Origin of the sequence: Bacillus sp. NMTD17 (genome assembly GCF_002998735.1) — a bacterium.
Taxonomy (GTDB): domain Bacteria; phylum Bacillota; class Bacilli; order Bacillales; family Bacillaceae; genus Bacillus.
The window spans coordinates 173,015-288,357 of sequence record NZ_PVRH01000005.1 but is presented as its reverse complement, the minus strand read 5'-3'; the positions used below and the strand labels follow the sequence as shown (position 1 = coordinate 288,357).

Annotated in this window: 118 protein-coding genes, 1 other RNA gene, 1 pseudogene, 1 riboswitch and 3 other annotated features (2 of these 124 running past the window's edge); of the genes and pseudogenes, 20 read left to right on the top strand and 100 right to left on the bottom strand. The window is 42.0% G+C overall.

Translation table 11 applies throughout. The annotated features are described in order from the left end of the window. From C6347_RS15655 to C6347_RS15640, 4 genes are all read right to left on the bottom strand, one after another. Positions 1-785: the 5' portion of a sugar porter family MFS transporter gene (locus C6347_RS15655; RefSeq protein ID WP_066030630.1), read on the bottom strand. Its footprint begins 556 nt before the window's first position; 785 of the gene's 1,341 nt are visible here — the first part of the coding sequence; it begins with the start codon at positions 783-785; its stop codon lies beyond the left edge, outside the window. A gap of 81 nt (positions 786-866) precedes the next feature. After that, a complete protein-coding gene (gene araA, locus C6347_RS15650; RefSeq protein WP_034661420.1) occupies positions 867-2,288 on the bottom strand; it encodes an L-arabinose isomerase in 1,422 nt (473 codons plus the stop codon). Positions 2,289-2,305: 17 nt separating this feature from the next. Next, entirely contained in the window at positions 2,306-3,010 is a 705-nt protein-coding gene (locus C6347_RS15645) for an L-ribulose-5-phosphate 4-epimerase (RefSeq protein ID WP_034661424.1), read from the bottom strand. Continuing rightward, positions 3,004-4,629: a xylulokinase gene (locus tag C6347_RS15640; protein ID WP_106071796.1), complete on the bottom strand. Its 1,626-nt coding sequence runs from the start codon at positions 4,627-4,629 to the stop codon at positions 3,004-3,006. The genes C6347_RS15645 and C6347_RS15640 overlap by 7 nt, the downstream gene beginning before the upstream one ends. Before the next feature lie 273 nt (positions 4,630-4,902). Between C6347_RS15640 and C6347_RS15635 the strand changes: the two genes are divergently transcribed. Beyond that, entirely contained in the window at positions 4,903-6,003 is a 1,101-nt protein-coding gene (locus C6347_RS15635) for a GntR family transcriptional regulator (RefSeq protein WP_060596625.1), read from the top strand. Between the two features lie 33 nt (positions 6,004-6,036). On the opposite strand, the gene C6347_RS15630 is transcribed toward C6347_RS15635, so the two are convergent. The 12 genes from C6347_RS15630 to C6347_RS15580 all read right to left on the bottom strand — a co-directional run bounded on the left by C6347_RS15630 (position 6,037) and on the right by C6347_RS15580 (position 20,482). Continuing rightward, positions 6,037-6,762 carry a DsbA family oxidoreductase gene (locus C6347_RS15630; protein WP_106071795.1) on the bottom strand — a complete coding sequence of 242 codons (726 nt, stop codon included), beginning with the start codon at positions 6,760-6,762 and terminating at the stop codon, positions 6,037-6,039. Positions 6,763-6,903: 141 nt separating this feature from the next. Next, a complete protein-coding gene (gene hxlB, locus C6347_RS15625; protein WP_066030626.1) occupies positions 6,904-7,461 on the bottom strand; it encodes a 6-phospho-3-hexuloisomerase in 558 nt (185 codons plus the stop codon). Beyond that, a complete protein-coding gene (gene hxlA / locus C6347_RS15620; protein ID WP_003216301.1) occupies positions 7,458-8,090 on the bottom strand; it encodes a 3-hexulose-6-phosphate synthase in 633 nt (210 codons plus the stop codon). The genes hxlB and hxlA overlap by 4 nt, the downstream gene beginning before the upstream one ends. Positions 8,091-8,278: 188 nt before the next feature. Next, positions 8,279-8,635 carry a transcriptional activator HxlR gene (gene hxlR / locus C6347_RS15615; protein WP_029708013.1) on the bottom strand — a complete coding sequence of 119 codons (357 nt, stop codon included), beginning with the start codon at positions 8,633-8,635 and terminating at the stop codon, positions 8,279-8,281. A gap of 76 nt (positions 8,636-8,711) precedes the next feature. Continuing rightward, complete coding sequence (locus tag C6347_RS15610) at positions 8,712-9,581, bottom strand: alpha/beta hydrolase (RefSeq protein WP_106071794.1); 870 nt, start codon at positions 9,579-9,581, stop codon at positions 8,712-8,714. A gap of 131 nt (positions 9,582-9,712) precedes the next feature. Next, a complete protein-coding gene (locus C6347_RS15605; protein ID WP_258182075.1) occupies positions 9,713-10,012 on the bottom strand; it encodes a hypothetical protein in 300 nt (99 codons plus the stop codon). Between the two features lie 18 nt (positions 10,013-10,030). Then, entirely contained in the window at positions 10,031-10,378 is a 348-nt protein-coding gene (locus tag C6347_RS15600; protein ID WP_106071793.1) for a YxiJ family protein, read from the bottom strand. A gap of 59 nt (positions 10,379-10,437) precedes the next feature. Next, positions 10,438-10,566, bottom strand: coding sequence for a YxiG family protein (locus C6347_RS19710; protein ID WP_483861155.1), 129 nt, complete (start codon positions 10,564-10,566; stop codon positions 10,438-10,440). 391 nt (positions 10,567-10,957) lie between these two features. Further along, positions 10,958-11,200: a DNA-binding protein gene (locus C6347_RS15595; RefSeq protein ID WP_050943707.1), complete on the bottom strand. Its 243-nt coding sequence runs from the start codon at positions 11,198-11,200 to the stop codon at positions 10,958-10,960. 3 nt (positions 11,201-11,203) lie between these two features. Continuing rightward, on the bottom strand, positions 11,204-18,238 hold the full coding sequence (locus C6347_RS15590) for a DNRLRE domain-containing protein (RefSeq protein WP_106071792.1): 7,035 nt from the start codon (positions 18,236-18,238) through the stop codon (positions 11,204-11,206). Between the two features lie 168 nt (positions 18,239-18,406). After that, positions 18,407-19,195: a BPU family class D beta-lactamase gene (gene blaBPU, locus C6347_RS15585; RefSeq protein ID WP_106071851.1), complete on the bottom strand. Its 789-nt coding sequence runs from the start codon at positions 19,193-19,195 to the stop codon at positions 18,407-18,409. 123 nt (positions 19,196-19,318) lie between these two features. After that, positions 19,319-20,482, bottom strand: a complete 1,164-nt coding sequence (locus C6347_RS15580) for an acyl-CoA dehydrogenase family protein (RefSeq protein ID WP_106071791.1) — start codon at positions 20,480-20,482, stop codon at positions 19,319-19,321. 144 nt (positions 20,483-20,626) lie between these two features. Between C6347_RS15580 and C6347_RS15575 the strand changes: the two genes are divergently transcribed. The 4 genes from C6347_RS15575 to C6347_RS15560 are packed head-to-tail and all read left to right on the top strand — an operon-like array spanning position 20,627 to position 23,669. Then, positions 20,627-21,391, top strand: a complete 765-nt coding sequence (locus tag C6347_RS15575) for an amino acid ABC transporter ATP-binding protein (RefSeq protein ID WP_066030622.1) — start codon at positions 20,627-20,629, stop codon at positions 21,389-21,391. After that, on the top strand, positions 21,388-22,248 hold the full coding sequence (locus C6347_RS15570) for an amino acid ABC transporter substrate-binding protein (protein ID WP_106036901.1): 861 nt from the start codon (positions 21,388-21,390) through the stop codon (positions 22,246-22,248). Before C6347_RS15575 ends, C6347_RS15570 begins: the two co-directional genes overlap by 4 nt. Continuing rightward, positions 22,245-22,943: an amino acid ABC transporter permease gene (locus tag C6347_RS15565; protein ID WP_095285488.1), complete on the top strand. Its 699-nt coding sequence runs from the start codon at positions 22,245-22,247 to the stop codon at positions 22,941-22,943. The genes C6347_RS15570 and C6347_RS15565 overlap by 4 nt, the downstream gene beginning before the upstream one ends. 12 nt (positions 22,944-22,955) lie before the next feature. Next, a complete protein-coding gene (locus C6347_RS15560; protein ID WP_106036902.1) occupies positions 22,956-23,669 on the top strand; it encodes an amino acid ABC transporter permease in 714 nt (237 codons plus the stop codon). A gap of 37 nt (positions 23,670-23,706) precedes the next feature. On the opposite strand, the gene C6347_RS15555 is transcribed toward C6347_RS15560, so the two are convergent. The 9 genes from C6347_RS15555 to C6347_RS15515 form a co-directional block, all read right to left on the bottom strand. Then, complete coding sequence (locus C6347_RS15555) at positions 23,707-24,537, bottom strand: manganese catalase (RefSeq protein WP_066030618.1); 831 nt, start codon at positions 24,535-24,537, stop codon at positions 23,707-23,709. A 124-nt stretch (positions 24,538-24,661) separates the two neighbouring features. Beyond that, a complete protein-coding gene (locus tag C6347_RS15550; protein WP_034661461.1) occupies positions 24,662-25,702 on the bottom strand; it encodes a 2,3-butanediol dehydrogenase in 1,041 nt (346 codons plus the stop codon). Between the two features lie 70 nt (positions 25,703-25,772). Next, positions 25,773-26,993: an MFS transporter gene (locus tag C6347_RS15545; protein ID WP_106036903.1), complete on the bottom strand. Its 1,221-nt coding sequence runs from the start codon at positions 26,991-26,993 to the stop codon at positions 25,773-25,775. A gap of 371 nt (positions 26,994-27,364) precedes the next feature. Next, positions 27,365-28,114 carry an SDR family oxidoreductase gene (locus C6347_RS15540; protein ID WP_106039726.1) on the bottom strand — a complete coding sequence of 250 codons (750 nt, stop codon included), beginning with the start codon at positions 28,112-28,114 and terminating at the stop codon, positions 27,365-27,367. A gap of 142 nt (positions 28,115-28,256) precedes the next feature. Then, positions 28,257-29,378, bottom strand: a complete 1,122-nt coding sequence (locus tag C6347_RS15535; RefSeq protein ID WP_106036905.1) for an ABC transporter permease — start codon at positions 29,376-29,378, stop codon at positions 28,257-28,259. Continuing rightward, a complete protein-coding gene (locus C6347_RS15530) occupies positions 29,371-30,537 on the bottom strand; it encodes an ABC transporter permease (protein WP_106036906.1) in 1,167 nt (388 codons plus the stop codon). Before C6347_RS15530 ends, C6347_RS15535 begins: the two co-directional genes overlap by 8 nt. A 19-nt stretch (positions 30,538-30,556) precedes the next feature. Then, entirely contained in the window at positions 30,557-31,501 is a 945-nt protein-coding gene (locus tag C6347_RS15525; protein WP_106036907.1) for an ABC transporter ATP-binding protein, read from the bottom strand. 234 nt (positions 31,502-31,735) lie between these two features. Further along, positions 31,736-32,950 carry a formaldehyde dehydrogenase, glutathione-independent gene (gene fdhA, locus C6347_RS15520; protein WP_106036908.1) on the bottom strand — a complete coding sequence of 405 codons (1,215 nt, stop codon included), beginning with the start codon at positions 32,948-32,950 and terminating at the stop codon, positions 31,736-31,738. A gap of 429 nt (positions 32,951-33,379) precedes the next feature. After that, positions 33,380-33,982 carry a class I SAM-dependent methyltransferase gene (locus C6347_RS15515; protein ID WP_065098495.1) on the bottom strand — a complete coding sequence of 201 codons (603 nt, stop codon included), beginning with the start codon at positions 33,980-33,982 and terminating at the stop codon, positions 33,380-33,382. Between the two features lie 267 nt (positions 33,983-34,249). On the opposite strand from C6347_RS15515, the gene C6347_RS19665 reads away from it, so the two are divergent. Next, positions 34,250-34,375 (top strand): YjcZ family sporulation protein, encoded by a 126-nt coding sequence (locus C6347_RS19665; RefSeq protein WP_080869492.1) that lies wholly within the window; start codon positions 34,250-34,252, stop codon positions 34,373-34,375. Between the two features lie 42 nt (positions 34,376-34,417). On the opposite strand, the gene C6347_RS19285 is transcribed toward C6347_RS19665, so the two are convergent. From C6347_RS19285 to C6347_RS15480, 7 genes are all read right to left on the bottom strand, one after another. Next, positions 34,418-34,579 carry a hypothetical protein gene (locus tag C6347_RS19285; protein WP_212040727.1) on the bottom strand — a complete coding sequence of 54 codons (162 nt, stop codon included), beginning with the start codon at positions 34,577-34,579 and terminating at the stop codon, positions 34,418-34,420. A gap of 166 nt (positions 34,580-34,745) precedes the next feature. Next, positions 34,746-34,880, bottom strand: a complete 135-nt coding sequence (locus C6347_RS15505; RefSeq protein WP_008342648.1) for a YrzI family small protein — start codon at positions 34,878-34,880, stop codon at positions 34,746-34,748. A gap of 445 nt (positions 34,881-35,325) precedes the next feature. Beyond that, positions 35,326-35,556 (bottom strand): YrhC family protein, encoded by a 231-nt coding sequence (locus C6347_RS15500; RefSeq protein ID WP_041815772.1) that lies wholly within the window; start codon positions 35,554-35,556, stop codon positions 35,326-35,328. A gap of 72 nt (positions 35,557-35,628) precedes the next feature. Next, positions 35,629-36,777, bottom strand: a complete 1,149-nt coding sequence (locus C6347_RS15495) for a bifunctional cystathionine gamma-lyase/homocysteine desulfhydrase (protein WP_106036910.1) — start codon at positions 36,775-36,777, stop codon at positions 35,629-35,631. Then, the gene (locus C6347_RS15490; protein ID WP_106071790.1) at positions 36,774-37,703 is read right to left on the bottom strand and encodes a PLP-dependent cysteine synthase family protein; all 930 of its coding nucleotides are present in this window, start codon (positions 37,701-37,703) and stop codon (positions 36,774-36,776) included. Before C6347_RS15490 ends, C6347_RS15495 begins: the two co-directional genes overlap by 4 nt. 46 nt (positions 37,704-37,749) lie before the next feature. Next, positions 37,750-38,445, bottom strand: coding sequence for a 5'-methylthioadenosine/S-adenosylhomocysteine nucleosidase (gene mtnN / locus C6347_RS15485; RefSeq protein WP_034661478.1), 696 nt, complete (start codon positions 38,443-38,445; stop codon positions 37,750-37,752). Positions 38,446-38,460: 15 nt separating this feature from the next. After that, positions 38,461-39,102 (bottom strand): class I SAM-dependent DNA methyltransferase, encoded by a 642-nt coding sequence (locus C6347_RS15480; protein ID WP_106036912.1) that lies wholly within the window; start codon positions 39,100-39,102, stop codon positions 38,461-38,463. A 186-nt stretch (positions 39,103-39,288) separates the two neighbouring features. On the opposite strand from C6347_RS15480, the gene C6347_RS15475 reads away from it, so the two are divergent. Beyond that, the gene (locus C6347_RS15475; protein ID WP_034620637.1) at positions 39,289-39,492 is read left to right on the top strand and encodes a YrzA family protein; all 204 of its coding nucleotides are present in this window, start codon (positions 39,289-39,291) and stop codon (positions 39,490-39,492) included. Between the two features lie 38 nt (positions 39,493-39,530). Here the strand turns inward: C6347_RS15475 and C6347_RS15470 are convergent, their stop codons facing one another. The 16 genes from C6347_RS15470 to C6347_RS15395 all read right to left on the bottom strand — a co-directional run bounded on the left by C6347_RS15470 (position 39,531) and on the right by C6347_RS15395 (position 56,430). Beyond that, positions 39,531-40,196: a YrrS family protein gene (locus C6347_RS15470; RefSeq protein ID WP_106036914.1), complete on the bottom strand. Its 666-nt coding sequence runs from the start codon at positions 40,194-40,196 to the stop codon at positions 39,531-39,533. Between the two features lie 66 nt (positions 40,197-40,262). Continuing rightward, complete coding sequence (locus tag C6347_RS15465) at positions 40,263-42,005, bottom strand: peptidoglycan D,D-transpeptidase FtsI family protein (RefSeq protein ID WP_106036915.1); 1,743 nt, start codon at positions 42,003-42,005, stop codon at positions 40,263-40,265. Between the two features lie 50 nt (positions 42,006-42,055). Further along, positions 42,056-42,529, bottom strand: a complete 474-nt coding sequence (gene greA, locus C6347_RS15460; RefSeq protein WP_007501433.1) for a transcription elongation factor GreA — start codon at positions 42,527-42,529, stop codon at positions 42,056-42,058. Between the two features lie 652 nt (positions 42,530-43,181). Beyond that, positions 43,182-43,814: a uridine kinase gene (gene udk, locus C6347_RS15455; RefSeq protein WP_024423106.1), complete on the bottom strand. Its 633-nt coding sequence runs from the start codon at positions 43,812-43,814 to the stop codon at positions 43,182-43,184. A gap of 7 nt (positions 43,815-43,821) precedes the next feature. After that, complete coding sequence (locus C6347_RS15450) at positions 43,822-45,090, bottom strand: peptidase U32 family protein (protein WP_034661487.1); 1,269 nt, start codon at positions 45,088-45,090, stop codon at positions 43,822-43,824. Between the two features lie 20 nt (positions 45,091-45,110). Then, positions 45,111-46,040 (bottom strand): peptidase U32 family protein, encoded by a 930-nt coding sequence (locus tag C6347_RS15445; protein WP_060596850.1) that lies wholly within the window; start codon positions 46,038-46,040, stop codon positions 45,111-45,113. Further along, positions 46,037-46,702: an O-methyltransferase gene (locus C6347_RS15440; protein ID WP_106048531.1), complete on the bottom strand. Its 666-nt coding sequence runs from the start codon at positions 46,700-46,702 to the stop codon at positions 46,037-46,039. Before C6347_RS15440 ends, C6347_RS15445 begins: the two co-directional genes overlap by 4 nt. A gap of 211 nt (positions 46,703-46,913) precedes the next feature. Then, complete coding sequence (mltG, locus tag C6347_RS15435; protein ID WP_106036918.1) at positions 46,914-47,996, bottom strand: endolytic transglycosylase MltG; 1,083 nt, start codon at positions 47,994-47,996, stop codon at positions 46,914-46,916. A 73-nt stretch (positions 47,997-48,069) separates the two neighbouring features. Beyond that, on the bottom strand, positions 48,070-49,158 hold the full coding sequence (locus C6347_RS15430; RefSeq protein WP_106031253.1) for an acetyl-CoA C-acyltransferase: 1,089 nt from the start codon (positions 49,156-49,158) through the stop codon (positions 48,070-48,072). Next, positions 49,146-50,603 carry an acyl-CoA synthetase gene (locus C6347_RS15425; RefSeq protein WP_106036919.1) on the bottom strand — a complete coding sequence of 486 codons (1,458 nt, stop codon included), beginning with the start codon at positions 50,601-50,603 and terminating at the stop codon, positions 49,146-49,148. The genes C6347_RS15430 and C6347_RS15425 overlap by 13 nt, the downstream gene beginning before the upstream one ends. Further along, the gene (locus tag C6347_RS15420) at positions 50,600-51,166 is read right to left on the bottom strand and encodes a biotin transporter BioY (RefSeq protein ID WP_106071850.1); all 567 of its coding nucleotides are present in this window, start codon (positions 51,164-51,166) and stop codon (positions 50,600-50,602) included. Before C6347_RS15420 ends, C6347_RS15425 begins: the two co-directional genes overlap by 4 nt. A 154-nt stretch (positions 51,167-51,320) precedes the next feature. Next, positions 51,321-51,605: a DUF1292 domain-containing protein gene (locus C6347_RS15415; RefSeq protein ID WP_034321391.1), complete on the bottom strand. Its 285-nt coding sequence runs from the start codon at positions 51,603-51,605 to the stop codon at positions 51,321-51,323. A gap of 15 nt (positions 51,606-51,620) precedes the next feature. Further along, a complete protein-coding gene (ruvX, locus tag C6347_RS15410) occupies positions 51,621-52,037 on the bottom strand; it encodes a Holliday junction resolvase RuvX (protein WP_034661502.1) in 417 nt (138 codons plus the stop codon). A 3-nt stretch (positions 52,038-52,040) separates the two neighbouring features. Next, positions 52,041-52,307 (bottom strand): IreB family regulatory phosphoprotein, encoded by a 267-nt coding sequence (locus tag C6347_RS15405; RefSeq protein WP_024718370.1) that lies wholly within the window; start codon positions 52,305-52,307, stop codon positions 52,041-52,043. Between the two features lie 89 nt (positions 52,308-52,396). Next, complete coding sequence (gene alaS / locus C6347_RS15400; RefSeq protein ID WP_106036920.1) at positions 52,397-55,033, bottom strand: alanine--tRNA ligase; 2,637 nt, start codon at positions 55,031-55,033, stop codon at positions 52,397-52,399. 80 nt (positions 55,034-55,113) lie between these two features. Then, positions 55,114-55,322, bottom strand: a binding site (T-box leader). A gap of 43 nt (positions 55,323-55,365) precedes the next feature. Then, the gene (locus C6347_RS15395; protein WP_060596856.1) at positions 55,366-56,430 is read right to left on the bottom strand and encodes an AI-2E family transporter; all 1,065 of its coding nucleotides are present in this window, start codon (positions 56,428-56,430) and stop codon (positions 55,366-55,368) included. Between the two features lie 166 nt (positions 56,431-56,596). Between C6347_RS15395 and C6347_RS15390 the strand changes: the two genes are divergently transcribed. From C6347_RS15390 to C6347_RS15375, 4 genes are all read left to right on the top strand, one after another. Beyond that, a complete protein-coding gene (locus C6347_RS15390; RefSeq protein ID WP_034661507.1) occupies positions 56,597-57,325 on the top strand; it encodes an amino acid ABC transporter ATP-binding protein in 729 nt (242 codons plus the stop codon). Positions 57,326-57,338: 13 nt separating this feature from the next. After that, positions 57,339-58,148 (top strand): transporter substrate-binding domain-containing protein, encoded by an 810-nt coding sequence (locus tag C6347_RS15385; protein WP_066030605.1) that lies wholly within the window; start codon positions 57,339-57,341, stop codon positions 58,146-58,148. 80 nt (positions 58,149-58,228) lie between these two features. Next, positions 58,229-58,882, top strand: coding sequence for an amino acid ABC transporter permease (locus C6347_RS15380; protein WP_060596859.1), 654 nt, complete (start codon positions 58,229-58,231; stop codon positions 58,880-58,882). Between the two features lie 15 nt (positions 58,883-58,897). Further along, entirely contained in the window at positions 58,898-59,548 is a 651-nt protein-coding gene (locus tag C6347_RS15375; protein WP_003216394.1) for an amino acid ABC transporter permease, read from the top strand. Between the two features lie 35 nt (positions 59,549-59,583). On the opposite strand, the gene C6347_RS15370 is transcribed toward C6347_RS15375, so the two are convergent. The 8 genes from C6347_RS15370 to cymR all read right to left on the bottom strand — a co-directional run bounded on the left by C6347_RS15370 (position 59,584) and on the right by cymR (position 66,446). Further along, the gene (locus tag C6347_RS15370) at positions 59,584-59,715 is read right to left on the bottom strand and encodes a YrzQ family protein (RefSeq protein WP_003216198.1); all 132 of its coding nucleotides are present in this window, start codon (positions 59,713-59,715) and stop codon (positions 59,584-59,586) included. Between the two features lie 20 nt (positions 59,716-59,735). Next, a complete protein-coding gene (locus C6347_RS15365; RefSeq protein WP_003216308.1) occupies positions 59,736-59,927 on the bottom strand; it encodes a hypothetical protein in 192 nt (63 codons plus the stop codon). Positions 59,928-59,940: 13 nt separating this feature from the next. Beyond that, positions 59,941-60,459 (bottom strand): PRC-barrel domain-containing protein, encoded by a 519-nt coding sequence (locus tag C6347_RS15360; protein WP_045209900.1) that lies wholly within the window; start codon positions 60,457-60,459, stop codon positions 59,941-59,943. A 74-nt stretch (positions 60,460-60,533) separates the two neighbouring features. Continuing rightward, complete coding sequence (gene recD2 / locus C6347_RS15355; protein ID WP_060596861.1) at positions 60,534-62,918, bottom strand: SF1B family DNA helicase RecD2; 2,385 nt, start codon at positions 62,916-62,918, stop codon at positions 60,534-60,536. Between the two features lie 19 nt (positions 62,919-62,937). Further along, entirely contained in the window at positions 62,938-63,591 is a 654-nt protein-coding gene (locus C6347_RS15350; RefSeq protein ID WP_106036922.1) for a tetratricopeptide repeat protein, read from the bottom strand. Positions 63,592-63,651: 60 nt separating this feature from the next. Continuing rightward, positions 63,652-64,770 carry a tRNA 2-thiouridine(34) synthase MnmA gene (gene mnmA / locus C6347_RS15345; RefSeq protein WP_060596862.1) on the bottom strand — a complete coding sequence of 373 codons (1,119 nt, stop codon included), beginning with the start codon at positions 64,768-64,770 and terminating at the stop codon, positions 63,652-63,654. A gap of 95 nt (positions 64,771-64,865) precedes the next feature. After that, positions 64,866-66,008: a cysteine desulfurase family protein gene (locus C6347_RS15340; protein ID WP_060596863.1), complete on the bottom strand. Its 1,143-nt coding sequence runs from the start codon at positions 66,006-66,008 to the stop codon at positions 64,866-64,868. A gap of 18 nt (positions 66,009-66,026) precedes the next feature. Beyond that, positions 66,027-66,446: a cysteine metabolism transcriptional regulator CymR gene (gene cymR / locus C6347_RS15335; RefSeq protein WP_012010726.1), complete on the bottom strand. Its 420-nt coding sequence runs from the start codon at positions 66,444-66,446 to the stop codon at positions 66,027-66,029. A gap of 206 nt (positions 66,447-66,652) precedes the next feature. On the opposite strand from cymR, the gene C6347_RS15330 reads away from it, so the two are divergent. Beyond that, a complete protein-coding gene (locus tag C6347_RS15330) occupies positions 66,653-67,918 on the top strand; it encodes a replication-associated recombination protein A (protein ID WP_106071789.1) in 1,266 nt (421 codons plus the stop codon). A 33-nt stretch (positions 67,919-67,951) separates the two neighbouring features. On the opposite strand, the gene C6347_RS15325 is transcribed toward C6347_RS15330, so the two are convergent. The 5 genes from C6347_RS15325 to C6347_RS19280 all read right to left on the bottom strand — a co-directional run bounded on the left by C6347_RS15325 (position 67,952) and on the right by C6347_RS19280 (position 72,680). Next, positions 67,952-68,716 (bottom strand): tRNA threonylcarbamoyladenosine dehydratase, encoded by a 765-nt coding sequence (locus tag C6347_RS15325; RefSeq protein ID WP_044140034.1) that lies wholly within the window; start codon positions 68,714-68,716, stop codon positions 67,952-67,954. Between the two features lie 92 nt (positions 68,717-68,808). After that, a non-coding RNA gene (gene ssrS / locus C6347_RS15320) (6S RNA) lies at positions 68,809-68,989 on the bottom strand. 77 nt (positions 68,990-69,066) lie between these two features. Next, positions 69,067-70,845, bottom strand: a complete 1,779-nt coding sequence (gene aspS, locus C6347_RS15315) for an aspartate--tRNA ligase (RefSeq protein ID WP_106039645.1) — start codon at positions 70,843-70,845, stop codon at positions 69,067-69,069. Positions 70,846-70,863: 18 nt separating this feature from the next. Beyond that, a complete protein-coding gene (gene hisS / locus C6347_RS15310) occupies positions 70,864-72,138 on the bottom strand; it encodes a histidine--tRNA ligase (RefSeq protein WP_060596864.1) in 1,275 nt (424 codons plus the stop codon). A gap of 73 nt (positions 72,139-72,211) precedes the next feature. Further along, positions 72,212-72,451, bottom strand: a binding site (T-box leader). Between the two features lie 58 nt (positions 72,452-72,509). After that, the gene (locus tag C6347_RS19280) at positions 72,510-72,680 is read right to left on the bottom strand and encodes a YrzK family protein (protein ID WP_003216250.1); all 171 of its coding nucleotides are present in this window, start codon (positions 72,678-72,680) and stop codon (positions 72,510-72,512) included. Between the two features lie 161 nt (positions 72,681-72,841). Here C6347_RS19280 and C6347_RS15305 point away from each other — a divergent pair, with 161 nt between their 5' ends. Further along, positions 72,842-74,398, top strand: a complete 1,557-nt coding sequence (locus C6347_RS15305) for an N-acetylmuramoyl-L-alanine amidase family protein (protein ID WP_374955743.1) — start codon at positions 72,842-72,844, stop codon at positions 74,396-74,398. A gap of 97 nt (positions 74,399-74,495) precedes the next feature. Here the strand turns inward: C6347_RS15305 and dtd are convergent, their stop codons facing one another. The 8 genes from dtd to C6347_RS15265 form a co-directional block, all read right to left on the bottom strand. After that, positions 74,496-74,939: a D-aminoacyl-tRNA deacylase gene (gene dtd / locus C6347_RS15300; protein ID WP_060596866.1), complete on the bottom strand. Its 444-nt coding sequence runs from the start codon at positions 74,937-74,939 to the stop codon at positions 74,496-74,498. Between the two features lie 18 nt (positions 74,940-74,957). After that, positions 74,958-77,168, bottom strand: a complete 2,211-nt coding sequence (locus tag C6347_RS15295) for a RelA/SpoT family protein (RefSeq protein ID WP_060596867.1) — start codon at positions 77,166-77,168, stop codon at positions 74,958-74,960. A 142-nt stretch (positions 77,169-77,310) separates the two neighbouring features. Next, positions 77,311-77,823: an adenine phosphoribosyltransferase gene (locus tag C6347_RS15290; RefSeq protein ID WP_034661543.1), complete on the bottom strand. Its 513-nt coding sequence runs from the start codon at positions 77,821-77,823 to the stop codon at positions 77,311-77,313. Positions 77,824-77,846: 23 nt separating this feature from the next. After that, positions 77,847-80,171 carry a single-stranded-DNA-specific exonuclease RecJ gene (gene recJ, locus C6347_RS15285; RefSeq protein WP_106071787.1) on the bottom strand — a complete coding sequence of 775 codons (2,325 nt, stop codon included), beginning with the start codon at positions 80,169-80,171 and terminating at the stop codon, positions 77,847-77,849. 81 nt (positions 80,172-80,252) lie between these two features. Continuing rightward, positions 80,253-80,606 (bottom strand): LapA family protein, encoded by a 354-nt coding sequence (locus C6347_RS15280; RefSeq protein ID WP_060596869.1) that lies wholly within the window; start codon positions 80,604-80,606, stop codon positions 80,253-80,255. A 101-nt stretch (positions 80,607-80,707) separates the two neighbouring features. Next, positions 80,708-81,196 (bottom strand): cation:proton antiporter regulatory subunit, encoded by a 489-nt coding sequence (locus tag C6347_RS15275; RefSeq protein ID WP_106071786.1) that lies wholly within the window; start codon positions 81,194-81,196, stop codon positions 80,708-80,710. 187 nt (positions 81,197-81,383) lie between these two features. Further along, positions 81,384-83,612: a protein translocase subunit SecDF gene (gene secDF / locus C6347_RS15270; RefSeq protein WP_060596871.1), complete on the bottom strand. Its 2,229-nt coding sequence runs from the start codon at positions 83,610-83,612 to the stop codon at positions 81,384-81,386. Between the two features lie 41 nt (positions 83,613-83,653). Continuing rightward, positions 83,654-83,950: a post-transcriptional regulator gene (locus C6347_RS15265; protein ID WP_003216788.1), complete on the bottom strand. Its 297-nt coding sequence runs from the start codon at positions 83,948-83,950 to the stop codon at positions 83,654-83,656. Positions 83,951-84,065: 115 nt separating this feature from the next. Between C6347_RS15265 and spoVB the strand changes: the two genes are divergently transcribed. Further along, on the top strand, positions 84,066-85,616 hold the full coding sequence (gene spoVB / locus C6347_RS15260; RefSeq protein WP_095285508.1) for a stage V sporulation protein B: 1,551 nt from the start codon (positions 84,066-84,068) through the stop codon (positions 85,614-85,616). Between the two features lies 1 nt (position 85,617). On the opposite strand, the gene C6347_RS15255 is transcribed toward spoVB, so the two are convergent. Next, entirely contained in the window at positions 85,618-86,280 is a 663-nt protein-coding gene (locus tag C6347_RS15255; protein WP_060596873.1) for a DUF421 domain-containing protein, read from the bottom strand. 164 nt (positions 86,281-86,444) lie between these two features. On the opposite strand from C6347_RS15255, the gene C6347_RS15250 reads away from it, so the two are divergent. Then, positions 86,445-86,822 (top strand): TIGR04086 family membrane protein, encoded by a 378-nt coding sequence (locus C6347_RS15250; RefSeq protein ID WP_034661565.1) that lies wholly within the window; start codon positions 86,445-86,447, stop codon positions 86,820-86,822. 49 nt (positions 86,823-86,871) lie between these two features. On the opposite strand, the gene yajC is transcribed toward C6347_RS15250, so the two are convergent. The 7 genes from yajC to C6347_RS15215 all read right to left on the bottom strand — a co-directional run bounded on the left by yajC (position 86,872) and on the right by C6347_RS15215 (position 91,889). Next, positions 86,872-87,138 (bottom strand): preprotein translocase subunit YajC, encoded by a 267-nt coding sequence (yajC, locus tag C6347_RS15245; protein WP_003216659.1) that lies wholly within the window; start codon positions 87,136-87,138, stop codon positions 86,872-86,874. 47 nt (positions 87,139-87,185) lie between these two features. Beyond that, on the bottom strand, positions 87,186-88,331 hold the full coding sequence (tgt, locus tag C6347_RS15240) for a tRNA guanosine(34) transglycosylase Tgt (RefSeq protein ID WP_060596874.1): 1,146 nt from the start codon (positions 88,329-88,331) through the stop codon (positions 87,186-87,188). Between the two features lie 31 nt (positions 88,332-88,362). Then, positions 88,363-89,391 (bottom strand): tRNA preQ1(34) S-adenosylmethionine ribosyltransferase-isomerase QueA, encoded by a 1,029-nt coding sequence (gene queA / locus C6347_RS15235; protein ID WP_106071785.1) that lies wholly within the window; start codon positions 89,389-89,391, stop codon positions 88,363-88,365. A gap of 34 nt (positions 89,392-89,425) precedes the next feature. Then, complete coding sequence (locus tag C6347_RS15230) at positions 89,426-89,626, bottom strand: DUF2905 domain-containing protein (protein ID WP_034661574.1); 201 nt, start codon at positions 89,624-89,626, stop codon at positions 89,426-89,428. Beyond that, positions 89,619-90,623, bottom strand: a complete 1,005-nt coding sequence (gene ruvB / locus C6347_RS15225) for a Holliday junction branch migration DNA helicase RuvB (protein WP_060596875.1) — start codon at positions 90,621-90,623, stop codon at positions 89,619-89,621. Before ruvB ends, C6347_RS15230 begins: the two co-directional genes overlap by 8 nt. Positions 90,624-90,634: 11 nt before the next feature. Continuing rightward, positions 90,635-91,240, bottom strand: a complete 606-nt coding sequence (gene ruvA / locus C6347_RS15220; RefSeq protein WP_034321303.1) for a Holliday junction branch migration protein RuvA — start codon at positions 91,238-91,240, stop codon at positions 90,635-90,637. A 148-nt stretch (positions 91,241-91,388) separates the two neighbouring features. Further along, positions 91,389-91,889 carry an intercompartmental signaling factor BofC gene (locus C6347_RS15215; protein ID WP_181185478.1) on the bottom strand — a complete coding sequence of 167 codons (501 nt, stop codon included), beginning with the start codon at positions 91,887-91,889 and terminating at the stop codon, positions 91,389-91,391. Between the two features lie 238 nt (positions 91,890-92,127). On the opposite strand from C6347_RS15215, the gene C6347_RS15210 reads away from it, so the two are divergent. Next, the gene (locus tag C6347_RS15210; RefSeq protein ID WP_060596876.1) at positions 92,128-92,772 is read left to right on the top strand and encodes a serine/threonine protein kinase; all 645 of its coding nucleotides are present in this window, start codon (positions 92,128-92,130) and stop codon (positions 92,770-92,772) included. 32 nt (positions 92,773-92,804) lie between these two features. Here C6347_RS15210 and C6347_RS15205 read toward each other — a convergent pair whose 3' ends face one another. Beyond that, positions 92,805-92,987: a hypothetical protein gene (locus tag C6347_RS15205; RefSeq protein ID WP_003216799.1), complete on the bottom strand. Its 183-nt coding sequence runs from the start codon at positions 92,985-92,987 to the stop codon at positions 92,805-92,807. 191 nt (positions 92,988-93,178) lie between these two features. Between C6347_RS15205 and C6347_RS19275 the strand changes: the two genes are divergently transcribed. Beyond that, positions 93,179-93,325 (top strand): hypothetical protein, encoded by a 147-nt coding sequence (locus tag C6347_RS19275; RefSeq protein ID WP_164847176.1) that lies wholly within the window; start codon positions 93,179-93,181, stop codon positions 93,323-93,325. 35 nt (positions 93,326-93,360) lie between these two features. Here C6347_RS19275 and thiC read toward each other — a convergent pair whose 3' ends face one another. Continuing rightward, on the bottom strand, positions 93,361-95,121 hold the full coding sequence (gene thiC, locus C6347_RS15200; RefSeq protein ID WP_034661590.1) for a phosphomethylpyrimidine synthase ThiC: 1,761 nt from the start codon (positions 95,119-95,121) through the stop codon (positions 93,361-93,363). Positions 95,122-95,248: 127 nt separating this feature from the next. Then, positions 95,249-95,357, bottom strand: a riboswitch (TPP riboswitch). Between the two features lie 236 nt (positions 95,358-95,593). On the opposite strand from thiC, the pseudogene C6347_RS15195 reads away from it, so the two are divergent. Continuing rightward, a pseudogene (locus C6347_RS15195) lies at positions 95,594-96,098 on the top strand (lysine transporter LysE). A gap of 48 nt (positions 96,099-96,146) precedes the next feature. Here the strand turns inward: C6347_RS15195 and C6347_RS15190 are convergent. The 5 genes from C6347_RS15190 to nadB all read right to left on the bottom strand — a co-directional run bounded on the left by C6347_RS15190 (position 96,147) and on the right by nadB (position 102,081). After that, positions 96,147-96,764, bottom strand: a complete 618-nt coding sequence (locus C6347_RS15190) for a YhcN/YlaJ family sporulation lipoprotein (protein WP_060596878.1) — start codon at positions 96,762-96,764, stop codon at positions 96,147-96,149. A 323-nt stretch (positions 96,765-97,087) separates the two neighbouring features. Next, on the bottom strand, positions 97,088-98,437 hold the full coding sequence (gene safA, locus C6347_RS15185) for a SafA/ExsA family spore coat assembly protein (protein ID WP_106071784.1): 1,350 nt from the start codon (positions 98,435-98,437) through the stop codon (positions 97,088-97,090). Between the two features lie 131 nt (positions 98,438-98,568). After that, positions 98,569-99,678 carry a quinolinate synthase NadA gene (gene nadA / locus C6347_RS15180; RefSeq protein ID WP_106048525.1) on the bottom strand — a complete coding sequence of 370 codons (1,110 nt, stop codon included), beginning with the start codon at positions 99,676-99,678 and terminating at the stop codon, positions 98,569-98,571. Then, complete coding sequence (gene nadC, locus C6347_RS15175) at positions 99,665-100,528, bottom strand: carboxylating nicotinate-nucleotide diphosphorylase (RefSeq protein WP_106071783.1); 864 nt, start codon at positions 100,526-100,528, stop codon at positions 99,665-99,667. The genes nadA and nadC overlap by 14 nt, the downstream gene beginning before the upstream one ends. After that, entirely contained in the window at positions 100,510-102,081 is a 1,572-nt protein-coding gene (gene nadB, locus C6347_RS15170) for an L-aspartate oxidase (protein ID WP_106071782.1), read from the bottom strand. The genes nadC and nadB overlap by 19 nt, the downstream gene beginning before the upstream one ends. Positions 102,082-102,178: 97 nt before the next feature. On the opposite strand from nadB, the gene C6347_RS15165 reads away from it, so the two are divergent. Further along, on the top strand, positions 102,179-103,321 hold the full coding sequence (locus C6347_RS15165; RefSeq protein ID WP_066030595.1) for an IscS subfamily cysteine desulfurase: 1,143 nt from the start codon (positions 102,179-102,181) through the stop codon (positions 103,319-103,321). Positions 103,322-103,324: 3 nt separating this feature from the next. Then, a complete protein-coding gene (locus tag C6347_RS19270) occupies positions 103,325-103,867 on the top strand; it encodes a transcription repressor NadR (RefSeq protein WP_060596884.1) in 543 nt (180 codons plus the stop codon). A gap of 24 nt (positions 103,868-103,891) precedes the next feature. On the opposite strand, the gene pheA is transcribed toward C6347_RS19270, so the two are convergent. The 16 genes from pheA to C6347_RS15085 all read right to left on the bottom strand — a co-directional run. Beyond that, on the bottom strand, positions 103,892-104,770 hold the full coding sequence (gene pheA, locus C6347_RS15160; protein WP_106071781.1) for a prephenate dehydratase: 879 nt from the start codon (positions 104,768-104,770) through the stop codon (positions 103,892-103,894). 18 nt (positions 104,771-104,788) lie between these two features. Continuing rightward, positions 104,789-105,232 (bottom strand): ACT domain-containing protein, encoded by a 444-nt coding sequence (locus C6347_RS15155; RefSeq protein ID WP_003216269.1) that lies wholly within the window; start codon positions 105,230-105,232, stop codon positions 104,789-104,791. 55 nt (positions 105,233-105,287) lie between these two features. Further along, positions 105,288-106,574: a GTPase ObgE gene (gene obgE / locus C6347_RS15150; RefSeq protein ID WP_034661626.1), complete on the bottom strand. Its 1,287-nt coding sequence runs from the start codon at positions 106,572-106,574 to the stop codon at positions 105,288-105,290. A gap of 21 nt (positions 106,575-106,595) precedes the next feature. Continuing rightward, positions 106,596-107,189, bottom strand: coding sequence for a sporulation initiation phosphotransferase B (locus tag C6347_RS15145; RefSeq protein ID WP_034661629.1), 594 nt, complete (start codon positions 107,187-107,189; stop codon positions 106,596-106,598). 256 nt (positions 107,190-107,445) lie between these two features. Continuing rightward, entirely contained in the window at positions 107,446-107,730 is a 285-nt protein-coding gene (gene rpmA / locus C6347_RS15140; RefSeq protein ID WP_003216586.1) for a 50S ribosomal protein L27, read from the bottom strand. 12 nt (positions 107,731-107,742) lie between these two features. Continuing rightward, positions 107,743-108,081 carry a ribosomal-processing cysteine protease Prp gene (locus C6347_RS15135; protein WP_034661634.1) on the bottom strand — a complete coding sequence of 113 codons (339 nt, stop codon included), beginning with the start codon at positions 108,079-108,081 and terminating at the stop codon, positions 107,743-107,745. 14 nt (positions 108,082-108,095) lie between these two features. Next, positions 108,096-108,404 (bottom strand): 50S ribosomal protein L21, encoded by a 309-nt coding sequence (gene rplU, locus C6347_RS15130; protein ID WP_003216781.1) that lies wholly within the window; start codon positions 108,402-108,404, stop codon positions 108,096-108,098. Positions 108,405-108,416: 12 nt separating this feature from the next. Further along, positions 108,417-108,489: a sequence feature (ribosomal protein L21 leader region), on the bottom strand. A 66-nt stretch (positions 108,490-108,555) separates the two neighbouring features. Further along, on the bottom strand, positions 108,556-109,425 hold the full coding sequence (locus C6347_RS15125) for a M50 family metallopeptidase (RefSeq protein ID WP_060596886.1): 870 nt from the start codon (positions 109,423-109,425) through the stop codon (positions 108,556-108,558). Next, entirely contained in the window at positions 109,418-110,209 is a 792-nt protein-coding gene (locus C6347_RS15120; protein WP_034661641.1) for a M23 family metallopeptidase, read from the bottom strand. The genes C6347_RS15125 and C6347_RS15120 overlap by 8 nt, the downstream gene beginning before the upstream one ends. 109 nt (positions 110,210-110,318) lie before the next feature. Continuing rightward, positions 110,319-111,122, bottom strand: coding sequence for a septum site-determining protein MinD (minD, locus tag C6347_RS15115; RefSeq protein ID WP_003216504.1), 804 nt, complete (start codon positions 111,120-111,122; stop codon positions 110,319-110,321). A gap of 2 nt (positions 111,123-111,124) precedes the next feature. Then, on the bottom strand, positions 111,125-111,808 hold the full coding sequence (gene minC, locus C6347_RS15110; protein ID WP_034661644.1) for a septum site-determining protein MinC: 684 nt from the start codon (positions 111,806-111,808) through the stop codon (positions 111,125-111,127). Between the two features lie 54 nt (positions 111,809-111,862). Next, entirely contained in the window at positions 111,863-112,381 is a 519-nt protein-coding gene (gene mreD, locus C6347_RS15105) for a rod shape-determining protein MreD (RefSeq protein ID WP_034661648.1), read from the bottom strand. Further along, positions 112,378-113,277: a rod shape-determining protein MreC gene (gene mreC, locus C6347_RS15100; protein WP_003216396.1), complete on the bottom strand. Its 900-nt coding sequence runs from the start codon at positions 113,275-113,277 to the stop codon at positions 112,378-112,380. Before mreC ends, mreD begins: the two co-directional genes overlap by 4 nt. A 27-nt stretch (positions 113,278-113,304) precedes the next feature. Next, positions 113,305-114,324: a rod shape-determining protein gene (locus C6347_RS15095; RefSeq protein WP_012010766.1), complete on the bottom strand. Its 1,020-nt coding sequence runs from the start codon at positions 114,322-114,324 to the stop codon at positions 113,305-113,307. Positions 114,325-114,414: 90 nt separating this feature from the next. Further along, positions 114,415-115,089 carry a RadC family protein gene (gene radC / locus C6347_RS15090; RefSeq protein WP_034662037.1) on the bottom strand — a complete coding sequence of 225 codons (675 nt, stop codon included), beginning with the start codon at positions 115,087-115,089 and terminating at the stop codon, positions 114,415-114,417. Positions 115,090-115,137: 48 nt separating this feature from the next. Continuing rightward, on the bottom strand, positions 115,138-115,343 hold the end of the coding sequence (locus tag C6347_RS15085; RefSeq protein ID WP_034661651.1) for a Maf family protein. It continues 364 nt past the right edge of the window; the window shows 206 of its 570 coding nt (coding positions 365-570); the start codon falls outside the window, past its right edge — the gene reads right to left on this strand; its stop codon occupies positions 115,138-115,140.

Below are 115,343 nucleotides of genomic sequence, written 5' to 3'. Positions count from 1 at the left end.
ATGGAGTTCGCCCCTTGAATTTGCTGAAGGGTCGCCATCCCAACCCCTATGAAAAGAGCCATTCTGAATTTCTTTTGGAACAATTCGCGAATACCAGAGCGTTCTTCTTTCGCGACTTCTAAAATTTCCTGCATCTCTGCTTCAATTTCTTCACGAGAAGAGCGTAGTGATCCTAATACTTCCCGTGCTTTATGCGCCATTCCGTGTTTAATTAAATATCTCGGAGATTCAGGGAGCCTCAGCATACCAATATAAAGCACGATAGCAAATAAAGCGGCACTACCGAGCATCCAGCGCCAGCTGTCTGGAATAGGTTCAAACACAAATGCAACAATATAGCTCAGCAATAGTCCGCTCACGATCATGAGCTGATTGAGCCCAGACAATTTCCCGCGAATTTTAGCAGGAGCAATTTCAGACATGTATGCCGGCACCAAAGATGAGGCTGTACCAACGGCTGTTCCTAAAAAGATACGTGCAATGGTTAATGAAATCTCTTCTGGTGCAATAGCTGATCCGATCGCTCCGACAAAAAAGATAACGGATGAGACCAAAATAAGCTTTCTGCGGCCAAATTTATCCCCTAAGAGACCGCTTAAAATGGAGCCAATGATGGCCCCGCCCATTAATGAAGAGACAACGATTCCAAGCCATAATGGGCTGAGCTGAAATTCTTGCTGAATATGTCCCTCTGCCCCTGCAATAATCCCAATATCATATCCGAATAAGATGCCTGCAAAGGACCCGAAAAAGAAGATAAATTTGCTTGACACTTTTTTCTCCAAGTGGATGACCCCCTCACTTAATTAACCGCTTTCATTTCTCCCGGTGCTTCTACTGTAAACAGTAGAAGACGTTTCACCCTTCTATAAAACCACATATTCTGCATGAACAAGCTTTGTAAAATGAACAATTTGATCAACCGTTAAATTGAGGGATACGACTGTATGATGACCCCCGCCTTGCTTAATCCATGCTTTGACTCCGTCCTGAAAATTCGGCTTGATTTTCCAGAGCACACGTGCAACCGGTAAATGAGGTGCTGCTTCCTCCGGCTCAAAGGCTTCGACTTCTTGTATGAGCCATTTGAAATGGGTTCCAAAGTCAGCAATGGAAACAACAACACCTTCGCCTGCTTTTCCATCAAACACAAGACGCGCTGGATCTTCCCTGTTTCCGATACCAAGTGGAGATACGACAATCACTGGTTTCGTATGGGCGAGCGCTGGATCTACTTCTAACATATGAGATTGCAGCACCGCTTCCTGTCCAGAGGTCATTTCATACGTGTAGTCCTCCATAAAACCAGTGGATTGATGATGACTCATCACCTTTAATAATCGGTCCAGTGCAGCAGTTTTCCAATCGCCTTCCCCAGCAAAGCCATATCCCTTTGCCATTAGCCGCTGTACCGCAAGTCCTGGCAGCTGTTTCATTCCATGTAAATCTTCAAAGTTTGTCGTAAAGGCATTGTAGCCGCCTTCATCTAAGAAGCGTTTGATGGCAATTTCATAACGCGCTTGCACCTTGACACTTTTTTCCCATTCTTCAACTGAATACGTTCCATAATCCACATCATATTGCGTTAAATACTCCGCAAATAATGCATCTACCTCTGCTTCTTCTACTGCATTTACATATTCGACGAGATCGCCTATTCCAAAGTAATCAACAGTCCACCCTAATTGAATCTGGGCTTCAATTTTATCGCCTTCTGTTACAGCCACGTGGCGCATGTTGTCACCAAACCTAGCTACTTTAATCTGAAAGCTCTCATGATAAGCAGCCGCCACGTCCATCCAATCAGCGATTTGCTGCTGCACATCCGGCTTAGACCAATGACCGGCGACAATTTGATTTTGTTTATTTAAGCGCGCATTGATATAGCCATATTCTCTATCTCCATGGGCAGATTGATGAAGATTCATATAGTCCATGTCGATCGTGTCCCACGGAATCTTCTCATAATACTGTGTGACAAGATGCAAAAGAGGCTTCTGCAAGAGATCGGTTCCGCGTATCCACATTTTTGCCGGTGAAAATGTATGCATCCATGTCATCACGCCGACAACCTCATCGCGATAATTGACTTCTTTCATGAGCTTTGTGATTTGATCCGCGCTGACAGCCAGCTCCTGCAAGATCACTGGGTAAGGAAGTAAACCGCTCTCATTTAAGGCATCCGTCATCTTTTGAGCATCTGCTTTTACTTTCTGCAGTGCTTCATCTCCATATAAATGCTGCGATCCAACAATAAACCAGCATTCTTTATGTTGACTTGTTAACATAGAAATCCCTCTTTTCTTTATCTTGAAGGTTTTTGTCCGTAATACGCATGTTCTCCGTGTTTTCTTAAGTAATGTTTATCTAAAATTCGTTGCGGGAGAGGCTCCGCGTATTCGTTTAATTGCTTTGCGAACAGATTCATTTTGGCGACTTCATCTAAAATCACACTGTTTGTGACCGCACTTTTTGCATCTTTTCCCCACGTGAATGGGCCGTGACCTTGAAGCAATACACCCGGCACCGCCATCACATCTAGGTTTCTTTCCTCAAACGTTTCGATGATCAGCCGGCCCGTTTCTACCTCATAACCGCGGTTGACTTCTTCTTCTGTCAGAAATCGAGCACACGGAACAGCGCCGTAAAATGTATCGGCATGTGTTGTGCCCATTGCCTGTAAATCAAGACCTGCCTGCGCCCAAACGGTTGCCCACATGGAATGGCTATGTGATATACCGCCAATTTCCTCAAAGTGTTTGTAAAGAACAGCATGTGTTGCTGTATCTGATGAAGGACTGAATTCCCCTTCCACTACTTCACCGTCAAAGTCGACCACAACCATGTCTTTTGCTGATAATTGGTCATACGCTATACCGCTCGGCTTAATAACAAATAGACCGCTGTCACGATCACACGCACTGACATTGCCCCATGTAAATTTCACAAGTCCGTATTTCGGCAAATCTAAATTTGCTTCAAATACTTCTTCTTTTAAGCGCTCTAGCATACGGTTGTCACTCCTTTCTTTGGCATCAGATGTGCTACTGCCGCTTCTTCAATCGCAAGGCCCTCTTGATAGCGCTTTAAAAATTCGTCAAAGCCTTTGACATCAAGCGGGTCGGGTTCCATGAGCTCTTCTGATGTATGGGCAAACACTTGATGCGTGAGAAATTCAGCCAATGTTTGCTTTTGATGATGGACCATATAGGAAGCAAGGACAGCCATCCCAAACGCACCGCCTTCTCCCGCAGTGGAAACGACTGATACAGGTGTATCAAGCGCTGCGGCCACCATTTTTTGACCAACGAGCGGGGTTTTAAATAACCCCCCATGCCCTAGTAAACGATCAATCACAACCTGTTCATGTTCTTTTAAACGATCCATCCCTATTTTCATTGCACCAAAAGCAGAAAAAAGATGGGTACGCATGAAATTAGCCAGATTAAAGCGGCTTTCAGCTGATCTGACAAAAAGAGGCCTTCCTTCTGGCAGTCTCGTAATATTTTCACCAGAATAATAGCCATAGCTTAAGAGTCCGCCGCCATCTCGATCTGCTTCTAACGCCTGCTGCAATAAGGCTTCGTATACCTTTTCTGACGCCACTTGCATACCCAATGCTTCAAATGCCTCTCTGAATATATTCATCCAAGCATTTAAGTCACTTGTACAGTTGTTCGCATGAACCATTGCGACTGGCAGTCCGTCTGGTGTTGTGACCATATCCACTTCTGGATACACACCCTTTAGCTCCTGCTCTAGCACAATCATGGCAAAAACAGATGTCCCAACTGAAATGTTCCCTGTCCGTTTTTCTACACTGTTTGTTGCCACCATTCCCGTTCCAGCGTCACCTTCCGGCGGGCAAAATGGAATGCCTGGCTTCAAGTGTTTGCCTTGATCTAAAATGGCTGCTCCTGCTGCCGTTAACACGCCAGCCTCCTCGCCTGCTAAATAAACACGCGGCAGAAGGTGACGCAGCTTCCACGGGTAGCCTTTTTCTACGATCAAGTCTTCAAATTGATGGAGCATTACTTCATTGTAATCCTTCGTTTGTTCATCAATTGGAAACATGCCTGACGCATCACCAATGCCAATGGCCTGCTTTCCGGTTAACAGCCAGTGAATGTACCCTGATAGGGTGGTCATATATTCTAAACGGGAAAGATGTTTTTCCTCCTCTAATATCGCTTGATACAGATGGGCAATGCTCCATCTTTCTGGAATATGAAATTGGAAGACATCCGTCAGTTTTTGACTTGCCTCAATGGTTGTTGCATTCCGCCATGTTCGGAATGGAACGAGGACCTCTCCTGTATGATCACATGCCACATAGCCATGCATCATAGCTGATACTCCAATTGAGCCAATGGTTTGAATGGTCACGCCATACCTTTGCTCGACTTGCTCTTTCATCTCCCGGTACGCCACTTGAAGACCTGTAATGATATCAATTAAGTTGTACGTCCAAATTCCTTCCTGGAGAGAACTTTCCCATTCAAATGTACCTTGAGCAATTGGCTGAAACGCTTCATCTATTAAAATGGCTTTAATTCGTGTTGAACCAAATTCAATCCCTAAAGATGTCCGTCCTTCTTTTAAGGCTTTGGTCGTCTCTTCATGATCCATTCTGCGTTCACCTCCATAGTTGATAGCGGTTTCAATTTTAATTTTCTAGATTCATTGATTCTCTGTGCACATTCACAATATAATATTTGTACGTACATATGTCAATATTAAATATAGTTGTACATACACAATATGACAAAAACCTTCACTTTTCTAAAGCTAACACGACAGAACGGGAAAGCGCCTGTTTTTGATTCGACAACCATGTTAAAATATGTCCATACAATTTCTTCTCAATCCGAGTAGATGATCAACTGAGAAAGAAGTGAAACGATGAAAAAGAAGTACCAGATCATTATCGATGATATAAAAAGCAAAATACTCACAGGGGATTACCGGATCGGGGAACGTATTCCAACCGAATCAAGCCTGCAGGAGATGTATCAAGTGAGCAGGCATACGGTTCGAAAGGCCATCTTAGAATTGTCGAGCGAAGGGTTTTTGCGAAGTGAAAAGGGCTCAGGTACATTTGTGACCAATCAATATCAAACAAAGCCTGCTGGACATGCACATATGAAAACGATTGGGGTTATCACGACATACATATCCGATTACATTTTCCCTTCTATTATTCGAGGCATTGAAAGCCGATTAAACGAAGAGAACTATTCTTTGTTACTGGCAAGTACGAATAATGATGTGGAACAGGAGAAGAAAGCGCTAGAAATGATGCTGTCCTTTGGTGTGGACGGACTCATTGTCGAGCCGACGAAAAGCAATTTATATAATCCGAACATCTCGTACTACCTATCTTTTAAAGAACAGGATGTACCGCTCATTATGATTAATGCCTATTATGAGCAGTTAGAGGTTCCTTTTCTCTGTTTAGATGATGTGAAATCCAGTTATTTAGCCACAAAAGAGCTGATCACCTCTGGACATCAGCAAATCGGCCTGATCTCAAAAACAGATGACTTACAGGGAAAGTACCGAATGAAGGGATATATTCAAGCGCTCGGTGAAGCCAAGCTTAACTTCCTGCCTGAGCACGTCCTCTTTTTCGATACAGAATCGAAGCAGCATTTGGGAGATGATATCAAAACTTTCTTATTAGAGCATCAGCATGAGCTGACTGCCCTTGTTTGCTATAACGACGAGGTTGGATTAGAAGTTGCCAATGTATGCAGTGACATCGGGCTGTCCATTCCAGAGGATCTCTCCATTATTGGACAGGATAATTCGTATATTGCCCAGAAAAATGCCCATGTGAAGCTGACAACATTGACCCACCCTCAGGAGCAAATGGGCCGGGATGCGGCAGACTGGATGATTAAAAAAGTTCAAGGAAAAAAGAATCTCCCTCATCAAACCTTTTACGAACCTGAATTGGTTCCAGGTGAAACGATCAAACAAATGAATGCAAGAAAAAAATGAGCCCTTGCCGCAGGAGGCTCATTTTTTATATGATTAGATCTCTTCTTTAGGGGCAGGCACTGCGCATACGCCGTCTGCACATGCTGCTTCAAATGCATTGGCAGCCGCTTTCTCAGCTTGAGCTGCTTCTTCTGTCCATGCCGCTTCAAGTGCACGAAGGAAGGTATCGGCTGGCTGTGCACCTGCCACTGAATATTTGCCATTCAATAAGAAAAAAGGAACAGCAGAAATGCCAAGCTGTCTCGCCTCTTTTTCGTCTTTTCGTACATGATCTGCAAAATCTTCGCCGCTTAAAACTTGCTGTACTTCCTTCAGATCAAGACCTGCTTTTTCTGCAATTTCTAAAAGGGTTTGACGATCACCAACATGCTTTCCATCTGTGAAATACGCTTGAAACAACTCTCCCATGACGAAATCGCCTTTCCCCATTTGACCAGCATATTGCGCCAATCGATGGGCATCAAAGGTGTTTGTCAACACGAGTGGATCAAATTGAAAATCGATTCCTTTCTCTTTGCCGGCCTGCTTCACCTGCTCATTCATTGCCATGGCCTGGCTGCGGCTCATCCCATATTTTTTGACGAGCATATCATGGACATCATAATCGACCTGAGCAGGTGCATGCGGATCAAGCTCAAAGCTTTTAAACTCTATTTCTACCTGCTCCTTCTGAGGGAATTGTTCAAGCGCTGTTTCTAGCTGTTTTTTTCCTATATAACAAAAAGGACAGGCGATATCTGACCAGATTTGTACTTTCATCTTTATCTTCCTTCCATGCTTACGCTTTTTCTTTAACGATGTAACTATTATAGTTACATCCAATCGATGATGTCAAGATTCTGCTCTTGATTTAGATAAAAAAAGCCTCTCCTTCTAAGAAAGGAAAGGCTTTGAAAATGACTATTCTAAATTTGCATGGTGACCATACATTTTATGTGTGTCGAGCTCTTTTATTTCCATTAAACGTAAAATGACCGCATCGTATGTCAGAAGAAGCAATTGCTCAAATAGTGAGCCCATTGGCTGCATGGTATGATGGCTTCCTTCCTTTTGATCCTTTGGCGCACCTGACAGTAAAATGACTTCATCCGATAGATCAGCTAGAGGTGACTCAGCTGAAAGCGTGAAAGCTGCCACTTTTCCGCCAATTGCTTTTGCCTTTTTTGCAAGGACAAGCAAGGTCTCTGTTCGACCAGAGCCGCTCCCCACAATCAAGAGATCTTCTTCTGTAAAGGAAGGAGTATTGGTCTCACCGATCACATAAGCCTTGACGCCAATATGTGTGAGTCTCATGGCAAATGATTTTCCCATCAAACCAGACCTGCCAGCCCCTGCCACAAAGACCTTTCTTGCAGCTAAAATGCTTGAGACAAGCCGCTCCGTTTGTTCGTCTTGAATAGCGGGCGAGTGCTCAGAAAGCTCATTCAAAATGGCTTTCACATAGTCACTGGTCTTCATGATTGTGCGATCAGCTGCTTCATTTGTGCGGCCACTTCTGCTTTATTGTCCTGGCTTGCGATACCGCCGCCGACAATGATCAAATCAGGATTTAATTTCACGACTTCAGGTAACGTATCAAGCTTAATTCCGCCTGCAATGGCTGTTTTCGCTTGTTTGACGACTTGTTTAATGGTCATAAGGTCAGCAAATGAGTTTTGACCAACCGCTTGCAGATCATAGCCTGTGTGTACACAAATATAATCGACTCCAAGCTCATCCAGCTCTTTTGCCCGGCCAGCGATATCTTTGATACCAATCATATCAACTAAAATCTGTTTCCCTCTTGCTTTCGCTTCTTTCACCGCTCCTTGAATGGACATATCTTCTGCCGCTGCAAGAATGGTGACGATATCCGCTCCAGCTTCAGATGCCTGCTGCACTTCATAACCGGCCGCATCCATAATTTTCAGATCAGCGAGTACACGTAAATTCGGAAAAGCCTGTTTGACTTCTTTTACAGCACGAAGCCCTTCGTTGATCACAACAGGTGTCCCAATTTCGACCACATCAATAGATCCTTCTACTTCTTTGATCAGCTCAATCGCTTCTGGTATATTCACTAAATCTAATGCTAATTGTAATTTCATCAATGTTCACTCCCGTTTTTTCATCTCATCTTCAAGAGCTCTGCGAATGATGCTTCTTGAACGATGAAATGAGTATAACAACAGGATGGAAGCAATCCAAGTACGCACTTTTTTTTTACATACTATACTTTTTCGCATATGGTCACAAAAAAGATACTGTCTTTCGACCAGTATCTTTTGCAGTATTACTATTTATCATCCTTTAAAAAATTGCTGTCGAGATATTGTTTTCCCCAATCATACATCGCCTCTAAAATCGGCATTAAGCTTTCTCCTAGTTCTGTGAGGGAATATTCAACTTTTGGCGGAACGACAGGATAAACCTCCCGATGCACAATGTGGTCTTCCTCTAATTCTCTTAGCTGATTGACAAGCATTCTTTGCGTAATTCCAGGCATTAACGACTTTAACTCACCAAACCGTTTTGTCCCTTCTCTGCCAAGGTGCCATAAAATCAGCATTTTCCACTTACCGCCGATAATATTCAGCGTCAGCTCTTTTTCGCAGTTGAACACTTTATTTTCCATACGTGATGACAACAACATACACTCCTTTTATTACAAACCATTTACCCTATATCATATGCTGCGGCAAAATGGATTGCCTAGCATATGGTCTTCGTTATTGATTTTGTTTTTTGACAAAAGCCATAACAGCCTCTGTCATGTCTTGCGCTTCTTTTGGCGCTCTGTCTGATCCAAACCATTTGTTCAGATCACTATGGCTCAGCGTATGCACCCGAAAAACAAACCGAGAGCCTTTATCATGATTTAGTTTTTCTGCAAATCGGTACACCTCAGGATTTTCCCAGCCTGTAACCAAATAGACAGGAGGTACATTCTTTTGATTCATATAAGTGACAGGTGATGCCCTTGTCCAATCCTCCTCTTGTTTGCCAAAGACTTTTTTGTACGATGGAATGGCTTGTATAAATTGATTGAGGTTTAACGGCCCGTCTAGAACAACAATGGAATTGATCGTGTTTGGCGACAGCCCCACACGTTTTAAGTAGGTCGAATCTGTGGCAACGAGCGCCGTCAAATGACCGCCCGCTGAGTGACCCATGACATTGATTTTTGATGAATCGATTTGATATTCACCTGCATGATCCTTGACCCATTTAATGGCGTTTGCCGTATCATCTGCCATCTGCTCATAGTTGGCATCAGGGTGAAGCCTGTAATTCATCGAAACAAACACATACCCTTGACCCGTAAAATAATCAGCCTTTGAAGCGACTCTATTCTTATCGCCGCCTGTCCAGCCGCCGCCATGGAGATAGATCATGACTGGATGCTTCTTCTTATTGTCTTCATCTTTTCCCTTTGGCATATACATATCGAGTGTTTGCTGTTTGTTTTGTGTGTCTGCATAATGGATGTTCGTCGTCGGCTTAGGCTGGTTTAAACGGAACACAAAGAATGCGCATACCAATAAGCCCGCGATGACAGCCGCAAATAAGAGCCATTTCGTGATTCGTTTCAATGTCATTGCACCTTTCTATGTTGGGATGAAGAAGCATGATTAGCACATATGTAGATAGACTAGCACGATTCATTTGATACGACTTGTATGACTTGAACTGTTTGACAATAAAAAGAAAAATACTGTTCTTCATAATCTTAGACAAAGTAATTCAAACATTCCCAGCCTCTATCCAAAAGTTGAATGTTCAAAAAAAGAGAGGAATCGTTTGTTAACTCCAAATCTTTGATTTGAACAGAAGAGACGTTGGTAAATTTCAGATGAATGTCTGCTTTATGGGTTGCAGATTCGTATGGGATGTGTAGATGAATACAGTTGATCAAGTCGTAATGTTCATTATACTCTTTAAAGTAGTGAAATTCATTGATTTGCTTTAGATGGTTGATATTGAAATCAGGGATTTGTTTCTGGACTTTTTCATTTAAAAACCATGTCATCGTTTGTCCTCCAAGAGGTTATTGTATAAGTGCAATGATTCGTTTTCTTGTTTCTTCATGGTATTGAACATAGGAATGCAATAAAGGATACGATTCAAGGATCTGTTGATACGTTTTGATTTGGGGATATTGCTCTTCAAATGACTGACGCAGCACGTTTAACTGTTTTTTCGGTATTCGTTTATGATCGACCACATAACTTAAGCTGCCTGCAACAAGTGAAAAAAACATATAAAAATCATCTGAGTACATACCAGTTTCTTCTTCAAAAGAGATGATATCATCTGGATAAGATGAATCTAATAAGTATTGATAACGTTGTTTTACATCATCGAATAAACATTGTTTATCACGGCTGATTTTCATGGATTTCTTCCCAACCTCTCATTGTTTTTAATTCTTATTTAGACGCTAATAAGATCTTCCTATACACTGCAAACAAATTCTTGTGAATCGAAACTTACGTTTTTCGATTCTATTGCGAGTAACATCCCATTGATGTTAAATAGAAAATTTGCATTTGAATCAAATTCTTCAAGTAGTTCATTGTTCAAGTTCCCTGTATCATAAAGATGAAAGACAGATTTAAAATTTTCTATTTTACCCCTTCTGTTATTAATTCTTCAAATCTAGAATTACCTTACCACATTTATAAATCGTATTTCATGATGAGTGACATTTTGTAATTTTGATTATTTTATTTTCAATTATTCTCTTGAATTACTTTTTACTTATATTTGTAGAATAATTTTTAATTCTTGGACTTCTTTTGTATTACCTCTATAACAATACACTTACTTTAACTTTCGTAAAAGTTTATAAGGTTCCATAAAACTATATACCCTTTTGGCATATCTTCTCATGTTTAAAATTTGGGCAACAAATAAATAACAAAAAATGCGCCTTTTAGTGAATAAAATACTAAAAGGCACATTTCTACTAAAGCTATTTATATTTTCTTATCCATTCTTCCAAATCCTCTTCTGTGTGGAAATAGGAATTGGGAGCATCTTTCAAATCAATTCCACTTAGAAGAATCAGCATATCCCAAACTTTTTCATCATCGACTTCAGGATCATCTGCACTAACATAAATCTCAGCCCAATCAGAAACTTCTTCTCTAGTCATAGTCCCATTTAAGACTTTTTGTATTTTATTTATACAGTCTATCATTTCTGGTTCGACCATAAATTACCACTTCCCTATATACTGACCTTTACTGTTAAAGCGGTAATGCACTTTAACTTTACCATTTTGTGGTCTTACTTGTCTTACTTTACCACGATGATCAATAGTTTCATGCCATGTTCTCTTTTTTCCTGTTTTATAATTCCATTCTCTTACTACTCTTCTGCCCGCCATTTCCCCTTTTTTCTTAGCCGGTGTTACGTGGCCATAGTAACGGTAACGTCCCCCAGATAAATGCCTAACTTTTGCCTTGCCATATTTTTGTGATTGCTTATAATGTTCTTTTAATTTGCTATGCCTAGCAGCATTGTGGGCAATATTTGAAGATCGTTTAGCACGCTTTACTACTTTTAACACCTTAAATACCTTCCCAGGTCCAAAATTCGAAGCTGCTGCTAAAGCTGCGCCTTTCCAGCCCTTGCCTGATTTATAAGCTTTGTATCCATCATATACCGCAAATCCAGCATTGACAACAAACCATACCCAATGTCCGTCTGGGTCCACATTCATGACTGGGTTGTTGTTTCCATAGGTATATCCGTTTTGATCTAGTGAATCTCCATCGCTTCCTGGGTCTGGGTCAAGTGATAGGAATACGCCGTTTCTTGGTTCATAGTAGCGGGCGATTAAATAGTAAAGTCCTGTTTCTTCGTCGAAGCGGTAACCTGCATAGCGATATGGGTTTCCTTTTACTTCTTCATCTTCTTTTACCTTTGTTGGGACGCCCCATGTATCGTATTCGTACTCAGCAACGATTTTCCCTGCACTATTGGTCATGGCAATGACATCACCGTGTGCATTGTAGTGATAGAAATATTTGTTTCCATTTTGCGTGAATGATAGGAGTTGTCCACTCTCACCGTATGTGTATGCTTTTGTGACTTCGTTGTCTCCATCTGTTTCGTATAAAACATTCAAGCTGTCGCCGTCATAAAAGTAATTGGTGACTTTTCCATTCACTGTTTTTTGAATTCTATATCCACGCTCATCATATTTGTAAGTGACAAATGGCTTGTCTTCGCCTTTTTTCTTGATGGCCGTTATGTTATCTTCTGCATCCCATTCATAAAGGAATTGTCCGTCAGACGTTCGGTTGCCATTTTTGTCATAAGTTAAAGTCTCATCATTTACCTTTGTCAGTTGGTTCATGATGTTGAATGATGCGCTCATTGTTTTCTTGGCGCCATTTTTTTCAATCGTTACAGTTTTTCTGTTCCCAAATCCATCATACGTGTACTCAATGACCGTTCCATCTGGATGAGTTTCTTTGATCAATTGATCTAATTTTCCATACTCATAACGAATCTTCCCGTTAGTGCCTTGATCAACCGTTATTCTGTTTCCATTTTGATCATATTCGTAGGCTTCGTTTAAGATCGTTGCCCCTTGGCTTGTTCCAATATGCAAATTGTTGATTAAATTGCGCTCATCATAAGCAAAACTAGCACCACTGCCGTTACCTGTAATAAAGGACTGGACATTTCCATTTTCATCATAATCAAACGAATACGTAGAACTCGAATCCTTCATCTGCGTCATTTGATCAAGCTTATTGTAACTGAATTGGTTCGTCCCTTTTTGATTTCCGTGTGTCCACTCAAAAGATTTTAGTTTATCTGAATCGGCTGGATACGTCCAAGTTTGACTGCTGCCACGCTCTGTTAACTTTGTGATGCGGTTTTGTTGGTCGAACGTTCTGTTTTTGGTTGTGTTTTGTTCTTTGTTAACAACCGTTGTTTCGTTTCCGTTTTTATCATAGCTAAAGTTATATTTTTCTGTCCCATTGTATGACTTGGATTTCACTCGGTCTGTTCCATCATACGTGAGAGACACTTCATGTCCATTTGCAGAAATGGTTTTGATTAAGTTGCTATTCGCATCATATTCACTTTTCAACACATTCCCTAATGGATCAATGGTTTTTGTCAATTTGCCCATTAGGTCGTATTCGAATTGATACGTCTGATCTGACTCTGCACGAATGGTTTTCGACTGTTCATTGCCCTCTTTATCATACGTTCTCACAATGGATGTCCCGTTAGATAAAGTGATTTTCTTCAGCTGATCAGCCTGGTCATATTCGAATGTTGTTTTTTCGCCTTTCGCATCTGTTTCAGAGAGTTTTTTGCCTGTTTCATCGTAGGCAGATTGAGATGAGTAACCAAGCTCATCCTCTTCTTTAACTGCATAGTTCCCTTTATCGTCGTAAGTGGTTTTCGTTAACAGACTACCTTCTACTAGACGGATATCATCAAACCAAACCGTTCCAGTCGCGCTTTTTTGGAAAACAATCTGCACGTCGACTTTTTTCAATGGTTTTGTTTTTGGTATAACAACCGCCGCTCGGTTCCACTCCTGTGTACCGGTTGGGAATTTGGCATTAAACGTTCCTGTTGTGCCATCTGTATACGTAACGGACGCTTGAAGTGAGTAATCATTTTCATTTGAGGCTTTGACATTTTCAGCCTTAGACATCCCAGTCAGGGTGACATACATAGATTGATCATTCGCACTTTGTTCAATCGGTACAGATTGTTTATAGATGGCATTTGCTTGAGATGAAGATGTTCTGGTCATTTTTAACGAAACGTCATCATTAAAGCCTTCTTCATTATCTAATGAACCACCTGTTCCGCTCCAGCTTGTTGTTTTATCCGTAAAGGAATTATTTTTGACTGGATTATAACTTGATGAAACTTCGCCTTTTTCCAGCTGAATCTCATCGAACCAGGCTTTTCCTTTTCCAGCCTTATCTCGATGATCTACTTCCATATAGATCACAGCTTTACCTGCATGAGACGGCGTCGTAAACGTGACTTGGCGTTTTGTCCAATCGTTTTTGCCTGATAATGTGCTGTAACCGTTGCTGATCCATTGAATTCGTTTGTTATTTGTATCTCTTAAATCAATGTTAAAAAATGCTCTTGCTTTCGTTAGCTCTGTCTTTATTTTTCCATTAAGTGTATACGTCGTATTTGGCTCTAGTGTCACTTCTTGAGTAGCAGAAGAATAGCCAAGTTCTGTTCCTTCAGTTGTCGATTGTGAACTGATTTCTAATACCCGGCCGCCAGATAACACACCACTTTTCCCAGCTGTTTGCGCTAATTTCCCGTCATCCTTAGATGCTGTAAGCTTCCAGCCAGTTAGCGTATCTTCAAAACTGCCATTTTTTAATATACTCGCACCTGCAGCAAGTTCTTTACTCGTTTGTACCAAATTCCCGTACGAGTCATAAATACTTGCTGAAGACATATTTCCACTTTGATCCGTTTCAGATACAGCATCTAATCCATCATAGGCGATATCTGTAATATCTCCTTCTGTATCTTTCACTTTAGTGACATCATTATTTTTGTTATACTCGTAGGTTTCTGTCCCATAAGGATCTTTCGCCTGAATGACGTTGCCATTTTTGTCATACGAATAGCTTTCTGTAGCTTTTCCTTTCTCTACATCATTTGGGTCAGTTTCTTCTACGATTTGATTGCCTTCATATTTCGTTTTAGTGGTGATTTTAAGCCCTTCCGCATCATCTACAACTTGAATTGGATTGGCTGCTTCGTTATACGTATACTGTATTTTTCGCCCGTTTGGCTGCGTTAGCATGAGTGTCTTTTTAGATAAATCATATGCATACTCAAAGGTTTCTTTTTTTGCATTAATTGCCTTGACTAAACGATGATTTTCATATTGATATTCTGTAAAAACAGGCTGATCTTTTGTACTGTTTTGAGAGAATTGTTTAATCAATCTGCCTTCTTTATCGTATTCATATGAGATACTTGTTCCATCTGAATCAATGACTTTCGTTAGTAAACCTGCATCATACTCATATGAAAGCTTTTTCCCTTTTGGTCCTTGAACCGAAATGATATGACCATCTTCATCATAATCCATTGTTATTTTTCGGCCAGATGCATCTTCCATTGAAGTGAGCTGATTGTTTTCGTTATATTTGTATGTCGTTGTATTTTTATGTCCATCTACAACCTTGGTGATCTTCCCACCGTTTTTACTAAAGTGCGCAAAGGTTTGATCCTTCGTTTTTAACATGTATTCATCTTTTGATTCCGTTAATTCAAGGAAAATACCTGTTGGTGGTTGATACGTACCATCTGCTTTTTTTGTAAAAACATGAGTTGTGGCATCTTCATCAAGATAGATGACACCTTCTTTTGTTGGCGTGATACTCGTTTCTACATCTGCGTACCACCCTTGACCAAACAGGTGGTCAGCTGCATCTAAACTATTGTAGGTTCGACCCATTCCAAGTCCTGGTCCTCTTCCATCAATCGACATTTCTTCTTCACTGACAATCACATTCCCAGTTGCACCATTAAGCTGACCGTCTGGTATATCAATAATCGACCAGTAATCCTCTGTTCCAAGGAATTCGGCCCCTTCATGGAATGTCGGGTTAAAGGCTGGTGTCGGAATCGTTTCTCCATTTGCATCGTAGGCGGAAAGGGTAAAGGAGTAGTTCTTGCGTCCTTTATAATTTCCATTTGCATTTTCATATACTGGTGATGGGTCTAGCGCTAATTCTCCACCCTTTCCATCTGTATGAAGCACATATTTCCCACTTTTAACTTCAGTAGGAGTCGGCCAAATATTCTTGTTTTGTGTTGTCCAATGATCGACATCACCCACATCAAATGATTGATATGCCTTACCATTATAGATGTTAATTTTATATCCTTTTGCATTTTTCACTTTGTCCCAATGTAAATTGATATAACCTGTTTGGCTCTCTTTTGTATTGGTATAAGCATAACCAGATAAAGCTTTCGGTCTAGATAAATCAGGTAAAGTTGGTCCAGCTGGCGGTGAAGCAATAGCTTCTCCATCTTTATTATAGGCAATCACTCTGAAGGAATAATGTTTTTGAGCCGCATCTCCTCCAGCATTTTTGTAAGTCGCACCAGGATGAATTGGAAGCTCTGCCCCTTTTTCATCTTGGAGATGCAATGCATATTTACCTGCTTTGATCTCAGCAGCTGTCGGCCATACTTTTTTCCCTTTTGTTGACCATGAAGTTTGATTCCCAAGATCCAACGTCTCATAGCTTTTCCCATTAAACATTTGTATTTTATAACCGGTCGCACCGGAAACTGAATTCCAAGAAAGATCAAAGTAACCTGTTGCATTATTATTATTGAATCCTTTTGTACTAGGTGCTTTCGCTCTAGCCACATTCGGCATGACAGGTTTTACTTTTGCTGACATTGCGCCTTCACCTTGGTCAAAAATCGCACTTACAGCTACCCAATAATTTTTACTTGTTGCATAATTGCCACCTGAGTTTTTGTAAACTGGGGAAGGATCAACTGCTAATTCAGTTCCACCTTTTCCGTCTAAATGAAGTTTATATTTTTTAGCTGCAATCTCGCTTGCTGTTGGCCATATATTCTTTCCTTTTGTACTCCATGATGCCACATTTCCAACTGAAATGGCTTCATACTCTTTTCCGTTGTATAACCACACTTTGTAGCCTTTTGCACCAGCTACCTTTTTCCAACTTAAATTGAAGTAGCCTGTACCATTTCCATTACTAAAACCTTTTACAGTTGGTGCATTTGCCTGTGGAATGGTATACGTTACTTCAATGACTGGTTTATTGGTAGAGTTTGTTGATGAGATTATTTTTTTCCAATGGTCTTGCCCATTTCCATTTGCATGTAATTTAAAGCCATAGTTAGCTGTTCCGCTATTCCAAGCTTTGATGGTTGAAGTCACATCATAGCTCGCCCATTGTCCTTTATATACATTGGCTTTGCCGATGTTTTTGGAGCTTGGTTTATTGTTCCACGTTAGTTTTGTATGATCATAGTTGGCATTCACTGTATCCAGCCAAAGACCAGTAGCCTTCGTCCCGTAATATGAATGAGCAACATATGTTTTGAGCGTCGCTTTCGTTACATTCATATTTTGAATCGGTTTGAATGAGTTAAACTTCATGAACGCATAGTTTGTACCAGTTGTTTTATCGTAATAACCTGTTTTGAGTACATAACTTTTAAGTTTAGCGTCCCATTTTTGCGTAGAGGATGAATAATTTGTTGTTGGGTACTTACTCATGATAAATGTGTCTGCTGATACAGATAAAGAAGTCGAAGGATCGATAGACACAGGATAAACTCGTTCAGGATCTTTGAGCCATTTTTCATCTGCTGTCACATGAAGTAAATAGCCATCGTCTTCTTTTTCTAATTTAAAGCTCACATCTTCTGAGCGAGCCACTTCACCTGACTTTTCATCTAAATTAGAATCAGTCATAAACGGTTTCGGGACTTGAAAAATGGTCCGTTTTTTCTGATCGTAAAATGTAATAGAACCGTCTTCCTCAATTTCCCCAGTTAGATCTGTCTTTATTTTAAATGTAAATGAATTGTAGCCATCATATTGATTGAGTACAATATCTTCCTTGATGTTTTCATTAAAGGTGAATGATTGTAAATCTATATTTGGAAATACCTCTTCATATGTAAGCTCGTTGGTGTTCTCTTTAAATTGTGCAGAGGTATCTTTGGAATTGATTTCTGATTTGTTTTTCCCTGAAGCTTTTAAAATTGAAAATTCAATTTGATGCTTCTTGTGTTCAAATGTCGCATATAGTCCTTGTTTCATTTGCTTTTGAAAAGTAGTTTCTAATTTCGCATTTTCTGTTTCTATTTCTTTTTTCGAGATCGTCTTTAATTCTGGAGAGATGTCCTCCCATTCTGCATCTGGAGCCTCTTTAATATGAATAGGATCAGGATACACCTCTTGTGTAAATACACCCTCTCCTTCATAAAAAAGTTTGCTGTTTTCTGTTCTTTCTGAAAGAACTTCTCCGTCTTTTCCAATTTCATCTTCGTCAATTCCTGCCATTTCCAGGGCTTTTGAATCATCAAACTCTTCTAAGCTGTTATGACTTGATTTTGTATTTTTGTCATGTTCTTCTGCAAAAATATCAGAAGGTAACATTGATAAAAGCATCACAAAGGCTAGTAGTGCCGCGATATTCCTTTTCCATTTTACTTTTCTTTTTAGGTTCATATTAATCTCCTTATCATATATTTGTAACATTTGTAACATTGCGCCATATATAATAATACATTTGAAATGATACTTCAATATATTTCTATAAATATATCATTCTTTCAAACTAATCCATATATCATCAACTTATCTATATATCCCCTTTTTCACACATAAAAAAGCACCCTAAACGGATGCTTCTATCAAATGATATTTTTTCAAAATGCGATAGGTAATGTCTTTTGCTTCTATGCCTGTGCCTTTGATATTTGTGGCGAAGATGTAGGTTTTGTGTTCATGTTTGATAAAACCTACGTACCAGCCGATGTCTGATCCGGAGCCTGTTTTGCCGTATAGGGTGGCATGTTTCTCTTCTTCTTGTACCATCATTCGTTTGACTGTTCTCATGTTCTTTAGGTCAAATGGAAGAGTCTCTTCATATAGCTGTTTGAGGAAACGAACTTGTTCGATGGGAGAAATTCGCAGGGTACTGCTTAACCAAAATTGATCGATTCCGCCAGATATGTCTTTGTTCCCATAATGAATGGCTTTCACCCAATGATTCATGCGTTCTTCTCCAATGTCACGCGCCATGGCTTGATAGTACCAGACGACTGAATCTCTCATGCCGGAACCAAGTGTATGATCCCTATTCCAGTTATCAATCTCTCTTTTCACTCCGTCCCAATATTTGATGTCGTATTCATCTCTCACTGCGCCTGTTTGGAGTCCGATTAAGGCATTTGCTACCTTAAATGTCGATTGAGGCGCAAAGCGCTCTTTCGCTCTTTTTTTGTTATACACCCAAGGGGACTTTTCTTTTACTTCTTGAATCACAAACGTGCCTTCCCGATCTTTCATGAATTCATCTACTGACCATGCTGGTGATGCTCCTTCAGTTGATGAAGGCTGGCTTATACAAAGTGCCATCAGCATCATGCCAGTAATGAGCCATTTTATATACTTTTTCTTCAAAACAATCGCTCCTTTTCCCATGATTCCATTGATTGTAGCATGTTGAGCGATGAGATATAAGGTACGCTTGTCCTCTTTTCTTTCAAACAAAAAAAGCCGGTTCATCCGGCTTTTTGCTGTATATTAGCTTTCTTTTTTCTCTTCAATGGCCTGCTTCGCGATTTTTGAAATCGTCATATCGTCCATTGGCGGGTTATGGAGCCCGGCCCGAATATCTCGATAGTAACGCTGCAGTGGACAGTCAAGGCTTAAGCTTTTTGCACCGACTAAACGCATGGCTTTATCGACAACTTGCAGACTGTGATTGACGACTGCATGTTTCACAGCGCCGAATTCATTGATTAACAGCTCTCTTTTCTCCGGCTTTTCATACAATGTCGTCGTTGAATAGATGACGTGACGTGCTTGCTTTAATAGTAAGTCGATTTCACCAATAAGTGTTTGGACATTTGGCAGATCACTAATCGTTCCGCTGATGCTGTTCGGTGAATGGGTGATGGCATACTGAACAGCATAGTCTCTTGCCGCTTGCGCAATCCCTAAATAGCAGGACGGAATATGTGCAATCCAAGGATTTAGCGTACCACCGCGTGGCCCTTTTTGCACCTCAACAAGCATGTCATCTGAAACCTTCACCTGATCTAAGATTAAATCATGACTTTCAGTTCCTCTCATGCCCACAACATTCCACGTTTCTTCTATTGAAACACCTTCTGTCTCACGATGAATTAAGAAGAAGCCCATGGCCTCTTTTTCTTCAATCCATACGCCGACTAAAAAGTATGTAAGTGCTGGTGACATCGTTGTGAAAATTTTACGTCCATTGATGATCCACTCATTACCTGATCTAGTGGCTGTTGTCCCAGGCTTCCCGCCTCTTGTTGGACTGCCTGTCTGCGCCTCGCTCACAGCACGGTTGACAAGGGCGCCCTTCTTCACTTCTTCCGCAAAGAATTGCAGCTGCTGCTCATTCCATTGTTTCTTTTCGTAGATTTCGCCTACAACCCCTTGGTGCCAGCCGATGGATAAGGCAGTCGCTCCGTCCATACTGCCGAGCGTCTCTTGAAACAGAACCATATCCTTCACAGATTGACCTCCGCCTCCGTATTCAGCAGGAAGAGACAACGTCGTATAGCCCATCTCTATTAATGATTCAATGTTTTTTTCAGGAAAATAAGCGCCTTCATCGTGTTCTTTTGCCGTTTGTTCGATCGTTTCACGAAGAGATTCTAGTTGATGAAGCCATGTTTTTTGAAAATCGGTATCAACAAATAATGCTTTAGACAAAACGTATCCAACTCCTCTGTATCTCACAATCTATCATATCTGATTTTTCCAATCGGAATAAATAAAACATACTTTACTTATAAGATTTAATGTGTTAAATTTTATCAATATTAAGTACATATGTCAAAGGAACGTGATGCTTTTATGATTTCAGCTACTAATCTACATAAATCTTATGGGCAGACCCATGTGTTAAAAGGCATTGATTTCACCGTACAAGAAGGTGAAGTGGTCGCCATTATTGGACCGAGCGGATCAGGAAAAACCACCCTTCTCCGCAGCTTAAACAGCCTTGATATTCCAGACAAAGGAGAGCTGACAGTTGGTGAAGCCACGATTCAATTTGAACGATATCATAAAAAAGATCTGCTAAAACTCAGGCAGCAATCTTCCATGGTGTTTCAACATTATCACTTGTTTCAGAATAAACGAGCACTTGAAAATATTACAGAAGGATTGATCGTGTCTCAAAACATGTCTAAAAAAGAAGCAGAAAAGGTCGGAGAGCAATTTTTAACGCGGATTGGACTGCTTCATAAAAAGGATGCATTTCCGAGTGAATTATCCGGCGGTCAGCAGCAGCGAATTGGCATAGCCCGCGCTCTTGCGATGAACCCTTCAGTGCTTTTGTTTGATGAACCTACGTCGGCACTGGACCCAGAGATGGTAGGAGAAATTCTTGAAATGATCAAAGATATTGCGAGCCAAGGAATGACAATGGTCATTGTGACACATGAAATTTCTTTTGCAAAGGACGTGGCGGATACGGTGATCTTTATGGCAGATGGCGAAATCGTTGAAAAAGGCTCACCAGAAGACGTCCTGTTGAAACCACAGCATGAACGAACGAAACAATTTTTATCAAGGATTCATCGCGGAATGTGGCAAGGATCGGAGAAAGACAAATGAAGCAAAAGACAGCATTCATGATGTCCGGTGTCCTTCTGTTTCTCCTTTCTCTGATTGGCTGCAGCAGTGTGAAAACCACGACAGATGACGGCAGACAAATTGTGAAAGTCGCACTGAGTGCAGAGGTCAATCCACCCTTTTTAGCAACAAATGACCGAAACGAACCGATTGGCTATAACATTGATTATTTAAATGAAGTGGAAAAGAGGCTTCCCCACGTACATTTTGATTACATTTTTGGCGAGGAAGAATCCAATTTAATCGGTGTAGGCGCAGGGAAGTTTGAAATGGCGGCTAATTGGTTTTTTAGTAACCCTGAACGTGAAAAGCGGTTCCTTTACCCTAAGGTCCCGTATGGCTATTCGATGACAGGTTTAATTGTGAATGAATCAGACAAGAAGATTCGATCGCTTGATGATATGACATCTAAAAAACTGGCTCCTGTCAGTCCTAGCGGAGGCTTGCGTTCGATATTAAATCAATATAATAAAGAGCATGATCCGGATATTCCACTGACGACCATTGAAAGTCCTTCAAATGAACTCAACTTAAAACGTGTTGAAAGCGGACGGTCCGATGCAGCATTTATGAACATTTCAACCTTTGATACCATTCAAAAGCATTTGAACCTAAAGGTCAAAGTTGGCGGCATTGTGTCAAAGGAGCCTATCTATCTTGTCTTACAGCCAAGCGAGAAGCAGCTTGCAGCAGATTTGGACCGGATCACACAAGAAATGATTGATGATGGAACACTGCCTAAGCTTGCGAAAAAGTGGTTTGGTGTTGATTTCTTTCAAAATATTGATGACATCTCAGAGCAAGGGGATCAAAATGAAGAAAGGAAGGAAGCGTCATGACGTTTACAGCTGGAGATTGGCTGCGCATCTTTTTACAGGTGCTTGAACGCCTGCCACTCACTTTTCTCATTATTACGGTGTCATTGTTTTTTGCTATCATCATCGGGTTGCTATTTGCTTTCATTCGTATCAAGCAAATCCCAGTGCTGAAGCAATTGGCTGTTATCTATTTATCTTTTACACGAAGTACGCCTTTAATTGTTCAGTTGTTTTTGATTTATTTTGGACTGCCTCAGCTTTTACTTGTCGCAGGGATTCAAATCAATCATTGGGATCGTGTGTTATTTGTGATGATGACGTTTTCTTTACATACTGGCGCTTATTTATCTGAAGTCTTTCGCAGTGCGTATTCATCTGTTGGGAAGGACCAGCTGGAGGCCGCCTACATTGTTGGGATGACAGATACACAGGCCTTGATCAGGATTATTATCCCGCAGGCCTTTCTCATTGCACTGCCAAACCTCGGAAATTACACCATTGATCTCGTGAAAGACACAGCGATTGCCTTTACAATCGGACTTATTGATATCATGGGACAGGTGAAGATCATTTTAGGAAATAACTACGGGATCGGCATGTTTGAAGTGTACGCGATCATTGCGATTGTGTATTGGCTCATTTGCATGAGCATTGAACTGATCACCATGCTGCTTGAAAGGAAATTTGTAAAAGGCCGCACCAGCCTGTCACGTTAAGGAGGCGCTTTGATGCAAACCATTGATATTCAATTTGCGATTGACCAAGTACCTCATATTCTAAAAGGCGTTCCTTTTACTTTATTGATTGCACTCGTTTCCATGGCTGTGAGCCTTTTGATCGGATCTGTTTTTGCTTTCATTCGTCTCTTTCGCATTCCTGTACTCAGGCAGCTTGTGACACTCTATGTCTCCTTTTTTAGAGGAACGCCTCTTATTGTTCAGCTGTTCGCTTTCTTTTATGGACTCCCTTTTGTTCTAATCAAAGTGAGCGGTACATTCGGGCTGACCTTTCATCCAGATCTGGTCTCCCCATTAGCTGTTGCCCTCATTACCTTCAGCCTCCATTCAGCCGCCCATTTAACAGAGGTGGTTCGGAGTGCACTCCTTGCGGTAGACAAAGGGCAGCTTGAAGCGGCAAAAATTGTGGGTATGACGACGCGCCAGGCGATGATGCGCATTATTTTGCCGCAGGCCTTTGTGGTCGCCTTACCGAATCTAGGCAATCAGCTCATTCAGCTATTAAAAGCCACCTCTCTTTCGTTTACGATTGGAGTACTTGAAATCATGGGGATTTCCCGAATCATTGCGAATGACGGCTATCAGTTTTTAGAAACGTACCTCGTCTCTGCTTTGATCTATTGGCTGCTGAGCATTTTCTTTGAACTCGTTTTTGCCTTGTTAGAGAAACGTGTCAGCGTGTACGGAAGATCTCTCGGACGTTAAAAAAGCCGATCAGGCTCAAATACCTGACCGGCTTTTTTTATTCGCCTTTTTTCGGTGTGTTAAACAGTTCCTTTGGTGCGGGTTTTAGTTTTGGTGCGGAACCGAACACGACTGGTGCAGAAATATATCTGAATTCCCCTTTTCCATCCATGCTTCGGCCATATGCCCATCTGCCTTCCTTGCTTGCTTCTCCTCTTGAGAAGTTAAACAAATCGTAGGATACTTGCTGTTTTTCTAGTGAGCGCGGGAAGGTGGTTGGTACGACGACGTCCCCTTCTCGTTCTTCTAATTCTTTAATGGCCGCAAGCCACATATTTTGATGATATGTATCACGAGCAATAAGAAAAGAAAGCATATCCTTCACGCCGGGATCATCGGTCATTTCGTAGAGCCTTGTAACCTGAAGCCTCCCTTGTGATTCTGCATTTAAGTTGGCCCTAAAATCAGCCATTAAATTTCCACTTGCAATGATATACTTGGCATTCCACGGATACCCTTGACTATCTGCTGCCATAGCTCCTAAACCGGCAACAATTGCATGCTGAGGATTCATTCCACCCATGACAGCTGCAAGCGCTGGATCACTTTGATACGCCTGTTCTTGTTCTTTAACCGGTGCTTTATCTAGTAAACGCGCGATCATCGTCGCCAGCATTTCGACATGACCAATTTCCTCTGTCCCTATGTCAAACAATAAATCTCTGTATTTTTGATCTGCCCGGCAATTAAAGCCTTGAAATAAATATTGCATCATGACACTAATTTCTCCATATTGTCCGCCTAATACTTCTTGTAGCTTTTTCGCGTAAAGCGGATCAGGCTTGGAGGGCTTTGCTTCATATTGCAGTTCTTTGATGTGATAAAACATGATGTCATCTCCCTTATCAAAACATCTTTTCACTTATCACTATTCAACCACATGCCTCTTTATGAAAATGAGTAGAATATGTGCACAAAAAAAGAGAATGGCCTCTGCCATTCCCTTTGTCATCCTACTCAGCACTAACTAAAATTTTCACTTGATCTTTTTCATTGATTAATGCATGGAAACCATCCTCGATCACATCGTCCAGCTTGATTTTTTTCGTGACGAGCGTATCTGCAGAGAAATAGCCTTTTCTCATTAAGTTTAATACAGATGGGAATACGTCTCTGTAGCCGATAATTCCTTTGACTGTACGTTCTTTAATGACAATGTCATTTGGCAGAATTTCTGCGCCTTTTTCCCAAATGCTCACAATGACTGTTTCACCTGAAATTCTTGTTGATTGGATTGCTTGCTTCAATACTACAGGTACACCTGTCACTTCAAAAGAAACATCGACGCCACCGTTTGTACGGCTTGCGATTTCTTGAACAACATCTTCATATTGAGAAGGATCAACAATGATCGCTCCAAGCTCTTTAGCTTTTTCTTGGCGTTCTTTAGATAATTCTACTGCGTAAATATCAGTAGCACCAGCTGCTTTTAATGCTTCAATGACAAGTAAGCCAATTGGTCCGCAGCCAAACACAGCCGCTGTATCCCCAGCTTGTACTTTACTAGAACGAACAGCATATAAAGCAACTGCAGAAGGCTCTACAAGCGCACCTTGCTCATATGAGATTTCGTCTGGTAATAAATGAAGTAATTCTTCATCGACAGATACATATTCAGAGAATCCACCGCCGCCTCCGGCAAGTCCTAAAAAGCCCATGTTTTCATCTAAGTTGTAAGCACCTTGGTGTCCGTGAGTCGCAAAAATAGGCTCAACAACCACTCGGTCGCCTACTTTGTAATTGCTCACGCCTTCTCCTACTTCAACAACCTCACCAGAGAACTCGTGTCCCAGCGTAACGGGTGCTTTTTCTTTTGTAAGTGGATGAGGTTCATTCACTGGAATGAAAATCGGTCCTCCTAAATATTCATGTAAATCACTACCACAAATGCCGCACCATTTTACTTTTAGTTTCACTTTTCCTGGAGCAACTGTTGGTTCGTCAATTTCCTCTAGTCGAATGTCCTTTTGATCGTGCCAGCGTAGTGCTTTCATGTGTAAGACTCCTTTTCTCATCAATTTGATTAACTTACTTAAATAATCATAACATAATTTTTTTAATTTTCTAAGTAGGATGCACTATTTTTTTGACATTCAATGGACGAAAGATGACAAAACATAGTAATAAACAGACAAAAAGCATACATACACACCCGATGACAACGGAGGTTCGGATTGATAAAACATGTGCAAGTCCACCAGAGACCCCTGTCATCATCATCGTCAGAATGGCTTCAACCAAAGCATAAAAACTGGCTACCCTCCCCATGACCTCTACCGGGATATTCGTTTGATAGAAAGTCATAAAACCTGTGTTCGCAAATGCTAAGAAGAATGCTAGTATAAAAAAACCAACAGCGGCTACAAACAATGTGCTGGAAAAAGCATAAATGAGATAGCCACATGCAACAAACAAACTGCCAATCCCAAGCATGATCGAAACAGGCAGCCTCTCCACAATCACCGAATTGAGACCTGCGCCTGTGATGATGCCTGCCCCAGCTATACTGACAAGAAGACCATATTCTGTATCAGTCAGCAGCAGCACTTCTTTTGCAAAGGCTGTTTCAAGAGAGTCAATGGCAGTAGGAAGTACCGTGATGGCGGCACTAAACAACAAATACACCGCCATAATCTGGCGTGATGTCAAACTAAACCGAAGAACAAGCTTCGCATCCTCTTTTAACATTGAAAGGGAAAAGCCGTTTTGGCCAGCATCTTGTTTTAGCAAATTCGGTAAACACATCGTTAACAGAGCAGATATCAACAAGCAGATCGCATTTATATAAATTGAAAAAACAGGTGTACCGATTAAAAAAAGCAGACCTGCTGCTGCGGGTCCAAGTAAAAATCCACCCGATTGTAATAATGAGCGAATGGCATTAAACCGTTTTCGATTATCCGCCGGGATCAATCCTGTCATATATACCATCGAAGCTGGATGAAACATCGCTTGTGCCATTTGAATAAGAAACACCATCACATACAGGATCAGCAGATGTCCTGAAAATAACGCAAAGGGTACACATGCGATCAGGATAGCCCGGGTGATATCTAAGCTGATCATCACATTCCGCTGATTCAGCCTGTCAACCAAACTGCCAGACCAGCTGTTTGTCAAAAGAGCTGCAGCCGGTCTCAGCATATAGACGGCTGTTACAGCCAGCACAGAGCCCGTTTCTTGAAAAATGAGCAGATGGAGAGCAATCATATAAATCCATTCTCCTATGTTCGCAATTCCGATGGCTCCAAGCAGCAAACTCATATCCCGCCAATGTTTTTTCATAGCTGTTCCCCCTATTTGTCATAAAAAAATCCCGCCCCCAAGACATTTCTGTCTTGAGGACGGGATTTACTCCGCGTTGCCACCTCAGTTTATTCATCTGTTGCCAGATGAACCTTAGCAGGTCATCATGAACCCATCTCTGTAACGGGAGAATGTCGCTGCACCACCATCCGAAGGAATCCGGTGCAGAGCTAAGAGGCTTGGTTCCATCATGCTTCCCAGCTCCTTCTCAGCTTAACGGAGTTCTCTGTGCGGGACAGCTATGATGTACTCTTCTCTATTTGCGCTGTGTCTTTATTTCATCACGATCTTCAGCTGAATTGTTACATATTGTACTGCGCCTCGATCAAAGCGTCAATGTTTTTTTCAAGTTAATCAGCATAGATCATCTTTCTGGTCATGCCACCATCAACGACTAAATCTGTACCCGTCACAAATTGATTGTCTTCATCTGTTAAATAAAAGCAAGCCTTCACAATATCCTTTGGCGCCCCGACTCGATTGGAAAGATGCTGCTTGTGGTCGACCTCTCGAAGATTCTCCTCATCCTTCGTTTCAATCCATCCAGGGGAAATGCTATTCACCGTGATGTGATCCGGGCTAAAAGAAGCAGCCAAGGCATGAGTCAGTGCTGATATTCCGCCTTTTGATGCAGCATATGCTTCCGTATGAGGCTCTGACATGGTCGCGCGGGTGGATGAAATGTTCACAATAGAACCGCCTTTTGGATTCTCTTTTATATAACGTGCTGCTTCTCTTGCACATAGAAAAGTCCCTCTTAGGTTCGTATGTAACACACGATCCCACTCATCGACCGTTAATTCATAAGGCGATACTGTGCACATGACACCAGCATTATTGATGAGGATATCAATCGTTTTGCAGCGCTCCGCTGCAAACGACATTAAGTGTTGAATATCCTTCTCTTGTGTCACGTCCGTTTTTTTAAAATAAGCTTCTAACGATTCTTTTTTCAGCTCTTCCTCCAAACGCTTGCCCTTCTCTTCATCTATATCTGCAAGCACCACACGCGCTCCTCCTTTTGCATAGCCCCAGGCGATCGATTCACCAATTCCATTGGCTGCGCCTGTGATGACGACGGTTTTATTGTGAAAGTTCATCGTTTATTCAACCCTTTCTACATCAGATGTTGTCGTCTATCATACCATTTTGAGAAGTACGCATGAATAAAAAACCCCTCTATCGCAATTGAGAGCAATAGAGGGGTTTTTTAAACTAATAGAATGAAATGAAGAAAAGTAATTAATAGGATCGGATATTTTTCAAACCAATCACCATAAAAACAATCGTAAAAGCAGCTAAAACTGTTATGTCTAATAATAAGATTGAGTGATTGACAGTACCGCTCATGATCTCGCCAAAACCAGACATCATCCATGTTTGCGGTATAGCCAAAGAGATCTTCTTCATAATGTCTGGAACGATATCTAATGGCCAATAAATACCACCCAGCATGCATGATCCTACAATGATAATTGCACTAAATACTTCAGCTTGCTTTTTTGTATGAGATAAGATTGCAATCATAAAACCTAAACTCACAACAAGCCCTATAACAAATGATCCAAACACTAGAATAAGAATCAGGTTGCCTAAGTACACATGAAAGAACACAGATAAGACGGTCAAAAGAACACCCAGTTGTATCCATCCAAGGAGGAAATAAGCCATTAAATAGCCAAGCAGCACATATATTTTATGGATAGGACTCGAAAGCAATCTTTGCCATGTATAATCTTTATATTCCAAATGAATAGACGACACCGAGCTTGAGATCGCAAACATCATAAACATGATCGTAAAACCAAGTGGTATTAAATTTGGTTGCTGACTTGCTTGACTATCTAGATTGTCTTCATCCAATGAAATGGTGCCAGATTCGTTTAATTCTTTCAGTGCATTGATAAGAGAAACGCTATTCTGCTCTTTCACACCTTGATTGATCTGATAAATGATGGCCGCCGTCTCTTTTAAATAGGGAGCTAAGACCGCATATTCCTCTGTTTTCTTATAAACCGTCACATCAAAAATTTCTTTATTTTCTTTTAAATGGGATTTTAATTGATTCGTGACTGTAATAGACGCAACTGCCTTTTCATCGGATAATAATTCTTTTGCTTCACTTTTAGTCGCCTTTACCCAAAGAAATTTGGTGTTCTTTTCGAGAATCCGAAAAATTTCTTGATTCAGATTATCTTGACTAGGCTCTTGAATAAAAGCAACTGTAGGTTTCTTTTTATCAGATGCCGTACTTCCAAAAATAAAACTAAATACGATTGGCATAACAAATAAAAAAATAAGGGTCAAAGGGGACTTTAATGTTTCTTTTAGCTTTAAAGTAATAATGGCTGATATTTTATGCATAACGATGCTTCCTTTCAAAAGACATTCTGATTAAAGCAATGATGAAGAAAGCTAGTCCCATCCCGCAGCTAAGCAATAAACTGCTTTGAATTTCACTAAAATCAGCACCTGACATACTTTTCAAAAACATTTGGAGCGCAAGGGAATTAGGTAAGAAATAACTGATGTTGATCAACCATTGTGGAAATAAGTATAAGGGAATCATACTTCCACCTAAAGCAGCTAACACTTGAGTTCCTAAAATCCCAACACTGTTAAACGTTTTTTCTCTTTTGATAAAAGAACCAATCAGCACCCCGAAGCCCGCAGCATTAACTATAAAACTGCATCCTATCATGAAAACAGTAAAAGGCTCTCCCCAGTTCACCTTAAAGACAAAACTAGTAAATAAAATAATGATCGCAAGTTGAATCATACTCATCAAAAGAATACCCAATAACTTCCCAACGATGTAACTAGTATTGCTTAATTTTGATACAAGTAACCTTTTATAAACATCTTCCTCTTTTTCCTCTATCATACTGCCAACTAAGAAAACAACAGTCATTAATAAAAAAAGTACACCCATCCCGCCTGCGTAGTATTGGAAGGATGTAATCGGCTGGCTGTTGATATGAATATTCCTCTCGTTCACCAGTTCTTTTTTCAGTTGATCAGACACGATCTCCACTTCTTTACCTTGATTCAACGGTACCAGAATACGATTCATATGATAATTTTGAAAGAATTGCAAAACCACATTTTCTAGAACCATTTCTTGTAAGTTTGAATTAGGTCCTTTCAAGATATTCAATTGCACATGGTCATGATTCAATAAGCTTTTTTCAAAATCCGGCATGATGATTATACCCATTGTAATGTCTCTACTATTTAAATCTCTCTCTAGCTGATTTTTCGAGGTGACCTTCACATCAAATATGTCACTGAGTTCACTCTTAGACAATGTTGAAAGAAACATTTTACTTGTAGCGGACTTATCTTGATCTGTTATTCCTACTCGAAATGAATTGATCCTGATTTCACTATCTTTCTTCATGTTATCTCCAAATGCTGCACCTAATATAGCAATTAATATGATAGGCATAAAAAAAAGTGTAAAAAAGCTTTTTTTATCCCTAAAAAACAATAATAGATCTTTCAGTACAACCCAAATGCTCATATGCTCACCTCTAAACAGTCTAATCTCTCAAATTTTTACTAGTTAAATACAAAAAGACATTTTCTAAATTTGGTTCTACAATTTCTGCTGAGATAATTTGAATATTTAATGCGGTCACACCTTGAATGAGATGACTTAATAACTGCTGAGGGTGTTGATCAAATATTTTCATTTGATTTCCTTGAACCACGATTTCCTTTAAAGGGTCGACTTCATGTATGAATTGACGCACCCGGTCTATATCATTTTGTCCATGTTCACATTTTATGGTCAAAACAATTTCTCTTTGATTTCCGACAAGCTCACTTAATTCATGCTGATCCCCTAAAGCGATGATAGACCCATGATCCATAATGGCCATTCTTTCACATAAAAATTCGACTTCTTCCATGTAATGACTAGTATATATAATGGTCATTCCTTCTCCATTTAATGTCTTAACTGTTTCTAATATATGATTTCTAGATTGGGGATCTATGCCTACAGTAGGCTCATCCATGATTAATAGTTTCGGTTGATGCAATATCGCGCAACCGATATTCACTCTTCTTTTCATTCCTCCAGAGAATACTTTCACTTGATCATTCGCTCTATCTTCAAGACCAATTAGCTCAAGTGTTTCTTGTACTCTGCTTTTTAACTCTTTTCCTTTGAGTCCGTACATTCTCCCCCAAAATATTAAATTTTCTTTTGCTGTCAAATGTAAATATAAAGCGATCTCTTGCGGAACAATTCCTATCATTTCCTGCGCTTTTTTTGTTTCTTTTTTTAAATCTATACCTTCAATCATTATGGTGCCGCTTGTGGCATGGATCAGCCCTGACAAGATGCCAATCAATGTTGATTTCCCTGCACCATTCGGACCTAATAATCCAAATGATTCTCCTTTTTTTAAGTGAAAGTTTATCCCTTTTAATACCTGTTTATCTTCATAATTTTTCTTGATGTCGTGTACGTTTAGCAATCAATACCTCTCCCCTATTTTCTTCTTATTGAAGCCTGTATTTTACCTCTTCCTAGTCATTTAATATCAAATAAATTATCTGGTATGGTCTTCAACTATAGAATAATTTTTCCAATTTATATATTTTAACATGAGATGCATTACAGGAGAATAGTACAGGTCATTTTAAAATAGAACATAAAAAAACTTACAGGAATCCTCCTGTAAGTTTTTTCGATTAATTTCATTGAATCATTATTTAGAAATCATCCCATGCGGGTCAATCACAAATTTCTTCGCCACACCCGAATCAAAGTCGCTGTATCCTTGAGGAGCTTGATCAAGGTTAATGACGGTCGCATTTACCGCTTTGGCGATTTGTGCTCTTCCGCTTAAAATGGATTTCATTAGACTGCGGTGATATTGCATGACAGGGGTTTGACCTGTCACAAAGGTATGGGCTTTTGCCCAGCCAAGTCCAATTCGCACTTTCAGAGAACCAACTTTTGCATCAGCATCCACGGCACCTGGGTCTTCTGTGACGTAAAGCCCTGGGATTCCGAGCTTACCGCCAACTTTGGTAATATCCATAATTGTATTTAGAACGGTTGCAGGTGCTTCTCCTTGATCTCCATGACCTGAAGCTTCAAAGCCGACACAATCGACGGCACAGTCAACTTCTGGCTCTCCTAAGATATTCGTGATTTGTTCGCCGATTCGATCATGTTTTCGTAAATTGATCGTCTCACAGCCAAAGCTTCTGGCCTGCTCCAGCCTTTGTTCATTCAAATCACCGACAATTACCGCAGAGGCGCCAAGGAGCTGAGCGGAATGTGCTGCGGCAAGACCTACTGGCCCGGCACCAGCAATATATACAGTCGAACCAGGCTTTACTCCAGCCGTATAAACACCGTGAAAACCTGTCGGGAAAATATCGGAAAGCATCGTCAGATCAAGTATTTTCTCCATCGCTTGATCTTTGTCTGGAAATTTGAGCAGCTGAAAATCTGCATATGGGACCATGACGTACTCGGATTGGCCGCCAACCCATCCGCCCATATCGACGTATCCATAGGCAGAGCCTGGACGGTCCGGGTTTACATTTAAGCACACATGAGTTTTTTGTTCCTTGCACATGACGCAGCGTCCACAAGCAATATTAAATGGAACGGACACAAGGTCTCCTTTTTGAATAAACTCCACATCTCGTCCAACCTCAACGACTTCACCTGTAATTTCATGACCAAGGACTAGTCCTGCAGGCGCAGTGGTACGCCCTCTCACCATGTGCTGGTCACTTCCGCAAATATTCGTCGTCACTACTTTTAAAATGACGCCATGCTCACATTTGCGCCCCACATTGGCTTTCGGTACACCCGGGCCATCTCTTAAAATCAAATCAGGGTATCCAATATCCTCAACTGCTACATTTCCTGCTCCTTTATAAACGACACCTTTGTTTCCCGACATGTTTTCATTCCTCCCTTTTTGTTTAAAAATGAAGTCTCTACAATTTTCTCTATTTATGAAGCAATTCCCTGCTTCAAATGGCACAATGGATGAAAAAAAAAGCGAAGAATGTCTATCACGGAGAGAAAAATGTATCTTCCAGTCAAATAAAAAAGAAAATATTGAAAAAAAAGCTAAACTTTTGAAGAACGGTGTCGATATAAGAAATAAGCCAGACAGGTATCCTTAATCGACAAACAAATTCCTTATATATACTATCATTCCTTACACACCTGGCTGGCGCCTACATAACATTGAAAAGACTCTTCTGATGAAGAGTCTTTTTTAACTTTGCGTCCCATCAATCACGGATACAATTGTAAGCAAAGAGGCTCCTCTGACGAAGAGCCTCTTTTTAAACGCTTGTTCATTACCTGGGAAATATTTTCATCATTTTAAAGCTTTGATACAGATGTATGTATCATAGTGATAAACCGAAACTTCTCTAAAGTGATACGCTGAAAATAGGCGGCTGATCTCTTGTTCACTATACGATGAAAAAGATTGTGACCGTTTTTGTTCCTTCATCAGTTCCTGCTGTTGGAAAGATAAGAATACTTCTCCATCCACTTGAAGGACGCGGTACACTTCCTTCATGACCTGTTCAATATCCTTCAAGTAATAGATGGTCTGTACCGTAAATAATTTATTGAAGGATCTGTCTTCAAAAGGTAAATGCTCAGCTTTACCAAGAGTCACGACGGCTTTATCCTGTTCTACAAGCTTCTTATGTTTTCTTTTTGCATATTTGATCATATGACGAGAGGCATCCACTCCATATACTTTACCGCGATCAAGTTTTTCTGCTACCTTCGATAATGTCATGCCTCTTCCAGTTCCGATTTCTAAAATCCGGTCGTTTTCTTGTATATTTAAGAGTTGAATCGTCCATTCATTGATATTATGATGATTTTTTTCCATATAGCGGGCAACCCATTTTGAGAACAAGCCTTTTGGTTCCCTCATTTGTTTTCCAATCCAGCTTTGAATCAATGTTAACACCTGCTTTGCACCAGTAAATAAAACTATTTACGAATTTTCTTACTTTTCATATCGGCTCTCGCCTAACAAAGTTTAAGACCTAGTCCTAATTAGTTGTCATTGATTAGACGGCACCTTTTCAGAAAATGTTTCGCAGAACTTTAAAAAATTTTGATCTGAATAGGCGTTTTCATTAATTGTGCTCAGATTGATTTCGTTTTCTGCATGAGCTGCATATTTTATGAATGTATCTTGATTAGATAAAGGTGGTGCTAGATTATGGGCTTTGGTGGCGGTTATTCTGGAGACTGCGGTGGTTACGGTGGCGGTTTTGCAGGCGGATTCGCATTGCTTGTTGTACTGTTCATTTTGTTGATCATCATCGGTGCAAGCTGGATTTACTAATGTAAAAGGAGCAGGAAACGTATTGTTTCCTGCTCCTTTTCTTTAATACCAATAAGTTGGATAATTGTAATTGTACATATAGCGTCTAAGCATTTCTTGTTGCTCTCTTTGCATTCGGTATGGATTGCCGTACCCGTGCTTTAAGGAATGCGGAATGGACGTATACCCGTGCCCCACTGACGGAAACCTCATATATGGTGACATCGACATTCATTGATCACCTCACAATCTCCTTTTACGGATATCATATGTGCAGGTGATCAATGTGGAGCGTGTCTAAACCTGGTCCTTCTCCCTAGTATAACAATCAAGCATTGCAAGCATCATAAACATGTCAATCTCCTCCTTTTCCAATTTTTCTTTTCCTGTTTTAGTTCATATACTTTAGTTGTTTCTGCTTCATTTCTTCATAAAATGTTTCGACTTGTTGTTCATAAAGAACGGTCTCAATGTCTTTGTATTTACGCTGAATCGTCAATGTAATAAAGAATAAATGGATTGTCATATACGCTCACCTCCCTTCAGTTCGCAGCATGCGAAATAGCCCGCAGATCTTCTTTATCAGTTGACCTGCGGGCACACAAAAATGCAGATCAAAAGACAATGTCTTCCAACCTGCAATGGATGATGCGTGAAATCCTCGTTTACTTAAACAGTTTTGAAGCGTGCACCGTATAAGGTAAAGGAAGGACACGAGCTCTTCCACAGGCTGATGACATGATGAAATTGTTGGTTGAATTGATCACAAGTAGATACGAATAACATATTCTTCAGCCTCCTTTACGTTTTTAATTACTTTGTAAGTATATCCAGCAAGCACCATTTTGTAAACCTGTTTTTAGTAATATAGATGATTTTTGTGTTTTTGACTAAATTTCTACAGTTATTCTTGTCCGTTTGTCCAATACAATCAAAAAAGCCCCCTCACGTATATGAGGAGACTTTTCGAATTAATCTTCATCTAGTTCTTGCAGTTTCTTTTGAAAAAAGATCGCGCGTCTGACACAAAGAAAAGCTGCTAATAAGAAAACACAATCAATTCCCATCATCAGCATTTTTGGAGATGCTTCGATGTGCTGGTTCGGTATGATCGTACCAATATATAAAAAGGTGCTGACAGCAAGCAAAATAAAAGCGTACTGCTTGTAATCTGTCACTAAACCACTCCACTTTTTCTTCACTTGAATCACCTTCCTGTTTAACATGTCTATTGATAGCTTAACATAGTAAAAGAAAGGTAGTGGCATGTAAATCTATCCATTCACTAGTGCGTTTAGTCCTTGCTTCATATCATTCAGTAAATCATCCACATCTTCAATCCCAACGGATATACGAATTAAACCATCAGTGATGCCAAGCTCCTCCCGGCGGTCTTTCGGAATGGACGCATGAGTCATTCGAGCAGGAACAGAGATTAAGCTTTCAACCGCTCCAAGGCTTTCTGCGATTGTAAACAGCTTAAGCTGGCTTAAAAACACATCGACATGTTCTTCTTTTCCAATATCAAAAGAGATCATTCCGCCGAAGCCTGATGCTTGCGTTTTCGCAAGTTCATGTCCAGGGTGAGCACCAAGACCTGGGTAATAAACACGTGTGACCGCTGGATGTTGTTCTAGAAACTCAGCGATTTTCTGCGCATTTTGTTGATGTGCTTCCATTCTTAGTCCAAGCGTTTTGATCCCTCTCATGAGAAGCCATGAATCCTGCGGTCCAAGAATTCCACCTGTAGAATTTTGAACAAAATGAAGTTCTTCTCCAAGCTCTTTCGTCGCTGTTACAACAAGCCCGCCTACGACATCACTGTGGCCGCCTAAATATTTAGTGGCACTATGGAGGACAATGTCCGCCCCATATTCAATCGGTTTTTGGAAATAAGGTGTAAAAAATGTATTATCAACAATCATTAAGATGTTGGCTTCTTTTGTCAATTGGCCGATCGCTTTGAGATCAGTCATTTTCAGTAAAGGATTGGTTGGTGATTCAATGTAAACCGCTTTTGTTTCGGGTAAAATTGCTTTTTTCACCGCTTCAGGATCACTTGTGTCCACGAAGGTCGCATGAATGCCAATACGGTTTAGTACCTTTGTAATGACGCGGTAGGTTCCGCCGTACACGTCATCTGTCAGGACAATATGATCTCCGCTGTTAAACAGCATCATGACTGCCGTAATGGCAGCCATCCCTGAACCGAATGCGTAGCCGTTTGCTCCCCCTTCAAGATCACGTATGATGGTTTCAAGTGCCGTTCTTGTTGGATTCGCTGTTCTAGAATATTCATACCCTGTATGTTCGCCTGCTTTCGGCTGCTTATAAGTGCTCACTTGGTATATCGGAACAGACACAGCGCCCGTTTTTTCATCACCAGTTGTTCCGCTGTGTATCATCATTGTTTTTGGTTTCATTCTATTTTTCCTCCCTCATAAATTCCTTTGCTTAAATAGCGTTCACTGCTGTCAGGAAAAATGGTGACAATGACTGTCCCAGGTGCTGCCTTCTTTGCTTCCTCTAAAGCGGCATATAATGCGGCACCTGAAGAGCTTCCAATGAGAACGCCTTCTTTTTCAGCAGCTTCTTTCACCATTTGGAAAGCATCATCATCACTGACCGTGTAAATCTCATCGAATAAAGCAGATTCCATATAATCTGGGATAAATTCAAGGCCGATTCCTTCCGTTCTATGCGGGCCCGGATCTCCTCCATTTAAAATCGATCCTTCAGGTTCGACAACAATTGTTTTTAACGCCGGGTGCTGCTCTTTTAAATAGGCAGCACACCCTTGAAAAGTTCCTCCAGATCCCGCTCCTGCCACAAACACATCGATGTTTCCTTGTAGGTCGGACCATAACTCTGGGCCAAGCGTTTTATAGTAAGTCAATGGATTTACTTGGTTTTTAAATTGTAAAACGCAATAGGCATTGTCAATGCTTGCCTCTAGTTCAAGGGCTCGATCAATCGCACCTTTCATGCCCTCTTTTCTTGGTGTATGATTAATCTCTGCACCGAGCGCCTTCATTAGCTGTTGTTTTTCTTGACTAAAATGTTCTGGTACGCAAAAAATGGTCCGCAATTGATGCTTTCTCGCACTGAGGGCAAGCCCAATTCCTGTGTTTCCAGCAGTTGCTTCAATGATGGTTCCGCCTGGACGCAATTTGCCAGATGCCAATGCTTCTCTTATGAGCATATCACCTAAACGATCTTTAATACTTCCACCCGGATTCATCATTTCAAGTTTTGCATACACCTCTACACCATCTGGGATGCCAATCCCTGACAGCTTTAAAAGCGGTGTGCGGCCAATTAATTCTGTAATATCCTTTATGACAGCCATATGATTCCCTTCCTTTGTATGGAAAAGAAGGGGGAACCCCCTTCTTTTATTGAGTTTGCTTTATCATACGCAAGACAAGGTCGGTTGAGTGAATCGCTGCTTGCTCAAGAAATTGATCAAAGGAGACATTGGATTCTTTCCCTGCAATATCAGATAGCGCTCGAACGACAACAAATGGCGTTCCAAAGAGCTGGCAAACTTGTGCAACAGCTGCGGCTTCCATTTCCACCGCATATAGTTCTGGAAACTTCTCTCTCACAAACGCTACACGATCCGGATCATTCATAAACGAATCTCCTGTTGCAATTGTTCCTTTTGCCACTTGAATATGATCGATCTCTAAAGCCGATTCCTCTGCCAGCTTCACAAGCTTTTCGTCTGCAGCGAAAGCAGCTGGCAACCCTGGTACTTGTCCGTATTCGTAATCAAAGATTGTCACATCCACATCATGATGTCGAACATCAGTAGAAATGACAATATCCCCTACATTTAATGTGTGATGGAAACCGCCAGCAGATCCTGTATTGATCACATAATCCGGCTGAAAGCGGTCAAGCAGAAGTGTTGTGCTGACCGCTGCATTTACTTTTCCAATCCCTGATTTTAATAAAATCACTTCTTTATCTTCATAAACACCTGTTGTGAATTCACACCCAGCGATGTTTTCTTGTGTAGCATTCTTTAGTTGATCTCTTAATATTGTCACTTCTTCTTCCATTGCACCTATGACTGCGATTTTCAAATCAAAAACATCCTTTCATTCCCTTTTCTTCGCTTCTACGATCCAAACAAAATCATTCATTTGATGAAAGGACGTGCTAAAACCTTCTTCTTCAAAGATTTGCTTTAGCACATCAATGGATGGATAATATTCCGTTTCTAAATCCTCAGCAAGCTGATCGAATCCTGCGGCTTTCGCTTTGTCGATTTCCGCTTGATGTGCTGCTTGATTTTGAAACATTGTATCAGCAAAGACTATTTTACCATCTGAGTGAAGGATGTTGCTATAGGTGTGAATGGCTTGTTTTTTTTCTTCGTCCGTTAAATGGTGGAAAGCATATGAACTGACAATCGTATCCGGCTCAAATGGCGGCGCTGGAAATGATAAAAAATCCCCATCATGAAACACATCGGGTACTCCCTTTTGAAGAGCCGCTTTCTTCATGGCGTCTGATGGTTCAACGCCAAACACGTTCTTATCAGCTGCGAGCAGTGCCACTGTTAGATTCCCCGTGCCGCTTCCAAACTCAAGAACATATTGACCTGCACGGCGAGTAATTTCTTTTAAAATGGCCGGATACCGGCGAAACACTTCTTCATACTGCTCATCATGACCACTTACCGTGTCGTCATAAGAGTCAGCCCAATGATCAAATAAAGAAAGAAACTCACGTCCCATTTTCTTTCCCTCCACTTTATCTATTTATTCCTATGCGTATAGTATGTTTTAATGCGTCGAACAGTTCCTATCCTACCACATCTTCTGTTTCTTTCCTACTAAAAAATACTGGGAGGGGTAGAAAAATATTTGCCCTTTTAGAGGAGAGAGATTAAGATGAATGAAGAGCATGGAGGGGTGAATCAAATGGATTTTCAGTTGGATTTTCTAAAGGATAAAATTGAATTCTTTGAAGCATCGTCTTTAAAAGAACTTGAACAAAAGATCCAAAAACAAATTGAACATAATCAGGCAATCTTGCTGACTGTTCATTCTGTCAGTCATCAAACGACTGTGATTGATGACCGGATTTTGTATACAGCGGTTGTTCATTTTAAGGCGAATATCTAAATAAAAAAGATAGCATATCTGCTATCTTTTTTTCATGTTTATTTTAATTTTTCAACCTTTACAGGTTTCCAGCCTTTTTCATCTACCCATGTGATTTCCACGCGGTAGCGTTCACCTGATGATTTTTCACGGATGGTTCCCTTTGCATCTTGAGGACCTCCGTTATTTCCTAACCAAAGAACTGTCATTTGATCTTCTGAAATCCCCGTCGCATAGGACATGGCTTTGATCATTTCTTTCCAGTCTTTTGAGTTAGAATCATAGGTTGCTGTATGTGAACCGGATTGCTCTGTTCCTACAGGCTCCCAGTCATCGCTTTCATATGTTTTGTCTACGTCACTCGTTTTGCCGCCGTCTGTTTCTTTGGCGTCTTTTAACGCATCTTTATTAGGCTCTTCTTCATCATCTGTCTTCTTCGTATCGTCGTCTTGATCAGATGAGTCCTCTTTTTTTGCATCTGCATCATCGGATGTGTCTTTCTTTTGATCTTTCACATCTTCTTCTGATTTTTGTTTATTTTCACTTGTTGCAGGCGCCGTTTTAGATGGTGCATCCGCTACATCTGTGTCTTTCGGTTTATTAAAAATTAACAAACTCGATGCGACAACCAAAATAAGCACCACAACGATACCAATTAATATGTTAAGCACCATATTCGCCTTTCTGCGCTTATCACGATGTTCAAATCGAGAATTTCTACTCAAAATCTCTGCACTCCTTTGCCTCGTTCCCTAAGTCGTTACTATTCTAACATGACATGAAGGGATGTTCTATGTCTGTTTCTTTTCAATTTCATTGACCTTTTTTACAATATCATAAAACGCATCATTTGTCTTAGCCCGGCCACTTGCCTCATCAAGGTGAACAACGACAAGAGCATATTTTGGTTTTCCCACCGGAAAGTACCCAGCAAACCACTTATGATAAAGCGGATTCCCCTTTTTATCTTTACTGCCGGTTTGGGCAGTGCCTGATTTCCCCGCTACATCAAATGGAAGATCTTGAAACCTTCTTCCTGTTCCTTTGTCAGACGTCACCACCTGCCTTAAGTACTTTTGCAGCTTTTGAGCTGTATAGCGGTCAATACTGTCTCCTTCCGGTCGTTTGTTTTGAAAGGTTAGCATCGTTGTTCCGTTTTGATACAGCACTTTTTCAGCGATTTTCACTTCTTTTCGTTCTCCGCCTCTCGCAATCGATGCCATCATATTGGCGATTTGCAAAGGAGTCGTTTTGACATTTTTTTGTCCTATTGCGGTTTGGGCAATGGCTTTTTTGACATGCTTGTCTCTTTTATCTCCCCACACACTGCCGGTTTCTTCACGATCAAACTGTTTGAAATGCTGCTTATGATAGACATCCCCTTCCCAGCCAGCTCGATCAATGAGTCCAAGCTTTGCAGCCGTCTTTTCGATGATTTGATCATCTGTTTGGATAAGCTTGCCAGCAAGTGTCGCAAAGGTATAATTACAGCTCTGCGAAAAGCTCTCAGACAGATTCAGCACTTCCTGCGTTCCTTCTGGCTCTCCATATAAATTCTTTCGACAGTCATACATCGTTTGTGGCTGGTCGAGGTTTTTTTCGATTGCTGCGGCAAGTACAGCGGTTTTAAAGACAGAGCCTGGTGCCATGGCAGTCAGCATATAATTTCTTGCCTCATGCCGGTTTTTGCTTGTGACATTTGGCGTACTCGCCATCGCCAGCACGCTGCTGCTTTCAATGTCGAGCAGAACGGCCCCGCCTTTTTCGACGTCTTGTTCTTTCAGAACTTTCTCCATTTCAGCTTGCATGTTTTCATCAATTGTTGTTTGAACCTGAAGAGGATAAAATGAATGAGCCTCTGCTGTATATTTGACGTCCATTCCAAACAAAGGGTTTCCCCTTCCGTCCACATGATATAACAATTTTGTGTCTTGCTCGGGTAATAGAAATTCGTCAAAGGTACTTTCTAGCCCAAAAGTACCGATTTCTGTACGGATGGAAAGCTCTTTTTTGTCAGGATAACGCTTTCTGAGCAATTCTGGATTTTCACTCGTGAAGCCTAATGTGTGGAGGGCAAGTCTTTTTTTGTCCTTCTCTTTCATATATACGCCGTAAACACCTGAATATTTCATATCATTGATGTCTTTCAGCTTTTTTTTCGTGATGTCATCTTTGAGAATCAGAGGTTTTTTGGTTTCTGTCAGCTGTTTTTTGAGTTCATCTTCTTCCATCTCGAGAATAGAGGCGGTTTGTTTTAAATGAGGAAGATCATATTGCAGAAAAGGAAATAAGATAACCGCGGGCTGTTCTTTTGTGAGAAGCGCTTCGCCGTTTCGATCTAAAAATTCACCGCGGCCATCTGAAATGACCACTTCTTCTGTACGCTGTTTGACACTTTCTTGTATTAAATTGATATCAAGCTTTGAAAAAGATTCTGTGAAGAACAGTTGAATTTCTGCCAGTCTCATGAGAAGACCGAGAAGCAGCATAAAAATAATAGCACCTGTCCATTGAATTCTACGTTTTTTGCGCATAAAAACACCTCGTCCCTATTGTGGACGAGGTGTTTATCGTATAAACGTGATTATGAAATTTTTACAATTTGGACGAACATTTCTCCGCCAGGTGTTTGAACGGTTACTTTGTCGTCTACTTGTTTGCCTAACAGACTTTTTGCGATTGGTGAATCGTTTGAAATCTTTCCTTCGAACGGATCAGCTTCTGCACTTCCAACGATAGTGTAAGACTCTTCTTCTCCGTCTGGTAATTCAACGAATGTGACTGTTTTACCAAGTGAGACAATATTTGAGTTTCCTTCATCTTCGATAATTTTGGCATTGCGAATCATATTATCAAGCGTTGTGATACGCCCTTCTACAAACGCTTGCTCTTCTTTAGCAGAATCATATTCCGAGTTCTCAGAGAGGTCTCCAAAGCTTCTAGCAATTTTAATACGCTCTACAACCTCTTTACGTTTAACCGTTTTCAAATATTCAAGCTCTTCTTCTAATTTACGTTTTCCTTCTTCTGTCATTGGAAATACTTTCTCTTGTGCCATGAATCATTCACTCCTTCTATTAATCCTCATCATACAAACTTTCTGCACGTGAGTGACGACTGAAATATACAAGAATGAGGACTTCTTCAGGCCCTCATTCCTTCTGTCCCATATTTGTAAAAGTCCATCTTACATGGCGTCCCTTTTAGATGCAACTATTATGCCTTTTTTCAGACAGAACCACTCTCAGTGGTCTAAAGATGATCTATCTTCATCGCACAAACTGTGGAAAGGCACAGGAAGCTCCTGTACCTCGTTCGCCATTTCGATCATATGTAGAAGAATAGCTTATCCATTCTCCATCTTCCAATACATAATATGGTCAGTGTACGATATGTCTATGCTATATTATTACAAAATTGCTTTTTGATCAAGAATTGTTTGAAAATTTGTGATGATTTGTTTGTCGTTTTTTTAATATACTATTACAAAATCGAAACAACTTCAATATTCAGCTTGAAAACGGCATTTTTCTACATCTATTTCACATCATTGTTTTCCTATCATACCAAATCTTTCATTAAAGGTGTTCCTTCTAAAAATATTTAAGCAGCTTCTACTTATAGAAACAAGTGAAATATTGGTATTTATTCTCTTTATCATGATGTTGAAAAGACCTTTACAATGTAAAGGTCTTTTTCTTCTCCACCATTTACTCTGCTCGGTTTTGAAGAATCGTTTGAATTTTTGTCACCATTAGGTCAATCGCCACATGGTTTTGGCCGCCTTCTGGGATGATGATATCGGCGTATCGCTTTGTCGGTTCAATGAATTGATTATGCATTGGTCTGACAACAGATACATACTGTTCAATCACAGAATCGATTGAACGGCCTCTTTCTTTTGTATCGCGTAAAATGCGGCGAATGATGCGAAGGTCTGCATCTGTATCAACATACAGTTTAATATCCATTAAGTCTCTCAGACGTTCATCTTCTAGTGCAAAGATGCCTTCAACGATGATGACATCCTTTGGTTCAACATGGACAGTCTCTTCTGAACGTGTGTTTAGCTTGAAATCATATATTGGTTTTTCAATGGATTCGTACCTTAGGAGCTGTTCCAAATGCTCAAACATCAGGTCATTGTCGAATGCAAGCGGATGATCATAATTCGTAAGCAAGCGCTCTTCAAATGGCATATGACTTTGATTTTTGTAATATAAATCTTGCTGAAGCATGAGGATGGAATGTCCTTTAAATTTTTCATAGATCGAATTGGTGACGCTCGTTTTACCTGAACCCGAGCCGCCAGCAATTCCAATGACAACTGGTTTACTCCTCATGTGCCTGTTATTTCCCCTTTCTCATCATGTTGCTAGGGTATACTTTTTGATCGAGCTTGAATTTTACGATTTGCAGCGGATGACGAGCGGCATCTAGTTCATTTCCTTTTTCATCCCAAATCGTCTCAATTTTGCATGTGAAATTCTCAATTTCTGGTCCGAAAAATTCGACTTCATCGCCAGCTTTAAAGAAGTTGCGCTGCTGCAATGTGACGATTTGTTCTTTTTCATCATAATGAAGAACGAGACCTGCGAAATCAAATGTCGTTTTCTTTCCATGAATGCCAAACATTTGTTCATCCGTTCCTGGTACACCTTCGAAAAAGGCTGGCGCTGTGTCACGGTTTGCGCATTTATCTAGTTCATCTAACCATTCCTGCTGAATGACAAAATTGTCCGGGTCAGCACAATAGGCGTCAATGACTTTGCGATATACACTCACGACAGTTGCCACATAATGAATTGATTTCATTCGCCCTTCGATTTTCAAGCTGTCAATTCCCATTTCGATCATTTGAGGAATGGATTCGACAAGCTTTAAGTCTTTTGGACTCATCGCAAATGGTGCGTCTTCCTCTCCAAACAATGGCGCTTCCTCAGAACCTTCTAGTTTATAAAGATCATAATCCCAGCGGCAGGACTGGCAGCAGCCTCCGCGGTTAGAATCTCTTGCCGTCATGTGGTTACTGAGCACGCAGCGGCCAGAGTAAGCAATACACATTGCACCGTGAATGAACGTTTCAATTTCAATATCGACCTTTTCTTTCATTTCTCTAATTTCCAGCGCACTTGTCTCGCGAGCAAGCACCACACGCTCAAGACCTTCTTCCTTCCAAAACTGAACAGCTTTCCAATTCGAAAGAGATTGCTGTGTGCTTAAATGGACTTCAAGCTTCGGTGCGACACGTTTACACGTTTCAATGATCAGCGGGTCAGCCACAATAATGCCCGCTACTCCAGCGCCTTCAATCCCTTGAAGGTATTCCTCAAGTCCGTCCATGTTTTCGTTGTGGGCAAAGATATTCGTTGTCACATAAATTCGTGCACCGTATTTGTTTGCAAATGCGACGCCTTCAGCCATTTCTTCAATGGAAAAGTTATCGGCATTTGAGCGAAGTCCAAATTCTTTCCCGCCAATAAAGACCGCGTCTGCTCCGTAATGTACAGCAATTTTCAGCTTTTCCAAGTTTCCTGCTGGTGCAAGCAGTTCTGGTTTTTTTGTAATGACACGTTTTCCATCAATCATTTCAGAAATACCATCTTTCAATAGTGCCATTTCCTCTGCCTCCTCTTATATTAATAAACCGTTTCTTTAAAGAAGAATCCTGTATCAATCGAGCGATTCACTGGTTGAATCTCTTCAATTCGCTTCACCCAGTCCTCTTTCTGATCTTCATAGGCGTCTTTGTCAGCCGCTAATAAATCAATTGCTTTTCTATATAGTGACGTCACCTCTGTCATATAAGAAAGTGACTTTAAAATTCCGTCAATTTTAAATGAGTCAATGCCTGCGTCAACAAATTCTTCTAATTCGTCAATCATACACACATCATTAGGACTCATAATATGTGTGCCGTTTGCATCCTCGAAAATAGGGTATTTGTTTTGACGTTCCTGGTCATGAAGGAATAGTCCTTCCTCCATATTTCTGCCTTCAACGTCCATTTGTTTGCCTTGGTATTCAAAGTAGTTGCCAATGAGCGTACGTTTCGATTGAAACATACATGTCATGCCATGAACTTGAATTTCGATTTCCACCTCAGCATTTTCTTTAATGTCGATTACACTGTCCATGTTCAGCTCTTTGGCAAGAACAGCACGCGTTGCGCCTTTTCTGCCCCAGTAGTTACAAGTGTAATAGTTTGTCCCAGTCGTTTCTGTACTCCAGTGGAGATTCAGGCTCACCCCAGTTTCCTTTGCGGCCATGATCACGGCTGGGTCTCCAAAGACGACGCCATCTACGTTTAATGCATCGAGAAAGGTTAAATAATCTCCAAGCAGCTGCACACGGTCATTATGAAAAATCGCGTTCATCGCCACATACACTTTTTTGTGATGCGCATGTGCCAGCTCAACCGTCTGTTTCACATCTTCTCTTGAAAACTCGCCTGCAAGACGAATACCGTATGTTTGTTCGCCTATGAAGAATGCATCAGCTCCCGCCTCGATTAATGGCAGTACGTCTGACACCTTGCTTGGCGTCACAAGCAATTCTGGTTTTTTCATGATTGGTCACCTCTTTTTGTACTAATGGCGATCCCGTCTCCAACTGGAATAATACACGTTTGGAAATCAGGGTTTGACATGAGCCATTGATTGTATCGATCAATTTTTCCAATTAATTGTTTTTTTCGTTTATCTTCAATTTCTTCTTCATAGTTCGTTGCCACTAAGCCTTTGAATAATACGTTGTCTGTTATGATCATTCCGTCATGAGCAAGCATCGATTCAAACAGCTCAAAAAAACGTTTGTACTGCCCTTTTGCGGCATCAATAAAGATCACGTCATAGGGCGCCATCGTTTGGACCGTTTTAGCCGATTCCATGGCATCACCAAAGAACACGTGTATTCTTTCTTTTAACTTTAATTCCTCAATGTTCCGTGTCGCTTCTTCATAGCGTTTCGCATTTCGCTCAATCGTATAAATCTCAGCATCTGGCAGAGTTGTCGCCATTCGAATGGCGGAGTAGCCAATCGCTGTCCCAACCTCAAGAATTTTCTTCGGCTTTTTCATCGACAGCAGCTGCAGTAAAAGCTCGATGCTCACCTTTTCCATAATTGGCACATGGTGCTCTTTTGCGTATACCTCTAATTGAGCGATTGCATCAGGACTTGGGTGAATTAAATGTTCAATATAATCATTGATTTGATCATCTTCGATAGTCATTATTTGTCTAGCTCCTTCATGACCTGAAAAAGAAGAGTCCTGCCTATTGCAGCTCTCTTTCTCGTCAATCTTTCGTTCATCTAAGTAAAAACAACCCGATATATTTTACCACAAAGAAGTGGTAATTGCGAACCTATAAAATGGATATTTCAACGAAAAAAACTGCAGGCAATCTTGTATTGTCTACAGTCTTTTTCGATTCACATGTACATTAATTACTGCCTGTGATGTATTTTGCTTTCGCTTTGTTGTGCTCATTTAACGTTTTCGTAAAGACGACTTCTCCATTTTTCTTCGCAAGGAAATACACATAATCCGTTTTCTCTGGATGCAGTGCGGCTTTCCATGAAGATTCACCAGCATTTGCAATAGGTCCAGGCGGCAGCCCCTTGTTATTATACGTATTATAAGGAGATTTCACCTTAAGGTCTTTGTAATAAACGCGCGATTTATGCTCACCCAGTGCATAAAGAACGGTTGGGTCGGTTTGAAGCGGCATGTCCTTTTTCAACCGGTTATAAAATACACTGGAGATTTTTGCTCGATCCGTCTTTTCCGTCGCTTCCATTTCAATCAGTGATGCCATCGTTAACACATCATGTATGGACATGTTTGTCTTTTTCATGTCTTTTTCATACGTTTTCACGTATTGATCTGTTTGTTTAATCATTGTTTCAATGATCGTTTCGAGTGATTCATCCTCGCGATAAAATGGATACGTCGCAGGGAATAAATAACCTTCTAACGGATGTTTCACCTGTTTGCCATTTACCTGTGATGTCACCGTTTTCGGATATTTTTTCATTAACGTTTGAATAAACGCAGGATCATCAAGCTTTGCTTCCACTTCCTTGGCTGAAAAATGCGTCTGGTTTGCAATAATCGCCGCAATATCAGACAGCTGTTTTCCTTCTGGAATCACAAGCTGAAAGGCGTAGTCTGTCCCTCCAGATGTCAGCTTTTGAATCAGCTTGTCTGCGTCCATCGTTTGTTTTAAATGAAAATACCCCGCTTTAAATCCGGACGCATTTTTGTATTTTGCATAATAAGTGAAAATCGTGTCATTCGAAATGAGCCCATTTTCTTTTAAAATGCCCGCAATCTCACGGACAGATGTCCCATTTGGAATATGAATATTAATCGTTTGTTTGCTTTTTTGATCGACCGGTCCAAGTGCTGATTTAACATATAAAAAGCCTGATAATGCTGCAATGATGATGACAGCAAGAACAGATAACAGGACGATCCCCATTTTTCTTTTAAAAAATGGTCGTTTCTTTTGTTCTGAAAACATGCATGGCCCTCCTCACATCTAGCTTTTATAGTACATGATTCGACGGAGTTCGGCAATTACTTGCTCATGCATCTCATGACAGAACTTGACATAATACGGCTAAACCAACGCCGCCACCGCTTCCAATAGCAGCCATGACATAGCTTCCATTTGGTAAAGCGCGTGCTTCGTAAAATAGTCTCACCATCATAGCAGCTCCCGATGCGCTGTATGGATGACCAAGACAAAGTGCACCGCCTCTTTTATTGATCCGGTCATAAGGAATACCAAGCGTACGAGCAATCAACGCTATTTTCAGAGCAAAGGCTTCATTGATTTCAAACAGCGCTACATCCTCTGCCTTAATTTTCTCTTGATCTAGAAGTTTCTTGATCGCATCAATCGGCGCAGCAGCTGGAAAATGTGGATGCATCGCCGTCACAGCACTTCCAGCATATCGCAGCATCGGCTGAAAATCATTCGCCTCCGCTAACGCTCTTTCCATCACAACGACCGCTGCTGCCCCGTCTGCTTCTTTGCAGCTATTGGCGGCAGTCACAGTTCCCTTTCCCGGTGAAAATACAGGCTTTGCCCGCTGGATGAGCTTCTCCATCGGTCTTATTTTAGCGGCCGCTTCATCAATGCTCAGTCCGCTAATCGAAACAATTTCCTCTGAATATGTACCACGTTTGATTGAGTCTATACTTCTTTCCCAGCTTAATTGCGCATAATCATCTTGTTCTTTTCTTGTCACAGAAAATCTCGAGGCGGTCAGCTCTGCTGCTTCGCCCATAGCCGGATCTCCTATCCATTCAGGTGAAAAGCGGGCTCTTTCTTTCATTGGTGATCTGGAAATGCTCTCAGTCCCGCCAGCGATATACATTGAACCTTCCCCTGATTGAACCATGACGCAAGCTGTTCGGATTGCTTCAAGACCAGAGGCACACTGCCTATCAATCGTCATACCAGGAACGTGCAAAGAAAGCCCTGCTTCTAATGAGGACAGACGGGCCATATTTCCGCCGCCTCCTACAACATTGCCTAATATGACGTCGTCCGGCGTCATCCCTTGAGACAAATGCTGAATAAGGGGCGCGGCTAATTGCTCTGGACGATAATCCTTCAGCATCCCGTTTTTATCACCGAAGGGTGTCCGTTTTGCTTGTACGATTACTGCTTGCATGACAACTGCTCCTCCGCCCACTTTTTCATGCTGGCACGTGCTATTTTTCCCCCAGATGTTTCAATCATTTGATCAATGACAAGCCATTTTTTAGGCATCTTGTAGGCAGCCAATTTTTCTTTGACAGCTTGCCGAACCGTCTTTGTCTGCTGTCCTTCTTCAATAATGGCAACAGGAATTTCACCCCAATATGGGTCAGGAACGCCAACCACAATCGACCGCTTCACCTCGGGCTGTTCATTTAGCACGCGTTCAATTTCCTCCGGAAAAATATTCAGCCCCCCATAGACGATCATGCCATTCTCACGGCCGCTCATATACAAATAGCCGTCTTCATCCATCCAGCCCATATCATAAACTGTCAGCCACTCCTCCGGCGGTTTCACCTCATGTAAGTAGCCTGAAAAAGACATTGGGCTCTTCACATAAATTCTTCCTGTCTCATTTGGCTGGCAGACAGATTGATCGGCCCGCCTCACTTCAACTTGAATGGAAGAAAAGAGTCGTCCGACAGAAGAAGGTTTTTGCAGAAAGTCATTTGAAGATAAGTAGGAAACAAAGCTTAACTCTGATGTGCCGTAAAAATCAAAAAAAGTGACATGCGGATAGTTGGTGACAAGTTGTTTTTTTGATGAGATGCCCCAATCTGCTCCGGATGATATGACAAGAAGCGGGTTATCTCCCTCAAAAACATTAATTTGCAGTAACGATTCTGTCATTGTCGGGACAGTATACATAACAGTGATGTCTCCTGTCTCTAAAGCTTTCTTTGCTTTCACTGGCGTGAATTTTTCTAAAAGCGTCACTGTGCCGCCAAAGTATAGGGTACTGATGGCACCATATAAAAAGTGAGAGGATAAGAGTGTGCCTGCTATAAGAACATGATCTTGATGAGTGATTCCAAATGTAACCGCTGTCGTTCGAAAGCTTTCGATCCATGACTGCTGACGCCTGATAAAGGCTTTAGGTGAACCCGTTGATCCTGACGTAAATCCCATATAAAAGACAGGGTCGTTCTCGCTGTCGCTTTTGTTACCTTGTGTGATCAGGCTCATTCTTTCCTTCCATTCAGATAAAGAAAAAACCGGCATGTCTACGCTGTGTTTTTCAAATCTTTTCATATATCGATCCTCTATAATGACGAGAGCTGCCTCACTTAACAAGAGCTTTTCTACACATTCCTCATGGCCCCATCTCGGATCAAGCGGGATAGCTGTCCACCCTGCACAAGCAGCGCCAGCAAATATTTGCAAGAAAGAAGCACCATTTGATAATAAAAAAGCGACTCTTTTTTTCTCATGAGCCGTTCGTTGTAGCCATTGTGCCGATGTCTGGACACGTTCATACCACTCTTGATAAGTGACCCTTTCTTTTCCATCAATGATGGCGATATGATCTGGGTTCATTTCTGCATGTAATGCATAGCTATCCGTTATTCTGTTCAAACCGCACGCCTCCCTTTATGCACATCCCTTTTTCGATATGACATGGCCTCAATGATTTTCACCGTGAGAACGGCACACATGCCCGCTTTGATGAGATCACCTGGAATATAAATCAGACTAAGAAGAGCTGCCTGAGTGACCTTTATATCCATCATCATGGCTTGAAAAGGAATGCCGCATAGATACAAAATTCCAATACTGCATACCGCAAAGATCATAAAAAGACGCAGAGCGGTCACTTTTTTTAGTCGGTTCAGCCAAAAACTGATCATAAGAGCAACCACTGGATAAGCTAATAAAAAACCTCCGCTTGGCCCAAAAAAGACTCCAATTCCGCCTCTCCCACCAGACAAAAGAGGTGCGCCTGCTGCCACAACCAAGAGGAACAGAAGTAAACTGATCAGTGCCTGTTTTGGTTTTAACAGCCCCCCAGCAAGCAAAAGACCTGCCGTTTGCAATGTGATTGGTACAGGTGTAAACGTAAGTAAAATCGGCGGGATCAACCCTAACATTCCGATAACCGCTGTCATTAACGCCATTTGCATCATATCTTGAATTTTCAACATTCATGCCCCTCACTCAATTCGTTATTAAAATTAGAGTAAAAGGTACAGCTTATTATGTCAACATAAAATAAAATAAAGTTAACATATTGATCGTAAAAAAAGACCTGTGAAGCAAGATCACCAAGATCCGTTCACAGGCCTTTTATTCGTTCTATTCTTCGTCTTCTTCTTGATCTAAGAACGTATTTAACGTTTCTTCAATCATGTCCCACTCTTCATCCGTTTCAATAGGCTCTAGCTCGCCATCTTCACCGTCTTCGTTCGGCGTGAAGCTTGATGCATGAATTTCAATTTCTTCATTGTCTTGCTCAGAAATTGGGTAGTAAAGAACATATGATTTGTTAAAATGGTCGCTTTCAAAAGTAAATAGTACTTCGCAAAGCTGTTCATTTCCATTATCATCAACGATTGTAATTTGCTTTTCTCCGTGTTCCATTTGATTCACCTCATTTTAATTTAAGCTGTCTAAATACCCTTGCAGGATCATAACAGCCGCCATTTTATCAATGACTTTTTTACGCTTTTGTCTGCTCACATCTGCAGAGATGAGCATTTTTTCCGCTGCCATTGTCGACAGACGCTCGTCCCAAAGCACAACAGGAACATTGTACGTGTTTTCTAACACTTTCGCAAATAATTGGCTGGCTTCGCCTCTAGGACCGACCGTACCGTTCATATTTTTTGGAAAGCCAAGTACGATTTTATCCGTTCCGTATTGCGCGACGATCTCAGACAGGCGGCTGAGACCGAAGTCTCCGCCTGCTTCATCAATTTTAATTGTTTCTATCCCTTGCGCTGTCCATCCCATTTCATCACTGATCGCAACACCAAGGGTTTTCGTGCCTAAATCCAAGCCTAAAATTCTCATGTTTTACGCCTCTTTATGTGTCTCTAAGTACGATTTAACCAATTCCTCAATTAATTCGTCTCGTTCTAGTTTACGAATTAGGTTGCGTGCATCCTGATGTCTTGGAATATAAGCAGGGTCGCCTGACAGCAAGTATCCGACAATTTGATTGATCGGGTTGTATCCTTTTTCTTGGAGTGCGTCATATACTGTAATGAGCACTTCATTCACATTGGTTTCAGCTGAATCATCAGAGAAGTTAAACTTCATTGTCTTATCAAATGAACTCACTGCTTCTTGCACCTCTCTTCCAACATTCTACTAGCAAGCTTTTTTCTAACCGCTCATCTAATACCATTATTCTACACTACATCGCCTGATTATAAAACGGATTTGACAGATTCTTCGACAGTTGCCAGTGCTTCTTCTAGCTTTTCCGGTTGTTTACCGCCTGCTTGTGCCATGTCTGGACGTCCGCCTCCGCCTCCGCCGCAGATTTCAGCTGCCTGCTTTACAAGTTTCCCTGCATGCAGACCTTTTTCGATGACGTCTTTTGTCACTCCTGCTGAAATGTTTACTTTTCCGTTTTGAACGGCTCCGAGCACAATGACAGCTGATCCTAATTTGGCTTTTAAGTCATCAACCATTGTTCTTAAATGGTTCATGTCTTTCGCGTTTACTTTTTCAGTTAACACTTTCACTCCGCCGATTTCTGTCACTTTCTCTAAAATAGAGCCTGCTTCAGCCTGGCTTAATTTTGCAAGAAGAGATTCGTTTTCTCTTTGAGCCTCTTTTAAATCTGCCTGCAATGCAGCGATACGTTTTGGTACGTCTTTCGTATTTGACTTCAGCTCACTCGCTGCCTGTTCTAAAATGGCCAGCTGATCATTTAATTCTTCGTATGCACCTTTACCAGTCACAGCCTCAATCCGGCGTGTTCCAGCACCAATACCCGATTCAGATGCAATTTTAAACAACCCGATTTCCGCCGTGTTTTGCACGTGACAGCCGCCGCATAGCTCGATGCTGTAATCGCCTACCTGGACCACGCGGACAATATCGCCATACTTCTCGCCAAAGAGCGCCATTGCACCCATTTCTTTTGCTTCAGCAATCGGCTTCAGGTCAATCGCAACAGAGATGCCTTCCCAGATTTTTTCGTTCACGATTTTTTCAATCTGAGACAATTCTTCTTTTGTCACTTGTCCAAAGTGAGAGAAATCAAAGCGAAGTCTGTTTTCATTCACCAATGATCCCGCTTGGTTCACGTGGCTGCCCAATACATCTTTTAGCGCCTGATGCAAAAGATGTGTCGCTGTATGGTTTTTCACAATGCCTTTTCGAAGAGCTGATTCCACTTCTGCAGTGACTTCAAGTCCTTTTTTGGCTGTACCGCTTACAACCACTCCCTCATGGACATGCTGACCGTTTGGCGCCTTTTTCACATCTTTAATGTCGATGATGACTTCAGCGCTTTTTAATGTCCCTTTATCAGCCACTTGTCCGCCGCTTTCCGCATAGAAAGGTGTTTCATCTAACAAGATTTGTACCGTATCGCCTTCATGTGCTTCTGTGACAATTTCACCATTTTGAAGCAATTCGACAATGTGGGCATCTGCCGTTAGATTTTCGTAGCCAACGAATGTGCTTTCTACTTTAATATCTCCTAGAGCGCCGCCTTGAACCTGCATACTGCCGACATCTTGTCTCGCTTTTCTTGCACGTTCACGCTGCTTCTCCATCTCAGCCTGGAAGCCTTCTCGATCCACTGTCATGTTCTCATCTTCTGCGTATTCTTCTGTCAGCTCGACAGGGAATCCATACGTGTCATACAGTTTAAAGACATCTTCACCTGAAATCTGCGTGTTGCCTTTGTCTCTTTCTTTTTTGATGACTTCTGACAAAATAGCTAACCCTTCGTTCAGTGTTTCATGGAAACGTTCTTCTTCATTTTTGATGACTTTCGCAATAAATTCTTCTTTTGCTTGTACATCTGGGTAGAAATCCTTCATGATTTCCGCCACAACTGGAACTAGGTCAAACATAAACGGGCGATGGATGTGAATGGTTTTTGCATAACGCACTGCACGGCGAAGCAAACGTCTTAACACATACCCTCGGCCTTCATTGGAAGGAAGCGCTCCATCACTTACAGCAAAGGCAACCGTCCGGATATGGTCAGCAATGACTTTAAATGCTGTATCCTTTTCCTTTGTCTCGCCATAGCTTTCTCCAGAGATGGTTTCAACTGCACGAATAATCGGCATGAATAGATCTGTATCAAAGTTCGTTGGTACGTTTTGAATGACGGATACCATTCGTTCAAGACCCATCCCTGTATCAATGTTTTTCTTCGGCAGCGGCGTGTATGACCCATCTGGATTATGGTTAAATTCAGAGAACACAAGGTTCCACACTTCTAGATAACGCTCATTTTCTCCGCCAGGATATAATTCTGGATCGTTCATGTCGTCACCGTATGATTCGCCGCGGTCATAGAAAATTTCCGTATTCGGTCCACTTGGGCCCTCGCCAATATCCCAGAAGTTTCCTTCAAGACGAATAATACGTTCTTCAGGAACACCGATTTTATCTCTCCATAGAACATACGCCTCTTCGTCCTCTGGATGGACAGTTACAGATAACAAATTCGGGTTAAAGCCAATCCACTCGTCACTTGTGAGGAATTCCCACGCCCATTCAATCGCTTCTTCTTTAAAATAATCACCAATAGAGAAGTTGCCGAGCATTTCAAAGAACGTATGATGGCGTGCTGTCTTTCCTACATTTTCAATATCATTTGTACGAATTGATTTTTGCGCGTTGCAAATACGCGGATTTTCAGGTACGACGCGGCCATCAAAGTATTTCTTTAATGTTGCCACGCCGCTGTTAATCCACAAAAGTGTCGGATCGTCATGCGGTACGAGTGACGCACTCGGTTCTACAGCATGTCCTTTTTCTTTAAAAAAGTCTAAAAACATTTGGCGTACTTGAGCTGAAGTTAAAGTTTTCATTCAAAAATCCTCCCTTATCATTCATCAATCTCCACACAAACGAAAAAACATCCCGCCCTATGCAAGCACAAAACGACTTACACAGGGACGAGATGCTCTCGCGGTACCACCCTGATTATAGACCTATTCGTCTATCACCTTCACATCCGATAACGCCGGAAGAGAGCGGCAGTGTTTATCTGCACTCGGGACTAGCTTCCGTTAAAGGTCTGATAAGGCTTTTCTCAGCAAAATAAAGCCTCTCTCTGCAACAGCTTTTTAACGTACTCGGGTCCGTCATTGAATTCAGTATGTATGAATCGAAATTATTATAGACAACTCGGCTCCTCTTGTCAATGAACGCTTCGTCTCATGAGGATATATTGCACAATGATCACCCTGATTATAGCAGCTGTAGGTACCGCTAAAATCATCCCAATTAAGCCAAATAACTCTCCTCCTGCGAGCAAAACAAGCATAATGACGACAGGATGCATATGAAGACTCCTCCCAACGATGATCGGGCTGAGGACGTTGCTTTCTAAAAATTGCAGCACTGCTACTGTAATCAGCACAATAATAACCGATTTGACCGAGATGGTAAACGCGATAAAGACAGCGGGAATCGCGCCAATAATCGGTCCAAAATACGGAATGACATTCGTTGCGCCAATCAGCATACCTAGGACAAGCGGATACGGGATATGAAACAGCCAGAGCACAATGGCTGCTGCACCGCCGATTAAGGAACAGACAAGCAGCTGCCCTCTAATATAATTACCAAGCGATTCATCAACTGCTTTCACAAACGCATGTCCTCTCTTCCGAAATGAGGGCGGCGTTAAATACCATGCAGCCCGCTTCATCGTATTCATGTCCTTCACCATATAAAAAACAAGAAAAGGAATGAGCGCTGCAACTAATGCGTAATCAAGTAATACTTTACAGCTAAGAATCATCCGCTCTGCGCCGTTAGCTGCATATGTCTCCGATTGGACAATCAAACGGTCCAGCCTGTCGTGAAGTCCGTCGGGCCAATGGCTAGTATGACGATGAATATGAGATAAGGCGCCATTATACGTTTCGGCAAGCACAGGAATTTGCTCTGACAGCTCATTTAACTGCTTAATCATGACAGGTGCCCCTTTATAAACCGCAAGCCCAATCCCGCCAAAAAACAGTACATAAATCAATAAGAGACTAACAGTCCTTGGTAAGCCCCCCGCGTGCAATCTTTCCACTATCGGATAAAGCAGATAAGAAATAAAAATAGCAATGAGAAGCGGAATCAGAACCGCCTTTAACAACAAAAAAATAGGCATCCATAACTCGTCGAGCTGCAGTAAAATGAGCAAGGATGCAAGGACAAGCAGGACCCCTGCAGCATATATCAGAAATTGGATCGGACGTTTCTTCACCTTTTTCACCTCTTTTCTTATTGTTTAACCTTCTTCTGCAATTATCCATGTAAATAAAATTTGTCCTAACTTTGTTAAAAATGAATACACATGAAACATACAGCTCCATCAAAAGTCACTAAAATATCTCCACTGAATATTCCATCATGTACAAAGGAGGTTTTTCATGATCACATTCGAAGAAGTCAACAAGCATTATGGCCAGTTCCATGTACTTAAGGACATTAACCTACATATTCAAAAAGGTGAGGTGGTCGTGATCATCGGTCCTTCAGGATCAGGTAAAAGCACGATGCTCAGATGCATCAATCGTCTTGAAAGCATTGATGAGGGAAAGGTACTCGTTAACCAAGTGCCTGTTCAGCATCCGAAGACCAACATTAATCTTGTCAGGCAAAATATCGGGATGGTGTTTCAGCATTTTCATCTCTATCCTCATAAAACGGTGCTTGAAAACATTATGCTTGCGCCAATGAAGGTGAAAAAGGTGAGCAAGGAAGAAGCGAGGGAAACAGCCGAATTTTATTTAAATAAAGTCGGCATTCCTGATAAGGCTGACGCCTACCCTTCAAGACTCTCAGGCGGACAGCAGCAGCGTGTTGCCATTGCAAGAGGGCTTGCGATGAAGCCAGAGGTCATGCTGTTCGACGAACCGACATCCGCACTGGACCCAGAGATGATTGGAGAGGTACTAGATGTGATGAAGCAGCTCGCCCGAGAAGGAATGACCATGGTTGTCGTCACACATGAGATGGGCTTTGCCAGGGAAGTGGCCGACCGCATTGTCTTTATTGATGAAGGCAGAGTTCTTGAAGAGTCAACACCGGCTGCATTTTATGAGAAACCGCGTGAGAAACGCGCTCAGCTCTTTTTAAGCCGTATTTTAAATCACTAGGGGGAAAGATTTGATGAAAAAAATGAAACGTATTGGCCTACTACTCTTTATGACTTGCTGTATTGCCGCTTTAGCTGCTTGCGGCTCTGCTGAAAAAGGCTCGACGAATGCAAAGCAAGGAAGCTCTTTAGAAGCCATTCAGAAAGACAAAAAAATCATATTCGGGGTCAAGAATGATACACGTCTCTTCGGTCTAAAAAATCCTAGCAGCGGAGATATCGAAGGATTTGATATCGATATAGCAAAAGCCATCGCAAAGGAAATGCTCGGTGATGAAGGAAAAGCAGAATTCAAAGAAGTGACATCGAAAACGAGAATCCCTTTACTGCAAAAAGGAGATATTCATGCGATCGTCGCAACCATGACGATTACCGAAGAGCGTAAAAAAGAAGTCAATTTCTCAGATGTTTACTTTGAAGCAGGACAATCACTGCTTGTGAAAAAAGGAAGCGACATTCAATCGATTGATGATCTTAAAAAAGGGACGAAAGTGCTTGCAGTGAAAGGATCTACTTCTTCTCAAAATATCCGCGAAAAAGCACCTGAAGCGTCTGTATTAGAATTTGAGAACTATCAGGAAGCTTTTACAGCTTTAAAATCAAACCAAGGGCAAGTGCTGACAACTGATAATGCGATCTTATTTGGTATGGCAGATGAGGATTCAAATTACGAAGTCGTCGGCGGCACCTTTACAGATGAGCCTTATGGCATTGCTGTAAAGAAAGGGGATCAGGAATTAACAACTGCGATCAATAAAGCCCTAAAAACCTTAAAAGACAATGGAGAGTATGACAAGATTCATCAAAAATGGATCAAAGAATAACCGTTTGACTTGTTAAGACCTATTATCTTAGGGTGAGCCGCTCATTGGCTCCCCTGTTGATCAGGAAGGAAGTGAACTGATTGCTGCGGTTTTCCATTCTCACTGAAAACTTCAATCTTTATGTAGAAGGCTTTAAATATACCATTGGTGCAAGTGTCATTGCTTTGATTGGAAGCTTTTTGATCGGTACACTCATTGCCATTATGAGAATTGCGCCACTCAGGCCGCTCAACTGGTTAGGAACGGCTTATGTGGAATTTATTCGGAATATTCCGTTATTATTGATTACATTTGTTTTCTTCTTTGGTTTACCCGTGCTAGGTATTGTAGCAGATGGCTTCACCGCTGGCACCATTGCCCTTGCCATTTATACGTCTGCCTTTATTGCTGAAGCCATTCGCGCAGGGATACAAGCTGTACCGCTTGGACAAATGGAAGCCGCCCGCGCTTCAGGTCTATCCTATGGCGGGACGATGCGGTATATCATTCTGCCGCAAGCGATTAAAATTGTCATTCCCCCTCTTGGGAATCAATTTATTAACCTTGTCAAAAACTCCTCTATTTTAGGTGTCATTGCAGGGTTTGATCTCATGTATCAAGGAGACCTCATCGCTTCTAGAACATTTGTGACATTTGATGTCTACATCTTTGTTGCCATGTTCTATCTGCTATTAACGATTCCGCTCAGTATAGGCGTTGGTTATTTAGAAAAAAGATTAGCAAGAAGCCACTAGAAAGGAGGAAACACCATGGATTTTCTAGGTGCCTACCAGCCTGATCATCTCGCCTTTTTACTTGAAGGATTTGCTGTCACCTTAAAAGTGGCTTTTATCTCCATCATTTTGAGCTTTCTCATTGGATTAGTCATTGGCACATTGCGGTTCGCTCAAATTCCGGTTTTATCAAAGATACTTGCAGTCGTCGTAGAAACCATTCGAAACCTGCCGCTCTTATTGATCATCTTTTTTACGTATTTTGCACTGCCCGAAATCGGCATTAAGCTGAGCATTACAGCCTCGGCTATTGCAGCTTTAACCGTATTTGAATCAGCGATGCTGTCAGAAATTATTCGAAGCGGTTTAAAATCAATTGATAAGGGGCAGATCGAAGCAGCCAGGTCTTCTGGTTTAACCTATATTCAAACGTTAAAAATGATTATTATGCCGCAGGCTTTACGCCGTATGGTGCCGCCAATTGTCAGTCAATTCATCTCTCTTTTAAAAGATACGTCGCTTGCTGTTGTCATTGCACTTCCAGAACTATTGCATCACGCTCAAATATTAAACGGTCAGAGCCAATCTTACTTACTGCCCATCTTCCTATTAGCGGCGATGATGTATTTTGTCGTCAATTTCAGCTTATCACTACTTGCACGCCGATTAGAATACAGGCAGGCGTAAAAAAGGACATCCGCTTTTGGCGGATGCCTTTTTGTTTACATCATTCTCATAACACGTTTTCTTAGCTTTTTCATATCCCGCTTTGATGGCATATCATATCGACTTGCAAAGTGATATGCGAGTGCACCTGCACCAAGCGTTAATAGTGAAGAAGTCATTTTGCCCATTCGAAATTCCCCCTTAACACTTATAGTTGAATTGAACGTTCATCATCACTAAACAGATCATCTAAGCTGCTTAGTGTCCCGTCTTCTTCCACTTGGTGTGTAGATATTTTGCCTTTTGACAGCGTCAATTCAATAAAACAGCCCCAGCAATAATATTGATTGACCCCAATTTTTCCGATGTCTTTACATTTGCAATTTGGGCAAATGAGCATAATCAGCACCTCTTTACGTTCGGTTTAGAACAAGTGCTTCCTTTTGAACGTTGATCAAGGTTCCGGCAGCCTGCAGCTGTTTTCGAATCCCTGATAGCTCTGTAAAGAAGCCGTCCGAGAGTTCATATGCTACGATTGTGCCCGAATTTGTGCAAAAGTATACATCTTCCAAAATGCCTAAATTTTCACCCTCAGGTGACTGCATCATTTTCTTTTTCAATTTCGAAAATAAGAAGGATGGGGCAGAGGAATCCATGCCTACTCCCTCCTGGCAGCTCACATATAAGCCTTTGTCTGTCAGCTGATCACCAGCAGAGAATGGAATGAGTGCACAGTCTTTCTTTTTCCCATCTAACACATATCCTCCGCAGCTGCCTCCGGCTAATAAGCAAATATCTTTAATGGAACCAAGTGAATGAGACAGCTCACCTGTATAGATTGACATTCCTTCAAGCTCTCGACATGTTCTCAAAATGTGCTCAACCACCTTTTGCGGAACAGTCTTATCGTGTGCGTTTGCTTCGATACTCATACGAAGAAATGGCTTCCATGAACGTAATATGAGGATTTCTTTTCACGCTAAAAAGGCTCCCGTATGGAAGCCTTTTATTCATGCATAAAATCAAACGGAGTGATTCCCTCCATGCCAATATTTGCGTCATGTACGCTAAACGGAAGCTCTTTTTGGAGCGCTGCAAGCTCCGCATCCATAACTTCATCAGTTTGCATCAGCCGCATCGTTAAGGACGTTTGTCTGAGCGAATCCTCATTGTTTTTCACACCCCACTCCAGCGCTGATTCCTCGCCGCACAGGATTAAAAACTTTTTACTTCGTGTAATAGCTGTGTACAGCAGATTTCGCCGCAGCATTCTGTAGTAGCTTCTCACGACTGGCAGCACAACGATTGGGAATTCACTGCCTTGTGATTTGTGGATGGAGCAGCAATAGGCATGTGTAAATTGATGAAAATCCTTTTTTGTAAAGGTGATTTCATTCCCATCAAAGGAGATCACAGCCATGTCTTCTTTTTCCGTGTTTTCTTTCGCATAAAAAATCGAGACAATTTCGCCGATATCACCGTTAAAAATATTATTTTCCGGCTGATTCACAAGCTGAAGCACTTTATCACCGGTCCGGTACACCACATCACCAAACGGGATTTCTCTGCCCTTTGGTTTTTTTGGATTCAAAATGTGCTGCAGCATTTTATTGAGCTCATTAATGCCTGCTTTCCCTTTATACATTGGCGCAAGCACTTGAATGTCTTTTGCTGAATAGCCTTTTTGAGCAGCATTGCTGACGACTTTCTCAATCACTTCTTTCATTTGATCAGCTGAGCATTTTATGAAAGATCGATCCTTTGAACGTGCGGTAATATCTTTTGGCAGGACGCCATTTTTCATATCATGTGCAAGTTCAACAATGCTGGAGCCGTCTGCCTGCCGGTAAATATCTGTCAGTGTAACAGCTGGTACGGCTTGTGAGGCAAGTAAATCCCTTAACACTTGGCCTGGTCCGACAGATGGAAGCTGATGTTCATCTCCTACCATGATCACTTGGATATGATCAGGAATCGCTTTAAACAAGTGATTCGCAAGCCAAATATCCAGCATACTTGATTCATCAATGATGACAAGCTTTCCTTCAATCGGCTGTTCCTCATCATGCGAAAAGCCCTCTGATCCGTTCCAGCCGAGCAAACGGTGAATGGTTACAGCTGGAAGCCCTGTTGATTCTGTCATCCGTTTAGCTGCTCGTCCAGTTGGCGCCGCAAGCACAAATGGAAAGGATTCATCTTTTTTGTAATCACTCGGATCAAGAGATACACCGTGAAGATCGCTGTAAAGCTCAACAATCCCTTTAATGACCGTTGTCTTCCCAGTCCCAGGTCCGCCTGTTAAAAGCAGCATCGGGGACATGAGTGCCTTTTGAATCGCTTCCTTTTGTGTCGGCGCATACTGGACGCCCAGCCGTTCCTCGAGCTCGCCAAGTGCGAGCAGGAATTCTGATTCAGGGAATTGATCTGCATATTCCGTTTGAGAGACGATTTTTTGTATTCGTTTGGCGACACTTTGCTCCGCATAAAATAAGGACGGATGATAGCAGCGCTCATCTTCAATGATCATCTCTTTCCCTTCGCCAAGTGCAATGATCTGATTGGCGACATCCATTTCCGTCACTTTGTACTCATTGCCTGTCTGATTGAGCAGCTTGCGGGTTTCAACGATCAAATCTTTCGTTTGTATGTACGTATGACCGTCCTGAAGACTTGCTGTTTCGACTGTATAAAGCAGGGCTGCACGGATTCGCTCTGGGTCATTTCCTGAGATGCCGGTTCTAGCGCCAAGCTCATCCGCCTTAATAAATCCGATCCCTTCGACATCCTTGACGAGCTGATACGGGTTTTCCTCAATCTTTTGCAGCGTTTCACTCTCGTACACTTGGTATATCTTCATGCTGAGCTGAGGACCAAAGCCATATTGATTCAGGCTGATCATGATTTGTTCCAATCCTTGATGTTCCTGGAGCGCTGCAGCCAGCTTATCTGCCTTCTTTTTTGATAAGCGCGGAACATCATACAAAACAGCTGGGTCACGCATAATTTTATGAAGCGTCTGATTGCCAAGCTGCCCCACAATTTCTTCCGCCGTCTTTTTCCCTATCCCCTCAAATAAATCACTTGAGAGATAATGAATGATTCCTTGCTTCGTTGTCGGTACTTCCTTTTGAAAATGAGTGGCCTGAAACTGTTCACCAAATTTCGGATGGCTTGTGACTTTACCATAGAAGGTGTAAGTTTCTTCCTCATGAAGTGCTGGGAAGTAGCCTGTGACAGATGCTGTTTTTTCCTCTAAGTTTTCCGATGTTTCAATGACTTTCACCTTTAACACCGAGTATAAATTACTTTCATTATGGAAAATAACGGCTTGAACTGTCCCCTTTAAAAACGGTTCGTCCTCAAGCTTCATTTGATCTGGATGTTCCTGCACAGGTCTTCCCTCCTTCCGTCTATTCTGCCTCTTGAATCAGCTTTTGCGCATGTAGTGCCAGCATATGGTCAGGCTGCACGTCAAGGGCTTTTCCTAGCATCTCAAGTGCTTCGTCTTTTTTCTCTAAGTATGCATACGCAACCCCTAAATTATAAAAGGCATCTGCATGCTGCGGATCACGCGCGACCACCTCGGTAAAGGTTGTCACCGCTTCTTCCAGCAATTGTTCATTGGCTAAGCACATGCCAAATTGGAATCTTGCTTCATTATCTTCTTCATTCAGTTCGATGGCACGCTGAAGATAGGGCATCGCAAGCTTCGGCTGCTCTAATTTGATGAGCGTCTGCCCCAGCATATAAAATAAATCACTATTTTCCATGCCAGCTTGTAGTGCTTGTTCAAAATAGTCTTTTGCTTTCATAAAGTCTTCTTTTAATGTGTATACATTTCCTGCCCCGTAATAGGCTGCAGCTGCGGCGTGATCAAGTTCAATGGCTTTTTGAAAGAAGTTTAACGCACGTTCAAATTCATTGATGCTTGAAAGCAAGTTCGCAAAATTAATATATGGAACCGGGTCTTTTGGGCTTTCTTCAATGGCTTTCGTAAAAGCTTCAGCTGCTTTTTCGATGTTGCCTTGATTTAAGGCTTCTATGCCAATTTCGTTATGATTCATTCGCTCTCTCATCCTTTCATTAAAAAACCTCAACAGCGACGTTGAGGTTTTGAAAACATGTTACACATACGACAGCTTTTGACCGTCCTTAAAAACATCGTCAATTGTTCCGCCGCCAAGGCATTCGTCGCCATCATAAAAGACAACCGCTTGTCCTGGAGTCACAGCACGAACGGGTTCATCAAAGATGACCATCGCTTCTTGCTCACCTGTCATTTTGACCTTCACATGGTGATCTTCTTGACGGTATCTGAATTTGGCTGTGCATGTTAATTCACCATTTTCGCCGACAATATGAGGACGAGTCCAGCTGATATTGACGGCTGAAATGCTTTCAGAATATAAAAGTGGATTGTGGAAACCTTGTTCAACAAACAAGATATTTTGTTTCAAGTCTTTTCCAACGACAAACCAAGGATCACCGCTGCCGCCAATGCCAAGACCTTGGCGTTGACCGATCGTGTAATACATCAGTCCATCATGTTCACCTTTGACTTCTCCGTCCATTGTCTGCATCACGCCAGGCTGCGCAGGCAAATATTGACTGAGGAATGTTTTAAAGTTTCTTTCCCCAATAAAGCAAATACCCGTTGAATCTTTTTTCGTTGCTGTTGCGAGCTCTGCTTCTTTTGCCAATTCACGAACCCTTTTCTTCTCTAAATCTCCGATTGGGAACATGACTTTATCAAGCTGTTCCTGAGTCAGCTGATTTAAGAAATACGTTTGGTCTTTGTTGGCATCAAGACCCCTTAGCATTTTGACTTCATCACCAGTTCTGTCGACGCGCGCATAGTGGCCTGTTGCTAAATAATCTGCACCGAGTGACAATGCATGCTCGAGGAACGCTTTGAACTTAATTTCTTTGTTACACATGACATCTGGGTTTGGCGTTCTGCCCGCTTTATATTCATCAAGGAAATATTGAAACACTTTGTCCCAATATTGCTTCTCGAAATTCACCGCATAATAAGGGATTCCAATTTGGTTACACACGCGGATGACATCCTCATAGTCCTCCGTTGCTGTACATACACCATTTTCATCTGTGTCATCCCAGTTTTTCATAAATATGCCGATTACATCATAGCCTTGCTCCTTTAACATAAGAGCAGCAACTGATGAATCGACTCCTCCGGACATACCGACCACAACTCTTGTGTCTTCTGGTCTTTTTGTCATCTTCATCAACTCCATTTTCAATGAAACAGCATGTGCGTTTCGTTCTTCAGGTGCCTGGCTGTTTCATTTTTCACACACGAACAAAAGAGGAACGTTTATTTGGCTAAGCGTTTGACAACAGCTGCTATCTTGCGTGCCGCCTGTTTCACATGATCCTCTTCATTCCCAAGACCGAAGCTTATTCTGACTGAGGACGTCAGCTTGTCTGCTTCTTCGCCATACATGGCGCTTAACACGTGCGAAGGAAGGACGGATCCAGCCGTACATGCAGATCCACTTGAAACAGCAATTCCTTCCATATCTAAATTCACAAGTAACGATTCGATGGAAACGCCCGGGAAATGAACATTTAATATATGAGGCAATGTCTCTTTCGGGTGCCCATTGATAGAGAAAGTAAGTGATTCCTCTTCGAATACTTGCAGCATGATTTCTTTGAGCTTACCATAATGCATGGCTTTTTCTCTTCTATTTTGCTTCGTTAATTGAACAGCCTCTGCAAGTCCCACGATCCCTGCCACATTTTCAGTGCCAGCACGGCGTTTTCTTTCTTGTTCTCCTCCGAATATTTGCGGAGAAAGTTTCACGCCTTCGTTTACATATAAAAAGCCTGTTCCCATTGGACCATTTAGCTTATGGCCAGAAGCAGATAAGAGATCAATATGAAGGTCTGCTACATCAATAGGCATTGTTCCAAACGCCTGCACGGCGTCTGTATGAAAATGAGCAGTGTGATTGTGTAAAAGCTCGCCAATGTCTTTGATTGGCTGAATCACACCTGTTTCATTATTGCCGTACATGATGGTCACAAGAATCGTATCATCTCTCAGTGCTTGTTTTAGTTGTTCAAGATGAATCAATCCAGTTTCATCCACATCTAAATATGTCACGTCAAATCCTAGCTTCTCTAGGCGTTCACATGTGTGCAGCACCGCATGATGCTCTGTTTTTGCTGTGATGATATGTTTTCCTTCATGCTGTCTTGCCATGGCCACACCTGTAATCGCCAGGTTGTCCGCCTCTGTCCCTCCGCTTGTGAGGATGATCTCCTGCGGTTTACAGTGTAATTCTCCTGCAATCACTTCTCTTGCTTCATCGAGCCACTTTCTTGCCTCGCGCCCATATGAATGAATACTAGAGGGATTGCCAAATATCTCTGTAAAGTAAGGCATCATCTTGTCCACAATACGCTGATCCATCGGCGTTGTGGCCGCATGATCTAAATAGATTCGTTCCATTTCCGGTACACCTCTGATCTAAATATAGAACATATACGCGTCTTGATTCCCGTCATCTGTATAGCTTGCCAAGTCTTCAAGAGTTGTATTGTCTAGTACGTCTTTTACTGCATCACGAATCCTAATCCAAAGTTCACGCTTTGCTGGTTCTTCGTTTTCGATGACTTCGACAGGACTAATCGGTCCTTCTAATACTCGAATAATATCACCGGCTGTGATCTCGTTTGGTTCATGTGCAAGAACATAGCCGCCATATGCACCGCGAATACTTTTCACAAGACGGGCATTACGAAGTGGTGAGACAAGCTGCTCTAAATAATGCTCAGACAAATTATTGTTTTGAGCGATTGATTTTAATGATGTGGGGCCTTCGCCATGTTTTTTGGCTAATTCGATCATGATCGTCAGACCATATCTGCCTTTAGTTGAAATTTTCAAGTTAAACACCTCTGCGTTTTCTATTCTATGTCATCAATTATTTTTCTGATTTCATATACGCTGATATATAGACCAAAAGCAATTATATCATACTTTCAGCCAACTTTCATTTGCCGGTTCTGCGCTTTAGGAGGACGCATCCCTTTTCTATTTGAAGAAATTTCGGTACTCTATACAAACAAGACATTGCTTTAGGAGAGATAATCATGAAACCTTTAGCGTACCGGATGCGCCCAAGTCATATTGAAGACATCATTGGGCAGGAGCATCTCGTTGGAGAAGGTCAAATTATTAGACGAATGGTCGAGGCAAAACATTTATCCTCGATGATTTTATACGGACCGCCGGGCATCGGCAAAACATCGATTGCGACCGCGATCGCTGGCAGTACAAGCATTGCGTTTCGGACATTGAATGCAGTCATTCATAACAAAAAGGATATGGAAGCTGTCGCCGCTGAAGCGAAAATGAGCGGCCAAGTCATCCTTATTTTAGACGAGGTTCACAGGCTTGATAAAGGAAAGCAGGATTTCCTTCTTCCTTATTTAGAAAATGGCATGATCATTTTAATTGGCGCAACGACGGCTAACCCCTATCATGCGATCAACCCTGCCATCCGAAGCCGGACACAAATATTTGAGCTGAAACCGCTTGAAACAGAGCAAATCAAGGCTGCGTTAACAAGAGCGTTACAGGATGAACATCGCGGGCTTGGCGGTTATGAGGTGACAGTGAACGATGAAGCGATGAATCATTTTGCCAATGGATGCGGCGGAGACGTACGCTCTGCTTTAAATGCGCTAGAACTAGCTATCTTATCGACAAAAGCAGATGAGGCTGGGCATATTATGATCACTCTTGCCGCAGCAGAAGAATGTTTACAAAAAAAGAGCTTCTCACATGATAAGAATGGTGATGCTCATTATGATGTCCTCTCGGCTTTTCAAAAATCCATTAGAGGATCTGACGCAGATGCGGCGCTGCATTACCTTGCCAGACTGATTGAAGCAGGAGACCTTGAAAGCATTTCAAGGAGATTACTCGTGATGGCTTACGAAGATATTGGTTTAGCTAGTCCGCAGGCAGGTCCTCGTGTGTTAAGCGCTGTTCAAACCGCAGAAAGAGTCGGCTTCCCGGAAGCACGAATTCCGCTGGCTAACGCAGTCATTGAACTGTGTCTTTCTCCTAAGTCCAACTCAGCATATAAGGCGGTTGATGCGGCACTGGGTGACATTCGATCAGGGAAAATTGGTGAAATCCCTGTTCATTTAAAGGATGCTCACTACAAAGGAGCTACAGCACTCGGCAGAGGTGTCGATTACTTATACCCACACGATTATGAAAACGGCTGGGTGAAGCAGCAATACTTACCTGATCCGCTGAAAAACAAGCAATACTATGAACCGAAGCAAACAGGCAAATTTGAAGGCGCACTGAAACAGGTATATGAGAATTTAAAACGCCAAAAATAAAAAAAGCCCCCTGCATGTTAGCAGGCGGGCTGTTTATTTATCCTTCACACGTGTAATTGGAATATCTTTCAAGAGCTGCATAATGACATGACCACCCATGATCAGCCCTGCAACAGACGGGACGAACGCATTGGATGATGGCGGCATTTGTGCCTTTCGAATCTTCGCTTCATCATTTCCAACTTCTTTTCTGACATCTTCGCGAATCACAATCGGACTTTCATCAGAGAAAATGACTTCAATTCCTTTACGAATCCCTTCTTTGCGCAGACGCGTTCTTACAACTTTTGCAATTGGATCGGTATGTGTTTTTGAAATGTCATCAATTTTGAAACGGGTCGGATCTGTTTTGTTTGCTGCTCCCATACTCGAAATGATGTTCACATTGCGTTTCAGACACTCTTTCATTAAATGAATTTTATAGTGAATCGTATCTGACGCATCGATCACATAATCAAGCGGATATTCAAAAAATTGCTCATATGTTTCCTCTGTATAAAACATCTTTAGTGCAACTACTTCACATTCCGGATTAATATCAGCGATTCTCGCCTGCATTAAGTCAACCTTTGGCTGACCAACTGTTGAAAGCAATGCTGGAAGCTGACGGTTCACATTTGTAATATCAATATCATCTTTATCAACAAGAACAATACGGCCAACGCCTGAACGAGCGAGTGCCTCAACTGCAAATGAGCCAACGCCGCCCACACCAAGCACTGCAACTGTACTGTTTTTTAATATATCTAAGCCTTCCTTGCCTATAGCAAGCTCGTTTCTTGAAAACTGATGTAACAAGTGCCTCACTCCACCTTTATTTAAAATGAATCGAAAGAATCATATCATATTCAAACTTCTTCGTCATCCTTCTGAAAAAGAAAAAAACACAAAAAAGTCCCGACAACGCCGCCAGCTTTTCCTTCGTTTTGAACCCCGCACCATGCAGGTGGGTGCTTTCTTCCTGACTTTATAAGTCCTCTAAAGAGGCATTTATGCAGAAAGGAAAGGCAAGCTCCCGTATAAAAAAATGTTCGGTCAAAACTAGGTAACCACCGTACGTATCAGGACTTTATTTATTGATTGAAGAAAGCATATCATAGGCATGCCGCTTTTTCAAGCGTTTACATGCCCATATCCATGCGTCTATTTTACTGTTTTACCTTTGTTTTAATGGCTAAACTTAGCTCATCAAGCTGCGCTTCGCTTACAGTGCCAGGAGCATCTGTTAGCACACAGCTCGCACTTGCCGTTTTCGGGAACGCAATGGTATCTCTTAAGTTAGAGCGGCCGGCAAGCAGCATCACTAAGCGATCAAGACCAAGCGCGATTCCGCCATGCGGAGGAACTCCATGCTCAAAAGCATCTAGAAGGAAGCCGAATTGTTCATATGCCTCTTCTTTTGAAAACCCAAGTAAGCTAAACATTTTTTCTTGAATATCCTTTTCGAAAATACGAATCGAACCTCCGCCAAGCTCATAGCCATTCAGCACAAGATCGTAAGCCTGTGCCTTCATGTCTTCCGGGCTTGTCTCAATTAATTCAAGATCGTCGCGTACTGGCATTGTGAAAGGATGATGGGCAGCATAGAAGCGGCCTTCTTCTTCATCTTTTTCAAGCAGCGGCCAATCAACAACCCATAAGAAGTTGAATAGAGACTCATCAATGAGTTCAAGCTCTTTGCCGAGTTTTAGGCGAAGGGCACCAAGTGCATCATGGACAACAGACGTCTTATCTGCAACAAAAAGTAACAGGTCACCTTCTTCGACTTGCAGCTGCTCCTTTAATTCTGCCTGCTTTGCTTCATCAAAGAATTTAGCAATCGGTCCTTTTAATTCTGTCCCTTCTGCTTTTAGCCAAGCTAGACCTTTTGCACCGTAGTTCGCTGCAAATGCACCAAGGGCATCAATGTCTTTTCTTGAGTAGTTGGCTGCAGCACCTTTGACATTGATGGCTTTCACAGCTCCACCATTTTTCACAGCTCCGCTAAAGACTTTGAAATCGGAATCTTTTACCGTATCTGAAATGTTGACAAGCTTCATCTCAAAACGTGTATCTGGCTTATCAGATCCATAAGAATTCATTGCTTCATCGTATGTCATACGAGGTAATGGCAATGTCAGGTCTACGCCTTTGACATCTTTCATCACCTTTGCCATCATCTCTTCGGCAAGCGTCATAATGTCCTCTTGACTCATAAAGGACATTTCAATATCGACTTGTGTGAATTCCGGCTGACGGTCAGCACGCAAGTCTTCATCTCTAAAGCAGCGGGCAATTTGGTAGTAACGATCCATCCCTGAGACCATCAGCAATTGTTTAAATAGTTGCGGAGACTGAGGCAAGGCATAGAACTCTCCTTCGTGTACACGGCTTGGAACAAGATAGTCACGTGCACCCTCTGGCGTACTCTTCGTTAAAATCGGTGTTTCAATATCTAGAAAGCCGTTGTCATCTAAGAAATGGCGGAATGCTTTTGTTACTTCATGTCGCATTTTCATCGTTTCAAACATAGCAGGACGGCGAAGGTCTAAGTAACGGTATTTTAAGCGCACATCTTCTGATACCTCGTCCGCTTGATCTGAAATCACAAAAGGAGGGGTCTTCGCTTCATTTAACACGCTGACCGTTTCGACTTGAATTTCAATTTTCCCTGTTTTTAAATTTGGGTTGATTGTTGCTTCTTCTCTTGCGACAACCGTTCCTTTAATATCAAGGACATATTCATTACGAATCGACTCTGCTGTCTCAAGCGCCTCTTTTGATAGGTCTGGATTGAAGACAGCTTGTACAATCCCTGTACGGTCGCGCAGATCAATAAAGATTAATCCGCCAAGGTCACGTCTTTTTTGAACCCATCCTTTTAATACAACGGTTTGACCGATTTGGTCTTCTGTTACTTCTCCACAATAAAAAGTTCTACCAAACACAAACATTCCACTCCTTCTTTACGCCTTCTTGTGGGCCTTCATCATTTGAATCAGCTCATCAAGCTTCACTTCAATTTGTTCACCCGTTGTCGTATCTTTTACATTCACAATGCGCTGCGCCAGCTCATCTTCACCAAGGACTGCAATAAACTTGGCTTTTAATCGATCAGCCGCTTTAAATTGCCCTTTTAATTTCTTCCCTGTATAGTCCATTTCACTTGAAATGCCTTCTTTTCTCAGACGATTTAATAATGAAACAGAGTAATCCTTCGCTTCATCACCGAGTGCAGCAATGTATAGATCAATGCCATCTTGCAGAGGAAGATCAATCCCTTCAGCATCGATTGCTGATAGGAAACGCTCAATACTCATAGCAAAACCGATTCCTGGTGATTCAGGACCGCCAATTCCTTCAACAAGTCCATCATAACGGCCGCCGCCGGCTAATGTGGTAATCGCGCCAAAGCCTTCTGCATTACTCATGATCTCAAATGCCGTGTGATTGTAGTAATCAAGACCGCGCACTAAGTTCGGATCGACGACATATTCAATGCCTATATCTGTTAAGTATTGTTTGACCTTTTCAAAATAAGTCCGTGATTCTTCATTTAAGTAATCTTGAATGGATGGAGCCGTTGCCATCAATTCGTGGTCACGATCCTTTTTACAATCAAGAATTCGCAGCGGATTTTGATGTAAACGGGTTTGACAGTCATGACAGAATTCATCAATTCTTGGCTCAAAGTGCTCGACAAGTGCTTTGCGGTAGTCTGCACGGCTCTCTTTGTCACCAAGGCTGTTAATGACGAGCTTTAAGTTAGAAAGGCCTGCTTTCTCATAAACACTCATCGCAAGTGAAATGACTTCTGCATCAATGGCAGGATCCTTTGAACCGATCGCTTCAATCCCAAATTGATAAAATTGACGATATCTCCCTGTTTGCGGACGTTCATAGCGGAACATCGGTCCAATGTAATACAGCTTTGTTGGCTGCGCGGGCTGTGCAAATAATTTATTTTCAACATAAGAACGTACAGTTGAAGCCGTTCCCTCTGGACGAAGGGTGATGCTGCGTCCCTTTTTATCTTCAAATGTATACATCTCTTTTTGAACGATATCGGTTGATTCGCCTACTCCCCGTGCAAACAGCTCTGTATGCTCAAAAATCGGTGTACGGATTTCTTTGTATTGAAAGGCTGCACATGTATCTCTTGCAATTTGTTCAACATACTGCCAGCGTTCTGACTCTCCAGGTAAAATATCCTGTGTGCCTCTTGGAATATTAAAACTCATTTTTCGTCCTCCTACGACCATCATTCATTTTTTATGTGGACATATAAAAAACCCCCGCCTCTACTATGTGTATAGTAGGGACGAGAGTTATACCCGTGGTGCCACCCTAGTTGGAACATGATCCAGCCATGTTCCCGCTCAAATCCTTAACGCAGATTCACGTTCTCCGCCTATTGACTCATTTTTAGAGCGTTCAGCAGGAAACCTACAGAGTGTTCTTTCGTGATAAATGCCATGCGGATTCGCTTTCAGCCTAAGGCGATTCCTCTCTGCTCACGCAATTTACCCTACTATTCTCTATCATCAGTTCCACATTTTAAATTTTCAAGTGTGTTGATTTATATTATAATAAGGTCGGTGCTGCCACTCTGTCAACCCTTGCCGTGCCTCTTTTTCTTTTCCAGCTCTTCTTTTGACGTACATCCGTATTCAGATGCGGTTTCTTCAAGGAAGCCTGGTTGATCCATTTCGTCGTGCTGCCAGCGATCGATATCACGGTGTCCATTATATTGCACTCGTCCTAATTTTCTGCTTAATCTCATGTTTGTACATCCTTTTATCACGTTTTTATTTAGTATAAACAGATTGATTCATTTTTATTAGGGAAACTGCAAGGAATTAGTCCATTACATAACGAATTTACATTCATCGGTTTTACAAGGGAGGGGAAAACACCGTTTTGAATCTAAAAAAACACAATCAAATGTTGATGCTTCTTACCTGTTTTGTTCTCATCGCAAGTACTTTGCCTATGACACATGCTACAGCACAAACAGATCAAGCTGTGGTTGCAACAGATGAAATCAATGTGAGAACGGGCCCTGGTTTAAGCTATGGAATCGCAGCTGTTGTGAAGCGCGGAGAAAGCTATCCCATTCTCACTAAACAAGGAGAATGGGTGCAGATCCAATTGTCAAACGGTCAAAAAGGCTGGGTCGTCTCATGGCTGATTACCACATCATCTGGCAGCCAAAAGTCTGCTAAGCCAAAGGCGCAAAATCAGAGCGCATCAGGCAGCAGTTCCATTACATCGACAGCCTCGGATCTTCGCATACGGACAGGCCCTGGGACTTCCTATCAAGTCATCGGAACTTTCCCGCAAGGCGCTTCCGCTAAAAAGCTGAAAACAAGCGGCGAATGGACAAAAATTTCGTATAAACAAGCAGCAGGCTGGGTTCACTCTGATTATGTTTCAGGCGGCAAAAAAGCTTCTCAATCAAGCTCTGGCGAGTCCTCTCGCTCTAAACAGACAGGCACAGTTGGCGTATCGAGCTTGAATGTAAGGCAATCGGCGGCACCGAATGCACAAGTCGTCGCTTCACTTGCCCGCAACACACAGATCACCATTTTGCGCGAGCAGAACGGCTGGTATGAAATTGAGGCAAAAGGCGTAAAAGGATGGGCTGCAAGCTATTACATCGTCACAAGCAATGGAGCGAGTTCGGCGGGTGAACAGAATTCATCTTCTTCGTCTTCCCAAAAGAAAGCGTACATTGTCTACGATGGCACCAACATCCGAAAAAGCGCTTCTACCTCTGCTGGGATTGCAGAAAGAGCCACAAAAGGCGCTGCCTATCAAATTGTTCGCACGCAAGGTGACTGGTACGAGGTGACACTATCAAACGGCGGAACTGGTTATGTGGCAAGCTGGGTCGTTCAAACGAATAAAAATAGCAGCGAAGCACCAAGACCACAGCAGGATTCATCGTCTGGAACTGGGTCTTTAAAAGGAAAAACGATTGTTCTTGATCCTGGTCATGGCGGAAAAGACAGCGGCACGATTGGCGCAGATGGTGCATTTGAAAAGAACATTACCATCAAAACCGCCAATTTACTTGCAGGCAAATTAAGGGCTTCTGGTGCAAATGTCTATTTAACAAGAAGTGATGATACTTTTATCAGCCTTCAATCGAGGGTCGCGACATCTCATTACAGAAATGCAGATGCATTTATTAGTCTTCATTATGATAGTTTTATGGACCCAAGTGTCAGAGGAAGTACAGCGTATTATTATCAAACAGCAAAAGACCAGCAATTAGCGACAAATGTCCATACAGAAGTCGCTAAACGCTCTCAAATCCCTGATAAGGGTGTCAAATTCGGAGATTATTTTGTTTTAAGAGAGAACAAACGCCCTTCTCTTTTATATGAACTCGGCTATTTAAGCAATCCTCAGGAGGAAGCGATCATTTATAGCGCCTCTTACCAAGAACGAGTCACAGAAGGAATGACGGAAGGATTAAAACAATATTTCCGTTAAAAAGAAAGAGGCCTCTGCGCCTCTTTTTTGTTTGATCGCAAAAGAAAAAGACTCTAAACAAACTCCTGCATGAGTTTATCTACAGTCTAAAGCGAATCTATTCTTTGCTATCCATCCAGATGGTGACGGGCCCTGAATTGGTCAATGACACATCCATCATCGCGCCAAAGCGGCCAGTTTCTACATGAATGCCTTTTTCTCTAAGGGCTTTATTGAAACATTCGTAAAGGGAGTTCGCGGCATCTGGCTTGGCTGCTTTCATAAAATTCGGTCGTCTGCCCTTTCTCGTATCACCATAAAGGGTAAATTGAGACACAGACAGGACGCTTCCTTTTACATCCAATAACGAATGATTCATTTTCCCGTTTTCATCTTCAAAAATACGTAAATGTGCAAGCTTTTCTGCTAAATAAAGCACATCTTCTTCTGTATCTTCATGTGTGACACCAACGAGCACCATATACCCTTCATTGATGGCACCTGTGATCTCTTCTTCTACCTTGACAGATGCACTTGTCACACGCTGCACTACAAGCCTCATAGACGATATACTTCCTTTCTAATTCATGAATCGGCGAACAGAGTAAATGTCTTTGATTTGTTTAATGCGCTCTACTACTTTGTGCAAATGGTTAATGTTTTGGATAAAGATCGCCATATGGATCGTCGCCACTTTGTTACGGTCAGACTTCCCAGAAACTGAAGAGATGTTCGTTTTGGTTTCATTGACTGCTTGAAGCACCTCATTGAGTAAGCCGCGTCTATCATATCCTAATATTTCAATTTCCACATTGTATTCTTTACGGTTTCGAGCAGGCTGTTCATGCTCCCACTCTACCGGGATTAACCGTTCCTGCGCTTCTCCTGTCTTCACGTTCGGACAGTCATCACGGTGAACAGATACGCCCCTGCCTTTCGTAATAAAACCAACAATGCTATCACCTGGAACAGGATTACAGCACTTAGATAAGCGGACAAGCAGGTTATCTATCCCTTTGACTCTTACGCCTGCTTCTCGTTTTTTCCCATGATACGTCTTTGACTCTACTGTCACTTCTTGAACAGTTTTCTCTTGTTCTTCTTGATCTCTTTGTTTTCTTTCTTTTTCTGTTAAACGATTGGCGACTTGGAGTGCAGTAATTCCGTTATAACCAACCGCTGCATACATGTCCTCTTCGTTTGAAAAATTAAATTTGTCAGCCACTTTTTGCAGGTTTTCAGCTGTCAGAATGTCTTTGACATCAAACTCAAGGTTTTTGATTTCTTTCTCCACGAGTTCTCGGCCTTTTTCGACATTTTCTTCACGGCGCTGTTTTTTGAAAAACTGCCTGATCTTGTGCTTCGCTTGGGAGGTTTGGGCAAGTTTGACCCAATCCTGACTTGGTCCATAGCTGTGCTTAGATGTCAGAATTTCAATAATGTCACCTGTTTTCAGTTTGTGATCGAGCGTGACCATCTTACCGTTGACTTTAGCACCGATCGTTTTATTCCCAATTTCCGAGTGAATCCGGTAAGAGAAGTCAATCGGAACTGAACCTGACGGCAGTTCAATGACGTCTCCTTTTGGTGTAAACACAAACACCATATCAGAGAAGAGATCGATCTTTAACGATTCCATAAATTCTTCTGCATCTGTCGATTCATTTTGGAATTCAAGGATTTCTCTAAACCAAGAGAGCTTCTTCTGGAAGACAGCTTCCTCCGTTGATTCTGCTGACTCTTTTCCTTCTTTGTATGCCCAGTGCGCTGCAATTCCGTACTCTGCAATTTCATGCATTTCCACTGTACGGATCTGAACTTCAAGCGGGTCACCTTTTGGCCCAATCACTGTTGTATGAAGGGATTGGTACATGTTCGGCTTTGGCATCGCAATATAATCCTTAAACCTGCCTGGCATCGGCTTCCAGCATGTATGGATAATCCCGAGCACGGCATAGCAGTCTTTAATGCTGTCAACCAAAATACGAACGGCCAGCAGATCATAAATTTCATTAAACTGCTTATTTTGCAGGACCATTTTGCGATAAATACTATAAATATGCTTTGGTCTGCCGGAAAATTCAGCCTTGATGTTCACCTCTGACACACGGTCTTTCACTTCATTGACAACCTCGTCCAAGTATTCCTCACGTTCCGCTCGTTTGCGCTTCATGAGATTCACGATCCGGTAATATTGCTGCGGATTTAAGTAACGGAGCGCTGTATCTTCAAGCTCCCACTTAATCTTTGAAATCCCTAATCTGTGCGCAAGCGGTGCAAAGATTTCAAGTGTTTCATTTGAAATTCTTCGCTGCTTCTCCTGAGGAAGGTGTTTGAGCGTTCTCATATTGTGCAGACGGTCTGCCAGTTTAATTAAGATGACGCGTATATCCTGCGCCATTGCCACAAACATTTTTCGATGGTTTTCGGCCTGCTGTTCTTCTTGTGATTTATATTTAATCTTCCCGAGCTTTGTCACACCATCAACAAGCATCGCAACTTCTTCGTTAAAATGCTCTTTTAAATCCTGTAATGTCACATCCGTATCCTCGACAACATCGTGCAGGAAACCGCCTGCAATGGTCGATGGGTCCATTTCAAGGTCAACAAGAATCCCCGCCACTTGAATTGGATGGATAATATAAGGCTCACCAGATTTCCGGTATTGCTCCTTGTGTGCATTTTCAGCATATTCATATGCTCGCTCTATAAATTGAATATGTTCAGCGGACAGGTATTCTCTTGCCTTGTCAATGACCTGCTGCGCCGTTAAAACTTGTTCGTTCGCCATGGAATCACCTTTTTAAATGAAAACTGTATTGTAGTTTATTATCAAGAAAAATTCGATAGATGTAAAGAGAAGAAGTCCGCTAAAAGATTTTTGATAGGAAAAAAGCACCCTTCTTACCGAGTGCTTTTTGCGTAAAACTCCATTAGTATTGCATTAACGTCAAGATGTCGTAACCGTCAAGCTTCTTTCTGCCGTCCAGATACGTCAACTCAATCAAGAATGCAATTCCTGCCACAACGCCGCCTAATTCCTCTACAAGCTTGATGGATGCTTCAATTGTTCCACCAGTCGCAAGTAAGTCATCTGTAATCAGGACACGCTGACCAGGACGAATCGCATCTTTATGAATCGTTAATACATCTTTACCATATTCTAAACCGTAATCGACTTTAACGACTTCACGAGGAAGCTTTCCTTCTTTACGAACTGGTGCAAAACCTACACCTAGTGCGTATGCTACAGGGCAGCCAATAATGAATCCACGCGCTTCAGGTCCAACAATGAGATCAATGTCTCTTTCCTTCGCGTATTCAACGATTTGATCCGTTGCATAACGGTACACTTCGCCTTTATCCATTAACGTTGTAATATCTTTAAATTGTACACCTTCCTTTGGGTAGTCAGGTACAACTGTCACATATTGTTTTAAATCCATCTTTTCCTTTTCCTCCTCGTACGTCAAAGCACAGGTGAGACTTCGCTCATCATGCTATTCAGCCATTCCTTCAGCTCTTTGGCTGAGGAATATGTTAGTGTTTGATCGAGTTCCATCAATCGTTGTTTTGCTGTATAGGATGCTGATGCCGTTAAATCTTTTTTAGGGGCATCACGTACTATTGACAGCACACCATTCTCTATTTTAACAAAACCGAGTTCAAAAAACACCTTTGTCATAAAAATGATTGTTTCTTTTGTCCAGCCTCTATGTTTGGCCAGCTCCATTCCTTGTTCTTTGAGGGGGAAACTTCCTCGTTTTAACAAGAATCCATAAAACCATTTGAATTGATCACGGCTAGGGAAAGAAGACATAAAATGATCTTCTTTTCTTTGAAAAACCGTATAAACTCTAGCTGGCTTTTGGTTTTCTAAAAGTCGCCTTAGCAAATGCTCATCTGCAGGAACATCCGCAAAGACGATATACTTGCCCTCTACATCGAACGTTGAAACATTTTCTGCATGGACATGATAAATTGGGATATTGACTTCCTGTTTTGTTTCTTCGTCAAAACAGACCACCACATATTTTTCTGGATCAAGCGTGGAGATTGTCTTTTCCCAATCCTTTTTGCCGCGCAAATCAAACAGCTGCCATTCATCTACTCGGGCATCTTTTAGCATAAGCTGAGGTTTCTTCCGGTTATTCCATTCATTGATGGACATTTCACCAATGACGGAAATGCGGCTACCTGTGACAATTTCTTCTTTTAATTGACCTTGATGAAAACCGACACAGTCAAGCAGCTTGTCTTCGTCTTTCAGAGACATTTTAATATGATTCTGATTTGCCCCAATCGTTCGGATCTCTTCAAGCCTCGCATCTTCAATCATGATGAACGGCTTTGGATTCTGCATGCCAAATGGTGACAGCATCCCCACTTCTTCAATCGCTTCAACCGTCAATTCGTCTACCTTGCATACGGCATCGACCCGCTGAATCGGAATAAAATCTTCTTCTGTCAACGTTTCATTCGCATATTGATTTAATCTTTCTCTTAGTAAAGGAACATCATCCGCTCGAAGTGTCATACCCGCAGCCATCGGGTGCCCGCCGAAATGCGGCAGAATGTCACGGCATTTGCTTAAATGGAAAAATAGATCGAAGCCAGGAATACTCCGCGCTGATCCTTTTGCCATTTGCGTCTCTTCATCTATTCCAAGCACAATCGCCGGACGTGAAAATCTATCCGTCAATTTAGAGGCAACAATTCCGACAACACCCGGATTCCAGCCAGCTTTCGCTACAACGATCGCAGACTGGTCATCACCTGTCTCTTCAACCATTTGAATGGCTTCTTCTGTGATCGTACTCACAATTTTTTGACGTTCTTTATTGAGTTCTTGTACAAAACGAGCGAGCTCTTCTGCTTCATCCTTATCCTCTGTCATGAGAAGATGAACAGCTGGATCTGCCTGCTCAATTCGCCCTACAGCATTCAGCCTTGGCGCAATTTGAAAGCCGACCGTTTCTTCATTTGCTTCTTCAAGAGTAGCTCCCGCTTCTTTCAATAACGCTTTCAGCCCCGGTCTTTTCGACTGTCGAAGCTGCACAAGCCCTTTTTTGGCGAGCCATCTATTCTCATCATGAAGCGGCACAAGATCCGCTATTGTCCCAATTGCCGCAAGATCTAACAGCTGAGCTGGCAGTTTCCCAAGAAGTGCATGCGCCACTTTAAACGCTACGCCTACACCGGCAAGTTCTTTAAAGGGATACTCACAGCCCGGCTGCTTAGGATGGACAATTGCAAGTGCCTCAGGCAGCTCCTCACTTGGTTCATGGTGATCTGTAATGATCAGGTCTAACCCTATTTCTTTTGCAATACGTGCTTCATTTACAGCTGCAATGCCTGTATCGACCGTGATGACAAGCGATGCGCCTTGCTCTTTGATATATCGAAAAGCCTGTTCATTAGGCCCATAGCCTTCTTTAAATCGATCTGGAATATAAAAGTCTACTTTCGCAGACCGCTCTTTTAATGTATGTAAAAGCACAGACGTACTTGTCACACCATCCGCATCATAGTCTCCGAAGATCACAATCGATTCCTGCTCTTCGATCGCTTTGTTGATGCGCTCTACTGCTTCTTTCATCCCTTTTAATAGAAATGGATCATGAAATTCGGCTTTTTGATCAAATAAAAAAGACCTCGCTTCTTCTACTTCTTCGAGTCCTCTTTTTACAAGAAGCGATGCAGTCAGCGCTGAAATATTCAGATTTTCAGAGAGTGATTTCACTTTTTCTTCGCTTGGATGTTCATATTCCCAGCGCATTTTGGATAATAACATAAATTCACCCCTCAACCACACTATTATACTAGAGTGGCCTGAGGGGTTTCAATTTTTATTTTATGAAATTGTGCTGGAAGGTTATTTTTCCTTCCGGTCAAATGATGCTGGCTGTTCTTTTAAAGGCGTCACATTCGGTTTCTTTTGAACGTCTTTGTCGATCTTTTTATTCGAAGCAGCAGGTGCAGGTGCGGCTGCACGCTCAGCTTTTAAAGCCTTTAGTTCACGTTTTAGTTTCACAATTTGGAAAATCCCTGCGAAAGCCACAATGAGTCCGCCCATTAGCACAGAACCAATAATGACAAGAATCAGCGGCCATTCAGCCGTTCCAAATAAGTAGTCAACTTGCACTGGCCGCACATTGATCACGGCAAATACTGAGACAATTAATACGAAAATAAATGCGAAGATGATGGTCCATTGTTGTTTGTTCATCTACATATCCCCCAAGCTTTTTCTTTTATTCTTCCCTTTTCCTTGTCCATTTTAAACACAGAAAGAAAATAGCGGAAGAAAATCTATCAGCATGGGCATGATTAGCTGCTGAGTTTTTCTTTAATGAGGTTCTTTATTTCTTGTCTTTCTCCAGAAATAACAAGGGTATCCCCTTCTTCAATGACCGTATCAGGTCCTGGATTTAACATCTTCTCATGTGATTTTCTCACGATAGCGATGACTGTTACTTGATCATTTTGGCGGACATTGAGGTCTCCGATTGTCTGCTGAACAGCTGGTGCATTCTTTTCAATCTTAAACCATTCAATCATCAGTTCATCAATGGCTATCTCTACAGTTTCAAGCGCTTTCGGCTTATATACCATGCCGCCTAAAATAGCTGCAATTTGTCTTGCTTCTTCATCGTTTAGCAAAATACCAGAAATAGATTCTTCATGGTCGTCCTCTTGAAAATGATACATTTCTCTTCTGCCGTCATCGTGTGTAATGATGGCAAGCTTCTCATTATTTCTTGTGATCATTTCGGCTTTGTGACCGATACCTGGCAGTTCAGTTTCCCGAACCTTCATAACAGCCCCTCCAATGAATAAAGCCAAATGCCTCAAACGGACACTTGCTTTCTATACTGCTCTAAACGTATGTCATTATAGCAAAAGACCATTTCAAGATCAATGATACCCGAAATGTTTTTTTCGAATCGACTTATTCTCGGGAAATCTATAGAAAAAAGACTGCCAAAAAGGCAGCCTTTCTCAATTAAATATCTTGCTCAGTATCAATCTTCGCCGGCTTTTTCAACTCACGGCCTTTCCACATGAGCCAAATTTGTGCTGCGATATATAGAGATGAGTACACCCCTGTTAACAGACCGACAAGTAAGGCGATGGAGAAGTTTGTAATCGACGCCGATCCGAAGATAAGCAGTGCGATCACAACAATTACGACAGTGAGTACCGTATTGATAGATCGTGTAAAGGTTTGCTGTAAACTCAAGTTGACGATGTAAGATAGATCTTCTACCGTTTTTGGTTTACGTTTCTTCATTTGCTCACGAACCCTATCGAACGTCACGATCGTGTCATTGATCGAATACCCGATCACCGTGAGGATCGCCGCAATGAAGGTCACATCTACCTCTAATCGTGTGATACTAAAGAATGCCACAATGAAGAATGCATCATATAAAAGGGAAGCAATCGCTGCAATGGCCATTTTATATTCAAAACGAATGGAAACATAAATAATGATCCCAATCGAAGCAATGATGATGGCATATAAAGCATTGCGTGCAAGTTCTTTTCCGACAGTAGGAGACACCGTGCTGACATTCGGTTCTGTACCATACTTATCTTTAAAGTAATCTTTCACTTCTGCGATTTTTTCTTTATTTGGCACACCAACAAATCTTGCCGCTGCTTGATTTTCTTTTTGACCAGATAACACAACACTATCTGTATCAAGATCTAATTTTTGAAAGTCTTGCTCAATTTGAGCAGTTGACAGCTTATGGTCACTTTGAATGTCTACTCTTGTACCACTTGCAAAGTCAATACCCGCATTGAGTTTGAAAATCGAAAGGACGATAATCCCCGCAATGGTAATGGCTACTGAGAAAATCATGAAACCTTTTCGCTTGCTGACAAAATCCCATTTATCAAACGGTGTTTTTGGTTCAGTATTTTCTGTTGTTTCATGAATATCGATGATGTCTTTTTGACGGACACCAAACCAGCCTTTCTTGCGATCGAGCGCGCGGCTTTCCACAAGCAGTCCAAGAAGGAATCTTGATAGGAATACAGCCGTAATAAAGCTTGTTAAGATGGAAAGGATCAGCATAGTCGCAAACCCTTTTACAGAACTTGTCCCGAAGAAGAAAAGGACGCCCCCTGCAATAATACTCGTTAAGTTTGCATCAAAGATGGTCGCAAATGATCGGCGGTTCCCTGACCTGAAAGCAGAACGGACAGATTTACCGAGCTTAAGCTCCTCTTTGATTCGTTCATATGTGATGATGTTGGCATCAACCGCCATCCCTACTCCAAGAATCAGTGCCGCAATTCCAGGAAGTGTCAGAACAGCACCCATCCAGTCAAACACCTGTAAGGTAATATAGATATACGTTGATAACGTGATGACAGCAATAAGACCAGGTATTCGGTAATAAAAAAGCATGAATAAGAAAATGAGGGCAATTCCCACAATCCCTGCAAAGACAGTTTCATTTAATGCCTGTTCACCAAATTGCGCACTCACTGATGTGGAGTACTTTTCAGTTAATTTCACTGGCAATGCCCCAGCATTTAAAATACTTGCAAGGTCTTTTGCCTCTTGGACAGTAAATTTCCCTTCAATTTGCACGTCACTGCTGTTAATTTCTTGATTCACATTCGGCGCAGAGACATACTTGTGGTTTGATTTTGAGACTTCTTTTTTGAAGGAATCTCCTTTGTGGTAATCAAGCCAAATGACAAGCTGGTTATTCGGCGCCATCGCCGCTACTTTTCTTGTGACGTCACCAAATTTTTTCGCATCCTTTAGTTTAACCGTCACAATTGGCTCATTCGTTTGACTGAATGTTTGTTTTGCACTGTTTTCGACCAAGTCAGCCCCGTTTAGGAGTTCTTTATCATTCGTATCTCTGAAGGATAGCTGTGCTTCAGTGGAAAGAATCTCCCTAGCTCTGTTTTGATCTTTTACCCCCGCAAGTTGCACGCGGATACGATTGTTGCCTTCAATCGAGATGTTCGGCTCACTTACACCTAGCACATTGGCTCTTCGGTTTAAAGCCTCCACTGTACTGACGAGGACACTATTTGTAATCTTGTCCTCTTTTTTCACTGGATGTACATCATACAGGACTTCAAATCCACCCTGCAAATCCAGCCCTAGCGTCATATCTTTCGCAACAGGCTTTGTTAGTAAGCCTACGCCAGTTCCGATTAACAGAACCACTAAGAAAAACGCAAGAATGCGCCCTTTTTTCATTATGTATTTCCTCCTTAAACACCTGAATCCATTAAGATGGCTTATTTCAACAGTTCATCTAGCATATTCTTGCCATCTTCACTGTCCAAAAAAGCAGACGTTTTAAACGACTGAACGGTTGCATAGTTCATAAATTCGCCAATTTTCACAGATAAAATATCTGCAACCATTTCATGAATCGGATACTCTTGTTTTTTCTTCCACTTCTTATTCTCTAAGTATGACCATAATTCCTCTAAATCTACATCTTTATAGCCCAAAACGATGAATTCTTCAAGCTTACTGAACAGAAAAGGCTTTAAATGGTCTTTGTAAATTGCAGCCGGATGTTGTGTCAATGGGATGCTCCCCCTTTTCAGTTTTTATCGAGAGACTTGTCATGCTTGGACGATATACACGCATATCTTATTGTATATGATTCTATGTCGTTTGAGAAGGCAGGTGATCTTTGATTTGACGAAGCAAACGTTTTTAAAGGGCACGATTATTTTAATTTTAGCAGGTTTTATCACGAGAATATTGGGTTTTGTCAATCGGATTGTGATTGCAAGGTTCATTGGCGAAGAAGGAGTCGGGCTTTATATGATGGCTGCCCCTACCTTTTTTCTCGCTGTGACGCTGACACAATTTGGACTGCCTGTCGCTATTAGCAAGCTTGTCGCAGAAGCAGAAGCCCGGGGTGACAAACAGAAAACTAAACGTATTCTAGTCATGTCCCTTGCGATAACAGGGACACTCAGCCTGATATTCACGCCGCTCTTTTTATGGTTTGCACCCATCATGGCAGAAAATATGCTGACAGATCCTAGAACGGTCTATCCACTTCTTGCTATTACGCCCGTTGTCCCAGTCATCGCCATTTCCAGTGTGCTGAGAGGATATTTTCAAGGCAGACAGCAAATGAGCCCGCTTGCCATATCTCAAGTACTGGAACAGGTCGCAAGAATTTCTCTAGTGGCAGTATGTACAACAGCTTTCCTTCCTTATGGGATTGAATACGCGGCAGCTGGTGCGATGATTTCATCTGTCATTGGAGAGATGATTTCACTTGCATATTTACTGATTGCCTTTCGTTATAAAAAGACCATTCGTATTCGAAAACGATTTTTTAAGGCGATTCATGACGGTAAGGATACGTTTAAGCAGCTGATGAGTATTGCCCTGCCAACAACAGGCAGCCGTTTCATCGGGAATATTTCGTGGTTTTTAGAGCCGATAGTTGTCGCGCAAAGTCTTGCGATTGCTGGATATGCGGCTGTAGAAGCGACACGGCAGTATGGGGAGTTGACTGGTCTTGCGCTGACCCTTTTGACACTGCCTAGCTTTATTACGTACTCTCTATCCACTGCATTGGTCCCGGCGATCAGTGAAGGAATGGAGCAGAACAAACGCAAAACGGTCGAATACCGGCTGAAGCAGGCGATGCGTCTTTGTCTACTCAGCGGAGGCATTTCCTGTATTATTCTTTTCGTTTATGCAGAAGATTTAACGCTCTTTATGTATGGTTCATCGCATGCGGCTATCTATGTGAAATTCATGGCCCCATTTTTTCTATTATATTATTTTCAAGGGCCGCTTCAAGCTGTCCTGCAAGCACTCAATTTAGCTGGCGCGGCGATGACGAATAGTCTGATAGGTGCTGTTGTGAAAACAGGGATGATTTTTGTCCTTGCTTCACAGCCGGGCTTTGGCATTATGGGGGCAGCACTCGCGATATTAATCGGCATCGTCCTTGTCACGCTGCTTCATGCGGCAACTGTCGGTAAAGTACTGCCTATTCATTTACCAATGAAGGAATATGGGATATGCGTTCTTGTGATCATCGGCACCGGGGCTGTCAGCCTTTGGCTGAAGTCTCAAGTAAACGGGCTCTTTTCTGCCCCTATTGAGCTTGTGACGCTGATCTTTGTTACGTGTATGCTATATGTCATTCTATTAATCTGTCTAGGGCTAGTGAAGCGTGAAGAGCTTCGCCGCCTCCCATTCATTGGGAAACTGCTTTAGCTCATCTCTTCTTGATCACTTCATCTTTCAAATCAATATAAAATGTCTTTTGATTAAAGCTGCAGTAGGAAATCTGATCAATTTCATGATAGCCCCTTTTGGCAAGCTCATCTTTCAGCCACTGTTCATTTTGATTAATTTGCTTCAGATGATCGTGCTGTACAACACCATCTGCAATAAGTGGCAGCTCAAGCGCTCCGTGTGTGTGCTTGTTTTCTTTTTCAACGACCGCAAGCTTTCCGGATGGCTCTAAAATGGCGTAAGAGACATCCTGAATGCTATCGATGTTGTTTTCTCTTAATTGAATAAGCAGGTCATCAAAATTGTATCGCTGTTTTCTCATCGCACCCTCGTCGATTTTCCCATTGATGATGAGCAGGGCCGGTTTGCCGTCTAGAAAGCGCCGGACACCTTGGAATTTCAATGAGAGGTAGGCGAGTGTGATTTGAATGAAGGTTAACAGCAGGATCGGCCATACCGTATGTAACATGTGATCTTCGACTTCTTCTATGGCGAGAACTGCAATTTCTGCGATCATCATAAAAATGACAAGATCTAAAATACTCAATTCGCCAATTTCTCTCTTGCCCATTAACCGAAAAATAAACCAAACAAGAAAATATAAAATGATTGTTCTCATGGAGATAATCAAGATGTCCTGCATGTGATGTAAACCTCCTTCTCCACCATAGCTTGTGTCAAAACACTTTATTTATGTAGAAAAGAAAGCCTCTGTTTTTATCGTGAGAAACATGTCTATTTTTTCTTCATGGTGAATACATTTTAGTAAAAGACAAGCTTCGGTCAATTGGAGAGGAGACGAATCACATGCAGGAAACGAAACAAATCGGAAAAGGGATTTTATCCGGCTTAATGGCCATTTTTATCGTGATGATTGTCACAAGTTTACTTGTATCGCTCATGCTTACCTTCACAAGTATGCAGGAATCATCGTTTAAATGGATGATTATGATTTTGTCCTTTGTGGCACTTTTATTAGGAGGGATCATTTCTGGAGGAAAAGCAAAGGAGCGCGGCTGGCTCATTGGCGCGATCACTTCTATGATCTTTTCTCTCACTGTATTCTTATTTCAATATTTAGGGTTTGGAGAAACCTTTTCACCAGAGCAGTTTATCTATCATGGGGCATTTCTAGGGATTTGTATGCTGGGCGGAATGATTGGCGTTAATCTTCGAGGCAAATAAAAAAAGAGCGGATCATATCGCTCTTTTTTTATGGCTATGTATCGGAGGATTAACCTTTGTCAGCTAATTCTCTAATAGCGCGTCGATCGAAAGTTAAACGGTTGTTCTCGCTAGTTTTGATGACCACTTTTGATTCATCAATGTAGTCGATTTCACCGTGTAAACCACCGATTGTGACGATTTTATCGCCTTTTGATAAAGATTGCTGCATCTGACGCACAGCTTTTTGTTGCTTTTGCTGTGGACGGATTAACAAGAAGTAAAGCACAGCAAACATGACAACAATCATAATGATTGAACCCATACCACCATCCATTCTATTTCACCCCTTTCTAAAGCATTATAAAGCCTTTCGTTTATGCGTTAAAAGTTTTTCGCATTCGGTTCGTTAAAGCCATAACGTTCAAAAAACTCTTCTTTAAAATCACCTAAACGATCCTCACGGATAGCTTCTCTCACTTGCTCCATTAATTTTAACAGAAAATGAAGATTATGATAAGTTGTTAATCGAATTCCGAACGTTTCATTTGTTCGGATTAAATGTCTAATATAGGCGCGTGTGTAGTTTTTACATGTGTAGCAGTCACAATTTTCATCGATTGGTCTGAAATCACGCTCATATTTTGCATTTTTCACAACAAGACGTCCTTCGCTTGTCATCAAGGTGCCGTTTCTTGCAATTCGCGTCGGCAATACGCAGTCAAACATATCTACACCGCGAATGGCACCGTCAATTAAGGAATCTGGTGAGCCGACACCCATTAAGTACCTTGGCTTGTCTGCCGGTAACAATGGCGTTGTGAACTCCAGTACACGGTTCATCACATCTTTTGGTTCACCAACAGATAAGCCTCCGATGGCGTAGCCTGGGAAATCAAGTGAAACCAGATCTTTTGCACTTTGTTTACGAAGCTCTTCGTATTCTCCACCTTGGACAATTCCAAACAGCCCTTGATCCTCTGGACGCTGGTGCGCTTCTAGACAGCGCTCTGCCCATCTGCTTGTCCGCTCCACAGAACGTTTCATGTAGTCGTACTCTGCTGGATATGGCGGACATTCATCAAATGCCATCATAATATCAGAGCCAAGCGCATTTTGGATGTCCATGGCCTTTTCAGGAGAAAGGAACAGCTTGTCTCCGTTTAAGTGATTACGGAAGTGGACGCCTTCTTCTTCAATTTTTCTAAATTCACTCAAAGAGAATACTTGGAATCCGCCTGAATCGGTCAGAATCGCTCGATCCCAGTTCATAAATTTATGCAGCCCGCCTGCTTCTTTCACAATATCATGACCCGGACGGAGCCATAGGTGGTACGTATTGCTTAAGATGATGCCTGCATCCATTGCCTTTAGTTCTTCAGGTGCCATCGTTTTGACTGTAGCCAGTGTACCTACCGGCATAAATACAGGTGTTTCAAAGGAGCCGTGCGGTGTATGAACGCGTCCTAGTCGTGCACCTGTTTGTTTGCATGTTTTAATGAACTCATAACGTATCGGTAATTGCGACAAAAATGAGCCCTCCTGTCTTTGTTGTATGATGTTATTGAATCAGCATGGCATCGCCAAAGCTGAAGAATCGGTATTCCTCTTTTACAGCCTCATTGTACGCTTTTAGTACATGCTCTCGTCCAGCTAATGCGCTGACAAGCATGATTAACGAGGATTTTGGCAGATGGAAATTCGTGATCATGCCATCAATGGCCTTGAATGTATAGCCTGGGTAAATAAAGATTGACGTCCAGCCGCTTGACGCTTTGAATTCGCCGTCATGCGCACTTGCAATGGTTTCGAGCGTTCTCGTTGACGTTGTCCCAACTGAAATAATCCGTCCGCCTTCCTTGCGAACGCGATTGAGCTCTTCAGCTGTTTCTTCATTCATTTCGTAAAACTCTGCGTGCATTTCGTGTTCTTCAATACGTTCTGCACTGACCGGACGAAAAGTACCAAGCCCCACGTGCAGTGTAATGAAAGCTACATGCACACCTTTTGCTTTCAGCGCATCCAGCAGCTCGTTTGTAAAGTGAAGACCAGCAGTTGGAGCAGCAGCGGAGCCAACCTCTTTTGAATACACCGTTTGATAGCGTTCACGATCGTCAAGCTGCTCTTTAATATAAGGAGGCAGCGGCATCTCACCGAGGGATTCAAGTACTTCATAAAAAATGCCTGTATACTGAAACTTAACTTTTCTTCCGCCATGTTCCATCTCTTCTGTACATACCGCTTGAAGCCGTCCATCACCAAATGTGATAACCGTTCCTTTTTTCACCCGTTTGGCTGGTTTTACAAGTGTTTCCCAGTTGTCTCCCTCCTCTTGTTTTAATAGAAGAAGTTCAACTTTTGCACCTGTATCCTCTTTCATTCCAAACAAACGTGCCGGCAGAACGCGTGTATTGTTTAAAACGAGACAATCACCCGTTTGAAAATAATCGGTGATTTGTGAGAATGTATCATGTGTCATCGCACCCGTTTGTTTGTTTAAGACCATCAGTCTTGATGCATCTCGTTTTTCAAGCGGCACTTGTGCAATCAATCTTTCTGGTAAATCAAAATCAAATAGTTCTAGCTTCATTTCCTTCACCTATTCTGTAGTTAACTAGTTAACGTTATTTCATCCGTCCAAAGATATTAAGTAATATGGTTAGCACAATGCTAATGGCAATGCATGTGATCACAGGAAAAAAGAAAGTCACATTTCCTTTTTTCACAAAAATATCACCTGGAAGCTTACCAACCAATTGAAATACTAATCCTGCGGCAAAAAGGACACCACCTAAAATCATCAATATTTTAGGGAATTCAGTCACGAATCGGAACCTCCATTTGAAAATGTTCATACGCTTCTCTTGTGACGACCCGTCCTCTTGGTGTTCTTTGCAGGAAACCAATTTGCAGTAAATACGGTTCGTACACATCTTCAATCGTATGTGATTCTTCTCCAATTGTCGCTGAGATTGTATCAAGCCCTACAGGACCGCCTCTAAATTTTTCGATCATACTTAAAAGCAGCTTATGATCTATATGATCCAGACCAAGCCTGTCGACTTGAAGGCGCTCAAGGGCATCTTCCGCAATGTCCTCGGTAATCGCATGATTCCCAAGCACCTGCGCAAAATCTCTTACTCTTCTGAGCAGACGATTGGCAACCCTTGGCGTGCCCCGGGAACGTCTTGCGATCTCTTCGGCTGAGCGAAGATCGATCCCAATCTCAAACAGCTCGGCTGTTCTTGCCACAATGTGAGCCAAATCTCTTTGCTCATAGTATTCCAATCTTGCATGTACCCCAAACCTGTCACGAAGCGGTGCTGTTAAAAGCCCTACACGGGTCGTGGCACCTACAAGTGTAAATGGCGGTAAATCAAGCCGTACAGAGCGCGCTGTATCTCCTTTGCCAATGACGATATCTAAACAAAAATCCTCCATTGCCGGATAAAGCACTTCCTCAATTGAGCGCTGCAAGCGATGAATTTCATCTATAAACAACACATCACCTGGCTCAAGAGAAGTTAAGATTGCCGCCAAATCGCCAGGACGTTCAATCGCTGGTCCAGATGTTGTACGCAGCTGAACATTCATTTCATTGGCGATAATCGACGCAAGCGTTGTTTTCCCGAGTCCAGGCGGTCCATATAAAAGGACGTGATCGAGTGTTTCCTGCCTCATGCGGGCAGCTTCAATAAACACACTGAGGTTATCTTTTACTTTTTGCTGACCGATATATTGGCTAAGTGTCTGTGGCCGCAGACTTTGCTCAATGGCTGATTCATGGTTGTCTGCTTCAGTTGAGACGAGCCGTTCATCCATGAGACATCACCCTATTTCAACATTTTTTGTAAAGCTTTTTTCACATATTGATCGGTTGTGAGATTCTTTTCTTCTTTTAATAATGGAAGAACCTTTTTAATTTCACGATCACCGTATCCAAGAACATTTAAGGCTTCAAGCGCTTCGTCTAATGCCGTTTGCTGCGTTTCGACCTGAATATGGTCCTCGTGATTAAATAGGTTGCCAATCATTTCCGGTACGACATCGGCTAGCTTTCCTTTTAGATCGAGAATGATTTGGCGAGCTGTCTTTTTGCCAACACCAGGGAACTTAATCAGGAACGCTTCATCTTCACGTTCTATCGCTGAAATGACAGCGCCAGGATCACCGGAAGCAAGAATCGCTAGAGCCCCCTTCGGCCCAATCCCCGTGACATTTAACAGTTTTGTGAACAGCGCTTTTTCTTCTCGCGTTTGAAATCCATATAACGAAAAAGCGTCTTCCTTTATGTAATGATACGTATAAATCGTTTCTTGTTTGTTTACTTGATAGATAAACGGGTTTGGGGTATAGACTTGATATCCCACTCCGCCGTTTTCAATGACAACATATTGCGGGCACACATAATCAATGGTCCCTTTTACAAACTCTATCACCGTTTTCACCTCTTTGACTGTTCTTCATTGTAACATAAATCGAGAAGAAAACCGCAATAAAAGTTAACATACGTTCGCTCAATGCATTTTTACGATAAAACCACGAAAAACAGCTTGCGGCCTTCACACCAGCAAGCTGTTACACGCTTTAAAACGATATTTCATTTCGGTAAGGCTTCATGACTTCAAGCACATGCTCAAATTCATCCTTTGTTCGAAAAGGAATGCCTTGCTCAAGCTGCTCCTCCACATGACTTTCTAAACGGGACGTATCAATTTGAAAAAAGAGATGAATAGGCTCCGCCCAGCCGTCAGGCCTTCCATGAAACGTAGAAATCACACCGTCCTCTGATAATCCGATATATCCATTTGCTTTACTTAATGGAGAGATATCATCAATTTGCTTTCTAAAAAGCGCAAAATCCTCTCTCTGTTCTACTAGCGTCCAGCCTTTATACTGTGCCCAGAATGTGTCTTTGTCTTCTAATGAAGCCCGGTGTCTTTCAATACTCACATCTCCGTCTAGATAGACTTTTTCAAGCTGCACGGTGATAGAGTTTGACTGCTTTTGCAAGTGTTCTTTTCCTTCCATATCCGCAGCGAAAAAAAGCACACTTGTCATGATAAGTCCTGTAACGAAACATTTCATCTTCACTTTCACTATTTACACCTCTTTAGAACATGAGATCGATGCATGACATATGTAGTTTGACCCATTTTTCTAAACATTAACCAAATCGATGAATGAATATATGGGAAGAGTCTTTCGTTGTATCCTTCATTCGTAAATGGTATGTTTTATACAATCCATTGCTTTATCGAATGACTCGGTTTTTTCATCATTCGTTTTTCAGCCGCATAAACTGAAACCAAAGAAGGTGAAGTCAATGTCAGATGTTAAAAGATTAGCCGAATCGATTCAGTATCATGAAGATAAACGTCTTCATAAGCTTGCCTTTAAACCGGCAGAGCTTGAACTGTGCGGCAAAGGAAGAAGTGCCTATGTCTTTTCATACAAAAAAGACGGCAAGAAAATGGCACTAAAAGTCTTTTTCCCTTCTTATCACCATATTGCCCGCAAAGAAGCCGCCATTTATGAAAAACTTTCTGGTTCGTCTTACTACCCTGAGATTTATGAATCTGGGGATCAGTATATTTTAATGGAATATATTAAAGGCTACACATTCTATGAATGCCTCACAAAGGGGATTCCTATTAAAAAACAAATGATTGAACAAGTGGATGATGCGCTAGAAGAAGCACGCGAGAAAGGATTGAATCCTTCTGATATCCATCTGCGGAATCTGATCTTAACAAAGGAAGGCCAGGTCAGGGTCATCGACGTAGCCCGTTTCACACAAACAAAAGCATGCCACCAATGGAATGATTTAAAAGCCGCTTACGCTTATTATCAAAAACCTTTTTTCCCTAAAAAAGCACCGCGTCTATGGCTTGAAGTGATTGCTTATTTGTATAAAAAGAACTGGCTGTCCCGCGGTCAGCTTAATAATCGAAATGATTTTTCTGCATAATGAAAGCCGCTCAGAGAGAGCGGCTTTCTGTTTTAATCTGTTTCTACGTGGATGCTATTCACATTTAATAAGTTAATGATTTCATTATTCAGCTTAAACCAATGATTGGCTTCTTCAATTTTCTTATACACATCATAGGTAGCTGGGCGTTTTAGCTCGAAATCAAGCACTTCCCCATTGTTCATATGAAATGTTACCTTAAATACTTTCATCATAAGATCACCTTCCACTCTTTCTTGTTAGCTGGCCAAATAGATCGGCTCTTTTCATTCATTCTCTATTCAACACGTTTCCCCTCCTTCTTTCCTTTCAAACACAAGAAGTTTAAATTTTGTTTAAATTCAAACAACATCTCTATCCCTCTGCTTTGCAAAGAAGTATATTATTTAAAAAGGAGGCTGTCTTCATGAAACGGCAAAAGAAACGAACATCTCCCGAAAGACAAACCGTCTTTTTTCATTTAACAGATGCCCTCATTCCGAGTTTGGACATGATGGTACTTGCATTAAAAGCATTTTTCCACCTCTTAAGAAAAGCCTTTTCCGCCATCTGATAAAACCCCGCACAACATACGTGCGAGGTTCTTTTTTAGGATGAATAAATTTGACTTCCTTGGCTGATAAACTCTTTCGCCTTCTTCTCCATCTCTCTTTTCACTTCTTCTGATTGATTGCGAATATCATGGGAAATTTTCATACTGCAAAACTTCGGTCCGCACATCGAGCAAAAATGGGCAGTCTTAGCGCCTTCCGCAGGCAATGTTTCATCATGGAACGCCATAGCTCTTTCTGGATCAAGTGACAGGTGGAATTGGTCACGCCACCTAAATTCAAACCTCGCTTTCGATAAAGCATCATCGCGCTTTTGAGCAGCAGGATGTCCTTTTGCTAGATCAGCGGCATGTGCGGCAATTTTATAGGCAATCACACCTTCTCTCACATCTTCTTTGTTCGGCAGACCTAAATGCTCTTTTGGCGTCACATAGCATAGCATCGCTGTTCCATACCAGCCGATCATGGCCGCACCGATGGCGGATGTAATGTGATCATATCCCGGGGCAATATCTGTTGTAAGAGGCCCTAACGTATAAAATGGTGCCTCTTTGCAAATCTCCATTTGCTTGTCCACATTCTCTTTGATTTTATCCATCGGAACATGTCCAGGCCCTTCAATCATCACCTGTACATCATGTTTCCAAGCGATCTCTGTCAATTCACCTAACGTTTCAAGCTCTGCAAACTGCGCCTCATCATTGGCATCAGCAATCGAGCCTGGTCTCAGACCGTCTCCAAGTGAAAAAGCAATATCATACGTTTTCATAATCTCACAAATGTCTTCGAAGTGGGTATAGAGGAAATTCTCTTGATGATGGGCAAGACACCACCTTGCCATAATGGCACCGCCTCTTGAAACAATTCCGGTCACCCGATCGACTGTCAGCGGAATATACCTTAACCTCACGCCCGCATGAATCGTGAAGTAGTCTACTCCTTGCTCTGCTTGTTCAATTAATGTGTCTCTGTACACGTCCCACGTCAAATCTTCTGCCACTCCATTTACTTTTTCAAGCGCCTGATAAATGGGAACGGTTCCTACTGGGACTGGGCAATTCCGTATGATCCATTCTCTCGTTGTATGAATGTCCTTTCCTGTAGACAGGTCCATCATGGTGTCTGCACCCCATCTGATCGCCCATGTCATCTTTTCTACCTCTTCATCAATGGATGATGTCACAGCTGAATTGCCAATATTCGCATTGATTTTGACGTGAAAATGCCTTCCAATAATCATCGGTTCACTTTCAGGATGGTTAATATTCGCTGGAATGACTGCTCTTCCGCTGGCTACCTCCTCTCTCACAAACTCAGGGCTTAGCTCTTCTCTTAACGCGATAAACTCCATTTCAGGCGTAACAATACCTTTTTTTGCATAATGCATTTGCGTCACACAGGCACCTTGTTTTGCGCGGAGCGGCTCATGATGAAAATCAGTATGAACATGATGAAAGGACTCTTTTTCCTTAGAACGATATCCGTTATCTTCTGGTTTCACATGGCGCCCTTCATAGCTTTCTGTATCCCCTCTTTCTTCGATCCATGCTGCCCTAAGGCGTTTTAATCCCTTAGTGACATCAATATGGGCTCTCTCATCGGTGTACGGTCCACTCGTATCGTACACACGAATCGGTTCATTTTGAATGTTCCCCGCCTGTGTCACAGTTTTTGAGAGGGCAATCTCCCTTTTTGGCACTAAAATGTCAGGTCTTGATCCTTTCTCATACACCTTTCGGCTGCCGTCAAAGCTTGATAATAAGGATTGAGTTGTTGGGGTATTTTTCTTTTCTTTCATTTGCTGTTCTCTCCTTCTCTTCTTGTCACCGGACAGGATGGAATCAGCACCAGCAAAAAAACCAGGCTCTATGAACAGAACCTGGTTTCGTCGACAGAAATAAACATGAATGTCATTCATATGACCCATGTATCATCTTCAACTTCCCCACGCTGGTACGAGCCAGATCAGGTCCAAAGGGTTAAGAAGCATACACTTCTCTCTCAGCCCAACTGCGGGCACCCCTAGTCACATTTATTGATTTCCACAACAGTGTAGCATAGAGATGCCATGAAAAAAAGAAGTTTTAGGAAAATAGTTCCTTTCCACTACAAAAGAGATACAGCAAGCTTGATATGCACCTTTATATACATCATCTCTCCCAATCATTCGATAAAATATGAAATAATCATTGATCCTTTTCTCCTATTATGTATAGTTAATCTAAACTGAGAATTTTTATACAAATTTTCCCAAAGGAAGTTCTAGTCGATTGCAAACATTTCTCGCATTTATCGTCGTAGGATTGTCAATTCCTCTGCCAGTTGGAGCGATCACGGTTGAAATGACAAAAAGGGATTAAAAAACGGATTCTTTCATGGATGCTGAATTTGCTCAGTTTTTATCACTGCCATTTGTCCAAATCCCGCTCTGGCTGATCGGAGCAGTATTCTTAATAATTCGGATCAAGACATCCATTTAGCTGGCGAAAAAGTCAATAAATCATTCGCAAAAACGTACAGAAACGGCTTGCTTGTTGCGGTGTCCCCTGGAAACCTTGTGTTCTGGGTTTCAGTATTCGGTGCTGTACTGGCAGATGCATATCCAAAAACAGATTCATCTGAATTTATGCTGGCTTCAGGCGGTATTTTGGCAGGGATTCTCCTTCATGACATCGGTCTTCTCCCCCTTGTATCCTTAACAAGAAAGGTATTTTATTACTTGGATTTGGCTGTTTCTTTAACGATTTTTATACAAGCATCAAGGGTTATTTTTAAGAAAAGGCTAAAGTTCTTGAGGAACTTTAGCCTTTCTTATTCTCCAACCTATCGAGTCATGCCTGTTTGGCCTGTTTCAAATTGTGTTCTTCTCATATCTCTAAAGCGTGTGAAAGCACCCTCGTCTTTAATGACTTGGACAGCTCTTCCATCTGCATAACGAGTCGCTGCTTCTTCAACTTGTGATACGCCCTCTGACGTCAAACGTCCATCTGATTTAATGGCAATATACACATTTTCATCTGTCACCATCACCTGTGAGTCTGCAACGTGGTTCATTTTATTGACACGGTTGGCAATTTTTCTTGAACGCTGGACGTTCTCTTGTTTATCGTAGCCAGAGAACGACATTTGGTTATGATAGTTCATATCTCCATGACTGTAGCGTCCATCTCCACCTGCGAGAGGCATTCGATCATCGGCTTGAGGACGGGTGCGATAATCAACATTCGTTGTGTTCCCACCGTTCATCCCCTCCATGAGTTCAGAAACTGGCCCTTGATGATCTTGATTATTGTCAGCCGCACGGTTATTCGAATGATATCCGACTGGCTGACCTGATTGATTATGACGTGTATCTACACCTGCATTATCATTTGTACCACATGCCGTTAACCCAATAGGAAGAAGCACTAATGCGATCGTTTTTTGCCATTTTTGTCTCAAACGAAAAACCCCCTGTACAAATTCAATCTCATGAGCGCGAAACAGGCTCTGTTTTAGCATGTACAGTTTGGGAAAAAATCAAGCTGTCAGTTATAAACAAAAAAAGGAACGATTGAGATCGTTCCTTCCAGATTGTTAAAATGATCTTTATTTTAGCCCTTTGTCTCTTTTTCAGCGTGATAGAAAACCTTTGCAGTCTAGGAAGGGCGAGCACCGGAGCGGAGCGAATTTGACATTCGTGAGCACCGGAGCACAGCCCTGACAACGAATGCGAGGGTTTGTCTACACGCTGAAAGGAACGATTGAGATCGTTCCTTCTGTCATTACTCTTCTTCGTCTTCTTCTGGTCTTGCAAAAACAGATTGACCTGGATATGGCTGCATATAAGGCTGAGCTGGAAAAGCCCCCATTTGGCCATAAGGAACAGGATTCGGATAATGTCCTGGCCACGGCTGATGCTGCTTCATGCCATCATCACATCCGCAGTCTTCCTTGCCATAAGCTTCATTTGAAACGTTTGGATAAAAGCCTTGATTCACGTTCGCATTGGCATTTGGGTGCATATGGTGGTGCCAGTGATGCCCGTCGTTTGCATGATGTTCATAATGTTCCCCGTAATAAGCTGGCGCTTGATACGCAGGATAATACGGTTGAGCTGGGTATGGATATGGCATCATGTGATGGTGATAATATGGCTGGACAGGATAACAAAGACCTGAACCTGGTAAAATTGGCGATGCTGGCACCATTTGTTGCGGGTATGGATACATTGCCGGCATGTAATGTCCATGACCAAAACCATAATAAGGATCATATGAATCATGATGCTGGTGATGGTGATGATGCTCTTTATTCTCAGCCATTCCTCCTACCGCTGCGCCTCCAACATTCGGCATTTGCGGGAAATTAGGAAGGTTTGGGTAATTGCTTTGCTCCATATCTTTTCCCTCCTCCTTTTGATGCGGAATATGAATAAACGGATCATACCCCTTTGCCACTTCATCTTTTAGATGGCCTTTATTTTCATCATAAAAATGGTCCTTGTTATTTTTATGGTCCTTATTTTCATGATGAAAATGTTCCTTGTTATCTTTATGGTCCTTATTTTCATGATGAAAATGGTCCTTATTATCTTTATGGTCCTTATTTTCATGATGAAAATGTTCCTTGTTATCTTTATAGTCCTTGTTTTCATGATGAACATGATCTTTGTGATCCTTTTTGTCATGAACATGATCTTTCTTTTCATGAACGTAATCTTTTTTCTCATGATGTTCTTTTTTGGGAGGAGGCGTGAATGGCTGGTAGAGATTGGTCTGATAATAGTTCACATCGACTTGTGGAAAAACTGGATGCTCGATCTTTGGCACTGGCGGTACATAAGGTACCGGTTCATTTGGCTTTTCTTTCGGCTTCGTATCTTGAACTTGCACGACATCTTTTGGCTTTTCTTTCACATACGGATGTTCTTTCGGCTTTGGCATTTCTTTTGCTTTGTGATGATCTGTTTTTACAGGAACACCACTAGATGGAATCTTGATCTTCATACCCGGCATGATCAAATCTGGGTTACTGAGTTGTGAATTTAGTTTTTTCAATTCTTGAAAGTCGACTCCGTATTTCTTTGAAATTTTCCAAAGGGAGTCTCCTTTTTGCACAATATGAATTTTCAACGTTTTCCCCTCCTATGCAAAACGTGAACGTAACGGTTATGTCAGAAGTACAATATGTTTCACCATAAATTTATGCCTATTTACAAGCCGATATGATAAAAACTTGTTTTCTGATAGGAGGGGCTGATTTATTATTTAATGGCGAGCATTTTATTCAGTGCAAGTAAAGCCTCTTTGGTAATGTCTTCATTGACCTGAATCAAACCGACCGGATCACCTTTATCAATGCTTTCTAGTGACCATAACAAATGAGGAAGATCGATCCGATTCATGGTCAAACATGGACACATATCCGGATTGAGGGATTCAATTTGTTTATCTGGATGCTGATCGATTATCCGCTTGACTAAATTCATCTCTGTTCCAATCGCCCACTTGCTTCCTGCTGGCGCTTCCTTAATCGTATCAATAATAAATTTCGTTGAACCGGCAAGATCAGAAGCCCTGACGACTTCATGCGTGCATTCTGGATGGACAAGGATTTGAATGTCACGGTCTCTTTTTCTCGTTTCTTCAATATTCCGCACCGTAAATTTCTCATGGACAGAGCAATGGCCTTTCCATAAAATCATCTTGATGCGAGAAAGCGGCTGATCGGTGATGAGCTTTTCTTCTATTTGATCCCAGACAGCCATTTCTTCTAGTGAAATGCCTAAATCGAATGCCGTATTACGCCCTAAATGCTGATCAGGGAGAAACAGAATCCGCTCTTTTTGTGTGAGCGCCCACTCCAGCACTTTTTTAGCGTTTGACGATGTAACAGTCGCCCCGCCATGCTTGCCGACAAATGCTTTAATATCCGCTGTTGAGTTGACATACGTGAGCGGTAGGATCGTATCTCCAAACAGATCAGTGAGCTGCTCCCATGCTATATCCGTTTGCTTCATGTTCGCCATATCAGCCATTGAACAGCCTGCTCTCATATCTGGCAATAGGACCTTTTGATTCTTATTTGACAGCATATCTGCCGTTTCAGCCATGAAGTGAACACCGCAAAACACAATGTACTCAGCCTCCTGATTGTCCGCGGCTATTTGTGCGAGCTGCAGTGAATCGCCTGTTGCATCTGCAAATTGGATGACTTCATCCTTTTGATAATGATGCCCCGGTATAAAAAGCTTTGATCCAAAGGCCCGTTTAATGTCTAACACACGCTGCTTCATCTCATCAACAGAGCGGTGTTTATATTCTTCTGGCATCATGGCTGCATGTTGATTTGCGAGTACATCAAGCAGTGACATGAGTTGTTCCCCCTTTATGACTGAATTCCATATTCATACTAAAATCAAATGCTGGAGCAGAATGTGTCAAAAAACCAAGTGAAATAAAGTCGACACCTGTCCCCCTGTAACTTGGCAATGTCTCTAACGTGATGCCTCCTGAAGCCTCCGTCAGAATTGTCTCCGGCGTCATTTGTTTAAAACGTTTCACTTCGTCTGGAGAGCAGTTGTCAAACATGATGACATCGGCTTTTGCATCAATGGCTTCCATTAGCTGCGTTTCTGATTCAATTTCTACTTCAATTTTCACCATATGACCGGCATATGCTCTTGCTTTATCTACAGCTTCACGAATAGAGCCGCATGCGGCAATATGATTATCTTTAATCATCACTCCATCTGATAAGTCGAAGCGATGATTCTTTCCGCCTCCTGTCTTCACAGCGTATTTCTCTAACATGCGCAAGCCGGGAGTCGTTTTTCTCGTATCACAAATCGTAATCGACGGATCCGCTAATCGCTGCACCGCTTCATGTGTTAATGTGGCGATACCTGTCATGCGCTGCAAAACATTCAAAATGACCCTTTCTCCTTTTAATAAGTCGCTGACCGGCCCCTTTATTTTCGCCAGCACAGCGCCTGAATGAATCCAATCACCTTCCTCAAAAAACAACTCAGCTTGAATCTGTTCATTCAGCAGGCGGTACCCTATGTCAATGACTTGAGAACCTGCCAATACACCCGATTGTTTTGCGATGATGTATGCTGTTCCTTTCTTTTCTCCAAAAATGGCATCAGCTGATACATCTCCAAAGCCAATATCTTCTGTGAAAAAATGAGTCATCATTTGTTTTAACTGTAAACGTTCCATTTGGCACCGATCCTTTCATTTTTCATCATATGAATGTGGCCTTTTTCATGGACAATCTGCATGCCCCGCCACAAAGCATCATTCCGATTTGGATAATCCATTCGAAAATGGCCGCCTCTGCTTTCTGTACGAAGTAATGCAGACTTCACAAGGCAAATCGCTAATGCCCATTGATTGCTTAATTCGATCTGTTCACTTGTGATATTCTTCACATTCGTTTGCTGATAAGGGACTTGCTGTAATACTTGAAGCAAGGCCTTTAGCCCTTTTTCGTCTCTTACAATTGCGGCATATGTCATCATCCATTGTCTCAACTGATCCTCTGAAATCGCTGGGACGGACCATACTTCTTGAATAGAAAAAGATGGGACTATTTTTTTCTGTTTAGGTACCTGTTCAATTCTCCGTGCCGCTTTTTGTCCTAAAACGAGACCTTCCAAGAGAGAATTACTCGCTAATCGGTTCGCTCCGTGTAAGCCTGTACAGGCCGCTTCTCCGATAGCAAAAAGAGATGGAACAGTGGTTTCTCCATATTCATTCACGCAGATTCCGCCCATTAAAAAATGCATACCAGGGGAAACTGGGAGCCTGCCGCTTGCCATATCGACACCTGCCCGCTGACACATCGCATTAATTGCTGGAAAACGAGCTGAAAAATGTGGAATCTCGCGGATATTGAGATACAGATCATGACCTAATTGCTGCTCATGAAAAATAGCTCTAGCGACCACATCTCTAGGCGCTAAATCAGCTTGTGGGTGAATGCCTTTCATCATCCTCCTGCCTGTTTCATCTTCTAAATAGGCTCCCTCTCCCCGGACTGCCTCTGAAACGAGACCGACTGCTTTTCCAGCGATCGTCAAGAGGGTGGGGTGGAATTGAACAAATTCAAGATCTGCTAATTGTGCCCCGGCTCGATAGGCCATCATCAGTCCGTCTCCTGTTACAGAAGGGTCATTTGTGTTTGTTTCATATAGGGAGCCGCAGCCGCCCGTGGATAAAACAACTGCATCTGCGGTCATGGTATGGACGTGTCCTTTCTCATCTTTCCATACCACCCCTATGCAGGTTCCTTCATGGACCAATAGATCAATGACATGGTGATATTCGTATAAATGAATATGTGAGCCAAGCTGACTTTTTAAATACTGCACGAGGGTTTTGCCTGTTTGGTCTCCTCCTGCATGCAAAATGCGATGAGTCGTATGTGCCCCCTCTTTACCTAATTGCGGCTCGCCCGTCTCCGTCTGATCAAATGGACAGCCTTCTTCTACGAGCTGCTCCACCAATTGCTTTCCACGACTTACGATCTCTTGTACCGCCCTCTCATCATTGTGATCACAGCCGGCAGCTAATGTGTCTTGTACATGCTGATGAACTGAATCCTGTGCTGAAAAGGCAGCAGCGATTCCTCCTTGTGCAAGCATGGAATTACTAGAGGAAAATTGTTTTTTTGTCATCATGATAACTTGGCAGCTTTCTGAAATGGTTTTTGCAAAGGAAAGCGCTGCAATGCCTGATCCCACCACAATGACTTTTTTGATTGATGACACCTTCGCCCCTCCTGTCATTTACAACTGTCTTGACACATATCATTACACAACACTACAATAAATACAAGAAAAAATTTTCTCATAGGAGATGGATGGATTGGTTTATTTAGATTACGCAGCTTCTACACCTGTTTCAGAGGAAGCACTGCATGTTTTTCAGCAGCTAAGTCAAGATTGCTACGGGAATGCAAGCAGTCTTCATGATGCAGGTGGAAGAGCAAATGACATACTGACTTACAGCAGACAATCATTCGCTGCCATTCTTGAGGGCGAACCAGACGGCATCTACTTTACAAGCGGCGGAACAGAATCCAACCTTCTTGCGATTCAATCGATTGCAAATGGTCTGCCAGCACACAGGCAGCATGTCATCACAACTTCTGTAGAGCACCCTTCTGTTCATCATGCGGTTAGTAGCTTAGAGCGTCTTGGCGTGAAGGTCACAATCATTGAACCGAATCAAGATGGGATCATCACTAAGGACATTCTCAAAGAAGCATTATTGCCTGAAACAGGACTAGTATCTATTCAGCATGCTAATTCAGAAACAGGGATTATCCAGCCGCTTGCTGAATTAGCACCCCTTTTAAAAGAAAGGCACATACTTTTTCATACAGATGCCGTGCAAACATTCGGAAAGATTCGTGTGTCCATCAAGGAGCTTGGGGTTGATGCCGTTTCCATCTCTAGCCATAAAGTGTATGCACCTAAGGGCGCTGGTGCTGTCTATATGGGCGCACATGTTGCTTGGAAGCCTTTATATTCAGGTGCAGTTCAGGAAAATGGCTTCCGCCTTGGAACAGTGAACGTTCCATGCATCGGTGCTTTTGCTGCTGCGAGCGAACAATTGATGCTTAAGCTAGATGAGCAGCATCAACAGAATGAGCTGCTTCGTGATTATTTTCTTCAGCAGCTGAAAATGAGACAACTTCCTGTTCGTACACTTCAAAACAATGGCAATCGCCGCATGCTGCCTCATATTATTGGTTGTTTTTTTGAAGGGTTTGAAGGACAATATGTAATGTTAGCATGTAACCGGCATGGGATTTGTATATCGACTGGAAGCGCATGTGCTTCAGGTTATCATCATCCTTCCCCCGCTGTGAAGGCATTGCACATATCAGATCGTGATGCCCTTCAATTCATTCGACTATCATTTGGATCGAAGTCATCAAAAGAGGACATCGATCAGCTTTTGCATACATTTGAACAATTGCAAAAGGAGAAGAAAGGAGCATAAGACGTGGAGCAAGAGAGGAAACTAATTGGCGAAGAGAGAAGAAACGCCATTTTAGAGTGGCTGAAAGAAACAGATACACCGCTCACCGGAAGTTTTTTGGCTAAAAAGGCGGCTGTCTCTCGACAAGTCATTGTACAAGATATGTCACTATTAAAAGCAAAAAACGAACCCATTATTGCCACAAGTCAAGGCTATGTGTATATGGCACCGCAGCATGCGCCAGAAAGAGAAATTGAACAAATCATCGCCTGCAAGCATGATCCTGTTCGCACAGAAGAGGAACTGACCTTGATTGTAGACTTTGGTGTGACAGTGAAAGATGTGATCATAGAGCACCCTGTTTACGGTGAACTAACGGCCTCTATTCGCGTCAGTACTCGCAAGCAAGTAGCTGATTTCGTTCATCACATTTCTAACACGGGCGCCTCCTACTTGTCAGAACTAACAGACGGCGTGCATTTACATACACTCACTTCTTACAGTCAAAAGCAGCTTGACCAAGCCATTCAAGCGCTCGATGACGCTGGTTTTTTAATTAAAGACTAAAAAAATAGTGTCCTGCAAGGGACACTATTTTTCATTCGCTAGTTCATATGTTTGGTAGCTGCCGAGCAGTTTGACCTCACAGCCAATCGCTTCTAATTCCTGAATCGCGCCAGGGACAAGGACATCATCCATTTCTTTTTCTATATCTATAATAAATAAATAGTGTCCAAGACCTGTTTTTGTCGGACGAGATTCAATTTTTGACAAGTTGAGATTCCGCCAAGAAAAAGCAGATAACACGCGATGCAATGCACCTGATTGATCATCCTTTGGCAGACTGACCACAATGGTCGTTTTTGGCTTCGATGAGAACCCAGCATTCATTGGGAACGACGCCTTAGGATCTTTATGTAAAATAACAAAGCGTGTATGATTGTGCGGATAATCATGAATGTCTTTTTTTGCAATCGTTAAACCATACGTTTGTGCGGCAATTTCATTGGCAATGGCCCCAGCAGCCTCATCCGGATGCTCACTGATATATTTTGCTGCATAACCTGTTGATTCTACTGGACGATGCGGAATATCTGGGTACTGCTTTTTCAGAAATTGATGACACTGGGCAATCGCGTGCGGATGTGATTGGATCACATCTAATGTCTCCCAGCTTTCCGCTCTTGATGGGTGGACAAGCAAATGCTGCCGAATCGGTGCTGTCATTTCACCAACAATGGACAGCGCTTCCTCATGAATTAAATAATCAATCGTTAAGTTCACAGATCCTTCGAGTGCATTTTCAAGTGGAACGACCGCCAAATCTACTTCGCCTTTTGACACAGCATCCATACATTGCGGAATCGTTGCATAGGCACGCTGCACTGCATCTGTTGGAAAGCAAGAGCATACGGCCAAATGAGTAAATGTTGCCTCTGGTCCAAAATAACCTACAGTTAATTGCTTCATCTGCTATGATCTCTCCTTTTACGCCCCAGAACCTAGAATTTCAACTTTTTCGACAAATTCAAGTTTTCTTAATTGATTCATGACTGTATTGATATCATCTGCCATACCAGCCGTGCTAATGGATAGGGTGACATTCGCTCTTCCCTGCAGCGGAATCGTTTGGTGAATGGATAACACATTACAGCCAGAGTCCGCCACAATTTGAAGCAGCCTTGACAGAGCCCCAGACCGATCCTCAAGGTGGAAAAACAATGTGATGATCTGCTCTTTCACCATTGTATAAAATGGAAAAACAGCATCTCTGTATTTATAAAAAGCACTGCGGCTTAAATCCGCTTGTTGAACAGCATCGGCAACTGAATCCGCTTTTTTGCGATCGAGAAGCTTTTTGACTTCAAGCGTTTTTCGCATCGCATCTGGAAGGACATCCTCTCTTACTAAATAGAACGTTTCTTCTTTCACCTGTTTTCTCCCCTTTTAAAAACGGGAGAGCCCATGGACTGGACCCTCCTTTTGATCAATCAATAAATTCAAATTCAAATTCAAGCAGACGAATGATGTCGCCGTCTTTTGCACCACGCTCACGCAAGGCATCATCGACACCCATTCCGCGCAGTTGTCTAGAGAATCGTTTCACGGACTCATCTCTTGAGAAATCTGTCATCTTAAACAGTCGCTCAAGTGCTTTACCCGTTATGACAAACGTACCGTCAGGATCTCTTGTGATCTCAAATGGCGCGTCTCCCTCATCAAACCTGTACATCACGCGGTTATCAGACAGTTCCTCTTCATTATAGAGCGGGAATTCCGGTGTTGTTTCAAGCTGATTGGCGATTTCAAATAAAAGCTCACGAAGCCCTTCTCTTGTGATCGCACTAATTGGGAACACTTTATAGTCATCCGTTAATTTTTCTTTAAATGCCGCTAGATTGTCAGCTGCTTCTGGCATGTCCATTTTGTTCGCTACAATGATTTGTGGACGCTCAGTCAATCTCATATTGTATTGCTCAAGCTCTTCATTAATCGTCACATAATCTTCGTACGGGTCACGCCCTTCAAGTGCTGACATATCAATGACATGGACAATAACCCGTGTCCGCTCAATGTGGCGTAAAAATTGATGACCTAAGCCAACGCCTTCGTGCGCTCCTTCGATCAGTCCTGGCAGATCCGCCATGACGAAGCTTCGGTTATCATCTGTTTCGACAACTCCTAGGTTCGGCACAAGCGTTGTGAAATGATAATCCGCAATTTTCGGTTTCGCAGAAGAGACAATTGAAAGCAGTGTCGACTTCCCGACACTTGGGAAACCAACAAGTCCAACATCTGCAAGTACTTTTAGTTCTAAGATGACGTCACGTTCTTTTCCCGGCTCACCGTTTTCAGAGAGCTGCGGTGCAGGGTTTGCCGGTGTTGCGAAACGTGAATTTCCACGTCCGCCTCGTCCGCCTTTTGCAATGACTGCCCGCTGTCCATGCTCTGTTAAGTCAGCGAGTACTTGTTCCGTCTCTGCATCTGTCACGACCGTACCGGGCGGAACTTTGACAATCATTTCTTCCGCATTTCGGCCATGCTGGTTTTTACTCATTCCATGCTCGCCGCGATCCGCCTTAAAATGGCGCTTATAACGAAAGTCCATCAACGTTCTGAGTCCTTCGTCTACTTCAAATACAACATCTGCACCATTTCCGCCGTCGCCGCCAGCTGGCCCGCCTTTTGGCACATATTTTTCACGACGGAACGCCACCATACCGTTTCCGCCGTCACCGCCTTTAACATACACTTTAACCTGATCTACAAACATAACTTCCTCCGTTTCTCTGCATCACATATCTCGTTCTTGCCTCAAACAAAGCTCAATCATGGACTCATGACTTGTCACATGAAATTGAGCTACACTCATACATGGATAGTTTGCGTCATGAAACGCATTTAACGCATCCAAACTTGTTAATTTTCCTTTGAAATCAAAATATAAGACCACATCATTCTCTTCTTGATCTGTTTGGAACGTGACCGTTAAATGATTTTCAGTTTTTTGGCAAACTGATTGATCGAATATCGAAAACAACTCCTGTGATACCGTTAGTAGCTGCGATTCATATGCTGATAAGTCTCGGGTTTCACCAAGCACTTCATATTCTAGGGTGATAAAATGCGACTCCCAATTAAATGTTAGAAAGTAATAGGCCAATTGGGGAATTTTTAAATTTGAGAGTTTGGATTCATGCTGTGCTTCAATGACCATTTCTTCTATAATTTCAAACACCCGGTCATATTTTTCTAATGTCAAGTTGCCCTTGATCAGCTGCAATTTATTCATCCAATCGTGTCTTGAACGACTGAGCAGATAGATCAATTCATTTGTTAATGCAACGTGAGTTAATTTTTCGTTTTGTTTACTTGGTATCTCTTCCATTATCGCACTCCCAATCGTTTGGTCTCTCTTTTAGGAGTCTTATCATCACTATGTCTCCCTGAATTATAACAGAGAAGACAGCATAGAAAAACACTAGTTATGTGAGGAAAGGTTGTTTTTTCTGATCTATAGGAGAAAATGAGGCAAAGTCAGCAAACGTTCTTTGATATTTATGGAGTGCATCTTCTTTTATCATCTTCGATACTACTTGTAAAAAGTGAAAAAAACTCCAGTCAATGACCGGAGTTTTTAGCAATTATTGTGCCGCAGGATATACGCTCACTTTTTTACGGTCACGACCGAAACGTTCGAATTTAACCGTTCCGTCGATTTTAGCGAAAAGAGTGTCGTCGCCTCCGCGTCCAACGTTTTCACCTGGATAGATTTTCGTTCCACGTTGACGATAAAGGATAGAACCACCAGTTACGAATTGACCATCAGCACGTTTAGCGCCTAAACGTTTAGACTCAGAGTCACGTCCGTTCTTTGTAGAACCTACCCCTTTTTTAGATGCGAAAAATTGAAGATCTAATCTAAGCATGAAGTTCACCTCCTATTTTTTTGTAGATATTCTCACATAATCGTGATAATCTCGTTCGATTGTCTCTAAGGAAACGACCATGCCTTCTAAAAGCAGCTGGGCTTTTTCAAAGGATACTGGATCTGTATCAGCTGGCAATTCAAAAGAGAAATAGCCGCCTTCTTCACCAATATCGAGCAGTGGATCCATTCCTGTCAGTGCAATAATTGAATTGACTGAGCCGAAAACAACAGCAGATACACCTGCACAAACGAGATCCTGACCTTTTTCAGCAAACTCGGCATGTCCAGTCATCTGAAAAGACGTAATGCTTTCATCTGCTGCCGACCGAGTAATGGTTGCTTTGATCATATCACTCACACGCCTTAAGCGTTGATTTTTTCGATAACAACTTTAGTGTAAGGTTGACGATGACCTTGTTTCTTGTGGTTGTTTTTCTTCGGTTTGTACTTGAACACAGTAATTTTCTTACCGCGACCTTGTTTTTCAACTTTAGCCGTTACTGTTGCTCCAGCAACTGAAGGGTTACCCACTTTGACAGTGTCTCCGCCGACAAACAATACGTTTTCAAAAGTTACTGTTTCACCTGCTTCAGCAGCTAGTTTTTCAACATAAACAGTTTGACCTTCTTCAACTTTTACTTGTTTACCACCAGTTTCGATAATTGCGTACATCTCTGCACCTCCTAATAAACTCAGACTCGCCGAATACAGGGGGCCTTAGGCTCTTTACACCTGCTTCGCGCGGTTGTAGCACGGGTGCTACATATCCATAACATTAAAAAATATATCAAATTAGACGCAGAATGTCAACGTATTTTCATCACTAGTACGGCAAAAGGAGCTCTTCCATTGAGGAGGTGGTTCTTCGATCTGAAAAATACGCATGGAGCAGTTCATTTTCGTCAAGCTGGCTCATTTTCACGCCATCTCTTTCAATAATAATCGGATGCTTACAGCCTCTTTGGAATCGCGCCATTACTTCATATACTTTTTCCTCAGCGCTCGCTCTCAGCGGAATAAGCTTTTCTACCTTTTGCTCTTTTTTACCGTAATAGCGTTCTAGTAAAAAGCGGACCCTGACGTAATGCCGCTGCCGGTGTTCCATTACGAGTGAATAGGCTAAAAAAGTGAGCAGCACCCAGCCGTTGAATTGCAGCGGCGCAAACAAAAGCAACCCTGCAGTCAATAGAACGAAAAAGACAAGTGAGCCTTTTATGGCAAGGGTATGTGCACGTTGGAAAGGGTAATATGCTGATAAGAGCAAAAAGAATAATTTCCCGCCATCAAGCGGCCAAATAGGCAAAAGATTCACAAGGAAAATCGCCATATTATAAAAAGTGAACATCGTAAAAATGTCGTGCGAAATAAGAGAAGTTTCCATGAAAAGCCATGCCATAAGCTGGAGCGGTACATGCTGGAGCGGCCCGCATAAAATGACCGCCAACTCTTCCTTTAGCGGACGGTTCCCATGCTCTTCTACTTCTACCGCTCCGCCAAATGGCAGTAAAAAAATCCGCCGAATGCGCCAATGATAATAGCAAGCAGCCGCTGCATGTCCAAGCTCATGGACAAAGACGATGATGAGCAGACAAAGCAGCGGCTTGATTTGACCAGAGAGAATCGCAAACGCCATCACAATCCACAGCAGCGGATGAATGTGAATTTTCGTCAGCATGACCAGCCATCTATTCAAAGGTCATCACCTGAATAGGATCGATAAACTGTTCATTTTGCTTAATGGCAAAGTAATACGTGCCCTTTCCTTGATCATCAAGTGAGATCTGGCCAATTTTCTCACCCTTATCGACAAAATCGTATAAGGCCACATCGGCTTCCTTTAATTGACCGTACCAGCTATAGCTGTTATCCGCATGCTGCACGACCACTGTAAGCCCAGTGTCACTTTTCTTTTTTACCTCTACCACATAGCCTTCTTTCATACTGTCAATGGCTTCAGCCGATGTTTCGACTTTGACACCTGCTCCATTTTGCGTAAAGGATTCCTGCACTTTTCCAGAAGCAGGTACAGCCAGTTCTTGGTTCGCTTGTACATCTTTTTGGTCTGCCTTTTTGTCGGTTAAAAAGGCAAGGGGGTTTCCAACTGTTTTCTCAAACCAGTGATTGGCAGCAGCAAATTGAAAATCTTGCTCAAAGGTCTGCGTAATGATCGGCTTCAGCTGCTGAAACGGCCCTGCCTGACCTTTAAATGAAATGGCTGCAATCAACACAAGGGACGCAGATAATAAACATTTAAGCACAAAAGCATTGGGGTTAAATAACGGATGCCGATATTTCTTCGGCTGGTGAGACGACGACTCAAAGGAAGACGACCCTGAATGCTTTTCTTCCTCTGTCAGCATGACCCATGGAGGGATATCTTCTTTTTTCTTGAAAGTCGTCTTCTTAGGTGGAGCAGCTGGCTGCTTCGTTTTGCGGCGCTGCGCGATTTTCTTTCGGTACTCGTCCACTCTTTTCATGAGATCACCCTTTACATACAAACAGTTTGTACATTTTATGTGACGACCTCATCTGATATGCAACAAAAAGACCGATTCTCATCGAATCGGTCTCATCTTACTTGAATGCTTATGCTCTTACACCAAAAAATGCTTTCAGCTTCGCAAACATTCCTTTGTTTTCATCTTCAAATGATTGAAGCGGAACAGATTCGCCTAGTACACGGCGGGCGATATTACGATACGCAATCGATACTTTGTTTTTAGCATCCATGACAATCGGTTCACCATTGTTTGAAGCCTTAATCACGTCATCATCATCTGCGACAATGCCAAGAAGGTCAATCGATAAGTGATGTACAACTTCATCCACATCCATTGAATCGCCACTTTTCGCCATGTGTGTACGAATACGGTTGACAATCAAACGAGGTGGTTCGATATCTTCTTGTTCTAACAAGCCGATGATACGGTCAGCATCTCTCACAGCTGAGATCTCAGGCGTCGTCACGACAATTGCCTTATCTGCACCAGATACAGCATTTTTAAAGCCTTGCTCAATTCCAGCAGGGCAATCAATGACGACATAATCAAAGTCTTGTTTCAATGATTGAATTAATTCTTTGATCTGCTCCGGCTCTACAGCCGTTTTATCGCTTGTTTGAGCAGCGGGTAAAAGATACAAAAGATCCTCAAAACGCTTATCTTTTACAAGCGCTTGGTGAATTTTACATCTTCCTTCTACTACATCGACTAGATCATAAATAATGCGGTTCTCAAGCCCCATCACGACATCTAGATTCCGAAGGCCAATATCGGTATCCACTAGACACACTTTTTTCCCTTGAATTGCTAGTGCTGTGCCTAAGTTTGCAGATGTTGTTGTTTTGCCAACGCCGCCTTTTCCTGAGGTAATCACAATAGCCTCGCCCAATTTCACATTCCTCCCTCAAGCCTTGTCAGATTAGGTCTTATATGAGCCAATTGCTGCAGGCGTTCAATGATCATGTTGCCATCTATATCTAAATAAGCACATTCCATTTCGTTTCCATCTTCTTTTTGATCTGGTGCACGGTTAAACACTTGTGCGATGCGAAGCTGAGTTGGAATCATACGAGATGCCGCAATGACAGCTTGTTTGTTCCCATTACATCCAGCATGTGCTACGCCTTTTAATGCGCCGAGCACAAAAATATTTCCCCCTGCACGAATCGTTCCGCCAGGATTGACATCTCCTATTAATAAGAGATCTCCTTCGACATACAGCACCTGTCCAGAGCGCACAATTTTGGCTACAGAGGTAATTTCGGCCTCTGCTTTTAATCGTCTCGCCTCTTCAGTTGACATGACGTCACTTTCAATGGAGTGAATGACGAGATGTTCATTTTCAGAGACCGCTTCAGTCAAACGCATTTCCTGATCCTCTGTTAAATACCGAAAACCAAGCTTAATATGCACATTAACCTTATGCCCTTCTCTACCATCTGTATATTGCTCAAGTAAAAGAACCTCTCGCAAGCCAGAAAGAAGGTCATCAAACGAACAGTCATCATTTAACTGTAATGTTAATCCGTTTTTTGTACCTTTTATCGTCACATATTGCTGTTTTTGAGTTTTCAAGATGCTCACCTCAACAACATACTCATTTCGCCGTAATTGGACAAACTCCTGCTTTTATTCGTCGATCAGTCCTTGTTTCATATTGATGAAAAAGAGCCTAAGCGGCACAACAAGTATGAGAGACGCAGCAGTATTTAAAAGAATCGTTGGAATAAAGCGTTCGATGACATACGTATTAAACGGCATAATCCCTGGTTGAATTGTCGCTTGAACACCGTATACATAAAACTCCATCACGGAAACAGCAATAATCGACAGAAAGACGACCACTAACATATTCGTTTGCAGAACTTTAAAGGCTTTCGCTAGCAAATAGCAGAGCGCTCCAAAGCCAAACATATGAACACCAAGTATGCCTGTATACGAAATATCATATAAAAGTCCAAAGATAAAACCGAAAATCACACCATATTTTTGATTCACAAAAGCAGTCATAAATACAAGTGCGAGTAAGATGAAATGAGGAGCTAAAATTTGATTGTCTGAAACAAATGGGAGCTTCACTAGATCGACAAAAATACTGTCAAATACGAAGATAAACAACATGACGAAAGCAAGAAGGACACGTCTCACGAGCCTTCCTCCTTCGTCAATTCAGATGCATCTGCCGTACTTGAGCTGCGATTCACCACAATCACGCGGTCTAAATTGTTGAGTTCGGCCGCTGGTTCTACATAAATAATTTTTGTCAGGCCGTAATGATCTGGTTCGATTTCACTCACCTTACCAATCGTCAAGCCTTGCGGGAATACGCCCCCTGCTCCAGATGTTTCAACAAGATCTCCTTTTTTGACATCTCCATCTGCATCAGATTTCAGAATATTCATTGTCAGCATTTTTTTCTTACTGTCATAACCATTAATAATTCCGTTGAGTTCTTCTTTGCCCTTTTTCGCAAAAATTTTCGTTGAAATTCTATTATTTTGGTCCGTAGAGCTTAGCAACCTTACAGTTGAAGTAAAATTGTTGAGCTTATCACTTTCAATTTTCCCAATTAACGCACCACTCTCATTTGTGACCGCCATATCTTTGTCAACGCCTTGTTTTTTCCCTTTATCAATCATCACAAAGCTATCCCAAAGGGACGGGTTTCTCGCGATAACCGTTGATAGAATTGGCGTATAATCACGAATAGAGTTCACATATCCGAGCTGCTTGCGAAGCTTTTTGTTCTCATCTTCTAGTTCTTGAAGTTTCGCCTCATATTGAGTTTGTCCATCAAGTTTTTTTCGGAGACGCTCGTTTTCATCATATGTGTTCTTTAAATCTTGTACGTTCCCATAAATACCGGCAATAAATTGTGATGGTTTATGAAAGACACCTTGAAAAAAGCCTGTCGTATCCCCCACTAATTTTTCCGGCCATGAAGCACCTCTGCCGCTTTTCACTGAAAAACCAATCATGGCCACCAGTACGATGACACAGACAAGGAGCAACATTAATCTTTTATTCATAAAAAACTGCGGCATGTCTTACACCTCTTTATTTACGCCCGATTATCGATTATCTTTAGATTTTCCTTTGAACAAATGAATATGCTCTAGTGCTTTTCCTGTTCCGATCGCCACACAGTCAAGCGGGTCTTCAGCAATAATGACTGGCATCTTCGTTTCATCACTAATGACTTTGTCAAGATTACGAAGCAATGCACCGCCGCCAGTTAAAACGATTCCACGGTCCATAATATCTGCTGCCAGCTCAGGCGGGGTTTTTTCAAGTGTCATTTTCACCGCATCGACAATTGTTTCCACCGTATCGCGAAGCGCTTTTGCAATCTCATCTGCCGTAATAGAGATCGTTTTTGGCAGACCTGTTAAAAGGTCACGGCCGCGAATATCCATCTCATCATGTACATCAGGCTGCGCAGAACCGATTTCCATTTTAATGGCTTCTGACGTACGATCACCGATCATCAGGTTATACGTTTTACGGATGTAGCTGCTGATCGCATCATCCATTTCATCTCCTGCCACGCGGATCGACTGTGAAGTCACAATGCCGCCAAGAGAAATAATGGCTACCTCTGTTGTACCGCCGCCAATGTCCACAACCATACTTCCTGTTGGCTCCCATACAGGCAGGTTAGCACCGATCGCCGCAGCAAATGGTTCTTCAATAGGGTATGCGTCACGTGCTCCAGCTTGTCTTGTCGCATCAATGACTGCACGCTCTTCTACAGCTGTAATACCAGATGGTACACATACCATCACGTAAGGTTTACGAGCAAAAAGCCCTTTGCCTTTTAATGCTTGATTAATGTAATATTTCATCATTGTTGCTGTCGTCTCGTAATCTGCAATGACTCCGTCTTTCATCGGGCGTAGTGCCACAACATTACCAGGTGTACGGCCAATCATGTTTCTAGCGTCATTTCCGACCGCCACTATAGACTTCGTATCAGTTTCCAAAGCTACGACCGAAGGTTCTCTTACAACAATGCCTTTTCCTTTAATAAAAACAAGCGTATTCGCTGTTCCAAGATCTATTCCAAGGTCTTTTGTACCAATTCCAAACATATGTATGTATCTTCCTTTCTTAAACCAAAATTCCCTTTAGGGAAAAACTCATAAACTCTATTATATCGTAAAACATTGAAAAAAAAAGTGTTACAAATACCCTTTTTCCTTCAAACTCACAAATTTTTGATCACCTATGACAAGATGATCAAGCAGCTGTATTCCAATCAGCTTTCCACATTCAAAAAGTCGCTGTGTAACTTCAATATCTTCCCTGCTGGGCGTCGGATCTCCAGATGGATGGTTGTGCACACATATAAATGAAGCCGCCGAACGTTTAAAGGCCTCTTTGAAAATTTCACGCGGGTGAACGATCGATGAATTCAAGCTTCCAATAAACACGGTATGTTTATGAAGAACTTGATTTTTGGTATTGAGATAAAGACAAACGAAATTTTCCTGTGTCAAAAATCTCATATCTTCCATCACAAAGTTCGCTCCGTCTTCTGGTGTGCGGATCACATAGCGGTTATCCGTCGTTTGATGGTGTAATCTAGTGCCGAGTTCTAAAGCAGCTAAAAGAGAAATCGCCTTCGCCTTTCCAACTCCTCGGATCTTCGACATTTCTTCAATTGAGGCTTCTTTTACAGAGCGAAGACCGCCAAATGTTTGCAGAAGTCTTGCGGAAATTTGGAGAACTGATTCTTTTTTTGTGCCTGTTCTTAGAAGGATCGCAACAAGTTCATGATTTGACAAACTGCTGGGCCCGTATTTGATAAATCGTTCTCTCGGTTTTTCATCATGAGGGAAATGCTTTAGCAGCATAGGGAAATCGTTCAGGATGACCACTCCTTTTAGAATTCCTTCCTGTCTTCAAAAAGGGGTGATTCCAAAGGTTTCAAGCACTCTGACTGTTTTCGCAATAGGTAGACCTACAACGGAAAAATAATCACCATCTATTTTTTGAACAAACAGTGCGCCTTTCCCTTGAATGCCATAGCTTCCCGCTTTATCAAGGGGCTCGCCCGTATTGATATAGCGATCTATTTCATTTTGAGTCAGCGTCCAAAATGTCACTT

Excerpts from the sequence above, each read along its gene's own strand:
- C6347_RS15645 (WP_034661424.1), bottom strand. The coding sequence starts at position 3,010 with ATGCTAGAGCGCTTAAAAGAAGAAGTATTTGAAGCAAATTTAGATTTG.
- nadA (WP_106048525.1), bottom strand. The coding sequence starts at position 99,678 with ATGTCACTGCTTGATGTACTCGCAAATCAACATGCAGCCATGATGCCA.
- C6347_RS15575 (WP_066030622.1), top strand. The coding sequence starts at position 20,627 with ATGATTTCAGCTACTAATCTACATAAATCTTATGGGCAGACCCATGTG.
- C6347_RS15210 (WP_060596876.1), top strand. The coding sequence starts at position 92,128 with ATGTCAGATGTTAAAAGATTAGCCGAATCGATTCAGTATCATGAAGAT.
- C6347_RS15095 (WP_012010766.1), bottom strand. The coding sequence starts at position 114,324 with ATGTTTGGAATTGGTACAAAAGACCTTGGAATAGATCTTGGAACAGCG.
- C6347_RS15280 (WP_060596869.1), bottom strand. The coding sequence starts at position 80,606 with ATGAACAAACAACAATGGACCATCATCTTCGCATTTATTTTCGTATTA.
- C6347_RS15570 (WP_106036901.1), top strand. The coding sequence starts at position 21,388 with ATGAAGCAAAAGACAGCATTCATGATGTCCGGTGTCCTTCTGTTTCTC.
- C6347_RS15145 (WP_034661629.1), bottom strand. The coding sequence starts at position 107,189 with ATGGAAGAGATACCAAGTAAACAAAACGAAAAATTAACTCACGTTGCA.
- C6347_RS15600 (WP_106071793.1), bottom strand. The coding sequence starts at position 10,378 with ATGAAAATCAGCCGTGATAAACAATGTTTATTCGATGATGTAAAACAA.
- C6347_RS15430 (WP_106031253.1), bottom strand. The coding sequence starts at position 49,158 with ATGCAAGCAGTAATCGTACAAGCAAAACGGACACCCTTCGGTGATAAA.
- C6347_RS15250 (WP_034661565.1), top strand. The coding sequence starts at position 86,445 with ATGCAGGAAACGAAACAAATCGGAAAAGGGATTTTATCCGGCTTAATG.
- C6347_RS15290 (WP_034661543.1), bottom strand. The coding sequence starts at position 77,823 with ATGGATTTAAAACAATATGTGACAGTTGTACCTGACTACCCAAAGGAA.
- C6347_RS15565 (WP_095285488.1), top strand. The coding sequence starts at position 22,245 with ATGACGTTTACAGCTGGAGATTGGCTGCGCATCTTTTTACAGGTGCTT.
- hxlR (WP_029708013.1), bottom strand. The coding sequence starts at position 8,635 with ATGTTGTTGTCATCACGTATGGAAAATAAAGTGTTCAACTGCGAAAAA.
- C6347_RS15555 (WP_066030618.1), bottom strand. The coding sequence starts at position 24,537 with ATGTTTTATCACATCAAAGAACTGCAATATGAAGCAAAGCCCTCCAAG.
- C6347_RS19665 (WP_080869492.1), top strand. The coding sequence starts at position 34,250 with ATGGGCTTTGGTGGCGGTTATTCTGGAGACTGCGGTGGTTACGGTGGC.
- C6347_RS15560 (WP_106036902.1), top strand. The coding sequence starts at position 22,956 with ATGCAAACCATTGATATTCAATTTGCGATTGACCAAGTACCTCATATT.
- C6347_RS15415 (WP_034321391.1), bottom strand. The coding sequence starts at position 51,605 with ATGGAACACGGAGAAAAGCAAATTACAATCGTTGATGATAATGGAAAT.
- C6347_RS15330 (WP_106071789.1), top strand. The coding sequence starts at position 66,653 with ATGAAACCTTTAGCGTACCGGATGCGCCCAAGTCATATTGAAGACATC.
- C6347_RS15630 (WP_106071795.1), bottom strand. The coding sequence starts at position 6,762 with ATGAAAGTACAAATCTGGTCAGATATCGCCTGTCCTTTTTGTTATATA.
- C6347_RS15450 (WP_034661487.1), bottom strand. The coding sequence starts at position 45,090 with ATGGCACTATTGAAAGATGGTATTTCTGAAATGATTGATGGAAAACGT.
- C6347_RS15535 (WP_106036905.1), bottom strand. The coding sequence starts at position 29,378 with ATGCATAAAATATCAGCCATTATTACTTTAAAGCTAAAAGAAACATTA.
- mreC (WP_003216396.1), bottom strand. The coding sequence starts at position 113,277 with ATGCCGCAGTTTTTTATGAATAAAAGATTAATGTTGCTCCTTGTCTGT.
- C6347_RS15370 (WP_003216198.1), bottom strand. The coding sequence starts at position 59,715 with ATGGGCAAAATGACTTCTTCACTATTAACGCTTGGTGCAGGTGCACTC.
- radC (WP_034662037.1), bottom strand. The coding sequence starts at position 115,089 with ATGCTGCTAAAGCATTTCCCTCATGATGAAAAACCGAGAGAACGATTT.
- alaS (WP_106036920.1), bottom strand. The coding sequence starts at position 55,033 with ATGAAAACTTTAACTTCAGCTCAAGTACGCCAAATGTTTTTAGACTTT.
- C6347_RS15540 (WP_106039726.1), bottom strand. The coding sequence starts at position 28,114 with ATGAACTTTCACAATAAAACCGTCGTCATCACAGGCGCAGCCAATGGA.
- C6347_RS15365 (WP_003216308.1), bottom strand. The coding sequence starts at position 59,927 with ATGCTCATTTGCCCAAATTGCAAATGTAAAGACATCGGAAAAATTGGG.
- rplU (WP_003216781.1), bottom strand. The coding sequence starts at position 108,404 with ATGTACGCAATTATCGAAACTGGTGGTAAACAAGTAAAAGTTGAAGAA.
- rpmA (WP_003216586.1), bottom strand. The coding sequence starts at position 107,730 with ATGCTTAGATTAGATCTTCAATTTTTCGCATCTAAAAAAGGGGTAGGT.
- ruvX (WP_034661502.1), bottom strand. The coding sequence starts at position 52,037 with ATGAGAATTTTAGGCTTGGATTTAGGCACGAAAACCCTTGGTGTTGCG.
- obgE (WP_034661626.1), bottom strand. The coding sequence starts at position 106,574 with ATGTTTGTAGATCAGGTTAAAGTGTATGTTAAAGGCGGTGACGGCGGA.
- C6347_RS15475 (WP_034620637.1), top strand. The coding sequence starts at position 39,289 with ATGGATTTTCAGTTGGATTTTCTAAAGGATAAAATTGAATTCTTTGAA.
- mltG (WP_106036918.1), bottom strand. The coding sequence starts at position 47,996 with ATGTTTTCAGAACAAAAGAAACGACCATTTTTTAAAAGAAAAATGGGG.
- araA (WP_034661420.1), bottom strand. The coding sequence starts at position 2,288 with ATGTTAACAAGTCAACATAAAGAATGCTGGTTTATTGTTGGATCGCAG.
- hxlA (WP_003216301.1), bottom strand. The coding sequence starts at position 8,090 with ATGAAATTACAATTAGCATTAGATTTAGTGAATATACCAGAAGCGATT.
- C6347_RS15390 (WP_034661507.1), top strand. The coding sequence starts at position 56,597 with ATGATCACATTCGAAGAAGTCAACAAGCATTATGGCCAGTTCCATGTA.
- C6347_RS19285 (WP_212040727.1), bottom strand. The coding sequence starts at position 34,579 with ATGTCACCATATATGAGGTTTCCGTCAGTGGGGCACGGGTATACGTCC.
- C6347_RS15610 (WP_106071794.1), bottom strand. The coding sequence starts at position 9,581 with ATGACATTGAAACGAATCACGAAATGGCTCTTATTTGCGGCTGTCATC.
- fdhA (WP_106036908.1), bottom strand. The coding sequence starts at position 32,950 with ATGTCGGGAAACAAAGGTGTCGTTTATAAAGGAGCAGGAAATGTAGCA.
- C6347_RS15640 (WP_106071796.1), bottom strand. The coding sequence starts at position 4,629 with ATGGATCATGAAGAGACGACCAAAGCCTTAAAAGAAGGACGGACATCT.
- ruvB (WP_060596875.1), bottom strand. The coding sequence starts at position 90,623 with ATGGATGAACGGCTCGTCTCAACTGAAGCAGACAACCATGAATCAGCC.
- C6347_RS15385 (WP_066030605.1), top strand. The coding sequence starts at position 57,339 with ATGAAAAAAATGAAACGTATTGGCCTACTACTCTTTATGACTTGCTGT.
- hisS (WP_060596864.1), bottom strand. The coding sequence starts at position 72,138 with ATGAGTTTTAATATTCCAAGAGGCACACAGGATATTTTACCTGGAGAG.
- udk (WP_024423106.1), bottom strand. The coding sequence starts at position 43,814 with ATGAGGAGTAAACCAGTTGTCATTGGAATTGCTGGCGGCTCGGGTTCA.
- C6347_RS15440 (WP_106048531.1), bottom strand. The coding sequence starts at position 46,702 with ATGACTATCGAAGATGATCAAATCAATGATTATATTGAACATTTAATT.
- dtd (WP_060596866.1), bottom strand. The coding sequence starts at position 74,939 with ATGAGGCTTGTAGTGCAGCGTGTGACAAGTGCATCTGTCAAGGTAGAA.
- C6347_RS15120 (WP_034661641.1), bottom strand. The coding sequence starts at position 110,209 with ATGAAAAGAGTGGACGAGTACCGAAAGAAAATCGCGCAGCGCCGCAAA.
- C6347_RS15530 (WP_106036906.1), bottom strand. The coding sequence starts at position 30,537 with ATGAGCATTTGGGTTGTACTGAAAGATCTATTATTGTTTTTTAGGGAT.
- C6347_RS15605 (WP_258182075.1), bottom strand. The coding sequence starts at position 10,012 with ATGACATGGTTTTTAAATGAAAAAGTCCAGAAACAAATCCCTGATTTC.
- C6347_RS15550 (WP_034661461.1), bottom strand. The coding sequence starts at position 25,702 with ATGAAAGCACTACGCTGGCACGATCAAAAGGACATTCGACTAGAGGAA.
- mnmA (WP_060596862.1), bottom strand. The coding sequence starts at position 64,770 with ATGACAAAAAGACCAGAAGACACAAGAGTTGTGGTCGGTATGTCCGGA.
- C6347_RS15635 (WP_060596625.1), top strand. The coding sequence starts at position 4,903 with ATGAAAAAGAAGTACCAGATCATTATCGATGATATAAAAAGCAAAATA.
- C6347_RS15295 (WP_060596867.1), bottom strand. The coding sequence starts at position 77,168 with ATGGCGAACGAACAAGTTTTAACGGCGCAGCAGGTCATTGACAAGGCA.
- C6347_RS15215 (WP_181185478.1), bottom strand. The coding sequence starts at position 91,889 with ATGAAATGTTTCGTTACAGGACTTATCATGACAAGTGTGCTTTTTTTC.
- secDF (WP_060596871.1), bottom strand. The coding sequence starts at position 83,612 with ATGAAAAAAGGGCGCATTCTTGCGTTTTTCTTAGTGGTTCTGTTAATC.
- C6347_RS15350 (WP_106036922.1), bottom strand. The coding sequence starts at position 63,591 with ATGAATCATAACGAAATTGGCATAGAAGCCTTAAATCAAGGCAACATC.
- C6347_RS19280 (WP_003216250.1), bottom strand. The coding sequence starts at position 72,680 with ATGAGATTAAGCAGAAAATTAGGACGAGTGCAATATAATGGACACCGT.
- thiC (WP_034661590.1), bottom strand. The coding sequence starts at position 95,121 with ATGAAAGAAAAGAAAAATACCCCAACAACTCAATCCTTATTATCAAGC.
- nadC (WP_106071783.1), bottom strand. The coding sequence starts at position 100,528 with ATGGAACGTTTACAGTTAAAACAAATGATGACTCATTTTTTCACAGAA.
- yajC (WP_003216659.1), bottom strand. The coding sequence starts at position 87,138 with ATGGATGGTGGTATGGGTTCAATCATTATGATTGTTGTCATGTTTGCT.
- C6347_RS15490 (WP_106071790.1), bottom strand. The coding sequence starts at position 37,703 with ATGGCTGTCATAAAGGATATTACAGAATTAATTGGCCGCACACCGCTT.
- C6347_RS15505 (WP_008342648.1), bottom strand. The coding sequence starts at position 34,880 with ATGACAATCCATTTATTCTTTATTACATTGACGATTCAGCGTAAATAC.
- recJ (WP_106071787.1), bottom strand. The coding sequence starts at position 80,171 with ATGTTATTATCCAAAATGCGCTGGGAATATGAACATCCAAGCGAAGAA.
- C6347_RS19275 (WP_164847176.1), top strand. The coding sequence starts at position 93,179 with ATGAAACGGCAAAAGAAACGAACATCTCCCGAAAGACAAACCGTCTTT.
- C6347_RS15135 (WP_034661634.1), bottom strand. The coding sequence starts at position 108,081 with ATGATCAAAGCAACCATTACTCGGTCGGCAGCAGATGAAAGCATTACG.
- pheA (WP_106071781.1), bottom strand. The coding sequence starts at position 104,770 with ATGAAGCAATTAACTGTAGGTTATTTTGGACCAGAGGCAACATTTACT.
- queA (WP_106071785.1), bottom strand. The coding sequence starts at position 89,391 with ATGAAGCTAGAACTATTTGATTTTGATTTACCAGAAAGATTGATTGCA.
- C6347_RS15255 (WP_060596873.1), bottom strand. The coding sequence starts at position 86,280 with ATGCAGGACATCTTGATTATCTCCATGAGAACAATCATTTTATATTTT.
- C6347_RS15590 (WP_106071792.1), bottom strand. The coding sequence starts at position 18,238 with ATGAACCTAAAAAGAAAAGTAAAATGGAAAAGGAATATCGCGGCACTA.
- C6347_RS15465 (WP_106036915.1), bottom strand. The coding sequence starts at position 42,005 with ATGCGCAAAAAACGTAGAATTCAATGGACAGGTGCTATTATTTTTATG.
- C6347_RS15360 (WP_045209900.1), bottom strand. The coding sequence starts at position 60,459 with ATGAGTATCGAAGCAAACGCACACGATAAGACTGTTCCGCAAAAGGTG.
- C6347_RS15305 (WP_374955743.1), top strand. The coding sequence starts at position 72,842 with ATGTTGATGCTTCTTACCTGTTTTGTTCTCATCGCAAGTACTTTGCCT.
- C6347_RS15375 (WP_003216394.1), top strand. The coding sequence starts at position 58,898 with ATGGATTTTCTAGGTGCCTACCAGCCTGATCATCTCGCCTTTTTACTT.
- C6347_RS15445 (WP_060596850.1), bottom strand. The coding sequence starts at position 46,040 with ATGAAAAAACCAGAATTGCTTGTGACGCCAAGCAAGGTGTCAGACGTA.
- C6347_RS15595 (WP_050943707.1), bottom strand. The coding sequence starts at position 11,200 with ATGGTCGAACCAGAAATGATAGACTGTATAAATAAAATACAAAAAGTC.
- C6347_RS15480 (WP_106036912.1), bottom strand. The coding sequence starts at position 39,102 with ATGGGACGTGAGTTTCTTTCTTTATTTGATCATTGGGCTGACTCTTAT.
- C6347_RS15340 (WP_060596863.1), bottom strand. The coding sequence starts at position 66,008 with ATGGAACGAATCTATTTAGATCATGCGGCCACAACGCCGATGGATCAG.
- C6347_RS15205 (WP_003216799.1), bottom strand. The coding sequence starts at position 92,987 with ATGATGAAAGTATTTAAGGTAACATTTCATATGAACAATGGGGAAGTG.
- C6347_RS15545 (WP_106036903.1), bottom strand. The coding sequence starts at position 26,993 with ATGAAAAAACATTGGCGGGATATGAGTTTGCTGCTTGGAGCCATCGGA.
- greA (WP_007501433.1), bottom strand. The coding sequence starts at position 42,529 with ATGGCACAAGAGAAAGTATTTCCAATGACAGAAGAAGGAAAACGTAAA.
- C6347_RS15495 (WP_106036910.1), bottom strand. The coding sequence starts at position 36,777 with ATGAAACCAAAAACAATGATGATACACAGCGGAACAACTGGTGATGAA.
- C6347_RS15275 (WP_106071786.1), bottom strand. The coding sequence starts at position 81,196 with ATGAAGGTTCGGGAAACTGAACTGCCAGGTATCGGTCACAAAGCCGAA.
- hxlB (WP_066030626.1), bottom strand. The coding sequence starts at position 7,461 with ATGAAGACCAGTGACTATGTGAAAGCCATTTTGAATGAGCTTTCTGAG.